The organism is Ruegeria sp. ABM4_193, from assembly GCF_056158705.1.
The window spans coordinates 575,883-691,225 of the sequence record NZ_JBSWTT010000003.1; the positions used below are offsets into that span (position 1 = coordinate 575,883).

At 57.1% G+C, this 115,343-nt stretch carries 106 protein-coding genes (2 of these 106 cut by a window edge); 69 read left to right on the forward strand and 37 right to left on the reverse strand.

Features of this window, described 5'->3' with window-relative positions:
- The 5 genes in view from ACXADZ_RS20950 to ACXADZ_RS20970 are tightly spaced (at most 21 nt apart) and all read left to right on the forward strand, a layout consistent with a single transcriptional unit that may run on beyond the window.
- Positions 1–349 carry the 3' portion of an NAD(P)/FAD-dependent oxidoreductase gene (locus ACXADZ_RS20950; protein WP_475199610.1) on the forward strand. Its footprint begins 902 nt before the window's first position, so 349 of the gene's 1,251 nt are visible here — the last part of the coding sequence; its start codon lies beyond the left edge, outside the window; its stop codon occupies positions 347–349.
- 20 nt (positions 350–369) lie between these two features.
- Positions 370–1,071 (forward strand): SDR family oxidoreductase, encoded by a 702-nt coding sequence (locus ACXADZ_RS20955; protein WP_171095408.1) that lies wholly within the window; start codon positions 370–372, stop codon positions 1,069–1,071.
- Between the two features lie 7 nt (positions 1,072–1,078).
- Positions 1,079–1,903, forward strand: a complete 825-nt coding sequence (locus ACXADZ_RS20960; RefSeq protein ID WP_475199614.1) for a pyrroline-5-carboxylate reductase — start codon at positions 1,079–1,081, stop codon at positions 1,901–1,903.
- On the forward strand, positions 1,900–2,346 hold the full coding sequence (locus ACXADZ_RS20965; protein ID WP_475199617.1) for an SDR family NAD(P)-dependent oxidoreductase: 447 nt from the start codon (positions 1,900–1,902) through the stop codon (positions 2,344–2,346). The genes ACXADZ_RS20960 and ACXADZ_RS20965 overlap by 4 nt, the downstream gene beginning before the upstream one ends.
- A gap of 21 nt (positions 2,347–2,367) precedes the next feature.
- Positions 2,368–3,384 (forward strand): proline racemase family protein, encoded by a 1,017-nt coding sequence (locus ACXADZ_RS20970; protein ID WP_475199619.1) that lies wholly within the window; start codon positions 2,368–2,370, stop codon positions 3,382–3,384.
- A 155-nt stretch (positions 3,385–3,539) separates the two neighbouring features.
- Here the strand turns inward: ACXADZ_RS20970 and ACXADZ_RS20975 are convergent, their stop codons facing one another.
- The 6 genes from ACXADZ_RS20975 to ACXADZ_RS21000 form a co-directional block, all read right to left on the reverse strand.
- Positions 3,540–4,031 carry a DUF2165 family protein gene (locus tag ACXADZ_RS20975; protein ID WP_475199622.1) on the reverse strand — a complete coding sequence of 164 codons (492 nt, stop codon included), beginning with the start codon at positions 4,029–4,031 and terminating at the stop codon, positions 3,540–3,542.
- Between the two features lie 52 nt (positions 4,032–4,083).
- The gene (locus ACXADZ_RS20980; protein WP_475199624.1) at positions 4,084–5,745 is read right to left on the reverse strand and encodes an ABC transporter substrate-binding protein; all 1,662 of its coding nucleotides are present in this window, start codon (positions 5,743–5,745) and stop codon (positions 4,084–4,086) included.
- A gap of 88 nt (positions 5,746–5,833) precedes the next feature.
- Complete coding sequence (locus tag ACXADZ_RS20985; RefSeq protein WP_475199627.1) at positions 5,834–6,718, reverse strand: TauD/TfdA dioxygenase family protein; 885 nt, start codon at positions 6,716–6,718, stop codon at positions 5,834–5,836.
- Positions 6,719–6,727: 9 nt separating this feature from the next.
- A complete protein-coding gene (locus ACXADZ_RS20990) occupies positions 6,728–8,134 on the reverse strand; it encodes an FAD-binding oxidoreductase (RefSeq protein WP_475199629.1) in 1,407 nt (468 codons plus the stop codon).
- Positions 8,131–9,381: an amidohydrolase family protein gene (locus ACXADZ_RS20995; protein ID WP_253746651.1), complete on the reverse strand. Its 1,251-nt coding sequence runs from the start codon at positions 9,379–9,381 to the stop codon at positions 8,131–8,133. The genes ACXADZ_RS20990 and ACXADZ_RS20995 overlap by 4 nt, the downstream gene beginning before the upstream one ends.
- Positions 9,378–10,172, reverse strand: coding sequence for a creatininase family protein (locus tag ACXADZ_RS21000; protein WP_475199630.1), 795 nt, complete (start codon positions 10,170–10,172; stop codon positions 9,378–9,380). Before ACXADZ_RS21000 ends, ACXADZ_RS20995 begins: the two co-directional genes overlap by 4 nt.
- A 201-nt stretch (positions 10,173–10,373) precedes the next feature.
- Between ACXADZ_RS21000 and ACXADZ_RS21005 the strand changes: the two genes are divergently transcribed.
- The 3 genes from ACXADZ_RS21005 to ACXADZ_RS21015 all read left to right on the forward strand — a co-directional run bounded on the left by ACXADZ_RS21005 (position 10,374) and on the right by ACXADZ_RS21015 (position 15,200).
- Positions 10,374–10,880, forward strand: coding sequence for a RidA family protein (locus ACXADZ_RS21005; protein ID WP_475199633.1), 507 nt, complete (start codon positions 10,374–10,376; stop codon positions 10,878–10,880).
- A gap of 167 nt (positions 10,881–11,047) precedes the next feature.
- Entirely contained in the window at positions 11,048–13,030 is a 1,983-nt protein-coding gene (locus ACXADZ_RS21010; RefSeq protein WP_475199636.1) for a CocE/NonD family hydrolase, read from the forward strand.
- A 154-nt stretch (positions 13,031–13,184) separates the two neighbouring features.
- Positions 13,185–15,200: a DEAD/DEAH box helicase gene (locus ACXADZ_RS21015; RefSeq protein ID WP_475199638.1), complete on the forward strand. Its 2,016-nt coding sequence runs from the start codon at positions 13,185–13,187 to the stop codon at positions 15,198–15,200.
- 120 nt (positions 15,201–15,320) lie between these two features.
- On the opposite strand, the gene ACXADZ_RS21020 is transcribed toward ACXADZ_RS21015, so the two are convergent.
- Together ACXADZ_RS21020 and ACXADZ_RS21025 are read right to left on the reverse strand one after the other, a co-directional pair.
- Complete coding sequence (locus ACXADZ_RS21020; RefSeq protein WP_475199641.1) at positions 15,321–16,418, reverse strand: Gfo/Idh/MocA family protein; 1,098 nt, start codon at positions 16,416–16,418, stop codon at positions 15,321–15,323.
- 12 nt (positions 16,419–16,430) lie between these two features.
- A complete protein-coding gene (locus ACXADZ_RS21025) occupies positions 16,431–17,141 on the reverse strand; it encodes a GntR family transcriptional regulator (RefSeq protein ID WP_171095670.1) in 711 nt (236 codons plus the stop codon).
- Positions 17,142–17,248: 107 nt separating this feature from the next.
- Between ACXADZ_RS21025 and ACXADZ_RS21030 the strand changes: the two genes are divergently transcribed.
- From ACXADZ_RS21030 to ACXADZ_RS21060, 7 genes are all read left to right on the forward strand, one after another.
- On the forward strand, positions 17,249–18,403 hold the full coding sequence (locus tag ACXADZ_RS21030; protein WP_171095386.1) for an LLM class flavin-dependent oxidoreductase: 1,155 nt from the start codon (positions 17,249–17,251) through the stop codon (positions 18,401–18,403).
- On the forward strand, positions 18,403–19,293 hold the full coding sequence (locus tag ACXADZ_RS21035; RefSeq protein WP_171670872.1) for an aldo/keto reductase: 891 nt from the start codon (positions 18,403–18,405) through the stop codon (positions 19,291–19,293). The genes ACXADZ_RS21030 and ACXADZ_RS21035 overlap by 1 nt, the downstream gene beginning before the upstream one ends.
- Entirely contained in the window at positions 19,293–19,808 is a 516-nt protein-coding gene (locus ACXADZ_RS21040) for a flavin reductase family protein (protein ID WP_475199644.1), read from the forward strand. The genes ACXADZ_RS21035 and ACXADZ_RS21040 overlap by 1 nt, the downstream gene beginning before the upstream one ends.
- 52 nt (positions 19,809–19,860) lie before the next feature.
- Complete coding sequence (locus ACXADZ_RS21045; RefSeq protein ID WP_475199646.1) at positions 19,861–20,448, forward strand: TRAP transporter small permease; 588 nt, start codon at positions 19,861–19,863, stop codon at positions 20,446–20,448.
- On the forward strand, positions 20,449–21,738 hold the full coding sequence (locus ACXADZ_RS21050) for a TRAP transporter large permease (RefSeq protein WP_171095379.1): 1,290 nt from the start codon (positions 20,449–20,451) through the stop codon (positions 21,736–21,738). It abuts the gene before it with no gap.
- 24 nt (positions 21,739–21,762) lie between these two features.
- Entirely contained in the window at positions 21,763–22,830 is a 1,068-nt protein-coding gene (gene dctP / locus ACXADZ_RS21055) for a TRAP transporter substrate-binding protein DctP (RefSeq protein WP_171670869.1), read from the forward strand.
- Between the two features lie 73 nt (positions 22,831–22,903).
- Positions 22,904–23,608, forward strand: coding sequence for a phytanoyl-CoA dioxygenase family protein (locus tag ACXADZ_RS21060; protein ID WP_171670867.1), 705 nt, complete (start codon positions 22,904–22,906; stop codon positions 23,606–23,608).
- Positions 23,609–23,612: 4 nt separating this feature from the next.
- Here the strand turns inward: ACXADZ_RS21060 and ACXADZ_RS21065 are convergent, their stop codons facing one another.
- Positions 23,613–24,083 carry a tetratricopeptide repeat protein gene (locus tag ACXADZ_RS21065; RefSeq protein WP_171095376.1) on the reverse strand — a complete coding sequence of 157 codons (471 nt, stop codon included), beginning with the start codon at positions 24,081–24,083 and terminating at the stop codon, positions 23,613–23,615.
- 30 nt (positions 24,084–24,113) lie between these two features.
- On the opposite strand from ACXADZ_RS21065, the gene ACXADZ_RS21070 reads away from it, so the two are divergent.
- On the forward strand, positions 24,114–25,367 hold the full coding sequence (locus tag ACXADZ_RS21070; RefSeq protein ID WP_475199650.1) for a cytochrome-c peroxidase: 1,254 nt from the start codon (positions 24,114–24,116) through the stop codon (positions 25,365–25,367).
- On the opposite strand, the gene ACXADZ_RS21075 is transcribed toward ACXADZ_RS21070, so the two are convergent.
- Both ACXADZ_RS21075 and ACXADZ_RS21080 read right to left on the reverse strand, forming a co-directional pair.
- The gene (locus ACXADZ_RS21075) at positions 25,364–26,209 is read right to left on the reverse strand and encodes a TauD/TfdA dioxygenase family protein (protein WP_475199652.1); all 846 of its coding nucleotides are present in this window, start codon (positions 26,207–26,209) and stop codon (positions 25,364–25,366) included. The genes ACXADZ_RS21070 and ACXADZ_RS21075 overlap by 4 nt on opposite strands.
- Before the next feature lie 115 nt (positions 26,210–26,324).
- Complete coding sequence (locus ACXADZ_RS21080; RefSeq protein ID WP_253284794.1) at positions 26,325–26,954, reverse strand: response regulator transcription factor; 630 nt, start codon at positions 26,952–26,954, stop codon at positions 26,325–26,327.
- A gap of 219 nt (positions 26,955–27,173) precedes the next feature.
- Here ACXADZ_RS21080 and ACXADZ_RS21085 point away from each other — a divergent pair, with 219 nt between their 5' ends.
- From ACXADZ_RS21085 to ACXADZ_RS21110, 6 genes are all read left to right on the forward strand, one after another.
- The gene (locus ACXADZ_RS21085) at positions 27,174–28,415 is read left to right on the forward strand and encodes a pyridoxal-phosphate-dependent aminotransferase family protein (protein WP_475199657.1); all 1,242 of its coding nucleotides are present in this window, start codon (positions 27,174–27,176) and stop codon (positions 28,413–28,415) included.
- 28 nt (positions 28,416–28,443) lie between these two features.
- Complete coding sequence (locus ACXADZ_RS21090) at positions 28,444–29,640, forward strand: malate--CoA ligase subunit beta (protein WP_475199659.1); 1,197 nt, start codon at positions 28,444–28,446, stop codon at positions 29,638–29,640.
- Positions 29,640–30,527 carry a succinate--CoA ligase subunit alpha gene (sucD, locus tag ACXADZ_RS21095; RefSeq protein WP_171187157.1) on the forward strand — a complete coding sequence of 296 codons (888 nt, stop codon included), beginning with the start codon at positions 29,640–29,642 and terminating at the stop codon, positions 30,525–30,527. Before ACXADZ_RS21090 ends, sucD begins: the two co-directional genes overlap by 1 nt.
- Complete coding sequence (locus ACXADZ_RS21100; protein ID WP_475199661.1) at positions 30,527–31,498, forward strand: 2-hydroxyacid dehydrogenase; 972 nt, start codon at positions 30,527–30,529, stop codon at positions 31,496–31,498. The genes sucD and ACXADZ_RS21100 overlap by 1 nt, the downstream gene beginning before the upstream one ends.
- 78 nt (positions 31,499–31,576) lie before the next feature.
- A complete protein-coding gene (gene glyA, locus ACXADZ_RS21105) occupies positions 31,577–32,872 on the forward strand; it encodes a serine hydroxymethyltransferase (RefSeq protein WP_475199663.1) in 1,296 nt (431 codons plus the stop codon).
- A 17-nt stretch (positions 32,873–32,889) separates the two neighbouring features.
- Positions 32,890–33,867: an HpcH/HpaI aldolase/citrate lyase family protein gene (locus ACXADZ_RS21110; RefSeq protein WP_475199667.1), complete on the forward strand. Its 978-nt coding sequence runs from the start codon at positions 32,890–32,892 to the stop codon at positions 33,865–33,867.
- Positions 33,868–33,953: 86 nt separating this feature from the next.
- On the opposite strand, the gene ACXADZ_RS21115 is transcribed toward ACXADZ_RS21110, so the two are convergent.
- Complete coding sequence (locus ACXADZ_RS21115; RefSeq protein WP_475199668.1) at positions 33,954–34,430, reverse strand: Lrp/AsnC family transcriptional regulator; 477 nt, start codon at positions 34,428–34,430, stop codon at positions 33,954–33,956.
- A gap of 86 nt (positions 34,431–34,516) precedes the next feature.
- Here ACXADZ_RS21115 and ACXADZ_RS21120 point away from each other — a divergent pair, with 86 nt between their 5' ends.
- Positions 34,517–35,527, forward strand: coding sequence for a pyridoxal-phosphate dependent enzyme (locus tag ACXADZ_RS21120; RefSeq protein ID WP_171095343.1), 1,011 nt, complete (start codon positions 34,517–34,519; stop codon positions 35,525–35,527).
- The gene (locus tag ACXADZ_RS21125) at positions 35,520–36,644 is read left to right on the forward strand and encodes an amidohydrolase (RefSeq protein ID WP_475199670.1); all 1,125 of its coding nucleotides are present in this window, start codon (positions 35,520–35,522) and stop codon (positions 36,642–36,644) included. The genes ACXADZ_RS21120 and ACXADZ_RS21125 overlap by 8 nt, the downstream gene beginning before the upstream one ends.
- 104 nt (positions 36,645–36,748) lie before the next feature.
- Here ACXADZ_RS21125 and ACXADZ_RS21130 read toward each other — a convergent pair whose 3' ends face one another.
- From ACXADZ_RS21130 to ACXADZ_RS21150, 5 genes are all read right to left on the reverse strand, one after another.
- Positions 36,749–37,132, reverse strand: coding sequence for a carboxymuconolactone decarboxylase family protein (locus ACXADZ_RS21130; protein WP_475199673.1), 384 nt, complete (start codon positions 37,130–37,132; stop codon positions 36,749–36,751).
- Between the two features lie 58 nt (positions 37,133–37,190).
- Complete coding sequence (locus ACXADZ_RS21135) at positions 37,191–38,864, reverse strand: BCCT family transporter (RefSeq protein ID WP_475199677.1); 1,674 nt, start codon at positions 38,862–38,864, stop codon at positions 37,191–37,193.
- Between the two features lie 34 nt (positions 38,865–38,898).
- Positions 38,899–40,353 (reverse strand): aldehyde dehydrogenase family protein, encoded by a 1,455-nt coding sequence (locus ACXADZ_RS21140; protein ID WP_171669747.1) that lies wholly within the window; start codon positions 40,351–40,353, stop codon positions 38,899–38,901.
- Between the two features lie 74 nt (positions 40,354–40,427).
- A complete protein-coding gene (locus ACXADZ_RS21145; protein ID WP_171095334.1) occupies positions 40,428–41,516 on the reverse strand; it encodes an aromatic ring-hydroxylating oxygenase subunit alpha in 1,089 nt (362 codons plus the stop codon).
- Complete coding sequence (locus ACXADZ_RS21150; protein ID WP_171648014.1) at positions 41,513–42,400, reverse strand: MurR/RpiR family transcriptional regulator; 888 nt, start codon at positions 42,398–42,400, stop codon at positions 41,513–41,515. The genes ACXADZ_RS21145 and ACXADZ_RS21150 overlap by 4 nt, the downstream gene beginning before the upstream one ends.
- Positions 42,401–42,506: 106 nt before the next feature.
- Between ACXADZ_RS21150 and ACXADZ_RS21155 the strand changes: the two genes are divergently transcribed.
- The 6 genes from ACXADZ_RS21155 to ACXADZ_RS21180 all read left to right on the forward strand — a co-directional run bounded on the left by ACXADZ_RS21155 (position 42,507) and on the right by ACXADZ_RS21180 (position 51,004).
- Positions 42,507–44,984, forward strand: coding sequence for an FAD-dependent oxidoreductase (locus tag ACXADZ_RS21155; RefSeq protein WP_171648015.1), 2,478 nt, complete (start codon positions 42,507–42,509; stop codon positions 44,982–44,984).
- 73 nt (positions 44,985–45,057) lie between these two features.
- Positions 45,058–46,152: an alcohol dehydrogenase family protein gene (locus ACXADZ_RS21160; RefSeq protein WP_171187868.1), complete on the forward strand. Its 1,095-nt coding sequence runs from the start codon at positions 45,058–45,060 to the stop codon at positions 46,150–46,152.
- Positions 46,153–46,228: 76 nt separating this feature from the next.
- A complete protein-coding gene (locus ACXADZ_RS21165; RefSeq protein ID WP_475199682.1) occupies positions 46,229–47,332 on the forward strand; it encodes a mandelate racemase/muconate lactonizing enzyme family protein in 1,104 nt (367 codons plus the stop codon).
- A 30-nt stretch (positions 47,333–47,362) separates the two neighbouring features.
- Complete coding sequence (locus ACXADZ_RS21170; RefSeq protein ID WP_475199686.1) at positions 47,363–48,724, forward strand: aminotransferase class III-fold pyridoxal phosphate-dependent enzyme; 1,362 nt, start codon at positions 47,363–47,365, stop codon at positions 48,722–48,724.
- 24 nt (positions 48,725–48,748) lie between these two features.
- The gene (locus tag ACXADZ_RS21175; protein WP_475199688.1) at positions 48,749–49,963 is read left to right on the forward strand and encodes an NAD(P)/FAD-dependent oxidoreductase; all 1,215 of its coding nucleotides are present in this window, start codon (positions 48,749–48,751) and stop codon (positions 49,961–49,963) included.
- A gap of 18 nt (positions 49,964–49,981) precedes the next feature.
- Entirely contained in the window at positions 49,982–51,004 is a 1,023-nt protein-coding gene (locus tag ACXADZ_RS21180; RefSeq protein ID WP_171669752.1) for a GlxA family transcriptional regulator, read from the forward strand.
- A 48-nt stretch (positions 51,005–51,052) separates the two neighbouring features.
- On the opposite strand, the gene ACXADZ_RS21185 is transcribed toward ACXADZ_RS21180, so the two are convergent.
- Positions 51,053–51,940: a LysR substrate-binding domain-containing protein gene (locus ACXADZ_RS21185; protein ID WP_475199690.1), complete on the reverse strand. Its 888-nt coding sequence runs from the start codon at positions 51,938–51,940 to the stop codon at positions 51,053–51,055.
- Between the two features lie 101 nt (positions 51,941–52,041).
- On the opposite strand from ACXADZ_RS21185, the gene ACXADZ_RS21190 reads away from it, so the two are divergent.
- From ACXADZ_RS21190 to ACXADZ_RS21205, 4 genes are read left to right on the forward strand one after another with little or no spacing between them, the layout of a single operon-like run.
- Positions 52,042–53,169: a CaiB/BaiF CoA transferase family protein gene (locus ACXADZ_RS21190; protein WP_475199694.1), complete on the forward strand. Its 1,128-nt coding sequence runs from the start codon at positions 52,042–52,044 to the stop codon at positions 53,167–53,169.
- A 22-nt stretch (positions 53,170–53,191) separates the two neighbouring features.
- Complete coding sequence (locus tag ACXADZ_RS21195) at positions 53,192–54,025, forward strand: HTD2 family dehydratase (RefSeq protein WP_475199696.1); 834 nt, start codon at positions 53,192–53,194, stop codon at positions 54,023–54,025.
- 11 nt (positions 54,026–54,036) lie between these two features.
- Positions 54,037–55,455, forward strand: coding sequence for an MmgE/PrpD family protein (locus ACXADZ_RS21200; protein ID WP_475199699.1), 1,419 nt, complete (start codon positions 54,037–54,039; stop codon positions 55,453–55,455).
- Positions 55,452–56,315: an HpcH/HpaI aldolase/citrate lyase family protein gene (locus ACXADZ_RS21205; protein WP_475199703.1), complete on the forward strand. Its 864-nt coding sequence runs from the start codon at positions 55,452–55,454 to the stop codon at positions 56,313–56,315. The genes ACXADZ_RS21200 and ACXADZ_RS21205 overlap by 4 nt, the downstream gene beginning before the upstream one ends.
- A 20-nt stretch (positions 56,316–56,335) precedes the next feature.
- Here ACXADZ_RS21205 and ACXADZ_RS21210 read toward each other — a convergent pair whose 3' ends face one another.
- Positions 56,336–57,211, reverse strand: coding sequence for an amidohydrolase family protein (locus tag ACXADZ_RS21210; protein WP_475199704.1), 876 nt, complete (start codon positions 57,209–57,211; stop codon positions 56,336–56,338).
- Positions 57,208–58,212: a nuclear transport factor 2 family protein gene (locus ACXADZ_RS21215; protein WP_475199706.1), complete on the reverse strand. Its 1,005-nt coding sequence runs from the start codon at positions 58,210–58,212 to the stop codon at positions 57,208–57,210. Before ACXADZ_RS21215 ends, ACXADZ_RS21210 begins: the two co-directional genes overlap by 4 nt.
- Positions 58,213–58,325: 113 nt before the next feature.
- On the opposite strand from ACXADZ_RS21215, the gene ACXADZ_RS21220 reads away from it, so the two are divergent.
- The 14 genes from ACXADZ_RS21220 to ACXADZ_RS21285 all read left to right on the forward strand — a co-directional run bounded on the left by ACXADZ_RS21220 (position 58,326) and on the right by ACXADZ_RS21285 (position 72,186).
- A complete protein-coding gene (locus ACXADZ_RS21220; RefSeq protein ID WP_475199707.1) occupies positions 58,326–59,372 on the forward strand; it encodes an ABC transporter ATP-binding protein in 1,047 nt (348 codons plus the stop codon).
- A gap of 94 nt (positions 59,373–59,466) precedes the next feature.
- Positions 59,467–60,711, forward strand: coding sequence for an ABC transporter substrate-binding protein (locus ACXADZ_RS21225; RefSeq protein WP_171095302.1), 1,245 nt, complete (start codon positions 59,467–59,469; stop codon positions 60,709–60,711).
- Between the two features lie 69 nt (positions 60,712–60,780).
- Positions 60,781–61,812 (forward strand): carbohydrate ABC transporter permease, encoded by a 1,032-nt coding sequence (locus ACXADZ_RS21230; RefSeq protein WP_171095300.1) that lies wholly within the window; start codon positions 60,781–60,783, stop codon positions 61,810–61,812.
- A gap of 10 nt (positions 61,813–61,822) precedes the next feature.
- Complete coding sequence (locus ACXADZ_RS21235) at positions 61,823–62,704, forward strand: carbohydrate ABC transporter permease (RefSeq protein ID WP_171095298.1); 882 nt, start codon at positions 61,823–61,825, stop codon at positions 62,702–62,704.
- A gap of 137 nt (positions 62,705–62,841) precedes the next feature.
- Complete coding sequence (locus tag ACXADZ_RS21240; protein ID WP_171187562.1) at positions 62,842–63,372, forward strand: ester cyclase; 531 nt, start codon at positions 62,842–62,844, stop codon at positions 63,370–63,372.
- 11 nt (positions 63,373–63,383) lie between these two features.
- A complete protein-coding gene (gene hisD, locus ACXADZ_RS21245) occupies positions 63,384–64,715 on the forward strand; it encodes a histidinol dehydrogenase (RefSeq protein ID WP_475199711.1) in 1,332 nt (443 codons plus the stop codon).
- Positions 64,712–65,764: an ester cyclase gene (locus ACXADZ_RS21250; protein ID WP_475199716.1), complete on the forward strand. Its 1,053-nt coding sequence runs from the start codon at positions 64,712–64,714 to the stop codon at positions 65,762–65,764. The genes hisD and ACXADZ_RS21250 overlap by 4 nt, the downstream gene beginning before the upstream one ends.
- A 1-nt stretch (position 65,765) precedes the next feature.
- On the forward strand, positions 65,766–66,533 hold the full coding sequence (locus tag ACXADZ_RS21255; protein WP_475199720.1) for an SDR family NAD(P)-dependent oxidoreductase: 768 nt from the start codon (positions 65,766–65,768) through the stop codon (positions 66,531–66,533).
- Positions 66,533–67,552 (forward strand): LacI family DNA-binding transcriptional regulator, encoded by a 1,020-nt coding sequence (locus tag ACXADZ_RS21260; RefSeq protein WP_475199721.1) that lies wholly within the window; start codon positions 66,533–66,535, stop codon positions 67,550–67,552. The genes ACXADZ_RS21255 and ACXADZ_RS21260 overlap by 1 nt, the downstream gene beginning before the upstream one ends.
- Positions 67,549–68,538 (forward strand): nuclear transport factor 2 family protein, encoded by a 990-nt coding sequence (locus ACXADZ_RS21265; protein WP_475199723.1) that lies wholly within the window; start codon positions 67,549–67,551, stop codon positions 68,536–68,538. Before ACXADZ_RS21260 ends, ACXADZ_RS21265 begins: the two co-directional genes overlap by 4 nt.
- Positions 68,539–68,693: 155 nt before the next feature.
- Positions 68,694–69,656 carry a cupin domain-containing protein gene (locus ACXADZ_RS21270; protein ID WP_171669764.1) on the forward strand — a complete coding sequence of 321 codons (963 nt, stop codon included), beginning with the start codon at positions 68,694–68,696 and terminating at the stop codon, positions 69,654–69,656.
- Between the two features lie 18 nt (positions 69,657–69,674).
- A complete protein-coding gene (locus tag ACXADZ_RS21275; protein WP_475199724.1) occupies positions 69,675–70,802 on the forward strand; it encodes a cobalamin-independent methionine synthase II family protein in 1,128 nt (375 codons plus the stop codon).
- On the forward strand, positions 70,799–71,494 hold the full coding sequence (locus ACXADZ_RS21280) for an alpha/beta fold hydrolase (RefSeq protein ID WP_475199726.1): 696 nt from the start codon (positions 70,799–70,801) through the stop codon (positions 71,492–71,494). The genes ACXADZ_RS21275 and ACXADZ_RS21280 overlap by 4 nt, the downstream gene beginning before the upstream one ends.
- Positions 71,491–72,186 carry an RraA family protein gene (locus ACXADZ_RS21285; RefSeq protein WP_475199727.1) on the forward strand — a complete coding sequence of 232 codons (696 nt, stop codon included), beginning with the start codon at positions 71,491–71,493 and terminating at the stop codon, positions 72,184–72,186. The genes ACXADZ_RS21280 and ACXADZ_RS21285 overlap by 4 nt, the downstream gene beginning before the upstream one ends.
- Before the next feature lie 194 nt (positions 72,187–72,380).
- Here the strand turns inward: ACXADZ_RS21285 and ACXADZ_RS21290 are convergent, their stop codons facing one another.
- The 6 genes from ACXADZ_RS21290 to ACXADZ_RS21315 all read right to left on the reverse strand — a co-directional run bounded on the left by ACXADZ_RS21290 (position 72,381) and on the right by ACXADZ_RS21315 (position 78,543).
- A complete protein-coding gene (locus ACXADZ_RS21290) occupies positions 72,381–73,508 on the reverse strand; it encodes an aminotransferase (RefSeq protein ID WP_475199729.1) in 1,128 nt (375 codons plus the stop codon).
- A gap of 201 nt (positions 73,509–73,709) precedes the next feature.
- On the reverse strand, positions 73,710–74,498 hold the full coding sequence (locus tag ACXADZ_RS21295) for an inositol monophosphatase family protein (protein WP_475199730.1): 789 nt from the start codon (positions 74,496–74,498) through the stop codon (positions 73,710–73,712).
- A gap of 1 nt (position 74,499) precedes the next feature.
- Complete coding sequence (locus ACXADZ_RS21300; RefSeq protein WP_171187581.1) at positions 74,500–75,303, reverse strand: ABC transporter permease; 804 nt, start codon at positions 75,301–75,303, stop codon at positions 74,500–74,502.
- Positions 75,300–76,136 carry an ABC transporter permease gene (locus ACXADZ_RS21305; protein ID WP_475199732.1) on the reverse strand — a complete coding sequence of 279 codons (837 nt, stop codon included), beginning with the start codon at positions 76,134–76,136 and terminating at the stop codon, positions 75,300–75,302. The genes ACXADZ_RS21300 and ACXADZ_RS21305 overlap by 4 nt, the downstream gene beginning before the upstream one ends.
- A gap of 74 nt (positions 76,137–76,210) precedes the next feature.
- Complete coding sequence (locus ACXADZ_RS21310) at positions 76,211–77,353, reverse strand: extracellular solute-binding protein (protein ID WP_475199734.1); 1,143 nt, start codon at positions 77,351–77,353, stop codon at positions 76,211–76,213.
- 17 nt (positions 77,354–77,370) lie between these two features.
- A complete protein-coding gene (locus ACXADZ_RS21315; protein ID WP_475199735.1) occupies positions 77,371–78,543 on the reverse strand; it encodes an ABC transporter ATP-binding protein in 1,173 nt (390 codons plus the stop codon).
- A 143-nt stretch (positions 78,544–78,686) separates the two neighbouring features.
- Here ACXADZ_RS21315 and ACXADZ_RS21320 point away from each other — a divergent pair, with 143 nt between their 5' ends.
- The 8 genes from ACXADZ_RS21320 to ACXADZ_RS21355 all read left to right on the forward strand — a co-directional run bounded on the left by ACXADZ_RS21320 (position 78,687) and on the right by ACXADZ_RS21355 (position 87,036).
- Positions 78,687–79,700, forward strand: a complete 1,014-nt coding sequence (locus ACXADZ_RS21320; protein ID WP_475199737.1) for a LacI family DNA-binding transcriptional regulator — start codon at positions 78,687–78,689, stop codon at positions 79,698–79,700.
- 2 nt (positions 79,701–79,702) lie between these two features.
- A complete protein-coding gene (locus ACXADZ_RS21325; RefSeq protein WP_475200145.1) occupies positions 79,703–80,236 on the forward strand; it encodes a 2'-5' RNA ligase family protein in 534 nt (177 codons plus the stop codon).
- A 360-nt stretch (positions 80,237–80,596) separates the two neighbouring features.
- A complete protein-coding gene (locus ACXADZ_RS21330; protein WP_475199739.1) occupies positions 80,597–81,556 on the forward strand; it encodes a dihydrodipicolinate synthase family protein in 960 nt (319 codons plus the stop codon).
- Entirely contained in the window at positions 81,547–82,479 is a 933-nt protein-coding gene (locus tag ACXADZ_RS21335; RefSeq protein WP_475199740.1) for a 4-hydroxyproline epimerase, read from the forward strand. Before ACXADZ_RS21330 ends, ACXADZ_RS21335 begins: the two co-directional genes overlap by 10 nt.
- A gap of 65 nt (positions 82,480–82,544) precedes the next feature.
- A complete protein-coding gene (locus ACXADZ_RS21340; protein WP_475199741.1) occupies positions 82,545–83,882 on the forward strand; it encodes an NAD(P)/FAD-dependent oxidoreductase in 1,338 nt (445 codons plus the stop codon).
- The gene (locus ACXADZ_RS21345; RefSeq protein ID WP_475199742.1) at positions 83,875–84,900 is read left to right on the forward strand and encodes a trans-3-hydroxy-L-proline dehydratase; all 1,026 of its coding nucleotides are present in this window, start codon (positions 83,875–83,877) and stop codon (positions 84,898–84,900) included. Before ACXADZ_RS21340 ends, ACXADZ_RS21345 begins: the two co-directional genes overlap by 8 nt.
- Before the next feature lie 128 nt (positions 84,901–85,028).
- The gene (locus tag ACXADZ_RS21350) at positions 85,029–85,712 is read left to right on the forward strand and encodes a GntR family transcriptional regulator (RefSeq protein ID WP_475199743.1); all 684 of its coding nucleotides are present in this window, start codon (positions 85,029–85,031) and stop codon (positions 85,710–85,712) included.
- 211 nt (positions 85,713–85,923) lie between these two features.
- On the forward strand, positions 85,924–87,036 hold the full coding sequence (locus tag ACXADZ_RS21355; RefSeq protein WP_475199744.1) for a mandelate racemase/muconate lactonizing enzyme family protein: 1,113 nt from the start codon (positions 85,924–85,926) through the stop codon (positions 87,034–87,036).
- A gap of 109 nt (positions 87,037–87,145) precedes the next feature.
- Here the strand turns inward: ACXADZ_RS21355 and bhcD are convergent, their stop codons facing one another.
- The 4 genes from bhcD to bhcA all read right to left on the reverse strand — a co-directional run bounded on the left by bhcD (position 87,146) and on the right by bhcA (position 91,565).
- Positions 87,146–88,126, reverse strand: coding sequence for an iminosuccinate reductase BhcD (bhcD, locus tag ACXADZ_RS21360; protein ID WP_475200147.1), 981 nt, complete (start codon positions 88,124–88,126; stop codon positions 87,146–87,148).
- An 89-nt stretch (positions 88,127–88,215) separates the two neighbouring features.
- Positions 88,216–89,379 (reverse strand): 3-hydroxy-D-aspartate aldolase BhcC, encoded by a 1,164-nt coding sequence (bhcC, locus tag ACXADZ_RS21365; protein ID WP_475199745.1) that lies wholly within the window; start codon positions 89,377–89,379, stop codon positions 88,216–88,218.
- Between the two features lie 10 nt (positions 89,380–89,389).
- Positions 89,390–90,364 carry a beta-hydroxyaspartate dehydratase BhcB gene (gene bhcB, locus ACXADZ_RS21370; RefSeq protein ID WP_475199747.1) on the reverse strand — a complete coding sequence of 325 codons (975 nt, stop codon included), beginning with the start codon at positions 90,362–90,364 and terminating at the stop codon, positions 89,390–89,392.
- Between the two features lie 10 nt (positions 90,365–90,374).
- Positions 90,375–91,565: an L-aspartate--glyoxylate aminotransferase BhcA gene (gene bhcA, locus ACXADZ_RS21375; RefSeq protein WP_475199748.1), complete on the reverse strand. Its 1,191-nt coding sequence runs from the start codon at positions 91,563–91,565 to the stop codon at positions 90,375–90,377.
- A gap of 210 nt (positions 91,566–91,775) precedes the next feature.
- Here bhcA and ACXADZ_RS21380 point away from each other — a divergent pair, with 210 nt between their 5' ends.
- Positions 91,776–92,591 (forward strand): IclR family transcriptional regulator, encoded by an 816-nt coding sequence (locus ACXADZ_RS21380; RefSeq protein ID WP_171669783.1) that lies wholly within the window; start codon positions 91,776–91,778, stop codon positions 92,589–92,591.
- 27 nt (positions 92,592–92,618) lie between these two features.
- Here ACXADZ_RS21380 and ACXADZ_RS21385 read toward each other — a convergent pair whose 3' ends face one another.
- From ACXADZ_RS21385 to ACXADZ_RS21395, 3 genes are all read right to left on the reverse strand, one after another.
- Positions 92,619–93,947, reverse strand: coding sequence for an MATE family efflux transporter (locus ACXADZ_RS21385; RefSeq protein WP_475199749.1), 1,329 nt, complete (start codon positions 93,945–93,947; stop codon positions 92,619–92,621).
- Between the two features lie 550 nt (positions 93,948–94,497).
- Positions 94,498–95,505 (reverse strand): Ldh family oxidoreductase, encoded by a 1,008-nt coding sequence (locus tag ACXADZ_RS21390; RefSeq protein ID WP_475199750.1) that lies wholly within the window; start codon positions 95,503–95,505, stop codon positions 94,498–94,500.
- Positions 95,506–95,528: 23 nt separating this feature from the next.
- Positions 95,529–96,710, reverse strand: coding sequence for a mandelate racemase/muconate lactonizing enzyme family protein (locus ACXADZ_RS21395; protein ID WP_475199751.1), 1,182 nt, complete (start codon positions 96,708–96,710; stop codon positions 95,529–95,531).
- Between the two features lie 285 nt (positions 96,711–96,995).
- On the opposite strand from ACXADZ_RS21395, the gene ACXADZ_RS21400 reads away from it, so the two are divergent.
- Together ACXADZ_RS21400 and ACXADZ_RS21405 are read left to right on the forward strand one after the other, a co-directional pair.
- Entirely contained in the window at positions 96,996–97,244 is a 249-nt protein-coding gene (locus ACXADZ_RS21400; RefSeq protein WP_475199753.1) for a hypothetical protein, read from the forward strand.
- A gap of 56 nt (positions 97,245–97,300) precedes the next feature.
- Complete coding sequence (locus ACXADZ_RS21405) at positions 97,301–98,542, forward strand: M24 family metallopeptidase (RefSeq protein ID WP_475199755.1); 1,242 nt, start codon at positions 97,301–97,303, stop codon at positions 98,540–98,542.
- A gap of 187 nt (positions 98,543–98,729) precedes the next feature.
- Here the strand turns inward: ACXADZ_RS21405 and ACXADZ_RS21410 are convergent, their stop codons facing one another.
- Together ACXADZ_RS21410 and ACXADZ_RS21415 are read right to left on the reverse strand one after the other, a co-directional pair.
- The gene (locus tag ACXADZ_RS21410; protein WP_475199757.1) at positions 98,730–99,503 is read right to left on the reverse strand and encodes a hypothetical protein; all 774 of its coding nucleotides are present in this window, start codon (positions 99,501–99,503) and stop codon (positions 98,730–98,732) included.
- 622 nt (positions 99,504–100,125) lie between these two features.
- On the reverse strand, positions 100,126–101,034 hold the full coding sequence (locus ACXADZ_RS21415; protein ID WP_475199759.1) for a LysR family transcriptional regulator: 909 nt from the start codon (positions 101,032–101,034) through the stop codon (positions 100,126–100,128).
- 79 nt (positions 101,035–101,113) lie between these two features.
- Between ACXADZ_RS21415 and ACXADZ_RS21420 the strand changes: the two genes are divergently transcribed.
- From ACXADZ_RS21420 to ACXADZ_RS21435, 4 genes are all read left to right on the forward strand, one after another.
- Positions 101,114–101,905 (forward strand): 2OG-Fe(II) oxygenase family protein, encoded by a 792-nt coding sequence (locus ACXADZ_RS21420; protein ID WP_475199761.1) that lies wholly within the window; start codon positions 101,114–101,116, stop codon positions 101,903–101,905.
- Entirely contained in the window at positions 101,902–103,161 is a 1,260-nt protein-coding gene (locus ACXADZ_RS21425; RefSeq protein WP_475199763.1) for a M24 family metallopeptidase, read from the forward strand. The genes ACXADZ_RS21420 and ACXADZ_RS21425 overlap by 4 nt, the downstream gene beginning before the upstream one ends.
- 86 nt (positions 103,162–103,247) lie before the next feature.
- Positions 103,248–105,041: a cobalamin B12-binding domain-containing protein gene (locus ACXADZ_RS21430; protein ID WP_475199764.1), complete on the forward strand. Its 1,794-nt coding sequence runs from the start codon at positions 103,248–103,250 to the stop codon at positions 105,039–105,041.
- A gap of 140 nt (positions 105,042–105,181) precedes the next feature.
- Positions 105,182–106,288, forward strand: a complete 1,107-nt coding sequence (locus tag ACXADZ_RS21435; protein ID WP_475199766.1) for a Hint domain-containing protein — start codon at positions 105,182–105,184, stop codon at positions 106,286–106,288.
- A gap of 31 nt (positions 106,289–106,319) precedes the next feature.
- On the opposite strand, the gene ACXADZ_RS21440 is transcribed toward ACXADZ_RS21435, so the two are convergent.
- Positions 106,320–107,246 (reverse strand): LysR family transcriptional regulator, encoded by a 927-nt coding sequence (locus ACXADZ_RS21440; RefSeq protein WP_171187624.1) that lies wholly within the window; start codon positions 107,244–107,246, stop codon positions 106,320–106,322.
- A 106-nt stretch (positions 107,247–107,352) separates the two neighbouring features.
- On the opposite strand from ACXADZ_RS21440, the gene ACXADZ_RS21445 reads away from it, so the two are divergent.
- The 6 genes from ACXADZ_RS21445 to ACXADZ_RS21470 all read left to right on the forward strand — a co-directional run bounded on the left by ACXADZ_RS21445 (position 107,353) and on the right by ACXADZ_RS21470 (position 114,923).
- Positions 107,353–108,729 carry an aminotransferase gene (locus ACXADZ_RS21445; protein WP_475199769.1) on the forward strand — a complete coding sequence of 459 codons (1,377 nt, stop codon included), beginning with the start codon at positions 107,353–107,355 and terminating at the stop codon, positions 108,727–108,729.
- A gap of 114 nt (positions 108,730–108,843) precedes the next feature.
- On the forward strand, positions 108,844–110,328 hold the full coding sequence (locus tag ACXADZ_RS21450; RefSeq protein ID WP_475199772.1) for an aldehyde dehydrogenase family protein: 1,485 nt from the start codon (positions 108,844–108,846) through the stop codon (positions 110,326–110,328).
- The gene (locus ACXADZ_RS21455) at positions 110,325–111,587 is read left to right on the forward strand and encodes a PLP-dependent aminotransferase family protein (protein ID WP_475199774.1); all 1,263 of its coding nucleotides are present in this window, start codon (positions 110,325–110,327) and stop codon (positions 111,585–111,587) included. Before ACXADZ_RS21450 ends, ACXADZ_RS21455 begins: the two co-directional genes overlap by 4 nt.
- Positions 111,588–112,601, forward strand: a complete 1,014-nt coding sequence (locus ACXADZ_RS21460) for a glutamate cyclase domain-containing protein (protein ID WP_475199777.1) — start codon at positions 111,588–111,590, stop codon at positions 112,599–112,601.
- Positions 112,602–112,620: 19 nt separating this feature from the next.
- Entirely contained in the window at positions 112,621–113,877 is a 1,257-nt protein-coding gene (locus ACXADZ_RS21465) for an aminotransferase class V-fold PLP-dependent enzyme (protein ID WP_475199780.1), read from the forward strand.
- A 53-nt stretch (positions 113,878–113,930) separates the two neighbouring features.
- The gene (locus tag ACXADZ_RS21470; RefSeq protein ID WP_475199782.1) at positions 113,931–114,923 is read left to right on the forward strand and encodes a GlxA family transcriptional regulator; all 993 of its coding nucleotides are present in this window, start codon (positions 113,931–113,933) and stop codon (positions 114,921–114,923) included.
- A gap of 68 nt (positions 114,924–114,991) precedes the next feature.
- Here ACXADZ_RS21470 and ACXADZ_RS21475 read toward each other — a convergent pair whose 3' ends face one another.
- Positions 114,992–115,343 carry the end of a GcvT family protein gene (locus ACXADZ_RS21475; RefSeq protein ID WP_475199784.1) on the reverse strand. Its footprint extends 2,063 nt past the window's final position, so the window shows 352 of its 2,415 coding nt (coding positions 2,064–2,415); its start codon lies off the right edge, out of view; its stop codon occupies positions 114,992–114,994.

Genomic DNA, 115,343 nt, shown 5'->3' on the forward strand with positions numbered 1-115,343 from the left:
GGTGTCACCCACTGCTGGCGGTATCCGGGTGGGCGGCACGGTTGAAATGGCCGGTCTGGACGCTGCCCCGGATTGGCGGCGTTCAAAGATCACGGTCAGACGTGCCCGCAAGGCTCTGCCGAACCTCAGGATCGACAATTCCAGCGAATGGATGGGCCATCGCCCTGCCTTCCCGGACACGGTGCCGGTGATGTCTGCGTCGGCCAAGGTTTCCGGGGTTTATTATGCCACAGGTCATGGCCATCTGGGCCTGACCTATGCGGCGACAACCGCTAAGCTGATGGGACAACTTATTTCGGGTGAATTGCCCGATATCGATTTGAACCCCTATCGGATAGATCGATTTTGACACTGAAACAGGAGCGGATCATGGCCGAGAAAACATGTTTAGTTATTGGTGGTGGACGCGGGATGGGTGCCGCAACGGCACGCGAGATGCACGCGCGGGGGTACCAATTGGCGCTGATGTCGCCTTCGGACTCCTGCGAGTTACTGGCGCAGGAACTGGGCGGCGTCGCGCATCGCGGCAAGGCAGAGAATGCCGCCGATACACAGGCCGCCTTCGATCTGGCCATGGCCACTTACGGACGTATTGATGCCTGCCTGATCCATGTGGGGGGTCCGCCAAAGGGTGATTTGCTGGATATTCCCGAAGAAGACTGGGACCGCGCGCATGAGATGGTTCTGAAACCCGTTATACGCATGGCCAAGCTTCTGGCCCCGGTGATGGAGGCGCAGGGTGGTGGCTCAATCGTCAATATCACCACATTTTCAGCCTTCGAACCGTCGCTGACCTTTCCGACCTCAAGTGTTTATCGTGTGGGTGTATCCAGTTTTACCAAACAGTTTTCAGATCGCTATGGCCCGGCGAATATTCGCATGAACTGTTTGTTGCCGGGATTCACCGACAGTCTGGATCTGCCGCATAAATTTGCGGAAATGTCCGCGCTGGGCCGGTTGGCAAGGGCCGAAGAACAAGCGAAGGCGGCTGCCTTCCTGCTGAGCGACGACAGCAGCTATATCACCGGCCAATCCTTGCGCGTCGATGGTGGCGTCACCCGGCATATGTGAGCGGATCATGCAGGTCGAAAAGCCAGCCCGACAGTTGCGTTTGGGATTTGTCGGAACCGGAGTGATCACCGAGGCGGTTGTGACCGGCCTTTTGGCGACCGATCTGGAAATAGCAGAGGTTCACGTAACCAAACGCAACCAAGAAGTGTCCGCGCGTCTGGCCGCCAGCAGCGCGCGGGTGCAGGTTCACGCGTCCGCTCAGGCGGTTGTTGATTGCTCTGATCTGGTGTTTCTGGCTGTCCGTCCGCAAGATGCCCGGTCAGTGCTGTCTCCGCTGACGTTTTCCGAAGGACAACATGTGTGCAGCCTGATCGCCACGCTGACCCATGAAGTTTTGCAAGGTTGGATTGGCACACACGTGCGCCTGTTTCGATCAATCCCTCTGCCATCGGTCGCCCACCATCGCGGTGTCACAGTCCTGTTTCCGCATGACCCTTTGGGTGAGGGTCTGTTTGGTGCGTTGGGCACGGTGGTCAGTGCCAAAACGGTAGAGGAGTTCGATGCCTTTGCCGCAGCCAGCGCGCTGATGGGCACGTATTTCGGCATTCTGGGTACAGCCGCGGACTGGATGCAGTCCAATGGGATCGGGCGGGTGGACGCGCAGCGCTATCTGAGCGGCGTTTTTTCCGGGCTGGCGCACACGATGATGGAAGATCGCGACAAGCCTTATGAAACGCTGCGGGTTGAACACTCCACCCCGGCTGGGTTGAACGCGCAATTGTTCGAAGTCTTTGCAGATGCCCGTGGTCCCGACGCATTAAAGGCGGGGCTCGACAGCGTTCTACTACGGTTGTCTGATGCCCGCAAAACATCCGGGGGAGGCGTCCAATGACGCGTCATCTGCACGGTAAAACCGTTCTATTGACGGGGTCCACCGGGTCGATTGGCCAGGCCATCGCACGCGAATTGGCGGCTGAAGGCGCGCGTGTTCTGCTGCACTATAACAGCAATGCGGCCCGTGCTGACGCTCTGGCGACGGATCTCGGGCAGGGGGCAATTGCGCTTGTGGCCTTTACCCAGAATCTGGCCCGCGACTATGCGCCTGACAACATTCGGGTGAATGGCGTGGCCCCGGGCGAGGTTCGGACACCGATGTTGGAAAGCAATATGGCGCGTTCGGGCCGAAGTCTTGATGACCTGAATGCGCTGGTGCCGTTTGGTCGGATTGGCGAGCCCGATGAGATCGCCGCGCTTGTTGCCTTCCTGGCATCGGACGAGGCGCAATATCTGTGTGGGTCGGTGGTGGAAATCACGGGTGCTCTGGCGGTGGCCTGAAGTAACGAAAAGGGAGAAACCATGCGCTGGTCCAGAACGCTGCAAACAGTCGATGTGCATTGTGCCGGTGAAATTGGCCGTGTGGTTACAGGAGGAGTGCTGGACATCCCCGGCGCAACAATGGCTGACAAGCTGGACCATCTGAACAAGGTCGATGACAGCCTGCGCCAACTGCTTTGTTCGGAACCTCGTTCTGCCCCGGCAGGATCTTTTTGCCTGTTGGTTCCAGCTTGCGATCCGCAGGCAGATATTGGGTTCATTGTGCTGCAGCCGGATCAGGCGCACGCGATGTCGGGTTCGAACGCCATGTGCGCTGTCACGGCTCTGTTGGAAACTGGGATGATCCTGATAACCGGCCCCGAAACCGTTATCACGCTGGACACAGCGGCGGGCCTTGTGCGGGCACGGGCCACATGTGAAGACGGGAAGGTAACGCGGGTTTCGCTGGATATGCCGCCCGCTTTTGTGGCCAAGAAGGACGTTGAAATTCAGACGCCCGATTGGGGAACAATCCGCTATGATCTGTGTTTCGGCGGTGTCTTCTATGCATTGGTTGATGTGGATCAGGTCGGGTTGTCGATTACGCCGGACAACGCCCGCGCGCTTGCAACGCAGGGCGTTGCCCTGCGCAATCTGATTGCCGAAATCGAGGACGCTCCGCACCCGACCACGTCGGCCCTGAACGGTTTGGCCTATGTCATGTTCCGGTCGACAGACCCGGACGGTGCGGTGCGAACCTGCACAACACTGCGTCCGGGCCGCGCGGACAGATCGCCTTGTGGCACCGGATCGAATGCCAACATGGCGGTGCGCCACGCAACGGGGTTGGCCTTGCCCGGCGACAGGGTCGTGTCACGTTCGATTATCGGCGGAGAGTTCACAACCGAGCTGTTGAGCCTCACCAAAGTGGGGCCCTATCAAGCCACCCAAAACCGTGTTTCCGGGCAATGTTGGATCTATGGGATCAGCCAGATCGGATTGGATCCAAGCGACCCGTTTCCAAATGGTTTCAGACTGTCAGACACCTGGGGTGGTTAGCGATTGAGGCCGCTTAAACAGCGCGTCCAGATTTCAGCCCTGCACGATCATGACCGCGCATTTTGCATGGCGTACAACCTTGGCAGCGTTTGGACCCAGCGGATAGTCGCGACATTAGTGGCAATTGGCTTGCGGGTGAAACCAAGTGTGACGATTCAAAAGACAATCAAGAGCACTATCGTTGCCAGACCCCATAGCGTCATCTGGTAGTGCGTATTCTGCGCGCCTTCGTGGCAAAACCAATAACAGAACCAGTTTCCTACGATCAAAAAGCCAGCCCAGGTGGCGGTGAACAACAAAACCCCCAGCACCCCGATTGCTCTGGCGTTGGCTGGCTCAATCACACCTATGGTGGCGAGGATCAGAGAAGCGACTCCGATCCAAAGCGTAAGCGTCGCGAGGCCCTCCCAGCAAACAATCAGTTTGAACAGAAACTTTTGAATAGCGGGGTTTTCGATGCTGCGATGGGCGACGACCTCATACGCCTCGGGGTACTCTTCTTGCATCCGCTCCATGCTGAGCACTTGCGCGGTGAACGTTTCGTTGAGGTCCGGATGCAAGACGTTCTCGACGAACCCAGTGCTCAACCAAGCCGCAAGGAAAAATACTGCTGCGGATTGCGCAACGAGGACCATTATTTCTAACAAAGTAACCTACTCCGCCAATGTGACGGGGTGGTCTGTGCCACCCCGTCGCGTTTTAGCTCCAGTACATTTGGGCCGGGCGTATTTCCAAGGAAATATGTTGCGCTGCCCCGCCAAGCCCTTCGCGCGTGTGGTTATAAAGCGACCGCCAATACGGTTGGATCGTGACACCGTCTTCGCGGACAATCTGTTCGCCCTGCGCCATCAGTTCGCGACGTTTCTCAACGTCTGGCGTCGCAAGCGCTTGTTCGAGGATTGCGTCGAAGTCCGGATTGGACCAGCCGAACTCGTTCCATGGCTCACCTGACCGATAGGCCAGCGCCCAGATTTGGACGCCCAGCGGACGGTGGTTCCAGTTGGTTGAGCTGAACGGGTACTTTGCCCAGTCATTCCAGAACGTCGATCCCGGCAGAACCGTGCGCTTGACCTTGATACCGGCGTCTCTGAGTTGAGCAGCAACGGCGTCCGTGGTGTCTTTGCGCCACGCATCGTCGATTGACAGCAGCTCGTGCTCATAGTCTTCCATCCCGGCTTCTTTGATCAATTCCAGTGCTTGGGCAGGATCATAGGTTGGCATACCGATATCGGCATATTCCGGATGCGCAGGACCGACATGGTGGTTGGCGGCAACAGCTCCTCGTCCACCGTACCCAAGTTCAAGCAGAACGGCGTTATCCACCGCCATTGAAATGGCCTGACGGACACGTTTGTCTGCATAAGGCTGCACGCCGTCAACTTCGGCCTGTTGGTTTGGGCGGATGACGATGGTCGCCATGGTGACGACCTCGTTTTCAACCCAGCCGTCCAGCCCGGTCAGGATGTCAATGAACTCGCCTTCCGAGATATAGACCATGTCGATCTCGCCGGCATCCGCCGCCGCAAGGTGGGCCGATGGGTCGGTTCCGAAGTCGATGAACTCGACGCGGTCGAGCCAGGCGCCGTTGCCGGCATTCCACCAGGTGTGGTCGTCATTGCGGACCAGAACGCCTTTTACGCCAACCTCAAGGCTTTCCGGCAAGTAAGCACCGGTCCCAATCGGGTTACCCAGCATATTTTCCGCGTCATGGGACGAATGCACGATGGCCGCTGGATAATCTGCCATGCCCGCGATCAGCGATATGTCCGGGCGCGGCAGGTTCAGCTGAACCGTGTGACTGTCGACAACTTTGATGGCACCTTCCAGTGCGCGCTCTGTTTCCGGATCGACCAGAACCGAGAAACGCCCGGCCATGGAGTTACCTTCCACAGACTTGTCGCACCATCCGGTGATGTTGCGCGCCACATCGTCGGCAGTAAATTCGTCGCCATTATTCCAGGTCACACCTTTTCGAACGTTCAGAGTATAGGTTTGCGCATCATCCGAAATCTCCCAACTCTCCAGCAGCGCGGGCGAAAAGGTTCCATCGTTTTCGTATGCGACAAGGTTTTCCAGCCAGCCTTTGGCAAAATTCGCGATTTCGTTCCAGTCAAATGTACGCGGGTCCTTCAGGCCGCGTACATCCATCTGAATACGCACCGTACCGCCTTGTTTTGGTTCAGTGGCAGCCTGGGCGGGCGCGGGCAGACCCAGCATCGCATAAGCTGTTGCTGCTGTTGCCCCGAATGAACTGGCGATGGCCAAAAATTCACGGCGGTTCACCGCATCGTTGCCGACCTTCCTGGCCTGATCGGTGATCACTTGCGGCAGTGGTTTCCCTGTACGGGTTCTGAAAGTCATGTGTTTTCCTCTCTGTTGGTCGTGAGGTGGACCCCTCGGTGTGTGCGGCGTGGTTTCGCCATGTGGTGCCCGGCCGGGTTGCCGGGTTCTAATGTGGTCTGCGCATGGTTTCGATTGCGTCGGCTTCCGTGACGGTCGAGCAGATACTCGACAGAACGCGCGGCTGTTCGTAGGGCCAGGGCGTGCCGCGATGGAGCACCGCACGCTGATCCCAGATCAGTACGTCGCCAACCTGCCAGTTGTGGGAATAGACAAACTGCGGTTGCGTGCAGAAGTCGATGAGTTCCTCGATGATCGACTGGCCTTCGGCTTCGTCGTAGCCATCCAGTTTGAAGGCGTGTGACGCGATATAAAGCGCCTCGCGCCCGTTGACCGGATTGCGCCACAACGCATTCCAATGCTGGTCCGGCCATTTGTTGAACATCGGCAATTCAGCCAGTTCGGGCGAGATTTTGCGGCGCGAATGGCTATAGCGATGCCAGATGCCGCGTCCGCGCACCTTTGCCTTCATGTCTTCGGGCATGTTCGCCCAGGCTGCGCGGGTGCTGGCCAGTTCCGTGGCACCGCCCTCGGTCGTGGCGACACGGCTGATCAGGATGTTCGTCAGCGCCGGTGTGGGGAGAAATGTGCTGTCGGAATGCCAAAGAAAATTCGATTTCAGGTTCAGCGTGTGCAGGTCCATTTCTTCGGTGATCGAACCGTCGTCCCGCACGTTGGAAACGGTTGGAACCTCGAACTTTTCGCCCTTTTTGCGCTCGTCAGCTTTGCGATCCTCGATGGGACCGAAGAGTTCGGCCAGTTGCTTGTGCTGGGCGTCAGAGATGTCCTGACCGCGGAACAAAAGGGCTGAATGTTCTTCGAATAGAGCGCGTATTTGCCCGAACAACCGGCTGTCGGTTGCGTCAGTCAGATTGATCCCGGTCACTTCAACTCCGAAATGCGGGTTCAGGGGGCGTGTTTCAAATGCGGACATGGCGACCTCTTACACGGTTGCTTTGGCTTCGATTTCTTCGGGTGGCAGATCCTTGACCAGATCCCAGGCGCGGGATTTGCCGGGGTTCAGCAAACCCTTTGGGTCCAGTCGTTTTTTCCAGGCGAGGTGCAGATAGTCAGCGGTTTTCAAACCACCGCTTTCCACATGGAAACTATGGGCGTCAAACACGCCGTGCCCGTGTTCTTCGTAAATTCGACCGATCTCTCGCAGGCGATCTTCGGTGGAGTACCAGATGATTGGCAGATCAAAGGCGACGACCTCGCCGTTTAGCAACGAGAATTCGTGATGCTGCCAGACATCGTCACCCAAGGCTGCACCAACCTTTGCAACCGCGCCCGCGTCGGATGCATCCGGTACGCCGATTTGTTGGTAGGTCGCTGACCGGTCCGCTTTCAGAACCTGCAGAGTGGTGTGGTTATAGGCAAATTCGAACACATGGGGCAGTGATGCTGCCTTCCGGTCATCTTCGGTCAATTCCAGATCAAGACTTCCGCCCAGATCCGCAATGAGGCCGCGAAACCGGGCCATATCGGTCGCGGGTACCAGCGAAACAAGAAGGTGCTTGTCGGGCCGGACATGGCCTTTCAGTCGGGGGAAATACTCCACAATCCGCGCGTCTACAGTGCTGGCCAGCTTACATCCGATCTGATCGTCGGTCGCAACCGCGTACCCGGCGGTGTAGCAGTCTTGGTAGCTGTCGAACGTCGCCATGCACCCGATCCAATCCGGGTGGGGAACCGTACGCAGCGTCACTTCGGTAATGACCCCGTTCAAGCCCCAAGCATGATGTATTTGCAGAACGTCCTGACCTTCGAACACATATTCCTGGGGGTTTTCTTCGACGGACAGAGCCTTGAGCTGCAGGATGTTGCCGGGCTCTCTGAGAACACCGTTCGCAATCGAGCCAATGCCCGCAGAACCGCCCGCGACAAACCCGCCGATCGTTGCGATATCCTGCGTCGACGGGAACATGGCCATTTCCCACCCCTGCGCCATCAGCGCCGCGTTGACATCGGCCATCAGCGCGCCTGCTTCGGCGCGGACAAAGCCGTCTCCGATTTCCAATACGCGGTTCATCCGGGTGGTTTCGATGATCAGACCACCGTGCAACGGCACGGCCTGTCCGTAATTGCCCGTCCCGCCGCCACGCAGCACGACGGGGGCATCTGCGTCATACGCGGTCTTGAGGCAATGCGCCATCTCTTCAACGGTTTTCGGCAGGGCGACCAGATCGCCAAAACTGCGTTTGAGCTGTTGATTCAGAATAGGGCTGTACCAGAAGAAATCGCGCGACCGTTTCTTGACCAGAACGGGTTCGTCGATCACTTCGACCGGCGCGAGGCGTTCGGCAAACGCGGCCCAGTCCAGATCGCTTTTTCCTGAAATCGACGTCATGCAATCTCTCCTGTCAGAGCATGCTTCAAGGGTTTGGGTGCGGATGTCCCGGTCAGCCAGTCCGAGGTTGATGCGGCATCAAAGATCAGCAGGTCTTCGACTGCGGCCCCATCCACGTTGGTTGGTGACAGACCCAGCGCTGTTTGCGCATTTGTGGTGATCATGGGCAGTAAATCACCAAATGGCGGGTCCAGATGGGCCGTAAGCGCTGCCAGTTCCAGACTTTTGCGTGGGTCATGGCGGCCAAGGGGGCAAAAAGCGTCGCGCACGTTGTCGGTGCCCACTACGACGGGAACACCTGCGGCGCGCAGCTCACTGATCCGCGTGATCCCGCGCCGGTCTGGTGTGCCTGTGCTGCGCCCCTGCAGATACAGGTTGGACGTTGGCAGGCTGGCAATGGTCAGCCCGGCCCGTGCGATCTTGTCCAAAAGCGCTTGCAAAGGTTCGCCCGCGACGTTGATCAGGCTGCAGGCGTGACCGCATAGCACGGGGCCCTGAAACCCGGTCTCGATGAGGGTGTCTGCAATGATCTCCAGCCCGTCCAGCCCTTGGTGCAACCCTTCATCAACGTGAAAATCCAATGCGAGGCCATGCTTTTCAGCCAGCTGAACCGCAACTTGTATCGCGGCGTGGCGATCCGGTTGGTTCAAAACGAACAGCCCGAGCACCCCATTGCCACGGGCGATCTCGCGACCTATTGCATTTGCCTTGGCCGGGTCGGCCAAATCGGTTGTGTTCAACAGCGAAGCGACTTGTAGGTGGACCGTATCCTGATAATCCACCGCGAGCTCTTGTAGCACGGACCATGCCAAAGGCGGCGAGGTGCTTTCCGGATCAGCGGCCCAGTCGAAATGACTTCGAACGATGCCGCACCCCGAGGACATCAACTCCTGTAGTCCCCGTTCCGCCCGCTGGCGCAGGTCGTCTTCCGTCCAAAACATGCGGTCGCGGCGCTGGGCGTCCATGGCGGCATTTAGATCTCCGCCAATCCGGCCCATTCTTGAGATCGTGTGGCATTTATCCAGATGCACATGGCATTCGGTCAGGCGCGGGGTGATCAAACCTGATGGATGACAAGGCGCGGTGCTAGGGCGTAAACAAACTGCCTGTCCGCCCCGGATAATCAGATCGCCCGCCAAACAATCCGAAATCTGCGTGCCCCCAAAACCATGCGGATCCAAGAGCAGCGAGACAGGGACAAGCACGTTCTCGACAACATACGAATCTGTTGCATTCAGCATGTTCATGTCGCGCCACTCCGGTGATCGAACCGGGCGAACTCGGCAAGAAACTGCGCGAAATTGTCGGCGGCTGTATCCAAGAGGCGTTCCCCCTTTTCCAGAGTCGCGGCAGAGGCATCCCCGCAAGCCCCATCCGGATGCAGGTCATCAATGATCCAGCCCGGCCGCGCGGCTTGCCCGGTCAGACCAATATGGTTGAATTGCTTTTCCCAATCCCGGTTGGCGGGAACAAAGTTCTGCGCCCGGCTCATATCCACGAGATGCGGTTTAGCCGCCAACATAGAGGAGGTCTCGGACTCTCCGGCATGCAAGTCTACCGAGGCAGTATCGGGGTCTAGGATGTTTTCCCAATCGGAAAAACCGAACCACGAGCATGTAACAACGATCATCTCATGCGCGATCCGTAAATCACGCGCGGCGGTTTCCAACACTGCTGTGTTTCCCCCATGGCCGTTGAACAGAACAAGCCGCTGTACACCTGCTCGCGCGATCGAGGCCCCGATGTCGCGCAACACCGCCAGCAAAGTATCCGCAGACAGGCTGAGGGTTCCGGGATGCCGATCATGTTCGCCGCTTTTGGTGACGGTCAAACCCGGCAGGATCAGCACGTTCTGCTCGGCATGCAGGCGAGGCAAAGTACGCTCGACCACAGCGGCCACCAAGTCACTGTCAACGGATACCGGCAGATGGGGACCGTGTTGTTCTGTGGCTCCGATTGGCAGAACGGCAACCAGATCATCTGGCAGATCGCGAAAATCCGGCGCTTTGTGATTGGCCCAATAGCCTTGAATGCTCATGCGAGCCTCCCAAACAGGCGGCTCGATGAACGGCAGAAACGACTGGATGGAGGTCGGTCGTGTTCGCTTATCAACCGGGTGACTTCGTTCGCCCGCCCTGATGTATGACAAGGCGGGTGGATCCCCGGTATTGGACCGAAATTGAAGTAGAGTGCGTACACGACACACAGCAAATGACCACGTTTGCCCATATCGCCCTCCTTGACGAAACTGGAATACGTGGCCCTTGGATTATCCGTGCCAGAGAAGTGCGCTAAGACTTGCAAAGAAAGTTTGAACTCGCAAGAAAAATTCAAAATCAGAAAAGAGTACAGGAAAATGAAAGAGTTAAACCCATCCGATATGTCACCTCCGTTCGCGCGCTATGCGCATGGGGTCGAAATTCCCCGCGATTGGAGGCTTGTTCAAACCTCAGGGCAATTGGGGATTCGCGCCGATGAAAGCGTCCCGGAAGGCGCATATGATCAAGCGATTGTCTGTTTTCAAAACATCGAAAAAATTCTGCGGTCAGCGGGTATGGGTGCAGGGGATGTAGCGCATATCAAAGCTTTTGTAACCGACCGATCGCACATGGCAGGCTACATGCGCGCCCGGGATGAATTTATTGCTTCGACCAGCCGCTTACCAAGCTCGACGCTGTTGATCGTCAGCGGTTTTACGAGGCCGGAGTTCAAGGTCGAAGTCGAGGTGCTTTCCGCCGCTCCGTAGGGAAGCTGTTAAATTCAGTGGTATCGTTCACCCTGCCGACAAACGGGCCAGTGGTGATCTGCGCTTTCTGTTTCAAATGTCTTTTTTGGGCTTCGGTGTCGCTGGTGTTGTTAAGTGCGGCAGCCAAAAGGGGTTAGGGTGCCAGAGAATCGCTAGGGGAATACTTCGTGACAAATGATCATAGCGTAATTGAAAATGTCTTCATCCCAACGGCGGATGGTCGCAACCTGGCCGCTCGGATCTGGTTGCCGGTCACTGGGCCAAGCCCGGCCATTCTGGAATACCTGCCTTATCGCAAACGCGATGGCACGGCACCTCGGGATGAATCTACTCACCCCGTGTTTGCCCGCGCGGGCTATGCATGTGTCCGGGTGGATATCACGGGAACCGGTGACAGCGACGGGCAGTTCGATGACGAGTATTCCGAACAGGAACTGAGCGATGGCGAGGCGGTCTTGGCGTGGATTGCCGCGCAGGATTGGTGTGACGGCAATATTGGTATGATCGGGATCTCCTGGGGTGGCTTCAATGGGCTGCAACTGGCGTACCGTCAGCCTGAGGCGCTCAAGGCCGTAGTTTCCGTTGCTTCGACCGTGGATCGTTATGCTGATGACATCCATTTTATGGGCGGCTGTCTGCTGAGCGATAATGCAAACTGGGCCAGTCAGATGTTTGCCTATCTGTCGCGACCGGCGGATCCGGACTTGCGTGAGGATTGGCGTGAGGATTGGCTGAACCGGATGGAAACGCTGCCCTTTTCCGCAGTGGATTGGTTGCGGCATCCCACGCGTGATGCGTTTTGGAAACACGGATCCGTGTGTGAGGACTGGGATGCAATCAAAGTTCCGGTGCTGGCCATGACAGGCTGGGCTGATGCCTATGTCAACGCGCCCTCCGCGATTGCGACCCATTTGAAAGTCCCGGCCAAAGCAATGGTTGGCCCTTGGGAGCATCGTTATCCACACATCTCAAAACTTGCACCATCCGATTTCCACTCGGAAGTGATTACGTGGTTTGATCGCTGGCTCAAAGGGCGGCAGAACGGGGCCGAGGACCTGCCAGATTATCGTACTTTCATGCAGGAACACTTCCAACCGACCAAACAGAATGGCCCACGCAAAGGGCGCTGGATTGCCGAACAGAATTGGCCGTCGGACAATGTGAAAGATCGGTTTCTACACTTGACGCATGACGGGTTTGGTGCCGGACCTACCAGCGGCACAGTCACCGTAAGCAGCCCGGCCAGTGTTGGAGCAACCAGCGGATATTTCTGTCCAGGAATGCGCTTTGACAATGAACTGTGCGGCGATCAGGCACCCGATGATGTGCTGTCGCAATGCTTTGACACTGCTGTGCTGGATGAACCTTTGGAGATTTTGGGACGGGCGCGGCTGCGCTTTGCATTCAGCGTCGATAAACCGGTCGCGCAACTGATGGCGCGGCTGTGTGATGTTTCCCCCGAAGGGGTGTCCCAGCGTATCAGTTACAGGCCGCTAAATCTTTGCCATTATGCCAGTCACGAAACGCCTGAAACCCTTGTGCCGGGACAGGTTTACGAGGCGCAAATCCTGCTAAACGAATGCGCCCATCACCTGCACGCAGGGCACCGGTTGCGGCTCGCGCTGTCGACCAGCTATTGGCCCGTTGTCTGGCCCGCACCAGAACAGGCCAAGGTCACGCTTCATCTGGACCGCAGCGTTCTGCAATTGCCGATACGCGAGGTTGAGGCGGAAATCGAACCGCAGAACCCGGGTCCGGCACGGGATTTTCCTGTACTGGAAACAGAAGTACTGCGCGCGCCGTCCGGGCGATCCGATCAGCATGTGCTTGACGATGGGACCCTCGTTCTGGACACGTTCGACGACTATGGTAAAGCGCGTGATCCCTATCACGGACTGGTCGTTGGCAGCCATGTCGCCATGCATTACAGCATCCACCCCGACGACCCTGCATCCGCCCGTTTTGATAGCCAATGGCGTTTCACCTTCGAGCGGGGCGACTGGAACGTGGAGATTGAGACCGAGAGTTCGATGCATTGTGATGCGCAGAATTTCTACCTGACACGAAAACTGCGGGCTACCGAAGGCGCAGAGGGCACTGAAGTCATAGTCAAAGAGTGGACGGAAAGCGTCCCGCGCGGATTTCACTGACGGCTTCAAGACTGCGAGCATCAACAGTTCAAAAAAGTTAAATCCTGCCGGTTCCGGTTTGTTTCATTGCTGATCGGACCTGCAGGCCCAAACGAGGCTGTACAAAGTCTGCCATCGTCGTTAAGGGCGTGATCTTTCTTCTGCAAGGTGATGTATGCCCAACCTCTTCGACCTGCCAATGACGCTCTCGCAGGCGTTGACCAACAAAGGTTACAGCGAACTTACGCCCGTTCAGGTGGCGGTGACGCAGCCTGAGCTGGCCCAGCTTGACCTTTTGGTGTCAGCGCAAACCGGATCAGGAAAGACGGTTGGCTTTGGGTTGGCAATTGCACCCGACCTGCTGGACAAAGACGGCCGGTTTGATCGACCGGCAGCCCCTTTGGCCTTGGTCATCGCGCCCACACGTGAACTGGCCATGCAGGTTCAGCGAGAGTTTGACTGGCTTTTCTCTGAAGCCGGGATCGTTACCGCATCTGCCGTGGGTGGTATGGATGCGCGCACGGAACGCAGAGCGATTGAGCGCGGCGCACACGTCATCGTCGCCACGCCCGGTCGTCTCAGAGACCACGTGTCGCGAGGCGTGATCGATCTGGGTGATCTCAAAGCGGTTGTCCTGGACGAAGCGGATGAGATGCTGGACATGGGGTTCTCCGAGGATCTCGAATTCATTCTGGATCACACTCCGGAAAACCGTCGGACTTTGCTGTTTTCCGCAACGGTACCGCGCGGTATCGCCAAGCTTGCGCAGACCTATCAGAAAGAAGACGCCCGTCGGATTGAGGTCGGCAACAAAGACGCCCAGCACGCTGACATTTCCTATCTTGCGCTGTCCGTGGCCCCGTCAGACATCGAAAAGGCGATCATCAACCTTTTGCGTTTTCATGATGCGCAAACGGCGATCATCTTCGCCAATACCCGGTCTATGGTGGCCCGCTTGACTGCGAAGTTCTCCAACAGGGGGTTTTCGGTGGTTTCGCTTTCGGGTGAACTGAGCCAGTCCGAGCGCACCCACGCTTTGCAGGCCCTGCGCGACGGGCGGGCGCGTGTATGTATCGCAACAGATGTGGCTGCACGCGGCATTGACCTGCCCCGGCTGGAACTTGTGATCCACGCGGATCTGCCGTCCAATGCGGAATCCCTGTTGCACCGGTCCGGGCGAACAGGCCGCGCCGGACGCAAGGGCACTTCGGTGCTGATTGTACCTGGGCGCCAACGGTCAAAGGCACAACGCCTGTTGAAATCCGCCAAACTAGAGGCGGAATGGGGTACGCCACCTTCCGCCGAAGCGGTCCTTGCGCGCGATGAAGAACGGCTGATGTCCGATCCGGGATGGAGCCAATCGCCAAGCGCCGAAGAACAGGCTTTTGCGCAAAGGCTGTTGCAAGAGCATTCAGCCGAGAAAATTGCGGCGGCGTTTCTGCGGCTCTACCGCGAGCGCAATTCCGCGCCCGAGATTTTGGGTGACGTGCCTGAACCGGGTGCCCGTAAAAAGCGGGAGGCTTCGGATTTCGGGCCCAGCACTTGGTTTTCGTTGTCTTTGGGCCGCAAACAGCGGGCTGAGCCGCGTTGGTTGCTGCCGATGCTGTGTCGAAATGCCGGGATCTCCAAAGATGCGATTGGGGCCATTCGTGTCCAGTACCAGCAAACATTCGTTGAAATCCTCAGCGACGCAGTACCGGCGATGAAGAACGAGCTTGGCCCTGAGCTTGATCTTGAACAGGGCGCGCGCTTGACCGAATTGCCGGGCGTTCCGGATTTCGACGCCTCGCCCAAAGGCCCCCCGGCTGCGCCGAAAGCACCACGTAAAACGCCACGCCCAGATCGGAAAGCGGACACATCGCGTCGAGACAGCAAGCCCGCTGGCGCGTCGAAACCAGCTGAGTTTGAACCAAGCCCAAAAAAACCGAAGAAGCGCCGGGAAAACCCGGACAAACCAAAGTCTGCAAAGCCGAAGGCAGGTCAGGGCAACCCCGGAAAGAAACCAACGGGTAAAAGCGGCGGTGCGGAAAACAAACGGCGCAAAAACGCGGCCGATCCGTCGAAACCGATGGGGTCACGGACCGAACGCCACAAAAGTCGACAGGACGGCGATAAGCCCAAGACCTTTAAAGTGCGTGCGAAAAAAGGCCCAGATGCGCGTCCGATGAGGAAACCATCGCGGACAAAATGAACCTTGACCATGTCTGCTTGCGGATCCCGTGCAAGCAACATCCACAAAGGTTTCGGGCGGTCGTACGAGAAGGGTTGAGTTCCAAACGATTTGAGAACTCAACCCTTTATGACGCTTTTGTCAGCCGCCTAAGCGTACGGTTTCGCCGCTTTCCATCGCCTGTTGTGCGGCGTGTCCCGTCCTGACAGCCCAAAGACCGTCCTTCAGGCTGACATCGGGTTGGGCCTTTTCGCCGCGCAGCACGGCCAGAAACCCTTGGTGCTGATAATAGGTCGATCCATTGTGGTCTCCGGCTGCCAGTATTCTGGCGTCTACGGGGACGTCTATTGACGTAGGCCCCTTGGGGTTGCGGGGGCTTACGATGACCTTGGGCACAGGCGGTTCCCCCAGATGATCAGGCCAAAAGCGTCCTGGTCCGGGAACCAGTGCCTCAACTTTGGCGTCGGGTCCAACGGCCGAAATTTCTTCCTGATACCGAGAGCCTTCCGCAAACATGCACAGCTCTAACATGGCGCGTGCGCCCGAGGCGAAATCGACAATAACGTACCCGTGGTCCAGAATATCCGGTGTTTCGCCTTCGTAGCTTTCGTCCAGATGGTTGACGGCTTGCCCCCCACTTGCGGTAACCCGCACCGGGTCGGATTGCAGGATCAAGCGCATGAGGTCGAAGAAATGACAGCACTTTTCAACAAAGGTGCCTCCGGTATTGCGATTAAACCGGTTCCAGTGGCCGACCTTTTCCAGAAATGGGAAACGATGCTCGCGGACAGACAGCATCTTTACGCCACCTGTTGCTTCCGCCTTGTCGATCAAAGCAGCAATTGGGGGCATGTATCGGTATTCCATCGCAACCCAGATTGGGCAGGGATAGCTACGCTCAACCTCTTCTAACCGGGCCGCATCCTTTGGGTCGGTGAACAACGGCTTTTCCACCAGCAGCGGCAGGGGTCGCGTTTCCGCGACTTCGCAGATCTGGTCCACGTGCAAGTGATTAGGGCTTGCTATGACAAGGCAATCCAAGTCCTCGACGGCCAGGAGCTCTTTGACCGAGCTCACCATCGTGGCATCCGGCGCAATGGCTTTGGCGGCTTTTGCCATCACCGGATCCGGCTCAAAAATCGCTGCCACGCGCGTCCCTTCCAACAGGCCGATATTGTGCAAGTGTTCTTGCCCCATCATGCCGCATCCTATCAGCCCGTAGTTGATGGTCCGGGTCATGCGTGTTTCCTTTTACTTCAAACGTTGGACGTAGTTGGCCCGATCCGGGTCGAACCATGTTTTCGAGAATTCAACGGGTTCAGCGGTCTCTGACCAGCTGAAACGTTCGATATACCCTACTGTTTGGCCCGCTGGTTTGGTGAAACTTTCGGGCGTCCAATCGGGAAGCGATTGGACCGAGACCCTGTCTTCGGCTCGAATGATCCAAAATCCCAATTGGCGTTGGTAGTAGCGGTAAAGAGAGTCGGACAAGAGGGTCCGGTCGATCAAACCTGCTGATTCGTCCAGCCAGATTTCTTCGACGGCTATGATTGTGTCATTCAAATAGCGCATCCGGCGCACGCGTGAACCTCGGCTCGACTTACCAAATTGCGGCAGATCGGATGGTTTATCCAGATGATCAACCGACAGAACATCGGCGCGTGGCAGGCCACCGCCTTCGGGCAGTTCAAGCCGGAACATCGCATAGACGCTGCTCTGCGTGCCCGTTTCGCGAATGTAGTTTCCCGAACCCTGGATGCGTTCCAGCATTCCCTTTTTTTCAAGCTCGGCGAGCGATTTTCGCAGTGTCCCGACCGAGACATTCAGATCAGCCGCCATCTCGCGTTCGGGCGGCAGGCGCTCTCCATCCATCAGCCGCCCTGCCGCGACATCTCGGATCAGCAGTTCCGCAATCTGGATGTAAACCGGAAGTGCGTTCGGATTTCGATTGGCAGAGGGCACAGTCAGTCGCTTCACTTGGTCGCGGGAAAAATTGATACACTATTGATCTACATCAAAGCGATTGCTACGCAAGAGAAAAAGCAAACGCTGCGCGGAGACCGACTCAGATGACTATCGTCCCCATCACATCCCCTGATCTGGACGCTGCTGAAGTATCGTGGTTTGCGGCACTTTGCTCGGACGATTATCAATTTCTGGGTGTGCCGGACGGCGATCTTCGATCCAGTTGGGAGCATTGCTCGGGCATCGTGAAAGAGGCCGAAGCACAGGGATTCCGCAACATCCTGTGCCCGTCTTCGTATCAAGTTGGTCAGGACACCCTGAGTTTTGTCGCTGGCTGCGCACCGATCACCGACAGGATCAACATGCTGGCCGCCGTACGCTGCGGTGAGATGCAACCGATCATGCTGGCGCGCACCATCGCAACGCTGGATCACATGCTGAAGGGGCGGCTGACCGTCAACATCATCTCATCCGACTTCCCCGGTGAGAAAGCCGACAGTGCATTCCGTTATCAGCGATCGCGCGAAGTGGTCGAGATTTTGAAACAGGCCTGGACGCAGGATGAGATCAACCACGCCGGCGAAGTGTACAATTTCTCGGGTCTGACGACCGATCCTGCGAAACCCTATCAGACCGGCGGCCCGCTGTTGTATTTTGGTGGATATTCACCTTCGGCTTTGGACTTGTGCGGTGAACATTGCGACGTCTACCTGATGTGGCCTGAAACCAAGGACCAACTGGCCGAACGGATGAAAGCCGTGCACGCAGTTGCCGAGAATTACAATCGAACGCTGGATTACGGACTGCGCGTCCACATGATCGTCCGCGATACCGAGGCTGAGGCGCAGGAATATGCGGACTACATCGTCTCGAAACTGGATGACGAATACGGTCGTGCCATTCGCGAACGGGCGCTGGACGCGACGTCGCTGGGTGTTGCGCATCAGGCCAAGAACCGCGATTTGGCAGATGAATACGGCTATGTCGAACCCGGTCTCTGGACTGGTGTTGGCCGGGCGCGGTCTGGCTGCGGTGCCGCTCTGGTCGGATCGACTGATCAAGTTATGTCGAAGATCGAGGAATACCAGAAGATGGGCATCCGCGCTTTCATCTTCTCGGGCTACCCGCACATGGATGAGGCCAAGCATTTTGGTGCTCGGGTGCTGCCCAACTTGAAAACCTGCTCGCTGCCCGAAGCTTACGGGCGCGTGCCAGCAATGACCCCAGCGACCCCACTGGGCAACGGAGAACGCCGCTGATGCAACGTGTGAAACTATCTGACTCGCTTGAGATGAGCCGCCTTGTCTATGGCATGTGGCGGCTGGGCGATGACGCGGATACATCCACAGGCCATGTTGAGGCCAAGATTCAAGCCTGCTTGGATCAGGGCATCACCACCTTCGATCAGGCCGACATTTATGGTGGTTACGCAGCCGAAGCTGTTCTGGGCAATGCTTTGCGCGCCAACCCGAGCTTGCGCCAGAAGATGGAGATCGTCACCAAATGTGACATCATCGCCCCGGTCGGCCGTTACGCGGATGCGAAGGTGAAATACTACGACACGTCGCGTGCGCATATCGTGAAGTCGGTCGATACCTCGCTGACAGAAATGGCCATTGACCATATCGACCTGCTGTTGATCCACCGCCCTGACCCTCTGATGGACCACCATGAAACCGGTGCCGCGCTGGACGAAGTTGTTGCCAGCGGAAAGGTGGGCGCTGTGGGTGTATCGAACTTCCGCCCCTGGGACTGGTCGCTGCTGCAATCGGCCATGAAGACCAAACTGGTCACCAACCAGATCGAGATCTCGCTGGGCGAGATCAGCCCCTTCACCAATGGCGATCTGGCGTTTCACCAGCAATACGGCCATCCGTTGATGGCGTGGTCGCCGCTTGGCGGAGGTCTGTTGATGGCCGGAAACCCTCCGGTCGGCGTTGTGGCCGATGAAGTCGCAGCCGAGTTCGGTGTGGACCGCGCCGCCGTCGCCGTGGCCTTCCTGCTGGCCCATCCGGCCAACATCCTGCCGGTTCTGGGCACCAACAATCTGGATCGGATCAAGCGCGCCTCAGACGCGTTGAAGGTCAAACTGGATCGCGAAGCCTGGTATCGCCTTTATGAGGCTGCGCTGGGACAAGAGGTACCTTGATGAACGCAATCTCAAAGGACATGACCCATACTTTCGTTCCGCATAAGGACGACACCCGCACCCTTCGTGACGCTTTTGGCCGCTTTGCGACCGGCGTCACCATCGTCACCTGCGACAGCGCAGATGGCCCGGTTTGCATCACCGCAAACAGCTTTTCGTCGCTGTCGCTGGACCCGCCGCTGATCATGTGGGCAGGCGACCGCAACTCACGCCGCTTCCCCTATTTCCACAAAGCCCGCCATTTCAGCGTCCATGTGCTGTCGGCGGAACAGGCCGAGCTTTGCTTTGGCTGTTCGAAAGACGCTTTTGCCCTGCGCGATATCGCGCATGAGCGCTGCGAAAACGGCACGCCGTTACTGTCGGATTGTCTGGCACGGTTTGAATGCGAGCAACATGCGTATCACGACGCGGGCGATCACGTTATTGTCGTAGGAAAAGTTCTGCGGGCCAGCATGGCGGATGGAGACGCGCTGACCTTTTACGCCGGGAAACTCGGCCAATTCGCGCAGCACTAAGCGCAATCTGACGACCGTGGGCATACCCGCGGCTGAACAAGGGAGGATCCGCATGGGCGGACTGGCATCGGTGCTTGCGCCGATTGCATTCGTGAACGAAACCGTGCTGCGTCTGGGCCGCGCGGTTGGTGTCGTTGCGATTGCACTCATGGTAATCGCAATCCTGATTCAGGTGTTCTTCCGATACGTTCTGGGCAATGCGCTGCCCTGGCCGGATGAGGCCGCGCGGTTCTGCATGTTGTGGATGACCGGTCTGATGGCCCCCACGGCGTTTCGGCGCGGGGGTTTTGTGGCCATCGACATGCTGGAGCGCTTTTTGCCGCGTTTTATTGGCCAAACGCTGAACTTGTTCCTGCTGGTAATCTCGTTCGCCGTGCTGTTGGTCGCCGTCAATATCGGCTGGTCCGAAGTGACTGGCTTTGGCGGTAGGTTCGCCACCGCCGCGCTGTACCTGCCCACATCTTTCGGGTTCGACGAATGGTACCGCATCCCGCGCAGCTGGATGATGGCCTCGCTGTTGGTGGGGATCATCTTGCTGATCTCGGTGAATATCGAGTTGATCCTGCGATCCTTCATCACTCTGCTGGGCGGAGGTCACCTGTTGCCCGAAATTCCTGATGCGGCAGTGGGGGCCGAATAAATGCTAATCTGGTTCCTGCCCACCTTTCTGGTTTTCCTGCTGATCGGCCTGCCGGTCTTTTTCGCCCTTCTGGCCGCGCCCGGTATCCTGCTGTGGCTGAACGGCCAGACCAACGACATCACGCTGCTCTACCGCAATGTCTATAACGGTATGGACAGCTTTCCTTTGATGGCGATCCCCTTCTTCATGCTGGCCGGAGAGCTCATGAACCGAGGCGGCATCACCATCCGTCTTGTTGAATTTTCACAGGCGCTTATGGGCCATCTGCGCGGCGGTCTGGCACATGTGAACGTGCTGAGTTCGATCCTGTTCGCAGGCCTCTCGGGATCTGCAGTGGCCGATACGTCCGCTTTGGGGTCGATGCTGATCCCGGCGATGGAGAAACAGGGCTATACCCGCAAATTCGCCGCTGCGATCACAGCGGCCAGTTCTGTGATCGGACCGATCATTCCGCCTTCGGGTATCATGATCATCTACGCCTATGTGATGGGCGAAAGCGTGGCCGCCCTGTTCCTTGCGGGTATCGTGCCGGGCGTGATGGTGGGCGTCGGCCTGATGCTGATGATCAAACTGATGGCTGACAAATATGACTTCCCCGTTGCCAGCCGAAAATACACGTGGCCCGAGCGGCGTCAGGCCAGCCTTAAAGCCTTCTTCCCGCTGATGACCCCGGTCATCATTCTGGGCGGTATTCTGGGCGGTATTTTCACCCCGACCGAGGCTGCAGCCGTCGCCGTAGGCTATGCCTTTATCATCGGTTTCTTCGTTCTGCGCACGTTGACATGGAAAGAAGTGCCCGAGGTGCTGAGCAACGCAGGTATGACATCGGCCGTTGTCCTTCTGCTGGTCGGCGCGGCGATGGCGTTCAAGACGGTCGTCAGCCTCAGCCATGCGCCGGAGCAACTGGCCTCGCTGATCCTGAGCCTGTCGGAAAACCCGCTGATCCTGCTGTTCCTGATCAATCTGCTGCTGTTCATCGTCGGCATGTTTCTGGATGCAGGCCCTGCGATCATCATCCTTGGTCCCATCCTTGGCCCGATCTTTACCAGTCTCGGTGTTGACCCGATCCACTTCGCCATCATCATGAGCGTCAACCTGACCGTCGGCCTCGCCACCCCGCCCATGGGCCTGGTCTTGTTTGTCGCTGCTGCTGTCTCGCGCGAACGGGTCGAAACCATCGCCAAAGCGATCCTGCCGTTCCTGGCGGTCGAAATCATCGTGATCTTCCTGATCACCTATATCCCCGCACTATCCATGACGATCCCGAGGATAACGGGATTTGCCAACTAACTGAGTTCCACAGGGAGGAAACGCATGCTCAGAAACTTCATCAAAACCGCAGCGGTGGCCACTTCGCTTGTGGCCGCGTCTGCCATCGCGGCAACAGCTGCCGACTACACGCTGCGCGCCACTGCCAATTCGAACGAAAACGACGAGGACTATGACGGCCTGATCGTCTTCAAGAACTATGTCGAGGCCGCCTCGAACGGCGCGATTGAAGTCGAATTGTTCATCGGCACACAACTGTGCTCGAACGGGGCCGAGTGCTTGCAAGGTGTGGCCGAGGGTCAAATCGACATCGTCATCCAAACCTCGGGCGGCACGTCAGGCATCTTCCCCTTTGTTCAGGTTCTGGACTTGCCATATCTGATGTCGGATGACCGTGTTGCTGAAGCTGCGCTGGCCAACGGCTCGCCCTTTGTGACCAAAATGCAGGAAATGGTCGCCGAGAACTCGGGCGGCGCGCTGCGTCTGATGACAATTGGCAACACTGGCGGCTGGCGCAACTTTGCCAACACGCAGCGCCGCATCCAAAGTCCCGGCGACATGGAAGGGCTGAAGATCCGCACCGTGGTAGCAGACCTGCCGCAGGAACTGGTCAAAGCGCTGGGCGCGGCCCCAACACCGATCCCGTGGCCGGAGTTGTTCACCTCGTTCCAAACCGGTGTTGTTGAAGGATCCAAGAACGGCATTACCGACATCATGAGCATGAAGTTCCCTGATGCCGGTCTGAAATATGTCACTCTGGACGGGCATGCATATATGGGTGCGCTGTGGTTCATGAACAACGAAAAGTTCATGTCGATGCCGCCAGAGCTGCGCAATGTCATCGTCGATGGATTCTATCAGCTGCAGCAGGCCACATTTGCTTCGCCCAAGCGCAAGTCGATCCAGGCGTATGAGGAATTCGTCGCCGAAGGTGGCGATCTCTATGTACCGACCCCGGAAGAGAAGGCCGCGTTCAAGGAAGCTGCGGCACCTGTCTATGATTGGTTCAAGGCCAATGTCGACGGCGGAGAAGCCGCCTTTGACGCCTTGACCGCAGCGGTTGCCGAAGCCGAAGCCGAGATTGCGGCGACGCGCGCTGCCGAGACGCAGTAAGGCTGTCTTACAAGAAAACCCTGCGCGCGGCCCAGTCGCGCGCAAGCCTGCCCCCGCTGCCGGAGAAACTCAGATGCTCGACCAAACCGATGCATTTCGCCGCCAAGGTTACCTCGTTTTCGAAGATGCACTCAGCCCGGAAGACCTGCAGATGCTACGCGGCACTTGCGACACGCTTCTGGAAGAGCCAGCCCACGATGGCGGCGGCAACGTGCACAAAATTGGGCTAGGCGACGCGCGACGCTTTCTGCGCCATCGTCACGCCGAGTTTCCTTCGCTGGAAGAGTTCTTGCTCGGCCCCAAAATCGCCGAGATCACCAGCGCCTGCGGGATCGAAGATCCGATGCTGTTTAACGAACAATTCGTGGTCAAAGGTGCGGGCAAAGGCGCGAGTTTTGCCTGGCATCAGGATGGCGCCTATGTCGGCTTTGATCACACACCCTATCTGACCGTCTGGATCGCAGTAGATGACGCGACAGAAGAAAATGGCTGTGTCTATGTCCTGCCGCGCGATTTGGACGCCGAGCCGGGTCTGGAACGGCATGAATGGCAGGATGAAAGCAACGAACTCAACGGGTATTTTGGCAAGGAAACCGGTAAGCCGATGACCTGCAAGGCGGGCACGATCGTAGCGTTTTCCAGCCTCACGCTCCATAGCTCGGGTGCGAATACGACTGCGAATCCGCGACGGGCTTTTGTGTGCCAATACTCCTCAGGCCCGATTATCGACCCTGTAACCAATGCCCCGAAACGGTTTGCAAAACCGCTTAAGGCTTGATCCCTCATCTGAAAGGGTACATCCACCCTTTGTAATCATTGACCAAAACATGCGCTCTTTCGATCTGCTCCGGCGACATTTTCTTGATTACTTCCTCAAGGCTGATCGCCGCGTCGGGATCGCCCCCAATGGCGCTGAGCGTGTACCACATGTAAGCCCTGACCAGATCAGGCGCGGGCATCCCAAGACCCAGCTCATAATACCAGCCAACCCCCGACTGAGCCCCCGGATGCCCCTTCATCGAGGCGCGCAGATACCATTCGAACGCGCGCTCATAGTCCCGTTCGACGCCCAGGCCCAGCCCGTACATCACGCCAATCAATTCCTCGGCCTCGGCATTGCCCGAGCGGGCGGCGGGCAGCAGTTCTTTGCGCGCGGCCTCAAACTCGCCGGCCTCCATCAAATCGCGCGCCTGTTCCAGTTCGGCGAGCGCCGGGCTGGCAAGCAGACAAAGGGCAAGTACAAACTGGCGCATGGGGTTGCTTTCCTCTTGGCCGGGAGCGCGGTGGCACAGGATGTGCCGCGCCCTCTGACAGATGATGACTTCCTGCCTTTTGATATGGAACAGGCCGCCATCGGTCATCAACTGTTTTACGATCCGATCCTGTCGGGCAATCGGAATATATCCTGTGCCCATTGCCACCACCCGGACTTCGGTACCTCGGATGGGGTGTCGCTGGGCATCGGAGAAGGCGGACAGGGGTTGGGGCCAGAGCGCACACCCGGCACCGGTGCAGACAGGATTCGAAAACGCATTCCCCGAAATTCGCCAGGGCTTTGGAACCTAGGGGCTAAAGACATCCACACGGTGTTTCACGATGGCCGATTGAGCATCTCGGATGTCTACGGCAACGGGTTCAACTCACCCGCGCAGGAATGGTTACCGGAAGGCTTAAACTCACTACTCGCTGCGCAAGCGCTTTTTCCGCTGACCTCGCAATTCGAAATGGCAGGCAATGTGGCCGAAAACCAAGTCACCGGGGCCGTCCATGATCGGATCGACAAAGGGTGGCCGATCCTTGCCAAACGCGTAAGAACGGATCCCCATTACGGCCCGGCAATGGTCGCAGCGTTTGATGAGATTGAAACCACGGAAGACATCACAATCACCCAAGTTGCCAACGCTTTGGCCGCTTTCATGGCCATCGAGTGGAGGAGCACCGATAGCCCATTCGACCAGTATCTGGCAGGGGACATGAATGCGTTATCAACAGTTCAAAAAGACGGGATGGATCTGTTCTATGGTAAGGCAAACTGTTCCGCGTGCCACGCGGGACCGTTGATGTCCGATCAGGAATTCCACGCTTTGGCCATTCCGCCTTTTGGTCCGGGCCGAACCCGTCAATGGGATCCGTATGCGCGTGACGTTGGTCGTATGGGTGAAAGCAATCGGTTGGAAGATGCCTACAGGTTTCGCACCCCCATGTTGCGCAACGTTGCTTTGACAGCCCCTTACGGTCACAACGGGGCTTTCCCCGACCTTGAAAGCGTCATTCGCCATCATCTTAACCCTCAGGCAAGTTTTAATGCCTGGACGCCCGATATGGCCGGGTTGCCTCAGGTTCCGTGGTTGCACGACGCTGACTTTTTGGTTTGGGATGATCGACTGGAAATGGAACGCCAACGCAGCAAAACTGACATTGATCCGATTGAACTCTCGGACATGGAAATTCAGAATCTGATCGCTTTTATGGACGCTTTGACAGGTTCCAGTGTGGATGCACCGATTTTTGGCGTGCCCAGTGGATTTGTTCCTTAGCTGTCCTTGTTTTCAGCAGGGTTGGACAAAGCCACGCCTTCAACCGTGATCCGGTGCATCAGGCGCCGAAAACCGTGATAGTCGTTGATTGCCTTGTGCCATGTGGCTCTGTTGTCCCACATCGTTATGTCGCCCGCGCGCCAGCGCACGCGGCATTGGAACTCGGGTTGTTTGCAGTGCTCGTACAGCATCGCAAGAATTGCATTAGACTCGTCTTTGCTGAGCCCTTCGATATGCGTTGTGAAGACAGGGTTCACAAAAAGACCACGACGCCCGCTGAGTGGATGTGTGATGACAATGGGATGGTGCGCATCTTGTGTTGCGGCGTCTGCGTTGCCCAATCGACCGCTCTTGGCGGCTTCGCTGTCTTGTATGGTGGCACCAAATACATGACGCGAGGAATGCACAGCAGTCAGCCCGTCTAGAAACTGACGCATTGGGGCCGAGAGTGCCTCATACGCGGCAGCCATGGACACAAACAGCGTGTCTCCTCCATAGGGCGGCATCTCAATCGCATGCAGGATTGATCCCATGGCTGGCGCTTCGTCATAGGAATGATCGGTGTGCCACCCTTCACCCACCGCTTCTTTCTGGTCTTTTTCTTTGAGGACCGTCGCAATCTCGGGATGGCCATCAACCGGTTTGAAGAAACGGTTGACGTTGATCGCGCCAAAGCTGCGAGCAAAGTTCAGATGGTCTTCAGGGGTGGCAGTTTGACCCCTTAAGACGATAACGGAATACTTGGCAAAGGCTTGGTGGATATCAGGGAATTGCCCGCTGTCTCGAATATCGGCGCCGTCGATTTCAGCGCCCAAGCCGCCGGTGAGGGGTGTGATGTCCATCGGGGTGCTCCTGCTTTTTCAAGATCAGGATAAAGGACGATTGGGCTTTGGAGAAACGGAATTAGTGAGCACTGCGCCGCTGGGCATTCTGGACAGCAGACCTCGGACCATGGTCCTAATCCAGTGCGGATCTGGACGAATAGTAAAACGCTATGGCCTGAGTTCTGTTTTTCACGGCCAGCTTGTCATAGATATTGGACAGGTGAAATTTGACCGTATTCGTCGAAATCTGAAGCTCTTTTGAAAGGTCCCGATTTGACATGCCTTGGGCCAAGGCTTCAAGAATGGTGCGTTCTTTGCGGGACAGGCTTTGGATTGGGTCCTGTTGCATTTTCCGAACGTCGATGAATGGAAAGACCATTTTGCCAGCCGCCACATCGGCGCAGGTTTCAAGCAAGCCTTCGACCTCGCCGGATCGCGCTGCGAAACCGGCAGCCCCGGCTTGCATGGCCAGCCGCGGCGTTTCGCTGGTGACATCCCCATACACCACAAACCGTGGAGCATTGGCCTGTTCTCGGAGAACCTCGATCAGCTTTGCTGCTCCGAGCACCGGGAGGTTCCAGTCGACCACCCCGACCTGAACCGGAACCCGCATGACGGTACCCAAGAACCCTTCGGCGGTGGCTGACGTCGCCACCAACGAGAATCGCGGATCGCGTTCAAAGATTTCAGACATGGCAGACAGAACCAGCGGATTGCCGTCTGCCAGCATGACATCAATAGGGGTACTTGGAGCGCCAATCATCTGTTTTTACCCAACTTTCGCAATTCCCTACCCAAACGGGTAGGAAATAACTCAGTATACCTTGGTATTTTTACCAAAATGGGTGGGAATTTCCCCATCCTTTTGGTCATCCTAAAGCAGTAGTAAGTTACGTTGCGCCATTGCGCAAGGCGGCGTTTTCTGTCCGGCAACGAAACATGACGGGTCCAAGAGCCCGACCAACGCCGAGGATGACAGACGATGACGTTTCAGATTTTCCCTCCTCTTGAGATCCCCGAGACTCTGGCCGCTGGCCCGGGGCCGGGCAACACCGACGCCCGTGTCCTGCGCGCCTTCAGCAGCGCAGGCGTGGCGGATCACATGCAGGGTGACGTTCTGCGGGGCATGATCGAGTGCAAACACATGCTGCGGAAAATCTGGGGCACGTCCAACACGTATACTTTTGCGGTCGCAGGCACCGGTTGGAGCGCTCTGGACGCTATGTTCTCTGCCGTCATGCCGGGCGACAAGGTCGTGGCGTTTGCCAACGGGACATTCTCGGGTATCGACGCTCTGACCCTGCGGATCAAGGCAGCTACACCTCAAGAACACGCGTCCAACCCGCTTGACCCACAAGCCGCCAGTGTCACCGTGATCGAGGTTCCACATGGTCAGCCGGTGACATGTGAACTGGTTGACGCTGCTTTGTCTGAGCACCAGCCCAAATGGGCGTTCATGGCGCATTGGGAAACCGGATCCGGGCGTGTCAACGATCTGCGCGGCTTTTCGGACGCCTGTGAACGCAATGGTGTCATGGGTCTGATCGACGCGGTTTCGTCGTTGGGTGCGGATGATTTTTCAATTGACGAGTACCCCGGGATCGCCGGGTGGGCGTCTTGCCCGCAAAAAGGTCTGTGCTGTCTGCCGCTGACCTACGCGCCGGTCAGCTTTACGGATGCTTATATCGAAAGTTTGAAGGCGTCAGGTGCATACTCCTATGTTCACAATCCGATCTTTGAAGCGCGCCATTGGGGCATTGTCGATGGGCAAGACGTAGAGAAGGGAACTTATCACCGGACGCATTCGGGATACGCCGTTGCGGCGTTCCACGAAGCCCTGCGACTGACCCTGCAAGAAAGCCTGGCAAAGCGGGCCATGGCCTACCGCACTCATGAGAAGGTTCTGCGCGATGCGGTGATCGAAATGGGCTGCGAAGTGACATCGGACATGCCCAGCCTTGTTGTTCTGAACCTGCCGCCGGAACTGGCGGGGCGTGAGATGGAGCTGGTCCAGAACTGCCGCGCACGGGGATTTGGCATCTGGCCGACTCTCAGCGCTCCGGTACAGGTGCGGATCGGAATCCTCAATCAGCTGAACCGGGACGCGGTCAGCCGGATCATACGCCTGTTTGCCGAAGCCCTTCGCGAGCTGGGCGGAGAGGTTGATCGAGATGCGATCGAGGCATTGCTTGAAAGCCGCTACGGCACTTCAATCGCTGCTTAACCACACTGCATGAACGGGAGGATTGCAGATGGATATTCATGAATACCAAGCGAAAGAACTTCTTTCCAATTTCGGGGTGGACGTCCCTGCGGGCGCGCTTGCCTACAGCCCGGAACAGGCAGCCTATCGGGCGCGCGAGCTGGGCGGTGACAAATGGATCGTCAAAGCGCAGGTCCATGCGGGTGGGCGCGGCAAGGCCGGAGGGGTCAAGCTGTGCAACACTGAAAACGAGATTTATCAGGCCTGCGATGACCTGTTTGGTCGCAAGCTGGTCACGCATCAAACGGGGCCGGAAGGCAAAGGGATCTACCGCGTTTACGTCGAAGCCGCCGTGCCGATTGATCGCGAGATTTATCTGGGCTTTGTTCTGGACCGATCCAGCCAGCGGGTGATGATTGTTGCCTCGTCAGAGGGTGGTATGGAGATCGAGGATATCTCGGCCGACCGTCCGGACAGCATCGTGCGATCCATTGTGGAACCGGCAGTTGGGCTTCAGGAATTCCAAGCGCGTGAAATTGCGTTCAAGCTTGGTCTTGAACCCAAGCTGATCCAGCAGATGGTGCGCACAATGCAGGGGTGTTACGCCGCGTTCAGCGACTTGGATGCCACCATGGTCGAGATCAACCCGCTGGTCATCACCGGCGACGACCGTGTTCTGGCGTTGGATGCAAAGATGAGCTTTGACGACAACGCTCTGTTCCGCCACCCGCAGATCGCCGAACTGCGCGACAAAAGCCAGGAAGACCCGCGCGAAAGCCGTGCGGCGGACCGGGGGCTGTCTTACGTGGGTTTGGACGGAAACATCGGTTGCATCGTCAATGGCGCCGGTCTGGCGATGGCCACAATGGACACGATCAAGTTGGCCGGCGGTGAGCCCGCAAACTTCCTTGATATCGGTGGCGGGGCTTCGCCAGAACGGGTTGCCAAGGCGTTTCGGCTGGTGCTGTCGGACACCAATGTTCAGGCCATCCTCGTCAACATTTTCGCTGGCATCAACCGTTGCGATTGGGTGGCCGAGGGCGTCGTCCAGGCGCTGAAAGAATTGGATATCGACCTTCCGGTCGTTGTCCGGCTCGCTGGTACGAATGTCGAAGAGGGCCAGAAGATCCTTGCCAAGTCCGGCCTTCCGATAATTCGCGCCACAACACTGATGGAAGCGGCAGAACGCGCCGTGGGCGCATGGAAAAACGACCTTACCCAAGGCACCAAGATGAGGGCTGTGTAATGAGCATTCTTCTCGATCGTGACTCGCGTGTCATCGTACAAGGTATTACCGGCCGTATGGCGCGGTTTCACACCAAGGACATGCTGAAATATGGTACGAATGTCGTAGGCGGCGTTGTTCCCGGCAAGGGAGGCGAAACCGTCGAAGGCGTTCCGGTTTTTGACACTGTCAAGCAGGCCGTTGAGGCGACCGGCGCAGATGCTAGCCTTGTGTTTGTTCCCCCACCGTTTGCAGCGGATTCGATCATGGAAGCAGCGGATGCCGGTATCCGGTACTGCGTTTGCATCACCGACGGTATCCCGGCGCAAGACATGATCCGGGTGAAACGCTACATGTACCGCTATCCCAAGGACAAACGTATGGTTCTGACTGGTCCAAATTGCGCGGGCACCATTTCGCCGGGCAAGGCGTTGCTGGGGATCATGCCGGGTCACATCTACCTGCCGGGGCATGTCGGGATCATCGGTCGCTCGGGCACGCTGGGCTATGAGGCCGCAGCGCAGCTGAAAGAGCGCGGGATTGGTGTTTCGACCAGCGTCGGGATCGGGGGCGACCCCATCAACGGGTCATCGTTCAAGGACATCCTTCAACGGTTCGAAGACGACGAAGACACCCATGTCATCGCCATGATTGGTGAGATTGGCGGCCCGCAGGAAGCCGAGGCGGCAGAGTATATTCGTGACCACATCACCAAACCGGTGATCGCCTATGTTGCGGGCCTGACTGCTCCGAAAGGGCGGACCATGGGCCATGCAGGTGCGATCATCTCGGCCTTTGGCGAAAGCGCCAGCGAGAAGGTCGAAATCCTGTCTGCCGCTGGAGTGACCGTGGCGGAAAACCCTGCCGTGATTGGTGAAACAATTGCGCGTGTGATGGAGGCTGCGTGATGGTCAAACCTTCGGTTCTTGTGACCCGTCGCTGGCCTGCTGCCGTCGAGGCGCAGTTGGCCGAGAACTATAACACCGTGCTGAACACCGGGGACAAACCTTTGTCCCCGTCCGAAATCCGGCAGGCGTTGAAATCCTATGACGCGGTCTTGCCTACGGTAACCGATACGCTCAGCGCCGAGGCGCTGGACGTATCTGGCGCGCAGACAAAAATCCTTGCGAATTATGGAGTGGGCTACAGCCATATCTGTGAGCCGTCTGCCCGCGAACTGGGTATGACCGTGACGAACACGCCCGATGTTCTGTCCGAGTGCACGGCGGACATTGCCATGACACTTCTGCTGATGGTGGCCCGCCGCGCCAGCGAAGGCGAACGCGAGTTGCGCGCCGGAAACTGGACCGGTTGGCGACCCACGCATCTGGTGGGGACCAAAGTCAGCGGTAAGACGCTTGGCATCATCGGCTATGGGCGCATCGGTCAAGAAATGGCCCGCCGTGCGCATCACGGCTTTGGCATGGACGTGCTGGTCTATAACCGCAGCCCGGTGGACCCGGCTGTATTGGCGCGGTGCAATGCCACTCAGGTCACGTCAATTGATGAGTTTTTGCCGCAATGCGATTTCGTCTCACTTCATTGCCCCGGCGGGGCTGCGAACCGCCACATGATCAATGCGCGCAGGCTGGACCTCATGAAACCTGACGCGTTCCTGATCAACACAGCGCGTGGTGAAGTCATCGACGAACGGGCGCTGGTCCAATCGCTTATGTTCGACATGATCGGCGGTGCAGCACTGGATGTGTTCGATGGCGAACCCCGCATCTGTGCAGATCTGCTGCAATGCGACAACCTCGTGATGCTGCCGCATCTTGGCAGCGCCACCCGCGAGGCGCGTGAGGCAATGGGGTTCAGGGTTTTGGATAACCTGAGTGACTTCTTTGAAGGCCGAGAGCCACGCGATCGGGTGATCTGACCCACCCAACATACCAATCGAATTTGTCGATGCGGCCCTGAGGACTGCATTGACCCCTTCCCACAGGAGAATTGCCCCGTGAATGCGCCGCACCGTACAGACGGATTTTTCACCCAGTCCCTGTCGGACCGTGACCCTGAGCTTTTCGGCTCGATCACGTCCGAGCTGGGCCGTCAGCGCGACGAGATCGAGCTGATTGCATCCGAGAACATCGTCTCTGCCGCCGTGATGGAAGCGCAGGGCTCGGTGATGACCAACAAATACGCCGAAGGTTATCCGGGTCGGCGCTATTATGGAGGTTGCCAGTTTGTCGATATTGCCGAGAACCTGGCCATCGACCGGGCCAAGGAACTGTTTGGCTGCGGCTTTGCCAATGTGCAGCCGAACTCGGGCTCTCAGGCCAACCAGGGTGTGTTCCAGGCGCTGATCCAGCCCGGTGACAATATTCTGGGCATGAGCCTGGATGCCGGTGGTCACCTGACCCACGGCGCGCGCCCGAACCAGTCGGGCAAGTGGTTCAACGCGGTGCAATACGGCGTCCGCAAAGAAGACAACATGCTGGACTATGATCAGGTCGAGGCGCTGGCGAAAGAGCACCAGCCCAAGCTGATCATCGCCGGCGGCTCGGCCATCCCGCGCCAGATCGACTTTGCCCGCATGCGCCAGATCGCCGACATGGTGGGTGCCTATCTGCACGTGGACATGGCACACTTCGCCGGTCTGGTGGCGGCGGGTGAGCATCCCAGCCCCTTCCCACATGCACATGTGGCGACCACGACCACGCACAAGACCCTGCGTGGACCGCGTGGGGGTATGATCCTGACCAATGATGAAGATATCGCTAAGAAAGTGAATTCGGCGATCTTCCCCGGCATTCAGGGCGGCCCGCTGATGCATGTGATCGCCGGTAAGGCCGTGGCCTTTGGCGAAGCCCTGCGGCCCGAGTTCAAAACCTATATCAGCCAAGTCATTACCAACGCGCAAGCGCTGTCGGACCAGCTGATCAAGGGCGGTCTGGACACGGTGACCCACGGCACCGACACCCATGTGGTGCTGGTCGACCTGCGCCCCAAGGGCGTGAAGGGCAATGCAACCGAGAAGGCTCTGGGCCGGGCGCATATCACCTGCAACAAGAACGGCGTACCGTTTGACCCCGAAAAGCCGACCATTACCTCGGGTATCCGTCTGGGCTCACCCGCAGGCACCACCCGCGGCTTTGGCGAGGTCGAGTTCCGCCAGATCGCCGATTGGATCATCGAAGTGGTCGACGGCCTGGCGGCCAACGGCGAAGACGGCAACGGCGCTGTCGAAGCCAAGGTCAAAGCCGAGGTCGCAGACCTCTGCGCCCGCTTCCCAATCTATCCGAACTTGTAAGGCCAAGGACCCAACACATGAGTTTTCATTCTATTGAACAAGCCCCAGCCCGTCTGAACCGCAGCGAGCTTGCCGTTCCCGGCAGCCAACCCGGAATGTTTGAAAAGGCGGCAAAATCGGATGTGGACGTTATCTTCCTGGATCTGGAAGATGCCGTCGCACCGGACGAAAAGGAACAGGCCCGCAAGAACATCATTCTGGCGTTGAACGACATCGATTGGGGCAACAAAACCATGTCGGTGCGCATCAACGGGCTGGACACCCACTACATGTACCGCGATGTGGTGGACGTTGTTGAACAGGCTGGCGCTCGGCTGGATCTGATCATGATCCCCAAGGTCGGCACAGCTGCTGACGTTTATGCTGTTGATATGCTGGTCACGCAAATCGAGGATGCCAAGGGTTACAACAAGCGGATCGGGTTCGAACACATCATCGAAACCGCGCTGGGTATGCAGAATGTCAGCGAGATTGCTGCCGCTTCGAAGCGCAACGAAAGCCTTCACTTTGGTGTTGCTGATTATGCGGCGTCGACACGTGCACGCACGACCATTATCGGCGGTGTGAACCCCGATTATTCAGTGCTGACCGATGCGGATGCCGATGGGGGCCGCCTTACACATTGGGGCGACATGTGGCACTATGCGCTGGCGCGTATGGTGGTCGCTGCCCGCGCCAACGGCCTGCGCCCAATCGACGGGCCGTTCGGAGATTTCCAGGACCCTGACGGCTATAAAGCTGCCGCCAAACGTGCCGCTGTTTTGGGGTGCGAAGGGAAATGGGCAATCCACCCCAGCCAGATTGCCTTGGCAAACGAAGTTATGTCGCCGTCCGACGCCGAAGTGACCAAGGCTCAGCGCATTCTTGTCGCCATGGCCGAGGCCGAAGCGGATGGGAAAGGAGCCGTATCTTTGGACGGCCGGTTGATCGACTACGCCTCGATCCGCCAAGCGGAAGTGCTGGTTGAGAAAGCAAGCCAGATTGCGGCGGCGTAAATGAAGTGACAGGGCAAAGGCCAAATCAAATGCGCACGCGCGATCTTGGTCTTTGCCTCCCACCGATACCGGAAACGCATGTGGCCCTAACCTGTGTCCTGATCTCTTACAGGAATACCCAAACCGACTTTCTTTCGCCCCATCACAACAGAGGTGCGAAACCGGCGGACGTTTGAATTGTCGAAGAACAACCTTTTGGTAAGCTCTTCAAAATCATCCATATCACGCGCCGTACAGATCAGGCAGAAGTCCGCGTCACCTGTGATGTAATAGCACTGCTGCACCCTTGGCTCGGCCTGTGCCTGTCGCGAAAAAGCGTCGATCTGATCCTGGCGTTCGCGTTCCAACTCGACCATGACAACGAAGCTCATTGCAACGCCCAACTTTTTCGGGTCGACGATTGCCACTTCCGAGTGAATGGCACCAGAAGCTCTGAGCGCCTTCAGGCGCCTTTGAACGGATGCGACCGATAAGCCTGTTTCGGATCCAAGCGCTTCCAGCCCCATTTTGGCATCACGTTGCATCAGGTGCAGCAGGCTGCGGTCAAATTGGTCGAGTTTCACAAAGATTTCCTTGATGTGAAAAAGTTTCCCGAAAAATCGGTAAATGTGACCATAATAGATCACAGCTTGTGCGTAAAACTCTGGTCATGGAAAACAGTAACAAACTCGATGTGGCAAAGCCGCTGGCGCTGCTGGCGGAATGTCCTGCATATAAACCGAGCCCATTGGAAACCCGCAGTTTCAAAGGGCGAACAATCCTGATCAAGGATGAAACCAACAGGATGGGCCTGGGCGCGTTCAAAGCTTTGGGCGGTGTTTACGCTGTTGCCAAGCTGATCGAAGCGCGTGTTGGTCGTTCTTTGACCCCCAGCGCCTTTCTGAGTGATCCCGTAAAGGACGCGGCGCGATCAATGACTTTTGTGTGCGCCAGCGCAGGAAATCACGGCATGGCCGTGGCCGCTGGGGCGCAGCTCTTTGGTGCAACGGCGCGCATTCATCTTGCCGAAACAGTCCCCGAAGAGTTTGCCGTTCGTCTTCGGGCGAAAGGCGCAGATGTTGTTCGATCCGGCAGTGACTATGAAGCAAGCGTCGCCGCCGCCATCGCCGACGCCGAAGCAACCGGTGCCATTCACCTCGCCGATGGGTCGTGGCCGGGATATACCGAGCCTCCGCGATTGGTGATGGAGGGTTATACTGTCATTGCTGAAGAAATGCGCAACGATTTAGAAATGTCCGCAAATTGGCCGAGCCACGTGTACCTGCAGGCGGGTGTTGGCGGGCTGGCCGCGGGCATTGCCTATATGATCCGGTCCAACTGGCCAGTGCAGCCAAAGATCACAGTTGTTGAACCAGATGCTGCACCCTGTCTGAAGGAAAGCGCCCGAGCCGGAGAAATCCTTACGGTTGAAGGGCCCGTTTCAAATATGGGGCGTTTGGATTGCAAAACGCCATCCATGCTGGCTTTGGATATCTTGAAACGCTGTGCAGACGACTGGGTTACAATCAGTGACCAACAGGCGCAAGACGCAGTAAACAGCGCCTTCGATTTGGGTTTCTCGACCACGCCATCCGGAGCAGCCGGGCTTGCCGCCTGCCTTGAGGGCGACGATGATTTGCCATTGGTCATCTTGTCCGAAGGGGGCGTTTCTGATGCTTGATCTTGTTGCGTTTCGTCGCGATCTTCATGCCCATCCGGAAACCGGGTTCGACCTTGACCGGACCCCCGATTTGATCGCGGCCGAGTTGGAGCGCGCCGGGCTCGAAGTCACCCGAGGCGTGGGTCGAACCGGGATTGTGGTCACCTTGCGCCGTGGGCCTGATGAGACCGCAATCGGGTTTCGTGCCGACATGGACGCGCTGCCAATTCACGAAATGACCAATTTGCCCTACCGGTCGCAAACAGAGGGCAAGTTCCACGGCTGCGGTCATGACGGGCATAGCACAATGCTGCTTGGTGCTGCTTTGTCGCTTGCTGCGGACACATCGTTGGACCGGACCGTTCACTTCATTTTCCAGCCGGATGAAGAGAACGGAAATGGGGCCGCCGCGATGATCGCTGACGGTCTGTTCGAACGATTTCCAATGTCTGCCATTTATGGGCTTCACAACATGCCGGGGATGGAGCTTGGGCATTACGCGACCCAGGCGGGGCCTTTCTGCGCGTTCGAGGACAATTTTGAAATCCGCATTCAGGGGCAGGGGGGTCATGCTTCGATGCCAGAGAAGGGCATTGATCCGATCGTGACCGGGGCGGCGATTGTCATGCAATTGCAATCTATCGTTTCGCGTTCCCTACCGCCCCGGGAACATGGCGTGGTTTCAATTACAGAATTCCTGACAGACGGTGCACGCAACATCCTGCCGAGCAATGTCACCATACGCGGGGATTGCAGGGGGTTTTCCAAAAATGTGTCGGATTGCATCGAGCGCAGAATGCGCGCCATTGTTGACGGCGTTAGTGCGGCACAAGGGGCGGAGGCCGAGGTCGATTACTCCACATCGTTTCGTCCTTTGGTAAACGATGCCAGAGCCACTGATGCGATCTCGGACGCAGCTGGCAAAGTTGGGACGCTTGATGCTGAATTTGGCCGGGTTGGTTTCTCGGAGGATTTTGCCGAGTTTCTCATGCATCGCCCTGGCGCGTTTATCCTCATGGGAAACGGGTTGGATGGGAACAATGCTATGCCGCTTCACAACCCGTCCTATGATTTCAACGATGAAGCGATCAGATACGGAATTGCGTTCTGGACCAGCCTTGCGCAGCGCGGTTTTTGAGTCTGGCGCGGTTGCCGCTCTGGTGATCCTTTTTCAAAAAGGAAAAGGGTCCCGTCTGATTGCGAGGACCCCTTAACTGAAGCGAAGGAAATTGTGACGCGAGCTTAGTCCAGCAACCCGCGTTCGGTCAGCACCTTGCGTGCGACACGGAAACACTCCAGCGATTGCGGGACACCGCAATAGATGCCGATCACGTGAATGATCGAGCGGATTTCTTCTTTGGTCACGCCGTTGTTCAGAGCGCCGTTGCAGTGAATTTCCCATTCATGCATCTTGCCCAGCGCGCCGATCATGGTGAGGTTCAGCATCGACCGTGTCTTGTGGTCAATCGTGTCGTCGCCCCAGCCAAAACCCCAGCACCACGCGGTCATGGCCTCTTGGAAGGGGCGGGTGAGGTCATCCGCGGCTGCAAGGTTCTTTTCAACATATTCGGCACCCAGCGTGGATTTGCGCTGTTTCAGGCCGTGTTCGAACAGGTTGTCGTCCATTTCGTTCTCCTTTGGTGAACGGGCCGGCCTATACTATGACCGGCCCGGATGGGTTTGATTATTCTGCCGGGGTCGCTTCGGCCTCTTCTTCGTCAAAGACCGACAGGCCCAGCTTTTCGCGCTGGCTGTCCCGCCAGATTGCTTTGAGGACCGAAATTCCCATCAGAACCATGACCACGCTGAATGGCAATGCGCCGATGATCATGGCTGTCTGGATCGCCCCGAGGCCACCAATCATCAGCAATGCGCCCACGACCAGCGCCAGGGCAGCACCCCAGAACAGAATGTGCGGCCGCGCCTTGGGGCCTTCGTCGCCAGCGGCATTGATGGTGTTGATGATCAGCACCGCCGAGTCTGCCGAGGTCACCAGGTAGGTGAGCAACAGCACGACGACCACAATCGCAAACACCCAGGCCATGGTTTCGCTCAGCATGACCGAAAGGGTCGCGAAAAGCTGATCCGAAAGCCCGGTGCCAATGATTGCATTGTCCGCGACGCCCGAAAGCTCAAGCTCGATCGCTGTACCGCCAACCAGGGCAAACCAGACAAAGCACATGACGGACGGTACGATTGCCGCGCCAAGCACATATTCGCGAATGGTTCGGCCCTTGGAAATGCGCGCCAGGAAGACGCCGACAAAGGGTGCAAATGCAATCCACCAAGCCCAATAGAACACGGTCCAGCCGCCCTGCCATCCGGCCAGTTGACTTGCGACCGATCCATCCACCCCGTCGCTGTTCCAGACGGTAAACAAGAGGGCTGGTGTTGCGATCAGGTAGTCGTAGATGCCGACAAACAGCGCCTGCAGGCCAAAAAAGGTCGAGCCGAAGAACAAGAAGAAGGCAAGCAATGCAAAGCTGAGCGCCATATTGATGTTCGAGAGCCATTTGATGCCCTTACCGACACCGGACAGTGCCGACAGTGTGGACGCACCGACAATGATCAACAGCGCGACGGCGATCGCCACTTTGGTCGGATCACCCGCGTCGGTCAGAAGCCAGTCCCCGAAACCGATCCGATGTAGCCCTGCAATGAACTGGTTGACGCCAAAGCCAAGCGTCTGCGCAACACCCAGCACGGTCGCGACAACGGCAACCACGTCGATCACGTGACCCAATGGGCCAGACAGGGATTTTCCGAAAATCGGTGTCAGCGCCGACCGGATGGTCAACGGCAGGCCACGCCGGAACGAAAAATAGGCCAGCGCAAGGCCAACGATGGCATAGCTGGCCCACGCGTGCAGGCCCCAATGTGAGAAAGACCATTTATAGGCCGAACGCACGGCCTCTTCGGTGGATCCTTCTGCCAAGCCTTGGATGATGTCAGGATTGGTTTGGAAGTGATAGATCGGCTCACCGGTTGCATAGGTCAGCATCCCGATACCGATCCCCGCCCCGAACATCATCGAAAACCAAGAAAAGCGCGAGAATTCAGGTTGGTCTTCCGGGCGGCCAAGTTTCATGCGCCCCGACACCGGCAGGATCGCAAGAACGATGCAGGTCAGGAAGAAGAAGGCCATCACATAGACGTACCAGAAGTTAAACGACGCCAGGATTAACGAGTTCAACCCGGACAGCACCGAAGCGGCATTGTCAGGAAAGGCCACGGCCCAAATGACGAGCGCACCAATCAGCAGCTTGGCAGTGATGGTCACGTCTTTTGTGAAACCACGGTAGAACCCGCTGTCGGCGGTTTTGATGGGTAGGTCGGTAACGGGTGGTTTTATTGGCATTGGGTGTCCTCCCTATTGTTCTTGAGTTGGTGGATTAGCTGCGCAGCCGAATAGCCACGTTTTTGGTCTGGACGTAATTCCACAGTGCTTCGCGTCCCTTTTCCCGCCCGTAACCGGATTTCCCATATCCACCGAATGGCGTCTCTACGCCGCCGGCGTACCATTCGTTGACAAAGACCTGACCGGCGCGGATCTGCCGGGCCGCCTGTGTCGCGCGATCGATGTCGCGCGTGAAGACTCCGCCGACCAGCCCGTAGGGTGTTCCGTTTGCAATCTTGATTGCTTGAGCGTCGTCACGGAACTTCAGAACCGAAAGAACCGGTGCAAAAGCTTCTTCATTCGCGATGTTCATGTCAGGGGTGACGTTGGTCAGAATGGTTGGTTCCAGAAATGCACCGGGAATGTTCATCTTACGTCCGCCGGTGGCTGCAGTCGCGCCAGCTGCGATTGCGCCAGACACCATGCCAGCCGCGCGGTCACGCTGCGCTTCACTGACCATCGGCCCCATATTCGGGCCAAACTCTCCCCGTTCGATACCCGGACCGACGGACAGGTTGCTTGCCACGTTCGAGATGCGTTCGATCAGTTCGTCGTGGCGGCTTTCATGCACGATCACGCGGCTCATCGCTGAACACACCTGACCGGCGTTGAAAAAGATCCCCCAGCGTACGTCGTTTTCGAAGGCTTCCAGATCCGCGTCATCATGCACGATGGCTGCAGATTTCCCGCCAAGCTCCAGGACGCAGGGCACAACGTTGCGTGCGGCTGCGCTGGCAATTGCGATGCCGGTTGGCACCGAGCCGGTAAAGACGATCTGATTGACATGTGGATGCGCCGAAAGCGCGGCTCCTGCCTCGTGACCCAAACCGCAAAGGATGTTTACAGCGCCTTTCGGTAGGCCAACCGCCTCGGCAGCATGCGCAAACCAGGCATTGGTCAAAGGTGTCAATTCCGGGGTTTTGATGACAACAGTATTGCCTGTGGCCAAAGCCGCCGACAGCGACCGCGCGGTCATCTCGACAGGATAGTTCCATGGGATGATTTGTGCGGAAACACCAAACGGCTCGTACGTGGTGAAATCGAAGTAGTTCGCTCCAAGTGGAATGGACCGGCCTTCGACGGTTTCAGCCTGATTGCCATAGTATTCGAAATAGCGTGCCGCTCCTTCGATTTCGACGCGTGCTTCCCAAAGCGGTTTGCCCTGCTCAAGGGTCAGTACCCGAGCAATCTCGTCAATGTTGTCCAGCAGGTAGCAACCCATAGCCTGTACCATGCGGCCACGTTCCACAGGGCGCAGATCGCTGAGCGCACCTGAAAGATGCACGCGGCGGGCCGCCATGACCGCACGATCCACGTCAGCGGCATCGGCCAGCGCCTGTTCAGTTAGTTTTTCGCCGGTTCCCGGGTTAAAAACATCGATCCGACCTGCACCACCATCGACCCAGGTGCCGTCCACATAATTCTGCCAATACGGCTTAACATCTTGCATGTCGCGCATCTCCAAAACTTCGGAGGGCAATGAATTACCCTCCGAAGCGCAAGTTTCTTTGACTTTGTTTGGTTTTATTCCACCGCCTCACGCATCCATTGCTGGAGCTTGGCGATGGAATGTTCACTCATGACACCGCAGGCGGGGTCCAGAACCAGCGGGCCGGGAACGTACCCTTTGGATTTCAGCCCGCGGTGAACGGATTCGACGAGGCGGATGTCTTCTTCGACTGTGGTCTGGCGGTCTTGTACGGCAAGCCCCCGGATTACGTCGCTTTCATGACCGCCTTCGGTATACCAGCCGCGCCATACAGTGCAGGTGTCCACAGTGTTGGCACGCCAGTGATAGGTGTTCAGCACGTTGCCCGGATAGCACTGGAACGAGAACATGGGCCACAGGAACCACGACTGATAGTCGCCTGCATGCGGAACTGACATGTCGATTGGATAGGTCATCTTATCCAACGCCTGACATTCCGTGGTGTGACGCAACACGTAACCGCCGCCCGCATCGGGTTGAATGTCGTAAGTTTCAGGCTTTACAACACCTTCCGCAAAAGTGGGGTGGTTCGAGGGGCAGTGATAGCATTCGGAGTAGTTTTCGATCGAAACTTTCCAATTGCAGTTTTCCGGAATCTCGACCCATTCCAGCGGTGCCAGGTCGTTTATGCCAGGCACGTATTCCGCAATCTCTTCGCGCACACCCGGATACCATTCGTCCATGGGCGCGGCATCTTTGTCGAGGTTGACGAAGATAAAGCCCAGGAAGTCCTCGGTTCGAACCTCGGTCAGGCAAATCTTTTCGCGCTGGAATCCGGGAACGTTCTTGACGTTGGGCCCCGCGCGCAATCCGCCGGTCAGCTCGTAGGACCATTGGTGGTAGGGGCAAACCACAACCCGCGTGTTGCCGGTTCCAGTGACCATCTCATGCGCGCGGTGCTGGCACACGTTGTAGAAAGTGCGGATGACGTTGTCACGCCCGCGGATGGCAAACAGATTCTGACCAGCAATTTCAAACGCGAAATAGTCGCCGACATTAGGGATGTCGTTAGCGTGGCCAGCATACTGCCAGGTGCGCATCAGAAGACCATTCATCTCTTTTTCAAAGACTGCCGGGTCGGTGTAATAGCTGGCGTCCAGCGAATGGGTCAGCGGGGCATTCATGTGTGTTCCTCCTGGTAAAGGCCAAGCTGATGACGGCGTATATGAAACTTTTCGACCCGCTCGACGATCTCATCGCTGGACACTGCTATCACAAAACTGAGCAGTGTTTCTAACAGAGCAATTGTAGACACGGAGGAAGGGAAGAATTGAGGGGTATCTACTGACACAACAAAACCGTGTTCAGCAGACAAGATTACGGGGCTGGCTGGCGAGTCGGATATTCCGATTACGGTTACACCTTGCTTTCGCGCGGTCTGTACCGCCTCGACGACTTCTGTGCGATATGGGTGGCACGTGATGGCGATCAGGACATCCTGCTCGTCCGCCCATGCCAGATCATCAATCGCTGTTGATCCGGGCCGGGGGATCGCATGGAAATCTGTCATACCGGTGCGGGCGAGATACGTGAAGTTGGACGCGTTCGAATTGTTTATTCCAACGCCCAGAGTATAGATGGATCGCGCCGACCAAATCGTTTCCGCAGCAGATTGTAGCCGACTGGCATCAATGTCCGCAAAGGTCTCTTCGATGTTTCGAATGGCTGAGCCCAGCAAGTCTGCATAAAGCTCACCCAGGTCGCCAGAACGGCTGATTCCCTGCAACCAACGTGCGCGGTCGGGGAATGAGACGTCGCTTCGGCGAATCTCATCACGAAATGGTTCCCGAAAATCTCCATAGCCCTCAAAGCCGATTTGTCTGGCCATTCGCACCACGGTGTTTGGTTTGACACTGGCGGCTTCGGCAATCTCACGGACGGTGGAGACGCCAACTTCTCTGGGGTTTTCCAGAACATACCGCGCGGCTTTCTGTGCTTCGGGGGTCAAGAGCGACAATTCTTGTGACAGGCGTCCCAGAACCTCGCTTGAAACATCTGTACCATTCATTGCGTATCTCGGTATGTACATTTGTGCCGTTTTACATTGACACTGGTACATATGTGGCAATAGGAAGTCCACAGAAATATGCGACTCTCGAACAGGAATTTTTGCGATGTCCAAAAAAGAACTGCCCGAACGCGCCAAGGTTGTCATCGTCGGTGGCGGTGTCATGGGGTGCGGCCTTGCTTACCACCTTGGCCATGAAGGCTGGGGCGAAGAAACCGTCTTGCTGGAAAAGGCCGAATTGACCAGCGGATCGACCTGGCACGCGGCGGGTCAGATCACCCATTCAACCAGCTCATACGGGTTGGGTCGCATGGTGGACTACAACATTGGCCTGTATTCGAAGACTCTGGAAGAAGAGACCGGGCAGGCCGTCACCTGGCATGGTTGTGGCTCGTTCCGTCTGGCGTATACCGAAGACGAAATGGACTGGCTGCGCCACACCCTGTCTGTGGGTCGTTCGCTGGGCTTTAATATCGAACTGGTAGGCCCTGATTTCATCGCCGAGAAGCACCCGTTCTACAATCTGGATGGCGTTCTGGGCGCGCTTTACACCCCGGATGACGGTCATGTGGATCCGTCGAACGTAACCATGGCGATGGCCACTGGTGCCCGCCAAAAAGGCGTGAAAATCTTCCGCCACTGCCGAGCCACCAACATCACGCAGAACGATGCGGGCGAATGGGTGGTCGAGACCGAAAAAGGCACGATTGTCTGCGAACACGTGGTGAACGCGGGCGGCACGTATGCCCGCCAGATGGGTGAATGGTCGGGTCTGCAATTGCCCATGACCTCGATGACGCACCACTATTTCGTCACCGAGAATGTGCCCGAGTTTCAGGATCTGGACGTTGAGCTGCCTGTGATCCGCGACGACAAACAGGTCTCGGGCTATATCCGGATGGAGCAGAAAAAGGGCCTGATCGGGATTTACGAAAAAGAAAACTCGAACTCGGTCTGGCATGACGAATGCCCATGGGAATACGAGAACTGGCTGTTCGAGGCCGATTATGACCGCGTGATGCCCTGGCTGGAAAACTCGCTAGAGCGGATGCCGATATTCGCCGAATTGGGCATCACCCGCGAAGTGCATGGCGCGATCAGCCATCCGCCGGATGGCAACCCGATGGTTGGCCCCGCTCCGGGCGTAAAGAACTACTGGTGCTGCTGCGGTACCCAGATCGGTATCGGTTGGGGCCCCGGCCTGACCCGCGAACTGGCCAAGTGGATGGTCCGCGGCGCTGCGGACATCTCGATGCGCGACTACGACCCGCGCCGCTTTGGCGCCTATGCCAAGAAAGACTGGCAGGTCATCAAAGCGCACGAAGACTACAAATTGCGCCACGAAATCCCCTTCCCGCACTTCAACCGTCTAGAAGGTCGCCCGATCAAGCCGTCGCCGCTGTATGAAATCCTCAAGGACAAGGGCGCGGTTTACGAAGAAGTCTATGGTTTTGAACGTCCCCGTTGGTTTGCAACCGAAGGTGTCGAGCAGCGCGATCACTACAGCTTCCGCCGCAACGTGGTGCATGATGTGGTCGGGGCCGAGGTCAAAGCCGTCCGCGAAAGCGTCGGCATCATGGATGTGACCGCCTTTACCAAGGTCGAAGTTTCGGGCCCGGACGCTTATGCGCTGCTGGACCGTCTGACCGCAAACAAGATGCCGCAGAAGACCGGCTCGATCACACTGACCCATATGTTGAACCGCCGCGGTCGGATCGAGTTGGAGACCACGTTGGTGCGGATGGCGGATGACCGCTTCTATCTGGTCTGCGCGGCCTTCTTCGAACAGCGGCTGCTGGACCACCTGAACCACAACCGCGCGGATGAGAACGTGACCATCACGCCTCTGTCCGCTGGCTGGTCGGCCCTGTCGCTGAACGGTCCGAAATCGCGCGAAGTTCTGGCACAGTGCACCGATGCGGACCTGTCCAATGCCGGTTTCCGCTGGCTGTCGGCGCAGGAAATCACCGTGGCCGGTCACAAGGTCTGGGCGTTCCGCATGTCCTATGCCGGTGAGCTGGGCTGGGAATTCCACATGCCGGATGAAGCCTGCGTGGATGTCTACACCGCGCTGTGGGCCGCGGGCGAGCCGCATGGCATCGTCAACTACGGTTCATTCGCCATGAACGCGATGCGGATGGAGAAAGCCTTCCCCGGTGCGGGCGAGTTGACCAATGAGGTCACGCTGCCCGAGGCCAATGTGGGTCGCTTCTTCAAGCTGGACAAAGAGTATCTGGGTGTCGAAGCCACACGCGTCAGCGCCGAGCAGGCCGAGAAAGGCGAAATGCCCTGGGTCTGCGCCTATCTGGAAATCGAGCCCGACGGGATCGAGGACGGACACGGTGGCGAGGCGATCAAGGTAAACGGCGAGATTGTTGGTGCGACAGCATCTGTTGCTTACGGCCACACGGTCGGCAAGATCTTGGCCTTTGCCTATATCAAGCCGGACGCCAACGTACCGGGTCAGGAGATCGAGGTGATCGTTGCAGGTGAGCCGCGCAAGGGCCGCATTCTGGGCGAAGCTGCTTATGATCCGCAAAGCAAGCTGCCGCGCACCGACGCGCCCGCTGCGGTTCCCGCATAAGACAAGACCGGTGGGCACCAACACAGGTGCCCGCCGCGTTAGGCCAAAGAACTTAATTCAGGACATGGACCAGATGATCCCGGAAACGATGAAAGCCGTTGTGCTGAATGGTCACGGCGGATTGGACATGCTGGAATACCGCGACATGCCCACGCCGACGCCCGAAAAGGGTGAGGTGCTGATCAAGGTCGGGGCCTGTGGTCTTAACAATACTGATATCAACACGCGCACAGCCTGGTATTCCAAGAAAGTGGATGCCGTTCTGGGCAGCGGCGCGGCGGATGGTTTTGACGAAGCCAGCGGCGATGACGGCACCTGGGGCAGCGGGTCGTTGAACTTCCCCGTCATTCAGGGCGCCGACGTGGCTGGGGAAATCGTTGCCGTTGGCGAAGGCGTTGATCCCGCACGCGTCGGCGAACGAGTGATGATCGACCCCTGGTTGCTGAGCCATGGGGATTGGCTGAACCCTGAAAACTCGGGCTATTTCGGGTCCGAGGCGGATGGGGGCTATGCCGAATACACCAAGGTGCGCGCGGCCAATGCGGTGCCCGTTAACAGCAGCCTGAGCGATGCGGAACTGGCCACTTTCCCTTGCGCCTATACGACCGCGGAAAATCTGGTTCAGCGCACCGCTCCGCGTCCGGGTGAGGTCGTGGTGATCACAGGCGCGTCCGGTGGCGTGGGCTCGGCCGCTATTCAGCTATGCCGCCTGCGCGGTTGCAAGGTGATCGCGATTGCCAGCCCCTCGAAGGCCGAAATGCTGCATGAACTGGGCGCAGCCCATGTCATCGACCGCAACACCGTTGATCTGGAAGCCGCTATTCGCGACGCCGCAGGCGGGCCGGTGGACATCGCGCTGGATGTGGTCGGATCACCGATGTTCATGGCGCTGATCAACGCTTTGCGTCAGGGTGGGCGTTACTCCACATCAGGGTGCATCGCTGGTCAAATGGCCGAATTCGACCTGCGTCAGCTGGTCTACAAGGACCTGCAGCTGACCGGCGCAACCATCTGCCCGGCAGGCACAATGCAGCGCGTGGTGGGCATGATCGAAACCGGCGCTTTGAAGCCTCTGTTGGCGGCGATCTATCCGCTGGAAGATCTCGCGAAGGCGCAAGAGGCGTTCGTTCAGAAAACGCATGTTGGAAATATCGTGGTGACACCCTAACGCGCGCCACGCCCCTTTTTAAGAAAAACGGCAAAACCAGTCTTTGGTTTGGCGGGCCAATCTAAGGAAAACTGACGTGAAGATCATCCGCATTGCAGCTTGGGAAGTTCCGCTGACCAGCCATGACACCTACTACATGGCAGATGGGAAAACCTGCGACACCACAACCTCGGTTGTGCTGCGTCTCGACACCGATACGGGCCTGTCTGGCTGGGGTGAGGTCTGCCCGATCCCGCATTACCTGCCTGCCTATGCCAAGGGCGTGATCCCGGCCATCACCAAACTGGCCCCGGTTCTGATCGGCGCCGACCCGGTGGGGCCGGAAACCGTAATGGAGCAGGTGAACCGATTTCTGCAGGGTCATGCATACGCGAAGTCCGCGCTGGATACTGCGCTCTGGGATCTGACGGGGCAAGCCGCGGGTCTACCTGTTCACCGCCTTTTGGGGGGTCGGCAGGTCAAGGACATGGCGCTCTATCACTCAATCACCTGCGTGGCCCCGGACGAAATGGCCCGCATGGCACAAGATGCGTATGACAAGGGCATGCGCCAGTTTCAGGTCAAGTTGGGGGCTGATGGCGACTGGCAGACGGATGTTGAGCGGTTGGCCAAAGTGCGCGAGACCGTTGGTCCGGGCCCATTGGTCTATGGCGACTGGAACTGTGGCAGCGATGCGCTGAACGCGATCCGTGTCGGTCGCGCCGTCGCTCATCTGGATGTCATGCTCGAGCAACCTTGCGCGACGCTCGAGGAATGTGCCCATGTGCAGCGGGTCACTGGCCTGCCGATGAAAATCGACGAAAACGCGTATGACGTCGCCTCGGTCATCGCAGCGCATCAGGCCGGTTGTATGCAGGCTGTTGCATTGAAGCTGTCCAAGATGAGTGGCTTGTCCGCAATGCGGCAGATTCGCGATGTCTGTCTGACGCTGGGTACTCAGATGTGTATCGAGGATACCTGGGGCAGCGACATCACCACCGCCGCGCTTCTGCATCTGGCCGCTTCGACCCCTGCGCGCGGAATCATGAACACCTGCGACCTGAGCCACTATGTCGGCCCACGTCTGGCCCCCGATGGTCCGGTGCGTGAAAACGGCCGAATTACCCCGCCCGAAGGGCCCGGTCTGGGCGTCACGCCCGACGCCGACGCTTTGGGCCAGCCTGTCACCATTATCGATTGATCCCAATCCCAGCCTGCCGAGAGACCTGTTATGGAAGATTTCAGCAACGCCTACCCCTCACATGATCCTGAATGGGTCAAAGACATGCACGCAGATCACTATCTGCAAAGCTGGTCGAAACAAGGCAGCCGCCCGCGCGTTATTACCGGCGCGCAGGGCAGCTGGTTCTGGGACAGCGATGGCAAACGCTATCTCGATTTCCAAAGCCAGTTGGTGAACGCCAATATGGGCCACCAGCACCCTAAGATCGTTCAGGCGATCAAGGATCAGGCCGATAAGTTGTGCTATATCGGCCCGGCGATGGGTTCGGATGTACGTTCGGAAATGGCGGCGATCATGAATGAGATCACGCCCGCGAACATCACTTCGACCTTCTTCACAACCGGCGGCTCGGCAGCGAACGAAACCGCGATCCGTCTGGCGCGGCACTATACCGGACGAACCAAGATCATTGCGCGCTATCGCTCGTATCACGGGGCGACCGGTGGCACGCTGTCCCTGACAGGCGACCCGCGCCATCACCTGACCCGGGCCGATATGCCGGGCGTGGTGCGGATGCTGGACCCCTATGTCTATCGCCTGCCGACTGGTCACACCGACCCGGCGAAATGCCCGGTGGCGCAGGGTGGTCCGCATCTGGAAGAGCTTTTGATGTACGAAAACCCCAACACGGTGGCTGCCGTCATTCTGGAGCCGATCGTGGGCACCAACGGCATCATCGTGCCCCCCGACGGCTATCTGCAATCGATCAAGCAGACCTGCGAGAAATACGGCATCCTGCTGATTGCGGATGAGGTCATGGCCGGGTTTGGTCGTACCGGTAAATGGTTCGCTGTCGATCACTGGGGCGTGCAGCCCGACATCATCACCAGCGCCAAGGGCATCAACTCGGGCTATGTGCCGCTGGGCACCATGTCGGTCTCGACCGAGTTGCACAACTGGCTGCGCGACACTCCGATGCCGGGCGGTCTGACCTATGCCGGTCACCCGCTGGCCTGTGCCTCGGGCATTGCCGCAATTCGCGCCATGCAGGACGAAGGTGCGCTGGAAAACGCCACTGCGATGGGCGAGAAGATGCGCGCCGAACTGGCCAAGATGACCGAAAAGCACCCCAGCATCGGCGACATTCGTGGCAAGGGCATGTTCAACGGTATCGAGCTGGTCAAGAACCGCGACACGCGCGAGCCGCTGGTTCCGTTTGCCGCGAAAGGCCCGGACGCCAAACCGATGACGGACATGATGAGCTTTGGGATGAACGAGGGCCTGTACCTGTCGTTCTACTCGAACGTCGTTCGCCTGACCCCGCCGCTGAACATCAGCGAAGAGGATCTGATGACCGGTCTGGAGATACTGGATCGTACCCTCGACATCGCTGACCGCGAGTGTGTTTGAGCGTGACTTTGAGAGGCCGATAAAATGACCAAATACGGTGTCATCATTGTGGGGGCGGGGCAAGCTGGTTGCTCCGCCGCAGTCAAACTGCGCAATCTTGGTCATGACAAGCCAATTGCCCTGATCGGTGAAGAGGCGCACCCGCCGTATCAAAGGCCGCCTCTTTCCAAGGCTTATCTTCTGGGCGAGCTGCCGCGTGACCGTCTTTTCCTGAGGCCCGAAAGCTTCTTTGACGAGCATCAGATCGACCTGCACCTGAACCAGCAAGTCACCGAGATATCGGCAGATAACCAGACACTTGTTTGTGGCGACCAAACGCTGGCGTTTGAGCATCTGGTCCTGGCAACCGGCTCGACCCCCAACCGCCTGCCTGAGAGCATCGGTGGTACTCTGCCCGGGACCTATACAATCCGTGGCATCGCCGACATCGATGCAATTGCGCCCGAGTTCAAGCAAGGGCGAAAGATTGTCATCATTGGCGGAGGCTATATTGGCCTGGAAGTTGCTGCCGTTGCTGCAAAGCTTGATCTTGAAGTTACACTGATCGAAGCCGCTCCGCGCATTTTGCAGCGGGTTGCGGCCCCGGAAACCGCTCAGTATTTCCGCGAACTGCACGATGCCAACAACGTATGCATTCTTGAAGATACCAAGATTGCACGCGTTACCGGAGTAGAGCGCGCAGACGGGGTGGAACTTGCCAATGGTGAGGTGATCCCGGCCGATTTTGTTGTTTTCGGGATCGGCATCACGCCAAACACGGCCCTTGCCGAAGCCGCCGGTGTAGACGTTGAAAACGGCATCAAGACAGACACATGGGGCCGCACCTCGCATCCTTGTATCTGGGCGGCAGGAGACTGTGCGACGTTTCCGCATGGTGACGCACAGATCCGCCTGGAAAGCGTCGGCAACGCCATTGATCAGGCCGAAGCGGTTGCTGAGAACATCATGGGTGCAACCAAGCCTTACGAAGCAAAACCCTGGTTTTGGTCTGATCAGTACCATGTCAAGCTTCAGATTGCTGGTCTGAATGCCGGCTACGATCAGGTCGTTTCTCGTGAAGGTGAGGATGGATCGACCTCGGTTTGGTACTACCGCGAAGCCCGGCTTATCGCCGCGGACGCGATGAACGACCCGCGCGCCTACATGGTTGCGAAACGGCTGATCGAATCCGGAAAGTCCCCGCATCCCCAGATGGTTGCGGATACGGCTACTGATCTCAAATCACTTCTTAAAGTCTGAGGAAAGGCAGGGCAGCGCATGTATCTTGAGTCAAAACCCATCACCCGGTGCCGGGAGGGCGAGCACCCAAGCGCTGCCGGACATTCTGCGGGCGTTGCGCAGAAGCGCCATTTTTATTTTCTGCTGCTTCCCGGTTCCAACATGCTGGATTTTGCGGCTGGGATCGAACCGCTGCGGGCCGCCAATTCCGTTACGGGGGAAACAGACTACACCTGGTCGATCATGACCGAGACCGGCGCGCATGTAACGTGTTCGAACGGAATCGAAATCCCTGCGCAGACAGGCCTGTGTACAACGCGGCATTCGGATTACGTGATTGTATGCTCGGGGAATGCCGGGTACTTGGAAGCCCGTCCCGAAACCCTGCAATGGTTGCGTAGACATGCCAGGTTCGGCGGTCGGGTTGCCGCGATTGGAACCGGCGCGTTTACATTGGCGCGGGCCGGGCTGGCAAACGAAGCGCAATTGACGTTGCACTGGTCACTGGCCCCGGTCTTTGAAGAAATGTTCCCGAAACTGGACTGTTTGCCGTCGCGGGTTGTGGCGGATGACGGTGTGGCCTCAAGCGCTGGGGGCACTGCAGGCCTGGATTTGACTCTGTCCATCATCGAGTCGGATTTCGACAACGGCACTGCTCAGAAAGTGGCGGATTATTGTGTCCACGACTTTGACTGCCACAGCAACCGGTCGCAACGCCAGGCCATGTCGAAAATGGCCGGATCCCGGAACCCCGCGTTTCTGAGTATCCTCAAGAAAATGGAGGACTCGCTGCAGGACCCAATTCCGGTTGATGAACTTATCGAAGACGAAAAAATCTCGAGGCGGCAGATCGAACGTTTGTTCAATAAACACCTCAAGACAAGCCCGTCCCGTTACTATCGCAATTTGCGTCTTGATCGGGCGCGGGTGTTGCTGCGCGGTACCGACCTGTCCATCATTGATGTTGCCGTCGCAACAGGGTTCGCCAGTATCGTTAATTTCTCGAAAGCCTACAAAACGAGATTTGGTGAGCGTCCAACAGCCGACCGATCAGCCGCGTAATCACGCGGCTATCTGAAGGCGGTCGCGCGCGTCAATTGTACAGGCAGACTACATCGCGGCCTCTGCGACCAGCCAGTCCCAGAAGGCGCGAACCCTTGGCTGGCGCTGGCGATGGGAAACCGCGCTCAGGAAATAGCGCGGGGCAGGGGGTAAGGTTTCGGAAGGCAGTTCAAAGGGAATGCACAGTCGCCCTTCGGCCAGCATCCTTTCGGCATTGGCCCGATTGCCCAAAGCCACGCCGATCCCTCGGGCAGCTGCTTCGAATGCGTGCAAAGAGTAGCTGACCGAAAAGAAATGCTGACGACGCAGCCAGGATCGCCCTGCCAGTACTTTTTTCCACGATGTCAGTCGCCTTTCAGTTTCTATCAGTGTCGCGCCTTTCAGGTCATCCAAACTGTGTAAGGCGTTCGCCTCAGCATAATCTGTACTGGTCAACGCAACGAGTTCGTCCGGTAAAAACTGTAGTGACACCAAATCCGGGTCGGCCTCGAACCTGTATTCAATGGCAATATCAATGCCTCGTTCTTCGGGGTTGAATGTCATCCGATCGAGAAGACGGATGTCATAATCGGGATACAGTTCCGAGAACCCGTGCAGTTTGGGCATCAGCCACATTGCTGTCAGCGTAGGCGGGGCTGCAATTGTCAGAACTTCACGTTGAGATTGCTGGGTTGCAACCGATGTCGCACGTCCTATTGCTTCTAGGCCGGGGCGGACTTCTGTTAGGTAATCATGCGCGCCTTCGGTGAGAACCAGATTGCGCCCTCGGCGAATGAACAAGGGCGCGCCCAGAAACCCTTCCAATTTGTCCAGTTGATGGCTGACGGCTGGGGGGGTCACGTTCAATTCGGCTGCGGCTACCCGGACACCGCCCAGACGGGCGACGGTTTCAAACACATGCAACGCTTGAAGGGGAGGGAGTCTGTGAGTCGTCATTTTGTTAAAATTAACTAAACAGAAAATACAAAAGCAATGAATTTTCTTTCAAGTAAGCCGCTTTTATCCTGCTTAAAATTGATCGCAGCAAGGATGCCGAAATGAAGCCGTTGAAAGACATTCTCGTGGTCTCGGTCGAACAGGCATTGGCCGCACCGCTGTGCACTGCGCGACTGGCCGAAGCCGGGGCACGTGTCATCAAGGTCGAACGCGCGGAAGGGGATTTTGCGCGTGGCTATGATCGTGCGGCTAAAGGCACAAGTTCGTATTTTGCCTGGACCAACCAAGGCAAGGAATCGCTGGCGCTTGACTTCCGCACTGAAGAAGACGCGGCCTTGCTGCATCGGATTGTCGCTCAGGCTGATGTTTTTGTTCAAAATCTTGCTCCGGGTGCCATGGCGCGCGCCGGGTTTGGGTCAGCACAGTTGCGCGAAATGCATCCGCATCTCATTACCGTTGACATTACCGGCTATGGAGAAGGCGACGCGGTCAAGCATCTGAAGGCCTATGATTTTCTGATTCAGGCTGAATCTGGTCTCACGGGAATCAGCGGTGGTGTTAACGAAATGGGACGCATCGGCGTATCGATTTGTGATATTGGTGCAGGTATGACCTGCCATGCGGCCGTTTTGGAAGCCCTGATGCGCCGTGAAATGATGGGCGAAGGGGCAGCTTTGGCCGTTTCGTTGTTTGACGTGGCAGCAGACTGGATGAGTGTCCCGCTGATGCACGGCGAATACGGAAAAGGTGCACCGCAACGCGTGGGTTTGCGCCATCCCAGCATGGCCCCCTATGGTGCGTTCGAAACGAGCGAAGGCGCATTGACATTAATCGCAATTCAAAATGAACGTGAGTGGCAGCGGTTTTGCCAAGAGGTCTTGCGCTCGAACACCGCAGGCTCAGACTCCAGATTTGCGTCCAACAATGACCGGGTTGCCAATTGTGATGCGCTGGAGGACCTGATTTCCAAGGTGTCGCGAGAGCTGACCTTGCAAGAGTTCCGGGCTCGGTTGGCTGCAGCGAACATCGCGTACGGCGCGGTCAACAGTGTTCAAGCGCTGGGCAACCACCCAGCCCTGCGCCGTCGCGAAGTGACAACTGAAGGAAATGAAACGATCGCGATACCCGCAGCGCCCATTCGTTGGGTGGATCTTGAAGAGGTCAGCCCGTTGTCGTCTTCTCCTGCAATCAATCAGCATGGCCCGGCGCTGCGCGCTGAATTCGCCTGACCAAAGCAGAAAGGTCAACATGATGTCGCAAGCCGTAGACTCTTGGATCGGACGTTCGCAGACGCACGAGGACAGTTTGCGCGCCGAGCCCGCCCGTTTCATGCAGGCCACGATTGGTCGCGAATCAACATTGCAAAACGGCGATGTTTTGCCGCCCCTGTGGCATTGGCTGTACTTTCTTGAAGCGAAACCAGCTGATGAGTTGGGCAGGGACGGCCATCCAAAAAAAGGGGGGTTTCTCCCTCCTGTCGCGCTGCCCCGTCGGATGTGGGCCGGTGGCAGGTTTGAATTTCTGGCACCCGTTCCGATTGGCGATCAGGTCAAAAAGCGGTCTACGATCAAGCATATTGCGGAAAAGAACGGGCGCAGCGGCTCGTTATGTTTCGTGACCGTTCTGCATGAGGTTTTCCTGGGCGACGGTACGCTTGCTCTGACCGAAGAGCATGACATCGTGTACCGCGAAGATCCGCACCCTGACGCCCCAAAACCTGAGCCAGCCCAAGCGCCTGACACCGCCGAAGTGTCCGAGGTGATCTCGCCCACACAGGTTATGCTGTTCCGCTATTCGGCACTGACCTTTAACGGGCACCGGGTTCACTATGACGTGGATTATGCCCGTTCGGTTGAAGGGTATGACGGTCTGGTCTTTCATGGGCCGCTCACGGCAACCTTGTTGGTCGACCTTGCCCAGCGCACCATGGGAAAAGCCCCGAAGACCTTTGAGTTTCGCGGGACTGCACCTCTGGCAGGGATGAATCCCTTCCATATCGAAGGTGTTCGCGAAAACAACACGATGCAGCTGTGGGCGCGCCGCCATGACGGGGTCAAAGCCATGCAAGCAACAGCCACTTTCTAAGGTTCAGGCCAATGCAATCGAAACTCGACGCAGATCAAACCGTGGCAAAACCAAATGTGCTGAACTTCTCGGAGCGCCTTGCGGACTGGGCAACGCAGTCGGACCTTGGCGTTGACGCCGAGGTGAGAGAACAGGCGCGTTTCACGCTGATCGACACATTGTCCTGTATGGTTTTGGGCGCGACAGAGCGTCAGGCCATTGCGGCATCGGATGCAATGCTTTTTGGTCTGAGACAGGGGTCAGTGCCACCGGTCGGTGGCGGTGAGATGCTGTCGATAACCGGTGCGGCGCTGGCCAATGGCGCACGTGCAGCGGCGCTGGACTTCGATGACTACGAACTATCCGGGTCCAGTCACGCAAGCGCGCCGGTTCTGAGTGCTTTGCTGAGCCTTGCGCACAAGGTGCCGATGACAATTGACGAAATGAATGACGCCTGGATCGTGGGGTATGAGACCATCATCTGGATGGGCAAAGCGCTGGGATACGGTCACTACGACATCGGATGGCACTCGACCTCTACATTGGGTCCGATTGGGACAGCTGCCGCAGTGTCCAAGGCACTTGGGCTGTCGGCGCGGCAAATGTCCAATGCTATGGCGCTTGCTGTGTCGTCTTCTTCCGGGTTGCTGACACAGATCGGCTATGACGCCAAAGCGCTTCATACCGGATTGGCGGCGGAAGCTGGGCTGCGGGCGGCGCTTTTGGGTCGCGCAGACGCAACTGGAAACTGCAATCTGTGGGATTCCGAGTTTGGGTTTACAAAGGTTTACGGCACGCCGGAATCCATTGGTTTTCGTGAAATGATGAAGACGATGGAACTGGGCCAGGCGGTTCAACAGTACCCGGTTATCCGAAAGCTATGGCCGAGCTGCGCCTACACACAACGCCCAATTTACGGTGCGATTGAGTTGAGCCAACTGATCAAACACCCAAGCGATATCGCTTCTGTCAAAATCCGCATGCCCGCGCCATTCCATCGCGTTGCAGGCTTTGGTGTGCCGGACAACGACGCCGAGGCCCGCTTTTCGGTGCGGTACTGTATCGCCGTTGGTTTGCTGGAAGGCCGTGTTGTCCCCGGCGACTTTGAGCCAGACGGATTCAACGATCCTCAGCGCCGGGAACTGACAGCTTCGATCAAGCTGGATCTGTACGATCTGCCGAAAGGCGACACTGGTGACATCGGTCCGACAACCCCGGAAACGATCACAGTCGAACTTAAAGACGGTCAAGTGGTCAGCCATGAAATGACTTTTGTTCCTGGCGGTGCGTCCATGCCCATGACCAAAGCCGACTTAATGCAGAAGGTGCGCGCCTGCGGCTGCTCGGTCGAATTGGCACAGGCATATCTGGCGGCACATGGCGATACGCCTTTGTTGGACACCGGATTGCTTGGTCAGGTGTCGCCCCCAATGATGGCGCGCGCGGGATGAAAAACAGATCTCTCAGGTCGCTTCTCTATATCCCCGGGCACGTTGAAGCCCTCGTCCCCAAAGCTGCAAGGACGGAAGCTGATGTTATAATCCTTGATCTGGAAGATGCAGTGCCGCAGTCCGAAAAGGAGAATGGGCGGCAAAGGCTTCGCGGTGCGACGACCGTATTGCGGAATAAAGGCAAATCGGTAGCGGTCAGGATAAACAACGACGACGCTCTTCTAGAGGATGACCTGTCTGCAGCGACTGCGGCAGGGATCGATTACTTGATCCTGCCAAAAGTCGAAAACCGTGAATTTATTCAGAAAGTTGCCGATTTCGTTCATGCCGAGGGATGCGATGACGTGTCCCTGATTGGTTTGATCGAAAGTCCGGTGGGGTTGCTTAATGCGCCGATGATTGCTGCAGCACAAGAGCGATTGATCGCGTTGAATCTCGGGACGGAAGACTTTTGCCTGGAGATGGGCATGGAGCCCGAATGGGACGGTCTGCTTTATCCGAGCCAACAGATCGTGACAGCAGCACGGGCGGCCGGCAAAATCCCTTTGGGCTATGCTGGCAGCATCGCGCAGTATCACGACATTCCCGCCTTCAGCACGACAGTGGAAAGATCTGCCAAATTGGGGTTTGAGGGCGGTTTTGCAATCCACCCTTCACAAGTGTCACCGTTGAATGCTGCGTTTACCCCGTCTGAAAACGCAGTCGCTCAGGCGCAGAGGATTGTGGCTGCATACGAAAAATCCCTGGCTGAAGGTCGTGGTGCCGTTTCGCTCGACAACAAGATGATCGACTTGCCGATCGTTGAAAAAGCGTGGCGCGTCCTTGAGGCGGGATCTCGGTTTTCTGACCGTTTCGCATGAACTTATGCAGTTCTTCGGTGTCAGAGCTGATAAAACCGCTTTGCTGTTTCACGAAACACTGCCGACTTGGCCTCTTCCGGGATTAATTCTGCATATGCCTTCATGAGGGTTGCGTAGTCGCTGTACAGACTGTCGACCGGAAAATTCGAACCATACATGGTTCGGTGCGCGCCGAATTGGTCAAGGCATGTCTCGACAATCGGGCGGATGCTTTGGGTTGACCAGTGATGGTCAAACATGCCCAAACCCGAGAGTTTACAGGTCACGTGCGGCAAATCTGACAGTGTTCGCAGATTTTTGGCCCACTCACTCAACCCCTCAGAGCTGCGGTCATGGGGTGATCCAGCGTGGCAAAGCGCAACGTGCGTGTCTGGCGCTTTGGCCAACACACGAGCGGTTTTCTCGTAGAGTTCGGGGATCAGTTGCAAATCAAAGCTTAACCCTCGTCGCCCGGCCTCTTGCAAACCGGTCAGAAAGCGGGGGTCGTCCAACAGGGCGTTGGTGCCGGTTTGCGCATCCTCCCCAGGCGCGCGGCCAACGATCTGGCGCACGCCACGTACGGTGCTGAGGTGCTGGAACGTATCCAATTGGTCCGTCAGATCCGGTGCGGTCAGGTCGCAAAAGACCACTTGTGCCATAGGCCAGTTGGGGTTGGCATCCGTCACCGATTGAACCCACCGGGCTTCGGCCATCCCATCTTCGGCCCCCACCTGAATATGGACCGAGGCGCGGATGCCCTGAGCTTGGGCATCCGCGCTGAATTCGCCCAAAAGGTAGTTCCGCTGAATGGGAGACGGGTCTCCAAAAAACCGCTCAACGCCTTTGGCCATCAGCCACGGGTAGTGAACGGCGTTTAGATCCCATAGGTGATGATGCGCGTCTATCCAGCCAGTCATGTGCGCGGCACCTGTTGCATACGTCCCAGAATGTCTACGCCTTGCTGTTTCCAGAAATGCAGCAAGTCAATGAAAATCCAGTTTTCCGCCAGCTTGTCACCCGCGCGACGGTAAATGTCGATTACGCGGAATTCTCCGGGTTTGTCTGTGGCGGGCATGCCCATGAAGCCTCCGGTGGGGCGTGCGGTGAAATTGGGCCAGCCGAAGAAGCCTCCATAATGCCCCTCGGCCATGCGGCAGATATGCCCGGTTTTTGTACGATCAGTGAAACTGGCGCGGAACGGTCCTGCATGTTGCTTGGCGTAGCGCTCAATCGTGTAGGTCGCGCCGATCCCTGTGGGTCCCCACCACAACATATCTTCGCACCATGTGCGACGCAGTTCATCCTCAAGGCTCAGCCCGCTGTTCCACTGACCCAGATCCGAGATCATCGCGTTGATCGCCGCCAGAGTCTGTTCGCCTTCCTCTGGGGGTTGGGGATCAAACATCAGCCCGTCATGAGTCATCGGTCCGGGCTGTACCAGTTGGGCAGCGGTTTGCGGCGGGAAGGGTTGCAGCCCGGCTTGCAGCATCAGATGTGGAATATCGAAATACATCGCTGTTTCGGTGATTTTGCCGTCTTCCACACGGTTGAATTCGCAATAGCGCAAGAAAGACAACTTGCCGGTTGGCGCGATACCCAACCAGGGTGTATCGAACAAGCCCATCAGATGTCCCATCGACACCACCCAGACAGACGAGAAATCGTCCATTTCGTTGGCGCCTGCCATGAAGACATCCTGCCGCCTTTGTAATTGCGTCAGCGATCCGCGCAGGGGCGTCCAAAAGGTATCTGCAACGGCCTGAGGCCCGCGTATCTCGTCAAACGGATGAAACCCGCGCCAGATGTGATTCGAGCTATAGTACTCTGACAGAACCTTGTGTTCCGCTCCTGTTTCGGAGCGGTCCAGTTGCTCATAAAACTCTTTGATTACTTGCTTTTCTGCCGAGAACCCGGACATCGAGTAACGCCTTTCTGCATACGATTGCAAAAAAACCTTGCCAAAATGACGCAGTTAAGTCTACCGTATTTGCAAGCGTATGCAAAAAATTTCCAATCCAACGGGAGAAGCGGATGGCCGAGATTCAATTGCGCAATGTTGGCAAGCGATGGGGTTCGTTTGTCGGCGTCGACAATTTCGATCTGACCATAGCTGACAAGGAGTTCCTGGTTCTGCTGGGTCCCTCAGGCTGCGGCAAAACCACAACGATGCGGATGATCGCGGGCCTGGAAGATGCCAGTGAAGGCGACATCATGATCGACGGCGTGCGCGTCAACGAAATGGAGCCGAAAGACCGCGATGTGGCGATGGTGTTCCAGTCTTACGCGCTCTATCCGAACATGAACGTGTACGAGAACATCCGCTTCCCGCTCCGGGTACGCGGTATCGATCCTGCAACGCATGATGACAAGGTGCGCCGTGCCTCGGCCATGGTTGAACTGGACGACTTCCTGCATCGCAAACCGGCGGAACTGTCGGGCGGGCAGCGCCAGCGTGTTGCTTTGGCACGCGCCATTGTGCGTGAGCCGAACGTCTTTTTGATGGACGAACCACTGTCCAACCTGGACGCGAAACTGCGGGTTTCAACTCGGGCGCAGATCAAGAACCTCAGCCATGAACTGGCAGTGACAACCATCTACGTGACACACGACCAGATCGAGGCAATGACGCTGGCAGATCGCGTTGTGGTGATGAAAAGCGGTGTCGTTCAGCAGGTCGGCAGCCCGACCGAAATCTACGACACCCCGGCCAATACCTTTGTGGCCAGCTTTATCGGCAACCCGGCCATGAACCTGATGGAAGGTCAGGTCCGCAACGGCACGTTTGTCGCCGACCACGTGGAGATTCCGAATATCTCCGCGCCTGATGGTCCCCTGACACTTGGGTTCCGCGCTGAAGATGCGACGCTGGCGGCGGAAGGGCAGGGGCAGATCAACGCTCCGATCTACACGCAGGAACTGCTGGGCGATGCGACGATGATTTCGGTTCGTGTCGGAGGCGCATTGGTATCCGTGAAGGCAGACAAGAACTTCCGGGCAGAGATCGACGATATGGTTTCCATTTCGGTTCCCACCGAAATTTGCCACCTGTTTGATGGCACGTCTGGACAACGGATCTGAAGAAAGCCCCGCCAAACCACCGGGAGCAACCCCGGGGATCTAACCCATGCGCGTAAGGGGCGCGCATCACTTTTCAAAGAAACAGGGAGATGAGATGTTTCTGAAAAATCTAGCTACCGCAACCGCCTTTGTGGGTCTGATGGGTACGGCTGCCTATGCGGCCAACTGTGGTCCCGAAGGTCAATCCATTCGCATTCTGGCCAGTGACTTCCCGGCCATCCACGCTGTCGCAGGTACTGCTGAGAGCAACTGTGCCGCCGGTGCGTCTGAGTTTTCCACCAACCACACGACCGAAGCCCGTCAGATCATGAACGCGGCCCTGACGCCGAATCCGGCTGAGTATTCCTCGGTGATTTTGGCAAACGCGACGCTGACTCAGCTGATGAATGACGGTCTGGTCCGCCCGCTGAACGATCTGGTTGAGAAGTACGGCGAAAACATCTCGCCCAACCTGCTGATCACCATCGACGGCAACGTCATGGCCGTAGCGTTCATGGCGAACTCGCAGCACCTGTTTTCGCGCAAGGACATTCTTGAGCAGGCAGGTTTCGAAGGCATCCCTGCCACGTACGAAGAGGTTCTGGAAGCCGCAGCCATGATCCGCGAAGCGGGTATCATGGAGCACCCGATTGTGATGAACCTGCAAACCGGCTGGAACGTCGGTGAGGTGTTCAACATGATCTATCTGGGTCATGGCGGTGAGTTCTTCGAGCCCGGTTCGGCGGAACCGGCGGTCAACAACGAAAAGGGCCTTGCTGCTCTGGAAGTCATGAAATCGCTGGCCGAATATGCCCATCCTGACCACCTGACCCATGCCTCGAACGAGACGCAGGGCCTGTGGGAATCCGGTCAGGCGGCACTGGGTGTCATGTGGGGTTCGCGCGGTTCGCCAATCCTGGACGATGAAGGTTCGACCGAAGAAGTGACATCGAACACGGTTCTGTCTGCGGCGCCGACCGTTGGTGGTGGCTCGATCCCTTCGGCCACGCTGTGGTGGGATGGCATCGCGATCTCGTCCAACGTATCGGATGAAGAAGCCGAAGCCACCTTTGCGGCTCTGGTCAGTGCCCTGACACCGGACATGGTTGCAGCCAACAATGACGACGCCGTTTGGCTGCTGGACGGCTTCCAGCCCGGACCGGCTGCGGCGGGTGTAGCGCAAACCGCTCAGGGTGGTGCCAAGCCATATCCGATGATCCCGCAGATGGGCCTGCTGCACGCGGCGCTGGGCGCGGAACTGGCGGACTTCCTGAAGGGTGACGAAAGCGCTGAACAAGCGCTGGCCGATGTCGAGGCCGCCTACAGAACTTCCGCAAAAGAAGCTGGTTTCCTCCAGTAATTCTGCCGGAGCCGAGGGGGCTGTTCAGGCCCCCTCACACAACTCGGACTTCAGATCGGGACGAACGCCATGAAGCACCGCACCTTTTTCTGGTTCATTCTGCCGACGCTTTCCGCGATGATTTTGTTCATCGCCCTGCCTATCGTCTCGGTCTTTATTCAGTCGCTGTTTGTTGCGCACGAACAAGTTCTGGTCGTGTCTGAAAGCTGCGGCCCGTTTGGCTGTACACCAACAACGTCGGTCGATCTTGAAGCGACGGCCAAGCTGCAAGAGGAACGGCCGCTGGGTCAGTTCAATGGTTTAGGAACTTACACCAACCGCTCGCATCTGGCTTTTGCAGAAGTAGGCGAGGCTTGGGCAAGCTCGGCCTCGATGGGTGAGTTCTTTTCGAAAGTCTATAACCTTCCGTTCTATAGCGCGCTGACCTTTACGCTGGTCTACACGGCGATTGTGACCCCATTGGTTCTGATTCTGGGGATGGCGATTGCCGTTGGGGTGAACAACCTGCCCAATATGCTGAAGGGGTTGGCGATCTTCATCTCGCTGTTGCCCTTCCTCGTTACACCGCTTGTCGGCTCGTTGATCCTGTTCTGGATGGTCGACAGCGACGGTGTGATCGGGGCTACGATTCAACGAATATTCAACGATCCATCCCTCAGTCTGAAAGCATCAACTGGTCTGACCTGGATCATGCTTATGTTCTACGGGGTTTGGCACACACTGCCGTTTAGCTTCATCACCTTTTATGCCGGATTACAGACCGTGCCCGAGGATACGATGGAGGCTGCGCAGATCGATGGCGCCACGAAATGGCAACGGATGATCCACGTTATCGTTCCCCATCTGGCCCCGCTGGTGTCCTTTGTGACCCTGATGATGATCATGGACAACTTCCGCGTCTTCGAACCGATCGTCAGCTTCAAGGCCGAGGCGCATGCCCAGTCACTTAGCTGGATTATCTTCAACGACCTGCGCGAAAGCGGCAATCCGCTTTATGGTTCTGCCGGTGCGACCTCGCTGATTACCATTATCCTGGTGGTCATCCTCATGACGCCGGTGCTGATCCGTACCTGGCGCGACTTCACCCGTAAATCTCACTAGAGGACACGACATGGCGACCAAAGCACAATCTCGCATGACACCGCTCAAGCTGTTCTCATACGCCTTTGTGGCGCTGTGGCTGATCATTGCGGCGTTCCCGTTCTTCTGGACCTTCTGGGGCAGTTTCAAGGTGCAGGCCGACTTCTTGTCAAAGGCCGACTGGATGAACGCCCTGACCGGGACCAATACGATAGAACAAACCGGCAGCGCCTTTACCGGTGCGGGCTATTACGGTGCCTGGGTGCTCGAGGATTTCTGGTTCAACTTCAGGAACACCGGCATCGTTGTGTTCTTTACCGTGGTCATCTCGCTGACCTTCGGCACACTTGGTGGCTACGCTTTGGCCCGATCTGGTTTCCGTTATGCCTTTTGGATCCTGATGGCGGCGCTGGTGTTCCGTGCCATGCCGCATATCACGCTGGTCTCGGGCTATTTGTTGCCGTTTTTCGAGTGGAATGTCTGGGGTATTCTGCCAACAACGATCATCGTGCTTGTGGCGATCAACCAGCCGTTCACGCTGTGGATGCTGCATTCTTTCTTCAAGAACATCCCCAAGGACATGGACGAAAGCGCCATGGTCGATGGTTGTACGCGGTTCCAGGCCTTCTGGCATGTGATCGTACCAGTCATGTGGCCCGGCGTGATCACCACCGGACTGTTCAGCTTCCTGCTGGCGTATAACGACTTTACTGTGGCTGCGATGTTGCTGAGCGAAGACAATGAGACCATCATTCCCGCCATCAACAGCTTCATGGGCACCACACAGGTCGAAGGTAAGATCATGTACGCGGTTGCTGCCGTGGTTTCGACCACTGGGCCGCTGTTCGTCCTGATCCTGTTCTTCCAGCGCCAGATTGTCAGTGGTCTGACAGCCGGTGCGGTCAAAGGCTGATGAGTGCATCTGCAAGACATAACGCGGTTGCGCGCCATCCGGCGCTCAACCGGATGCCAAGAGATTTTCTGACGCGCGGCTGACGTCCCTCTGCCAGACAGATCATCTCATTTGAATACGATTAAAGGACTGAAAACATGAAGGGTTCACGCCCCGAACAAGCCGTGCTGACCAAAGACACGGATATGAGCAAAACCGAAGAAACGCGCGCCGTCATCGAAGGGATGGTTGACGGTCTGAATGACCACCGCATCGATGACATCGGTGAATTTTTCGCGCAGGGTTTCCGCTGGATGGGCAACCAGGGCTGCGGCACCAAGACCGGGTTGAATGAATTCCAGGACAATTGGCAACGCCCGTTTCAGGCGGCGTTTTCCGACAAGACCTGCATTGATGAGGCGCGCCTTTACATGGGTGAATGGGCTGCGGCCTTTGGTCGTCAGGAAGCCACCCATTCGGGTGAGTTTCTGGGCATTCCCGCCACGGGTAAGCGTGTCGAAATTCGGTACATGGATTTCTGGAAAGTGGTTGACGGCAAGATTGTCGACAACTGGGTGAATGTCGATTTTGCCCATGTGGCAGCCCAATTGGGCGTTGATCTGTTCCAGGGGAACGGATGGGAAGCATATGACCGGGGCGAGAAAACTCCGCCTCGGCCCGCAAACTGAGGATTAGGACAATGGCTATCGAATACCTGAAACGTGGCAAGCCCGAGGCTGACAGGGCCGAGGATGACGCCAAGACCCGCGCTGTCGTTGAGGCGACCTTGAAGGACATCGAAGCGCGCGGCGATGCGGCCGTGCGTGAACTTTCTGAGAAGTTCGACAATTACTCACCCGAAAGCTATCGGCTGAGCCAGCAGCAAATCGATGATCTGATTGCTTCGCTTTCGGATCGCGAGCTGGCCGATATCAAGTTCGCACAGGAACAAGTGACAAATTTCGCCCAAGCGCAGCGCGACTCGATGTTGGACATCGAGGTCGAGACGATGCCCGGCGTGATCCTGGGCCACAAAAACATCCCTGTTCAGTCGGTGGGTTGCTATGTGCCCGGCGGCAAGTTCCCGATGGTGGCCTCGGCGCATATGTCGGTGGCAACAGCGAAAGTGGCGGGTGTACCGCGCATCATCGCCTGCACACCTCCGTTCAATGGCGCGCCCAACGCTGCTGTGATCGCGGCGATGCATCTGGGTGGCGCGCATGAGATTTATGTGATGGGCGGTATTCAGGCCGTGGGCGCTATGGCCATCGGCACCGAAACCATCGACCCGGTTCATATGCTTGTCGGTCCCGGCAACGCTTTTGTCGCCGAAGCCAAACGCCAGTTGTTTGGCCGTGTTGGTATCGATCTGTTCGCAGGTCCGACCGAGACCATGGTCATTGCAGATGAAACCGCGGCTGACGCTGAACTGTGCGCCACTGACCTGCTGGGTCAGGCCGAGCACGGTTATAACAGCCCCTGCGTTTTGCTGACCAACTCGCGCAAACTGGCCGAGGATACTCTGGCCGAGATCGAGCGCATTCTGGGCATTCTGCCGACTTCGGGCACCGCGCGGGTCAGCTGGGATGAATACGGCGAAGTGATTGTCTGCGACACCTATGACGAGATGCTGCAGGTTGCTGACGATATCGCCTCGGAACACGTTCAGGTCATGACCGACCGCGACGACTGGTTCCTTGAGAATATGACTTGTTATGGCGCGCTGTTCCTGGGTCCGCGTACAAATGTGGCCAATGGCGACAAGGTGATCGGGACCAACCACACGTTGCCCACCAAAAAGGCCGGTCGCTATACCGGCGGTCTGTGGGTTGGCAAGTTCCTGAAAACACACAGCTATCAGAAAGTACTGACGGATGAGGCCGCAACGATGATCGGCGAATATGGCTCGCGCCTGTGCATGCTTGAAGGCTTTGTCGGCCATGCCGAGCAATGCAATATCCGTGTGCGTCGCTATGGCGGCATCAATGTTCCTTACGGTGAGGGTGCGCCGTACCGGGAGGCCGCGGAATGAGCGACGTACATTCAGCAAACAAAGCGCTGATCGCGCCGCTTCGGGCGGCGATGTATGACTTTGAAGAGGCCGGGGTACGCGCAGCGCTGGAAGCGCTGATTGCCCCGGATGCGGTGGTGCATATGTGCCACCCCTTTGGTGATCTGACCGGCCCGGTCGAGTTGTATGATCAATGCTACGCACCGTTGCTGGCCTCGATGCCGGATTTGGAGCGGCGTGACTGGATCGTCATGGGCGGGCGTACCGAGCATGGCGGTGACTGGATCGGTTGCGGCGGCCATTACTATGGCACCTTCGTAGCACCTTGGCTGGATATTCCGCCAACAGGCCATCTGACACATATGCGGTACCACGAATTCTACCGATTTGAAGATGGCAAGGTGGTCGAGATCCAAACGATCTGGGATATTCCGGAAGTCATGATTCAGGCCAATGCCTGGCCGATGGCACCGTCGCTTGGGCTTGAATTCTGCATTCCGGGCCCTGCGACACATGACGGCCTTGTGCCGGGGCCCTGGGATGAGGCGAAGTCGCAGGCGTCCTGTGAGCACATCGTGACAATGCTGGCACATCTCAAGAAGCACCCCACTCAGGGTGGTCCGGAAGTGATGGAGATGCCAAAGTTCTGGCACGAGCGCATGAATTGGTACGGACCTGCCGCAATCGGTACGGGACGGGGAATTTCAGGGTTCCGCAACTGGCACCAAATTCCGTTTCTGAACGGAATGCCGGATCGTGGTCAGTATCTCGACGAGATTCAGTATCACTTCTTCGGTGACGGTGAATATGCCGCTGTGACCGGTTGGCCCGATATGATCCAGACTGTGACGCATGATGGTTGGATGGGCATTGCGCCGTCAGGCAAACGGATCTCCATGCGTAGCTTGGACTTCTGGCGTCTTGAGAACGGCAAGATCCGCGAAAACTGGGTCACCGTCGATATTCTGGATGCCTACAGACAACTGGGTGTCGACGTGTTTGCCCGTCTGCGTGAGTTCAACAAAGCGCGGGTCCCTGGGTCGATCTCGTTCCCGGTCGGGGATGTCTGATATGGCGCAACTCCCCAGTACGCCCAGCTTCAACCTCAGTGGCAAGCGCGCTTTGGTTGCGGGGGCATCCTCCGGTATCGGCATGGCCTGTGCCGTGGCGCTGGCGGAACATGGGGCTGAGGTTACTCTTGCAGCGCGTCGGACGGGCGCGCTGCAAGAGGTCGCGTCCGAGATGTCTGCGCGCGGCTGGTCGGCCAAGGTGCTGGAACTGGATGTATCCGATGTTGATGCCACCGCTGCAGCCGTGGCGGAAAACGGTCCGTTCGAGATCCTATTAAACTCGGCCGGGCTGGCCCGTCATGGAAAGGCGATTGACACGTCAGCGCCGGATTTCGATGCGGTGATGAATGTCAATGTACGCGGTGCGTATTTCCTGACTCAGGCCGTGGCAAAGGGGTTGCTCGACGCAGGGCACCCTGGCTCGTTGATCAATATCTCAAGTCAGATGGGGCATGTGGGCGGGCGCGAGCGTGCTGTCTATTGTGCCTCAAAATTTGCAGTTGAAGGCTTCACCAAAGCCATGGCGCTTGAATTCGGTTCTGCAAAAATCCGGGTCAACACTATATGCCCGACATTTATTCTGACCGATCTGACACGTTCGACCTTCGACGACCCGGATAAGCGCGCTTGGATTCTAGACAAGATCAAGTTAGGCCGCCCTGGTGAGATTGAAGATATAATGGGCGCGGTGGTCTATCTGGCCTCGGATGCTTCAGCACTGGTAACAGGCACTTCGATGTTGGTGGATGGAGGCTGGACAGCGGACTGATGGGAACTCAGAAGGTCACATCATTGGACGTGGCACGGCGGGCAGGGGTAAGCCAATCCGCTGTCAGCCGTGTGTTTACGCCCGGTGCGTCGGCCTCGGAAAAGACCATCGCCAAGGTGCGCAAGGCTGCGGATGAGCTTGGGTACCGCCCCAATGTTCTGGCGCGTGCGGTGGTCTCTGGCAAAAGCCGGATCATCGGCCTTGTGGTCTCGTATCTGGACAACCAGTTTTATCCCGAAGCTTTGGAAAAGCTGACCAATCTACTGCAGGAACGTGGCTATCACGTGATGATCTTCATGGCACCGCAAGCGACAGTCAACGTCGACAAGGTGGTGTCTGAAATACTGGACTTTCAGGTTGATGGTATCATTGCGGCCTCGGTCACTCTGTCCTCTGAATTATCAGATCGGTGCCGCGCGGCGGGGGTGCCAATGGTGCTGTTCAACCGGGCGCAGGACGACCCGGCCATGTCTGCAGTCACGTCAGATAACATTGCAGGTGGGCGCAAGGTGGCTGAGTTCCTGCTGGCTGCGGGCCATAAGAAAATCGGCTACATCACAGGTTGGGAAGGTACTTCGACCCAACGTGACCGCGAGGCAGGTTTTGTCCGGGCGTTGCGTGACGCAGGTGTCGAACTGCATGCGCGCGAGATTGGTAACTTTGTAACCGAACAGGCGCAGGAAGCGACGCGGCGCATGTTCGCCTCGGATCCGCCCGATGCGCTGTTTGTGGCCAATGATCACATGGCGATTGCGGTGATGGATACGCTGCGCTTTGAATTGGGCGTCAAGGTGCCAGACGACGTATCTGTCGTTGGATATGACGATGTCTCGGTGGCCGCTTGGCCAACTTACGACCTGACAACCGTACGCCAGCCAGCCAATCGTATGGTGAGCGAAACGGTGGAAATTCTGCTCAGCAAAATCGATGACCCGGATGTTGGTCCGCGCCGGTTAGAGATTGATGGGCCTTTGATTGTTCGCGGCTCGGCCCGCATACCTGAAGGATGGAAGACATGAAGGGATTTGATCCCAAATTCAAAGATTTCCCCGACTATATCATCGGGATCACAAAGGAAATCTGGGAAGATCGCGGCATTGCAACGCTGCATCACTACTACTCGCCGGACATCGTTGTACGCTCGCCCGCTTCGGTGGTACTGGGCAATCAGAACGTCATAGGGGCAACGATGGCAACTCTGGCCGAATTCCCCGACCGGCAGTTGCTGGGCGAGGATGTGATCTGGTCCGGTACTCCGGAAGAAGGGATGCTGAGCTCGCACCGCATCATCTCGACCGCGACGCATCTGGCCGATGGTGTCTATGGCAAGGCGACAGGCAAGCAACTGCGCTATCGGATTCTGGCCGACTGCCATGCCATCGACAATCAGATCAACGATGAATGGCTGATCCGCGACCAGGGTGCCATCGTGCGCCAAATGGGCTGGGATCCCAAGGAATATGCTGCTGATCTGATCGCGCGTGAGGGCGGGCCGGAAAATTGCGTCAAACCGCTGACGCCTGCGACGGACCAGCCCGGCCCCTACAAGGGCAACGGCAACGACAATGAATGGGGTCAGCGTTATGCTGACATCCTGACCCGGATCATGAGCGCCGATATGGGCGTGATCGAGGCCGAATATGACCGCGCTGTACAATCCGAATATGTGGGCGGCGTCACCGGCCACGGCTGGGACTCGGTGGATCGGTTCTGGATGGGCCTGCGCGCCAGCTTCCCCAATGCCGAGTTCAAGATCGAACACCAGATCGGGCGCGACGATCCCAACATGGCCCCGCGCGCGGCTGTGCGGTGGAGCCTGCATGGCAAGCATGACGGCTGGGGCGTGTTCGGCGTTCCAACCGGGGCCGAGGTGTATGTGCTGGGCATCAGCCACGGTGAGTTTGGCGAGTTGATCAGCGGCCAGCCGCAGTTGCGCCGCGAATACACACTGTTTGACGAAACATCGGTCTGGAAACAGATCCTGTTGCAGACCGGCGGCAAGTAACATGTCCCGCCGTATCTCAAATCTGGATGCGGGGCAGGTGATGCGGCGGTACCACGCCCATCGCGCCAGCCTGCGCGCCCGGCGGCTAAATAATCGCCCGCCGGGATTTGGGGTTTGATCCGTTCAAACCTCAAAGCAAGCAAAGGAATACAGATATGAGTACCATTCAAAGCCGCATCGTCCGTTACGGAGAGCTGCAACCCTGCAAAACCGCTTTCATCGATGCCCACACACCGGGATCGGACCAGAAAGAGAACTTTACCATCGTCGGCGGTGGCGTCTCGGAAAGCCCGGACCAGCACGTTCACATCACCGACAAGATCGGGTTCAACATTGGCGCGGCGGGGCAACCGCCGAAATGCCGCAACTCTTTGCACAGCCACACCACGGCCGAGGTGTTCTTTGTTGCCAAAGGCCGCTGGCGTTTCTTCTGGGGCCGGTATGGCACAGCAGGTGAGTTCATCGCTGAAGAGGGTGACATCTTCAACATCCCCACCGGCATCTTCCGCGGCTTCGAAAACGTTGGTCAGGACTACGGCATGATCATGTCGATCCTTGGTGGTGACGACGCGGGTGGTGGCGTGACATGGGCACCTCAGGTTATTGAAGACGCTCAAGCCCATGGCCTGATGCTGGGCAACAATGGCGTGCTTTATGACAGCAAGAAGGGTGAAGAGTTGCCGCACAATGTGCAGCCCATGCCCTTGCTGACCGAAGAGGAACTGAAAGCTTATCCCGAAGTTCCGGTCGAGGATGTGGTCGGTAAATATGTTGCCCGTTATTGGGACCTGATGGCGCTGTCGGCAAACAAGCCTGCTGTCGTGATCGGTGAAAACGGCCTGATCAAGGACAAACCGGGCTTCGAGGTTGATTTCCTGACCCGTGGCTCAGCTGTGAACGATCGTGTCAAAGCAGAAAAACCGGTGGTCCTGATGCCCGCAAGTGGCCATTGGCGGATCGAGATCAACGATGTTGTGACCACATTGTCCAACGGCGATACCGCAGTGGTAATGCCGGGCGAAAGCTACAGCGCTCAACCTTCGATGACCGGTCAGGCCGGGCTTTATCGTATCACCGCAACGGATGATCCGGCGGGTGCAACCTGGACTGGTAACTAACACAGACGGAGACCCCGCATGACCAAAATTCTTACTTCACATGTGGGGTCTCTGCCCCGAACTCAGGACGTTGTGGACTTTATCTTCGCGCGCGAGAACAACGAGACTTACGACGCCGCTGCTTTTGACGCTTGCATGACAGAAGCGGTTTCCGAAACCGTGCGCAAGCAGGTTGAGGCTGGCGTCGATATTGTCAGTGATGGCGAAACCTCAAAGATTTCCTATGCCACCTACGTCAAGGACCGCTACACGGGGTTTTCCGGTGACAGCCCGCGTAACGCGCCCGCTGATCTGAAAATGTTCCCCAGCTTTTTGGAACGCCTCGCCAATGACGGCGGTACTCCGCAATATGCGAGGCCCATGTGTACAGGTGAAGTCCGCTCGAAAGGTCAGGGCGAGCTTGAGAAGGATATCGCCAACCTCAAAGCTGCCATGGCTCAACATGGTGCTGAGCGTGGGTTCATGAACGCAGCCTCACCCGGTGTGATTTCCCTGTTCCTTCAAAACGACTTCTATCCCAAGCGTGAAGCTTATCTTGCGGCGCTGGCGGATGCGATGAAAGAAGAATACGAAACCATCGTGGCCTCTGGTCTTGACCTGCAATTGGACTGTCCCGATCTGGCCTTGTCGCGCCACATGCTGTTCACCGATCTGTCCGATGACGAGTTCCTCAAGATCGCCGATATGCATGTCGAGGCACTGAACCATGCCTTGCAAAACGTACCGCAGGATCGCGTGCGCGTGCATATTTGCTGGGGCAACTACGAAGGGCCGCATTGTTGCGATATCGGAATGGACAAGGTGTTCACCACACTGATGGCAACCAAAGCCCGCTTTATCTTGTTCGAGACCTCAAACCCGCGTCACGCCCACGAATGGACCGTGTTCCGCGACCGCAAGGCTGAGATCCCGGACGACAAGGTTCTGGTGCCCGGTGTCGTCGACACCACCACCAATTTCGTCGAGCATCCCGAATTGGTGGCCCAGCGGATTGAGCGTTTCACGGACATCGTGGGGGCAGATCGTGTGATTGCCGGCAGTGACTGCGGCTTTGGCACCTTTGCCGGTTTTGGGGCCGTGGACCCTCAGATCGCCTACGCCAAACTGGCTTCGCTGTCCGAAGGGGCTAAGCTGGCTTCGGCATGACACCATTGATCCTTTTACCGGGCATGATGTGCGATGCCCGGCTCTTTGGTCCCCAGATCGAGGCGTTGTCGGGTAAGATGCCGGTCATGACCTTTCCGCTGCATCAGCATGACAGCGTCGAGGCCCTGGCTGCTGAAATTCTGGCCCACGCACCGCCCGCCTTTGCGCTTGCCGGGCTGTCGATGGGCGGGATCGTGGCGATGGAAGTGTTGCGACAAGCGCCCGCGCGCACTCAAAAGCTGGCGCTTTTGGACACCAACCCCTTGGCGGAAACGTCCGAGGTCAAAGCCCGCCGTGCCCCTCAGATCGAGGCCGTAAAGAATGGTAAGCTGCGAAACGTGATGCGGGACGAGATGAAGCCGAATTATTTGGCAGATGGCCCTCATCAGGGGGCGATACTTGACCTGTGCATGGCAATGGCCACTGATCTGGGGCCCGAGGCATTTCTGCGCCAGTCCCACGCTTTGATGAACCGCCCGGACCAACGCCAGACCCTATCTGCCTATTCCGGAAAAACTCTGGTTCTCTGCGGCAGGGAAGATGGTCTTTGCCCGGTCGAGCGGCATCAGTTGATGCATGATCTGCTGCCAAACAGCGTGTTTGAGATCATCGAAGAAGCCGGGCATTTGCCCACATTGGAACAACCAAACAAAACCACGGCGGCGTTGATCCGCTGGTTGGAGGACACATGACACCGTCACTTTTGTCACTGCTCCGCAAAGTGGATACGCCCACTGTCTGCAACGCCATTGAGGTGGCGCAAGGCAAGCGCGGGTTCAACGGCTTTACCCGCGGCACCATGCTGTGCTCGGCTCCGGACGAACCAGCCATTGTCGGCTATGCCCGCACAGCCAAGATTGCAGCGGTCAATCCGCCAACCGAACCCGCCGATGTCATCAAGGCGCGCCGAATGGCCTATTACAAGTACATGGCCGAAGGGCCCGCGCCTTCGGTCGCAGTGGTTGAGGATTTGGATTTCCCCGACTGCATCGGTGCCTATTGGGGAGAGATCAACACTACGGTCCACAAGGGATTTGGCATGTCGGGGGCATTGACCAACGGCCTGATGCGGGATCTGGGGGACGTGCCCGAAGGATTCCCCGTTGTTGCTGGGTCTGTTGGCCCAAGCCACGGCTTTGTCCATGTCCGCGAGATTGACACGCCTGTCACGATTTTTAGCCTAACGGTCAATCCCGGTGACTTGATCCATGCGGATCGGCACGGTGCGTTGGTGGTTCCCGAAGACGTCGTTGACCAACTTGAGGTCGCAATCCAGAAACTGCTGACCACGGAACGTATCGTCCTGGACGCTGCCGCGCAGCCGGGATTTGATTTTGATGCCTTCTCGGTCGCTTGGTCTGAGTTCGAGAAAGCTCGCACCTGAAGACGTGTGACTCAACTGGATCGAGCCTGCGGATTCTGGTTCCAGCATAAAATTGTGGTTGCCGGTCGATAGATTACAATCCGGCCGTCACAACTTCGTTGAACAGTCCAAAACCGCAATGCGGTTCGTCTCTTACCGCCAGAGGGACAACATGTCTGAGTGCGCAGGGTATCGAGCGATTTCTAACCCGTGTTTTACGCTACAGTGTGGCGCGCCAAAAAGCCCGACAGCTTTTTTAGCCCGGCCTTAAGATCCGCCGTCGGATTGGTATAGCCAAGGCGCAGCCAGCCCTCCATGTCCATCGCGCTGCCTGGTGTCAGCATCACGCCTTCTTCTTTCAAAAGCATTACGCAAAGATCACGTGACGACATAGGCAAATCATACTTTAGCAATGCCGTGGTGCCTGATTTTGGCGGCACCCAGCTTAGGAGTGGTTCATTAGCGATCCAATCTTCGACGATCTTCAGGTTCTCTCGCGTGATCCGTTGTGCGCGCGCCAAAATTTTATCGCGGTTTTCAAGCGCAATGGCCGCGAGCATTTCGTCAACCTGACCGACCGAAATGGTGTTGTAGTCACGGTGGATCATCACATCATGAAGCATGTCGTTGGGCCCCGCGATCCAGCCAACTCGCAACCCGGCCAACGAATATGCTTTGGACATACCCGCCGTGCTGATCCCTTTTTCGTAAAGATCGGCCACGGCCGCCGTAAAGCCATCACCGGTCTGGTCGGTGCCGCGATAGACTTCATCGCACAAAAGCCATGCATCAACGCTGCGCGCGATTTCGACGATTTGTTCCAGCAAGGCACGGTCCATCAAAGCGCCGGTCGGGTTGTTCGGATTGTTGATCGCAATCAACCGCGTGTTGGGTCGAACCATCGCGCGCAACTTGTCGAGATCGGGCAGAAACGCGTTTTCTGGGTTCAGATGCAACAGCTCTACTTCCGCTCCGATGCTTTCGGGGATCGAGTAATGCTGCTGATAGGTCGGGATCACCGAAATCACGTGATCCCCGCCCGCAACCAGCGTTTGATGCACCAAAGAGTTGGCACCGATGGTTCCATGGGTCGTCAGGATATTTTCACGAGTCTGGTTTTCGTACAGCCCACTGATGGCATCGCGCAAACGGTCCGAACCTTCGATTGCGCCATAGGTCATCTTCATGGCGGACAGATCGTTCAGAATGCTGTTGTGTTGGCCCGCCATCTCAAAGAGCTCACCCAGTGTAATAAACTCGACGCAGGTTTCAGCCAGATTGAGTTCGCACTTGGTTTCGAACTCGTTCATCCACATTTCGACACCGAAAGGCCTGATATCCATGGGTCTCTCCTATCGTCTCAGTAAAGCCGAAGCCGCGACATTGATGGCGCGTGCCACCATGGTATCTTCCAGACTCGGGTCAATGGAAAGTAGGAACACAAGATTTTTGCTCGGCTTTGCCTCTGAGACACCAAGCCGACAGAATTGACCTTTCAGATGAACAAGCCGTCGGCTCAAGAATTCAGAACAGAGCTTTCGGGATTAAGTTAGACAATGCCCGCTGACTTTTTCGCGAAACAATAGGTGCATGCCCTTACCGCTCGCCAAAATTTGGCTGCCTTGCGTTAAAAACTCGTCCAGGGGTTCACAGTCGATCTGCCCTCCGGCCTCCTGGATCATCGGAATGGCGGCAAAAGCATCCCAGGGGTTCAAATGGGCCTCATAGTAACCTTCAGCCTGACCGGTGGCCACGGCCAGCAAGCTGATCGCGGCAGAGCCGTTGCGGCGGTATTCTATACCTGCACCCAGCAGAGCCTCGATCAACTGAGTATGTTCTGTAAATGGTCGGCGGGTCGACCAGCCTAACATCAATTGAGAACGGGTTGGTTCAGCGCAAGTGGAAACACTCAGGCGTTTTTCGTTCAGCCACGCACCACCCCCGACAGACGCCCAGGCCAAGATGTTCAGGTCTGGCGCGCAAATGACACCAAGCGGTATGTTTTGGCCGTCATAAAACGCTATGCAAACGCCCCAGTCGCGATGCCCGCGCATGAAGTTGGCGGTCCCGTCAATCGGGTCCACAACCCAAAACGCATTGCCCGACCCGGATACGCCGTCCTCTTCACCCAACATGGCGTCGTCTGGCCAGCTTTCCGCGATGCGTTGACGTATCAGGTCTTCGACCGCGCGATCCGCGAAGGTGACAAAATCCTGTGGGCCTTTCTCGGCGATGAATTCAGCACCGCGCTCGTCGCGAAGACGCACAGCCAGCGCAGCGGCGTCTTGGGCCAAAGACTTGGCGAAGGCCAGCCGGTTCTCGACATCGGTCATGTCAGCTTCCCACCTTGGCCAAAACTTCCGATTTCAGAAACCGTTCGATGAACAACATGAATCCAACCGATGGGACCAACAGAATGAGCGCAGTGATTGAGGCGATTTGATAGTTCCCCTCCATTGATGCGGTGAACAACAGCAAGGGCATCGTCGTAATGTCCGGCACGCCAACAAAGTACGTTCCGGTGAACTCGTCCAGCGAGATCAGGAATACGAAGATTGCACTGGCCATCAGTCCGGGAAGGGCAAGCGGTAAGGTGACAGTGCGGAACACCGTGAAGGGTGACGCCCCCATATTTGCGGCGGCTTCCTCAAGCTCTCGATCCACGGCGGCAAACGCGGCGGTGGCGATCCAAACTGAAAACACCAGCCCTTGGATCGTATGTACCAGAACCACGCCGACATAAGTGCCATTCAGGCCCAGCCCATAGAATATGCGCGCGATGTTCATGTGTACGGCGATGGATGGAAAGGCTTGTGGCAACAGGAACAACAGCAGGAAGAATGTCCGCCATGGCAGGCTGCCGCGCCCCAACGCCAGCCCCGCCGGGATAGCAACCACCAGAGACGCCAGCACAGTAAACAGAGCGATCAGAACCGAGCTATAGAGCGATTCCATTGCGTTGCCCTGAGGACGGAACACACGCTCCCAGAAGGAAAAGCCATAACTTTGCGGGAGTTTCGCCGGAAAATACCACGTCTCGGCGACGGACCAGATCAGCATGTTGGTGATCGGTCCAAAGATAGCAAAGGCCAGCAGGGCCAACAGCACTGCCGTGAGGGTTGTGCGAAGAATGGTCATGCGGGCTTCCCTCCTTCACGGACGCCTTGACGCAGGTAGACCCAGGCAATCACGGCCGTCATTGCATATGAAATAAAGCCCAGCGCGTTTGCCACGCCATAGTCGGAATAGGCGTTGATGCGCCATGCCATGTCCACCGTGATCATCGTGGGCGTCTGTGCGTTGATCATTAGCGGCACGGACAAAACGGACATCATCACGACGTAAGACAGGATCAGTCCAACCATGAGTGTTGTGCCCACTTGCGGTACCACAATTTCAAACAGAATTCTAAGTCGGGATGCGCCCAGATTGCGCGCGGCTTCGATCGTCGAACGATCCAAAGACGCCATCGCGCCTGCAACCAGCAAGGCCACGAAGGGTGTTTGTTTCCACACAAAAGTAATCACGATGCCGCGCCAGTCCAGATAGCTGGCGGCTTGCAAGGGTTCCATCAAACCGGTTGAGACAATGATATTATTCATCATGCCGTTCTTGGCGAGGAAGGTTCGCATCAGCTGTGCGGCAACAACAAACGGAATGAACAATGGCCAGCGATAGAGCCAGCGCAACACAGCAAGGGCCACGCGGTTTTCGCCCAAGGTCAGATAGCCACCGATGGCAACAGAAAGCAGGCCGATAATCACGGTTGAGATACTGACGATGATCAGGGTGAACAGGATATCGTTGGAATACAAGGCAAAGGCCTTTGTGAAGTTTTGCAGACCCCAACCGCCAAGCTCCTCATCCCGGAACGCCCACAACAGGGAGTAGCCCAGAGGGTATAGAAACAGGCAGGCAAGCAATACGATTGCCGGAGCAATCAGGATTAATGAGGCTTTTCGGGTGATCATCGGGGGTCAGTCCAAGAATTTTGAGTGCGGGCCCCATGGGGGAAGGCCCGCACATTGGTTTCCATGAGAGGGATTTAGTTGGAAACCTTTTGCTCGTAGGCTTCGCGGATATCGTCAAAGAACGGACCCAGCGGGAAGGGTTTGCCTTTGGCAGCCAGATCTTCCGGCGTGACATCGGTGAACAGCTTGTTCCAGGTTTCCTGATCCAACGCGCTTTCGACATGCTGAGCGTCGATGCCAGGATACCAGTTGAAGCGCTTGACGATGCCTTCGGCCTGAACTTCGGGGCTGGTGGCCAGGGCGATGAACTTGCGCGCCGCTTCAGCGTTCTCTGCCTTGGCCGGGATCGCGTAGTAATAGGGCTGACCCGGCATGCCCGGCTCGGGCAGCAACAGTTTGAGGTTCGGATTCAGGCGGCCGTCGGCTTGCCATGTGTAGAACATGTCAACCCAAACCGGTCCCATCACGATCTCACCCCGGTTCATCATATCCAGAGTGCCCGCGTTGCCGGGGGTAAAGGTGACGTTTTCGTTGAAAGCTTTCAGGTCGTTCAGGGCCTGGTCCCAGCTGTTTTTCAACTCCGGATCGTAGGGGCCGTTCATCAACTGATCGGTGTTGCCAGCATAAGCATACATCCACGCTGCGGTGAATGCGACGCCCGACATTCCGTTCTTGATGCCGTTATAGCCGAACGCGCCTTTGTTTTCTGCTGTCCAGGTTTTCAGTTCGTCAAAGCTTGCAGGTGGGTTTTGGACCAGATCGGGGTTGTAGGCAATCGCGGTCTGGCTGTGGAACATGGGCATAACGTAGCCCTCGACATCGGTGCCCAGAGCGGTCTTGGACGTGTCGCGCGTGGCAAGCTGACCGGTATCGATGTCACCTACGTATTTCTGCAAGAGACCTTCTGTCACCATCTCACCAGATTTCAGCTGGGTCATGACAACGACATCTGTATCCCAAGCTTCGTTTCCGGCCTGTGCCTTGATTTTTTCAAGAATTGCCTGGCTGCCTGCGTTGCCTGGGCCTGTGCCGACAACGTTCACTTCCCAGCCCGGGTTCTGTTCCTCGAACAGCGGGCCGAGATAATCGGTTACGTAATCAACCATGTTCTGACTGCCGCCAGAGGCCACGTTGAGCACGTTTTCGGCCTGCGCCGTGCCTGTGACAGCGACGACTATGGCCGCTGAGGCAAAAAGGTTTGCAATTTTGGAAGTCATGGTGTTTCTCCAGGGTCTCAGAGGTGTTGTGCGGCCGGGGTCGCCGCCTCATGTCCGGTCACGGCTGTCTGGGACTTTGCAGGAAACAGACTTAAGGCCGTGGCCGGTACGCTTACATCGACAACTGCGCCGATGGGCATTTTGTGGGGATTGTCCGCCATGATCCGGGCTTCGCCGACCTGGATTTCGTGGCGATAAACCGATCCCAGATAGGAATGCTGAAGGACCGTTCCGGGCAGTGACAAACAATCATCAGACGCGCCACCCAATCGGGCAGCATCGCTGTGAAACAGAATTTCTACTGGGCCGCTTTGGCTTTCGGGGAAATGGACGCCAGAACGATCCTGACCGGGCACCGGAAGGCGATGGGTTTCGCCATCCGATGTCAGATCAATGGATGAAGGGCCAACCTCGGCGACACCATGCAATGTATTTCCCGCACCCATGAACCGGGCGACATATGGATTGGCGGGCGTGTGAAAGACGTCTTCCGGGGTGCCGACCTGCGCGATCCGTCCTTGGTTCAGGATCACAACGCGGTCTGCCATCGACATAGCTTCTTCGCGGTCGTGGGTGACCAGAACTGTTGTAAGACCAAGTCGCTGTTGCAGGCTCCGGATTTCGTGCCGCATATTCGCGCGGATGCCTGCATCAAGGTTGGACAACGGTTCATCCAGCAGCAAAACCGGTGGGTCTATGGCCAAAGCACGGGCAAGCGCCACACGTTGCCGCTGACCACCCGACAAAGCGCCGATCTTGCGATGGATCAGATCACCCAACCCGACAAGCGCGGCCATTTCCTGTACGCGCGATGCAACTTGAGCTTTGCTTTTCTTGCGAAGCCTCAGCCCGTATCCGATGTTCTGCGCCACATTCATGTGCGGCCACAGTGCATAGGATTGGAACATCATCGCCATGCCGCGGTTCTCGGGGGTGGTGTGGCTCATATCCTGCCCATCGACAGAAATCGACCCGCCGCGCACTGGAACAAAACCAGCAAGGGCCCGCAGCAACGTTGTCTTGCCACAGCCCGACGCCCCGAGCAGGGCAATGAACTCACCGGCCTTTACGTCAAGGTCGATATTGGAAAGCACATCCTGCTCGGCGTATCCCACCCGAAGGTTGCGCAGCTTGATCTCGGCCCCAAGCGTGGAAGAAGAAGATTCGTAGTCGACCGGAGCAAGGTTCATTTTGCATCTTTCATAATTCTGCTACAAACGTAGTGAACACGTGTTCATGTAACGGTAAGAAATGACACCTTTATGACGCAACCCTAAATTTCAGATATTCGGAAAAGAAGTTCCGGTCCTTCGAGATGAGCCCCGACTGACACATGAATACTGGTAAAGAAATCAAACCTCGCCGTGTAACGGCAAAACAGGTCGCCGAGGCCGCAGGCGTTTCGCGGTCAGCAGTATCGCGTGCATTCACGCCGGGATCGCCTTTGGATGAGGACAAAAAGAAGAAAATTCTTCAGGTTTCTGAACAGCTTGGCTACCGTCCCAATGCGCTTGCGGCGGGGTTGCAAAGCAGGGGTCGATCTAACCTTGTCGCCATTGTTACAGGTGATCTTGTCAATCACTACGACAGCGAAATTCTGGCAAAGCTGATGCGGGGGTTACATGCAATGGGCAAGTGGCCCGTTGTACTGGGAGGCTCCGCCGAAACATCCGAAGCCGAAGTTCTCGAAGTGCTGGCGTATCCGCTGGATGCCCTGATTCTGCGAGGGGGTAGTGTGGACGAATCAGTTGCGATCCATTGCGCCAAGTTGAACATTCCCCTGATCGTGTCTGGTCGTGTGATGGACGCCGACAGAGTGGATTGTGTCTGTTGCGACAACGCACGCGGGGCGGAACTGGCGGTGGCGCGGCTGATCGCCCAGGGTAAAACCCGGTTGGGCTATCTAGGCGGCTTGGCGCATTTGTCGTCCGATCAGGAACGGAAGGCAGGCTTTGAGAATGCTCTTGCCAAGGCAGGTCTGAAACCAGCGGCCGTAAAACACTCTGACTTCAGCTACGAGGGCGGATACGCGTCACTCATTGAAATCTTAAGCAGTGAGGTCGAACTGGACGGGCTGTTCTGTGCGAATGACGCTATGGCGTTGGGTGCGATTGCTGCGGCCCGGCAACAGTTTGGCATGTCTATCCCTTCTGACGTGTCCGTTGTCGGATTTGATGATATCGCGATTGCCCAATGGCCCAGTTTTCAGTTGTCGACCATCAGAAACGATATGGATCAGACTGTTTCGCAGATATTGCGGCTGCTCACCGAACGTTTGGATCAACCTGAAAAGCCCAGCGAAACCATTCTCATCGAACCGGAATTTATCTCTCGAGGAACGCATTGATTATGAAGGCTAATGTTGCAAGTTTTTCAATCTGGATGCTGCCAGAAGAGCCTCTGCTGACTGACTTGAGTAAAAGGATCAAGCAATTTGCTGATGCAAACGGCACACCATCGTTTATCCCACATGTAACTCTGGTGGGTGACATCGCGGGGGAAGAGGCAGAACTGAAGGCGACTCTGGGCAAATTCTCAGCGGGTCTTTCCGGTTGCAACCTGACCGTGACCGGGATTGGTGCTGAAAACGTGTTTTATAAGTCGCTTTATCTGGATCTTGCACCTACGCCGGAATTGGTACGCGAGCAGGAAAAGTTGGCCAGTGCCTTGCCGGCATCCCAGTGTCCAAGGGACTTTCTGCCTCATGTAAGTGTGGCTTACGGTCCGATTGCCCCGGAAATCAAATCTGCAGAAGCCCATGTTTATGAAGACATGATTGGAAAGCAGATCAGTTTCCGGCGCTTACATTTGGTAAGGTCGAGTCAAAACGTGCCTGTCGAAGACTGGAACATTCTCCAGTCTTTTGATCTTGCATCCATTTAGGGCTCTCAGATCCGGTCTCTTGGGACTCAACCGTTACCGAGAAAACACCTTGCTGCACATAGTGCACTGGTCATTGCCAACCAGGTCTATGAGGACGTATCAATCAATTATGGATTTTGGATCCAAAATCCCATATTGAAACGATAGTAGGTGATTCATAGTAGCCAACGTTCGTGAGAAATCGTGAATATGGCGGCTTTGACCACCTGTTTCGCTGCTGGCGGTCAGGTTCGCAAGTGTCACGTATCGCGGTTCGTTTGAGCCACTGAAACGTCCGGAGAACGACTGGGCGACCTGTAAAGTTTCGGCCGACGCGCCCAAAGCACTTTGGCCCCTGACGCATTGAGGAAGGATACCTTCATGTCCAAGAATGTCTTTACCGGCATCATGCCCGCCCTAATGACCCCCTGCAAAGACGATCGGACACCCGATTTCGATGCCCTGGTCAAAAAGGGCAAGGAAATGATCGCGGCCGGTATGTCTGCCGTTGTGTATTGTGGTTCGATGGGTGACTGGCCGCTGCTGTCGGATACTGAGCGGATGGAAGGTGTCGAGCGTTTGGTTTCAGCAGGTTTGCCTGTTGTCGTCGGTACAGGTGCAATCAACTCGAAATCAGCGGTCGCGCTGGCGGCACATGCGCAAAAAGTGGGCGCAGCAGGGCTTATGGTCATCCCTCGCGTTTTGTCTCGCGGGTCCTCGGTCGCGGCACAGCGCAACCATTTCAAAGCAATCCTGTCCGCAGCACCCGACGTTCCGGCCATCATTTACAACAGTCCTGTCTATGGCTTTGCGACCCGGGCCGAGTTGTTCTTTGCCTTGCGGGCCGAGCACCCAAATCTGGTGGGGTTCAAGGAATTCGGCGGCAAGGACGATCTGCGCTACGCGGCAGAGCATATCACCTCACAAGACGATCAGGTTACGCTGATGGTGGGCGTAGACACCGAAGTTTATCATGGTTTTGTCAATTGCGGAGCAACTGGCGCGATCACCGGGATTGGAACGGCGCTGCCGAAAGAGGCTTTGCTGCTTGCGGGCCTGTGCCAAAAAGCGGCGGCTGGTCATGCCGAAGCCCGTCTGCGCGCGCGTGAGCTGGAAGAAGCCTTTGGTGTGTTGGCAAGCTTTGACGAAGGCACCGATCTGGTGCTGTATTACAAGCATCTGTTGGTTCTGAACGGTGAAACGGAATACCGACTGCATTTTGTTGAGACCGACGAATTGACGGATGCGCAACGCAAGTATTGCGAACAGCAATATGCCCTGTTCTGCGCGTGGTTTGCCGACTGGTCGAAGCAGGGCGGAGTGATAGCTGAATGCATGTGATCGACAGCCATACGGGCGGGATGCCCACGCGGGTGATCCTGGATGGGGCACCCGATCTGGGATCTGGCTCATTGGCCGAAAGGGCCCGTCGTCTGGCCACAGAGCATGAGGCATTTTACAAGTCTGTTTTGCTGGAACCACGCGGGCAGCCTGGCATGGTGGCCGCGCTACTTGTACCGACAGAAGACCCGAATTGCGAAACTGGCGTGATCTATTTCGATGCCGATGCGGTTCTGGGAATGTGCGGGCATGGCACGATTGGTCTGGCGGTGACGTTGGCGCATCTGGGCCGGATCGCGCCGGGTACGCATAAGATTGAAACGCCAGCCGGTCAGATCACGGTCGATCTGCTGGACGCGAATACCGTACGTGTCACCAATATCGAAAGCCGCCGGGTCAAGAGGTCGGTTGCGATTGAGGTCGCAGGCTATGGTCAGGTGATAGGTGACTTGGCGTATGGCGGAAACTGGTTTTTTATTGTCGACCCCAGCCCAATTGCTGTGGAACCAGTGAACATTCGCGCTTTGACTGACTTATCCATTGCCATCCGCGAAGCTTGTATCTCTCAGAAGGTATGTGGTGAAAACGGACAACCGGTGGACCATGTGATCCTGCAGGGCCCGTCGCCCACCAAGGACATTCACAGCCGCAATTTCGTGCTGTGCCCAGATGATCAATATGACAGGTCCCCTTGCGGCACGGGCAGTTCGGCGCGACTGGCGTGTTTGGCTGCGGATGGAGTGCTGGCCCCTGGTGAAGAGATCACTCAGGAAAGTGTGATCGGCAGCTCGTATCGCCTGAGTTTTCACGCCGGGCCGAACGGGGGCGTGATCCCAACGCTGACCGGCCGGGCGTATATCATGGGGGAAGGCAAATTGGTTTTCGCGCAAAACGACCCTTTTCGCGACGGGATCTTCCTTTGACTTAGATTTCAGGGTGCGGCGTGATCGGCCTCTGAGCTTGAACTACAGATTGAGATTTTCCAGCGATGCAGCAAAGCAACCCAACAGAAATCGTTGTGATAGGCGCTGGTGTCGTTGGTATCAGCGCGGCGTTAGAGTTGCAAAAGCGCGGCAAGCAGGTTCTGGTTCTTGACCGTGAAGGTATTGGGGCAGGGGCTTCGAAAGGCAATGCCGGTGCGTTTGCCTTTACCGACATTGTGCCGCTTGCTACGCCCGGGATCATGCGCAAAGCGCCGGGGTGGCTGCTTGATCCGTTGGGCCCGTTGTCGATTCCTCTCGCATATGCGTTGAACATTGCGCCTTGGATGCTGCGGTTCTGGCGAGCCAGTTGGCGTGATCGCTATGTGGCATCGCTGTCAGCGCAGGCCGTTTTGATGAACCACTGCCGCGCCGCGCTGGAACGTCAAATCAAAGAGGTGGATGGCGAGACGCTGATACGGCGCGAGGGCCAGTTACAGCTGTTCGAAAGCGAAGCTGAGTTTCGTGCCAGCCTGCCCACTTGGGACTTGCGCAGGGAGCATGGCATTCCATTTGATCTGTTGGATAGCCCAGAACAGATTGCCGAGGTTCAGCCCGGTTTGAACCGCCGATTTACCCATGCGGGCTTTACACCAACTTGGATGAACACGGTTGATCCGGCCCTCTGGACCAGCCATCTGGCCGCGCAATTCACGGCGCGCGGAGGTCGTGTTGAACGCGCGGGTGTTGAGGCGTTGACCCGGTCCGATGCGGGCGTGACTCTTTCAACGACAGATGGTGACGTTCCGGCCGGTCAGGTGATTGTGGCTGCCGGGGCATGGTCGCACCAATTGGCTGCAACCTTGGATGACCACATTCCGCTTGAGACCGAGCGCGGGTACAACACCACCCTGCCAGCAGGCGCTTTTGATCTGCGCACGCACCTGACCTTTGGCGGGCACGGGTTCGTGGTGACGCGGATCAACGATGGTGTCCGCGTTGGAGGCGCGGTTGAACTGGGTGGGTTGAAGCTGGCCCCAAATTACAAGCGTGCCGATACACTGTTGGCCAAGGCTGGGCAGTTCCTGCCTGCCTTGAACCTTGAAGGTGGGACGCAATGGATGGGTTTCCGCCCATCGTTGCCAGACAGCCTGCCGGTCATTGACCGCTCTGCCCGAGCGCCTCAGGTTCTATATGCCTTTGGCCACGGCCATCTGGGCCTTACCCAATCCGCAGGCACCGCTGAGCTTATCGCTGATCTGGCCACGGGCGCGAAACCCATGCTTGACTTGACGCCTTACGCATCCACACGGTTTTTAAGCTCAAGGATGCGCGATGAAAACCACTTCGGCATTCGCGGTAACCAGCGCTTGTCGCGCAACATAATTGAGGAGCCAAATGCGTAGCAGCAAGACGATACACGTGATTTCGGCGCATGCTGAAGGCGAGGTGGGCGATGTCATAGTTGGAGGTGTTACCCCACCACCCGGCGAAACGGTTTGGGCGCAGCGCAATTTCATCGCGCAAGACCAGACCTTGCGAAACTTTGTCCTGAACGAACCCCGCGGCGGTGTGTTCCGCCATGTCAATCTGCTGGTGCCCCCGAAACACCCCGAGGCCGACGCAGCCTGGATTATAATGGAGCCGGAAGACACACCACCAATGTCAGGGTCAAATTCGATCTGTGTCTCGACCGTGCTGCTGGATGGCGGGATCATTCCGATGCAGGAACCCGAAACCCATATGGTGCTAGAGGCCCCGGGCGGGCTGGTTCGGGTTAGGGCTGAGTGCAGCAATGGCAAGGCGCGGCGTATTTTTGTACAGAACCTGCCCAGTTTCGCCGATAAGCTGTCGGTCCCGCTTGAGGTGCTGGGGTTGGGCACGATCAACGTGGATACGGCCTATGGCGGCGACAGTTTTGTTGTGGTCGATGCCAACGCACTGGGCTTCGAAATTGCCGAACATGAAGCCCGCGACATCGCCGGTTTGGGCGTAAAGATCACAAACGCAGCCAATGAGCAGCTTGGGTTCTCGCATCCTGAAAATCCCGAGTGGGATCATATCTCGTTCTGTGCCTTCTGTGGTCCGTTGACTGAGACCGAAACAGGGCTGACCGGTAAGTCCGCTGTCGCAATCCAACCGGGTAAGGTCGACCGCTCGCCCACCGGAACAGCAGTATCCGCACGCATGGCGTTGATGGTCGCAAAAGGATTGATGACGACTGGTCAGACGTTTGAAGCCACCTCAATCATCGGGTCGAGCTTTACGGGCCGGATCGTTGACGTGGCGCAGGTGGGCAGTCGCGCGGCGATCATACCCGAGATCAGTGGCCGAGGATGGATCACAGGTATTCACCAGCATATGCTTGACCCTGACGATCCTTGGCCCGGCGGCTATCGTCTGTCGGATACCTGGGGTGTTTGACCGCGTGTATCCATACCCCGCGCACGGCCTGGTGGAAGCATTCTGCCGGTGCGAAATCATTGGTTCGGCATTGAGAAATTGCGAAAACTCGGTACCCCTAACTAAAATGCTGCAGGGCTAGATTTGAAATGGCAGGAAAACGAGCAATCACCAAGCAGAGCTTGCCGGAGGTCATCGCAAATGATCTGCGGGAACGTATTCTGAGCGGTGAACTGGCCGAGGGTGAAACCATTCGGCAAGAGTCTCTGGCTGAAGAATATGATGTTTCTCGAATGCCGGTCCGTGAAGCGCTCAAACGCCTGAACGCCGAGGGTCTTGTGCAATGGGCCAACAATCGAGGCGGCTCTGTCACCAAACATTCCCTCAGAGAAATTGGCGAAATTTTCGATTTGCGCATCCTGATCGAAGTGGATCTGTTTCACCACGCTATCCCAAATATGACATCCGCTGACTTTGCACGGTGCGAAGGGATTCTGACCGAGATGGAGAGATCCTATGACGAAAACGATGTGGGGAAGTGGGGTGTTTTGAACTACGAATATCATTCAGCGCTTTACGCCGCCTCGAAGCGGAAACTCACCAACGAATTGCTGGATCGCATCAGTCTGCAATCGGATCGGTATGTGCGTATGCATCTGAGTGTGATGAAGCAGCGCGAACCGGCAAAGAAAGACCATCGCGACCTGTTGCGGCTGGCGCAAGAGCGTAAAGTTGAAGAGGCTTGCGACGTCTTGGCCAACCATATCCGGCGCACCAAAGAACAGCTACTGGGCATGATCGCCGCGAAGCGCGACGCTGAAGGGGCGACTTGACAAATTGTCGGGTCGGGATCCTTCTTTTCGTATTTGGGCGGTGGCATATGTTCAGAACAACTTGGTTTGGCCTGATAACCGTTTGACGCGGCACATACCGTCCGAAGAATTGAAAAAGAAAGTTGAAGGTTTTGACAGAGGCAAATGAGAACGCAATGCTAAACCTGCAAGCTGTTCCGACTGACGTGCTTCGGCGGTCTAAGGCGGTCACATGATCCAACCTGCTCCCATTGTTTCGGCCCGAGCCTGGCAGCAATACCAACCCTTTGCCGCAGGAAAGTATGTGTGCCGTGGGCAGACCGAACATGGCTTCCACGCTGTGATCGCCGCGCTTGAAGCGGCTGACGGCACCATCGGCTGGGGAGAGGCGGCGCCCCTTGGGGCGTTTTATGCCGAGGCTTTTCCCGAAGAGATGGCGGAAGGCACAGCGCGGTTGTTACCAGAGGTGATTGGTCGACCGTCTGACGCACCAGCTCAATTGGCCGAGGCGTTGAACGCGGCCATGCTGGGCCAGTCCGGGGTGAAATCCGCAATTGACATGGCCGCGTGGGATTTGGCGGCGCGCCGGGCAGGGATGCCGCTTTGTTCCTTTTTAGGCGGGGGTGCCACTCGATCCGTTACGCTCTATCGCTCGATCAGTCAGGCTGCCCCAGATGAGATGGCGCAGAGCGCGCTGTCCTATCTAAAGCAAGGCTACCGGCGTCTACAAGTCAAAGTTGGACAGGACCCGTTGGAAGATATCGAGCGTTTGCGCGCAGTCCGAAGCGCTGTTCCTTCTGATGTTGCGCTCTATGCGGATGCCAATGGTGGATGGCTGGTTGAAGATGCGCTTCGCTTTTTACGGGGGGTGGGCGATCTGGATTTTTGGCTTGAACAACCTTGTATGTCTTTGGCTGAAAACCGGCGTGTTGCGCAATCTTGTCCTCATCCGTTCATTTTGGATGAAAGCATCACGGGTCTCGAGCCTATGCTAGTCGCTCATGCCGATGGGATGGTTTCGGGGGTAACGCTTAAAATGGCCCGGATCGGTGGGGTTGGCCCAACCCGGCTGCTCAGTGATGTGGCCGTGCAGCTGGGGTTGAAGGTGACCATTGAAGATACTGGCGGAAGCACCATCAACACGGCCGCCACAGCTCAGATGATGGCAAGACTCCCAGTGCGGCTTGCAGCTCACACGGTGGATTTCATGAATTGGGTGACGGTACAGAATGCGACCGGCATGCCGCCCTGCACTGACGGATTGCTGCACGTGCCGAAAGGAGCAGGTCTGGGGGTTGAGGTCGACCCTGATACCTTGGGCGAGCCGTTTTCTTTCAGTGCCTGACGTTGTTTGTGTGCGAAAGCGTCCGGGATGGACGCTGTCGCCTTATCCGAAGATTGGCCTAGAGCAAACTGCTCTGGGTGAGCATCCGTTCACTCTTTTTCGTGGATGATCACAGTGCGACGTATTCAGCCAGCCTTGCTTGATCTGCGAGATTTGCGGCGACTGATGCGACGGCGAGGTCTTGTAGTCCGACGCCTGTTCCGTCGAAGAGGGTGATTTCTTCGGCGCTGGTGCGGCCCTTGTGGTCGCTGTTGATGACGGCGCCGATGGGGGTGATTTGGTCCTCGGTGAGGGTGCCGCCCGCGATGGCGTGTTGGGCCTCGCCTATGGAGATGGACTGGGCGACCTCGTCGGTGAAGACGGTGGCGGCTGCGACCAGCGCGGCGTCGACCTCTTGCTTGCCTTTGGTGTCGGTGCCCATGCAGGCCAGGTGGGTGCCGGGTTTGATCCAGTCTTTCATCAGCAATGGCTCGAAGGCTGAGGTGATGGTGATGATGACATCCGCCTGTGCGCCCAGATCTTCTTGGCTGACGGCCTCGAACTCCAGACCCAGCTCGGTTGCGACCGCGCCCAGGCGGGGCAGCATCTCGGGGTGTGGGTTCCAGGCGACGACTTTTTCAAAATCGCGCTGTTCGGCAGCGGCGCGTAGCTGGAAGGCGGATTGGTGGCCTGCGCCGACCATGCCCAGCACCTTGGCATCCTTGCGCGCCAGATGGGCAATCGACACGGCCGAGGATGCAGCGGTGCGCACGGCGGTCAGGTAATTGCCGCCCACCAGTGCCGAGAGCCGCCCGGTATCGGGGTCGAACAGGAACACGGTGGACTGGTGATTGGTCAGGCACTTATCGATGTTGCCAGGCCAGTAGCCGCCGGATTTGACGCCCAGCACCTGACCGGCGCGGTCAAAGCCGGATTTGAAGCCATATAGCGCATCAGCATAGCCAATGGCCTCACGAATGACGGGGAAGTTATAGGCGTCGCCACGCGCCATGGCGGCAAAGACGTCCTGAACCGCATCGAAGGCCTCGCGGCGTCCGACCAGTTGCTGGCAGAGGTCTTCTCCAACGATCAGCAGGGGTTTGTCTGTCATATCTTTCATGACCTTTTCCTTGAGCTTTGGGGTGCAGGTCCGGGCGGCAGGGGAAGGGATAACTGCCGCCCGGGACGCATGTGCGGCGGCTAGTAAGCCTTGCCGCGCGCGGAGACCGGCCAAAGCGCTTCAACTTTGCCGTTCCGAACACCCACATACCAATCATGCACATTGGCGGTTGGGTCACAGTGACCGGGCACCAGATGCAGCTTGTCATTGACCTTGAGAACACCGTCGGGGTCGGCGACCACGCCGTGCTCGTCCGAGCATTTGACATATTCCACATCCGTGCGCCCGAAGATCACCGGCAGGCCGCTGTCCACGGATTGGGCCTTGAGACCGGCATCCACGATGGCCTTGTCTGCCTTGGCATGGCTCATGACGCTGGTGAGGATGAAGAAGGCGTTCTCCCACTCTCCCCGGTCGATGCGGTTGCCGTTTTCATCAAGGATGCGGCCATAATCGGCGTCCATGAAGGCGTAAGAGCCGCATTGCAGTTCATTGTACACGCCCGAGGTGCTCTCGAAGTAATACGACCCGGTGCCGCCGCCGCCGACGATGTCACAGTCCAGCCCTTCGGCCTTGAGCCCGTCCACGGCGTCTTTGACTTGCGCCACGGCGATGTCGATCTTGGCTTTGCGATCCTCATACAGATCCATGTGCTGCATCGCACCCTGATAGGCTTGGATACCGGCAAACTTCAGCCCCGGGGCCGCGTCGATGGCCTTGGCGATGGCGATGACCTCGGGCGTGGTGGTCACGCCGCAGCGACCCGCGCCGCAGTCGATCTCGACCAGACATTCGATCTGGGTGCCGTGGCGCTCAGCCGCTTCGGACAGATCGCTGACATTGTCGATGTCATCCACACAGCAGATCGTGCGCGCACCCAGCTTGGGCATCCGCGCCAGCCGATCAATCTTGGCCGGGTCACGCACCTGGTTGGAGACCAGAACATCCTTGATACCGCCACGGGCAAACACCTCGGCCTCCGAGACCTTTTGGCAGCAGATGCCACAGGCGCCGCCCAGTTCGACCTGCAGCTGCGCCACGTCGACGGATTTGTGCATCTTGCCATGCACCCGGTGGCGCATGCCGTGGGCCTTGGCGTAATCGCCCATCTTCTGGATGTTGCGTTCCAGCGCGTCCAGATCCAGCACCAGCGCCGGGGTCTGAATCTCGGATGCGTCCATGCCGATGGCGGCGGGAATGTCGTAGCCGACTTCGAGTTGCTCGATGTTTGCGGGCTTGTTCATGATGTCCTCCTCAGCCCCGGGTCCAGGGCAGTTTGTCCAGATCCACATTGCCGCCGGTGATGATCACGCCGACGCGTTTGCCTTTGAAGGCTTCGGGGTGCTTCAGGATGGTGGCCAGCGGCACGGCGCAGCTGGGCTCCATCACGATGCGCAGGTATTTCCAGGTGGTCTTCATCGCCGCGATGATCTCGTCTTCGCTGGCGGTGTGGATGTCGCGCACGAAGTTCGACACAAAGTGCCAGGTGTTTTCCTTCAGCGGCACTTTCAGCCCGTCGGCAATGGTGACCGGGGCGTCATCAGCGATGATGTGACCGGCCTTGAAGCTGCGATAGGCATCGTCGGCCTGTTCCGGTTCCGAGGCATAGATCTGCACCTCAGGCGCCAGGTTCGACAGGGTCAGGCAGGTGCCCGAGATCATGCCACCGCCGCCGATGGGCGCAACCACCGCGTCCAGCCCGTCGGTCTGTTCCAGCAGCTCTGCCGAACAGGTCGCCTGCCCCGCGATCACGCGCGGGTCGTTATAGGGGTGCACGAACTCACCGCCGGTGCGCGCCTGCACCTCGGCAAATACCGCCTCGCGCGAAGTGGTCGAGGGCTCGCATTCGGTGATGATCCCGCCATAGCGGCGCACCGCGTCCTTCTTGGCCTGCGGTGCCGTGCGCGGCATCACCACGTTGCAGGGAATGCCCCGGCGGCCCGCCGCATAAGACAGGCTGAGCGCATGGTTGCCGGAAGAATGCGTGCAGACGCCGCGCTCGGCGGCCTCGTCATTCAGGCCAAAGACCGCATTGCAGGCCCCGCGCACTTTGAAAGCGCCCGCCTCCTGGAAGTTCTCGCATTTGAAGAACAGCTGCGCGCCGGTCAGATCGTCCAGATACTCCGACCGCAACACCGGGGTGCGGTTGATATGGGGTTTGATCCGCTCATGCGCCTCGCGCATATCGGCGATGGTCAGGCAATCGGCTGTGGTCATTGCATCCAACATCGGGGCCTCCTTACGCTGCAGATTGCATGGGTGTGGCACGGCCCGCGCGGAAGTATTCCTGCGCTGCGGCCACACCGCTGCCCAGCTCGATCGGATAGTCCAGATCGGCCATGGCCATTTCGATCGTGGCCAGACCGGACAGAACCATCACGTCCGTCAGGCTGCCCAGATGGCCGATGCGGAAGGCCTTGCCGTTCATCTCGCCCAACCCGATGCCAAAGCTGACGCCATAGGCGTTGAAGGCGTGATCCGTCAGGGCATTGCTGTCGAAGCCGTCGGGTACATAGATCGCGCTGACGGTGTCCGAGTAGAGATCCGGCGACTGCGCCACCAGCTCCAACCCCCAGGCCGAGGTGGCCTTGCGCACGCCTTCGGCAAGACGGAAGTGGCGGGCATAGACATTGTCCAAGCCTTCCTCGAACAGCATCTTCAGGCTCTCACCCATGCCATAGATCAGCTGCAGCGGCGGGGTATAGGGAAAGCCGCCCGATGCGTTGGCGTTCATCATGTCGCGGAAGTCAAAGAAGGTGCGCGGCAGTTGTGCCGTCTCCATTGCCGCCAGCGCCTTGGGGCTGACACACAGGATCGCCATGCCGGTCGCCAGCATGAAGCCCTTCTGCGAGCCCGAGACCGCGATATCAACGCCCCAGTCATCGAACTCGAACGGCATCGAGGCCAGCGAGCTGACGCAATCCACAAACAGCATCGCCGGGTGAGCACTAGCATCCATCGCCTTACGCACCGCCGCAATATCCGAACGTACGCCGGTGGCCGTCTCATTATGGGTGACCAGAACCGCCTTGATCTCATGGGCCTTGTCGGCTGCCAGGGCCTCGGCAAACTTGTCTGCCGGCGCACCGCTGCCCCACGCGCATTCGATGATCCGAACATCCAGCCCGTGACGCTGACACAGGTCGATCCAGCGATGGCTGAACATGCCATAGCGCGCCACCAGAACCGTATCACCGGGGCTGAGTGTGTTGGTGATCGACGCTTCCCATCCGCCCGTCCCGCTGGCCGGGAAGGTGATGATCTGACCCGCGCTGGAGCCAAACACCCGCTTGGTGTCTTCAAGCACGGGCGCAAATGTCTCTACAAAATCCGGCGCGCGGTGGTCCTGCGTCTGAACCTGCATCGTCAAACGCAAGCGATCCGGGATGTTGGTCGGGCCGGGAATGAAAACTGGGTTCTGTGTGGACATATGAAAATCCTCCGGTTTGGTAAAATTATCTTACCAAGACGCGCGCTTTGCAATTTTCTCGAAAAAGTTTTTCACTATACGGAAAAATACCATAACGTACTGAAAGAAATGAAAGAGACAGTTTTTCAATATTGGCGAAGGAAAATGCCGATTTTGAAGAACACGCTCCGACGCCTAAAATCAAGGTCCTAACCACACAGGAAAAAACCGGTGCAGAATCACAAAAAACCGCGAGGACGGCCCAAATCAATCTTCAAGGAAAGCTCGGCCGGGACATTGCAATCCCTCGACCGCGCGTTGGAAACACTGACAACGCTCGCAGCCCTGGAACGCTCTACGCTCAGCGACCTCAGTCGGGAAACCGGCGTTCCAACGGCGACAACGCATCGCATACTGACGACGCTGTCCAACCGCGGCTATGTCAGTTTCGACGAGCAACGCCAGGAATGGATGGTCGGTATCGAGGCCTATCGAACAGGCGCCTCCTACCTCAATCGCAACAGTGTGGTTGAAATCGGCCGGCCCATCCTGCGCAGGCTCATGCGCGATACTGGTGAGACCGCGAACATGGCCATGCCTGACGGCAGCCACGTCGTATTCGTCAGTCAGGTCGAAACCGGAAATCCAATTCGCGCTTTCTTTCCTCCGGGCGCGCGGACGCCCATGTACGCGTCCGGGACCGGAAAGGCATTGCTGGCCGAAATGAGCACGAATGCGGTTCAAGCTCTGCTGTCAGATGTCGCTTACGAAGCCTTTACTGACCGCACACATCGATCAACTATATCGTTGTTAGAGGATCTGACGCTGGTCAGGCAACGCGGCTGGTCCTTTGATGATGAAGAGCGCTATGCAGGCATGTCATGCACAGGTGCCGCTATTTTAAACCAGTTCGGCATTCCTTGTGCTGGTATTTCCGTCTCGGGCCCAACAGCAAGGATCAACAAAGCCAACGTCGCCTATTTCGGCGAAATGGTCCTGGATGCAGCACGGGAAATAACTATCGCAATCGGAGGGTCGCCCCGCTGAAGGCTGCTCAAGTTGGATTTACGGCTGTTATTGTTTGGTCAGCGACCAAAATCGAATGGGTAATGCAACCGCCGCGACGACCAAACCGATCGTATACCCTATCCAAACACCCATGGCACCATAATCAAAAACGAAGCCGAGGGCATAGCTTGCTGGCAGGGCAAGTGGCCAATACGCGGTCAGTGTGATGACAGTAGGCAAGTTCATGTCAGACATGCCCCTTAACGCACCAAGCGCAGTACCCTGAACGCCATCCGCAACCTGCAACAGTGCGACGATAATGAACAGAGTGACTGCAAGATCGACCACCGCAGGATCGTCGGACATGGATTCCGCCATCATTCGACCAGCGGTTATGAACACGATTGCTGCAATCGCCTGCCAGAGGGTCACCATGACAAACGAAGCTTTCAGGATTGGTCGCAGCCGTGAGGTGTCGCAAGCCCCCACTGCAAGGCCCACGCGGATGGAGGCCGCGCCAGCCATTCCAAGCGGGATCATGTAAGCCAATCCTGCCAGTGCGTTGACAATCTGATGTGCCGCAAGGGCTTCGGCACCAAGCCACCCCATCATCAGACCAACCACGGCGTATGCGCCGCCTTCGCCTGCATAACCAAGACAAAGCGGCAGGGCGTCTTTGGCCTGCGCCCAAACATCGGCCCAGACAACCTGAACCCGTTGACGAAACGCAGCCAATCCCGGGGCCCGTTTCAGAACAATAAGAGCAGCAATCAGAGACACGCATTGTGAAAGAATACTGGCCAGACCTGCGCCCAGAATCCCGAGGTTCAGAATATGGATCAGGGTGTAGTTGGCGGGCACGTTGATAAGCACGCCGAGATAGGACAGGCCCACTGCGGTCCAGGGCCGTCCCACCGCATCGAAAAGTGCCTTGAGGCCAAAGAACAAGGTGAATGGGATGATCCAGACCGCCATTGACATCCAATAGGGCAAAAGGATCGCAAGAACTTCCGTTGGTTGACCCAAAAGACCTAAAAGAGGGTAAAAAGCCACCATGAGAAGGGCCGCAAGCCCGCCGCCCAGCAAGCAAAGCAAAAGCCCGCTACGCAAAGCGAGGGCGACCTTTTTAGGGTCCCGGGCACCCTCTGCCTGACTGATCTGAACTGAAAGCGCTGTAACAACGCCCCAAAGGGCAGAGATCAGAATGATCAAAACCGCAGTGGTCACTCCAGCTGCCGCCAAAGGCACAGTTCCGAGGGGTGAGATCATCGCAGTATCGACCACACCGATCAAAAGCGCGGCAGCAAGTCCCACCATCAAAGGAACCGCTAGCTTGATCAGCGGCAACAACTCAGCGCGCGTTTGCGCCTGGGACACAAGGATATGGTCTGTCATGATTCAAACACCGGATTCGGTCCGGCCTCAAAGTCGCAAGATCGAGCGTTTTTTGCTCTGGATGATTTGGGGCGTTCAGCCCAGCGACGGATGAATCATGAACTTGGTCCTTTTCTGGACGATGCGTTGCACGTGGTTCTATGGGATAAGTTGAACCGCGTCCAGAGGGTTGAAGTCTGGTATCCAGACGCGCTGATTACAACTGTGTCACTGACCGGAAAAGGCTTTGAAAATGCAGCACTGTGTTCATCAGACGGGAGGAAAACTTCTACCTTTAAGCCGTCGAGCATGACGTCTTTAAACGTGCGGAATTGTGCAATTGCACCAAGCATTAAAACTAGGTGCTCTCGCACGCGTTGCGTTAGAACTCGGAAGCGTCCTTTGTTTCTGAATCGCATGTGCAGAAGGACGAATTGCCAATGATTAGAACCTGTAGAAGAAGGGTATTTTCCTTTCTACAGACCACGCGTTGCGGTCCTGATGCGTCTGTCCCGATTGCCCTGTTGAAACTAGTGCCGTGTTCAAACGCGTAAGTTCTAAGCTTCGCGCCTCACAGTTCCAACTTTGACAATTCCATCAATGCCGTTACCTCGGTTTCAGACAACTGAACACCGTCGGTCACAGCGTGTTTGCGGTTCTTGTGTCGCCGATCGCCTGGGATCCGGACGCCTTCATCCTGAACCATGGCGGCAAGCATCCCCTCCAACGATCTTGTAAAACCCACTGCGCCAAGCCCGTCAGGCCGGATCGCAATAATGGTTTGGCCCAAACGAGGCGGCCCGCCAATATCGTCGCCCAGAGAAGAAGCCTCGAACGACCAATGCGCACCACTCAGACCAGCAGACAGGACTTCGACCATAAGCGCCAAAGCTCCACCTTTGTGCCCGCCCGCCGGCGCAATGGAACCAGCCATAGCCGCAGTCGGGTCGGTTGTCGGTTGGCCTTCCGTGTCCAATGCCCAGTGCGCAGGAATAGGTTCCCCAGTGGCCGCCGCATTGGCCAGATTGACAAAGGCTGTCGCCGAAGATGAGCTGTCGATAACCAAAGGGTCGCCTTCTCGTGGGGCTCCGAAGGCCCAGGGATTGGTGCCAAAGAATGGTGTCTTGCCACCCCACGGCGCCATGGTCGAAGACGCATTTGCTGCCATCAGGCTGATCAGCCCTCGCCGCGCCAGCCTATCTGTGAAGTACCCAAGTACGCCGCACGCGTAAGCGTTGGATATTCCAAGCACCGCTATACCTTGAGTCTGGGTCGTCTCCACCAGAAGGTTTTCGGCAGCCTCAAAGGCAGGATGCGCGAAGCCATCCGCAGCGTCTACCGCGACGGTGCCGGGCAGCAATTGTGTGACGACGGGGACGGCCTCGCCCCGGATCTTTCCGACACGCAAATGGTTGCAGTAGTAGGGCAAAAAGCCCAGCCCAATGCTGCGTGTCCCTTCCGCTTCGGCCGCGCGGATCGACCGGGCAACGGGGGCCGACTGTTCTGCACTGGCGCCAGAGTTGCACAAGGCGGCGAAAGCAATGTTTTCAACCTGTTCCAGAGAAATCGTCTTTGTCATCTTTGGTCTCTGCGTTTGTTCATTCAGATCAGCGGCAGCCGCCGCATCGTGCCTGGGGAATCCGGGTCGAAAAATTTGTTTGGCAATCCATTTTCGCACAGCAAGTTTGCGCAATAAGCCAATCGGTCCCGATCCAATGTGACACCCAGACCTGGTCCTTCAGGAAGCATCAGGTGGTTGTTCCGCGGGCTGAATGGCCCCTCGACGATCACGTCATTGGGCTGCTGGCGCAGGAGGGATTGGTTGGGCTCGCGGATATGCGGGTGGGCAGCGCATGCGTGCAAGTAGGCCGCAGTGCCCAACCCGCTGTCACCTGAGTAGCACCAAAAGTCTATCCCTGCGCCTTCGCAGGCAGAAACGAAACGCATCATTGCGGAAAAGCCGCCCATACCGGCAACGTCCGAGACCAAAGCATCGGGAACGCCGTATGCGACAGCTTTTCCTAGGTCCAGATTGTGACCGGAAAACGGGATCGAGCAATGCTGCCGCAATTTGCGCATTTGACGCCATTCGGGTGTCGGGTCCTCCCAGTTCCGCAACCCGATCTCGGAGAACGCAGGCGCAAGGTAAAGTGCCGACGGCAGGCTAAAGGCCTGGTTGCTATCGATCCGTAGCATAGTGTCGGGACCAAGGGCATCCCTCAGAGCTTGCATCAGATCAATGTTGGCCCGCAGGTCATGGTTCGACACTTTGCCTTCGAACCATGTTGTGCCGAATTGCTCGCGCAAAGAAAGACAATAGTCCACAACTTCTGCGATGTTCGTCTCTCCTTTAACGTCGCCATTCGGCAAGCGATAGGAAAAGTAGTCAGTAAAAGGAATCTCCCGGCGTTGAATGCCGCCCAAAAGGTTGGCTACGGGTTGGCCCCACAGCTTGCCCCGCAGGTCCCATAGGGCGATTTCCACACCGCCCCAAGCGCCGCGTTTGGCAAAGTCGGTTACCGAATGATTGAAGGGTTGGGATGGCAGGACCAGACGTTCCAGCGCAACAATATCCAGTGGATCACGCCCCACCAAAAGCTCGGCCCAGTCCTTGATGATAGGGGCCGCGATATGTGATGGTGCTTCGCCAATGCCGATCAAACCATCGGTCGTTTCAACTTCGACAACACACTTGGTGAAGGCGTCAAGAGTTCCATAAGACCAGATGTATGGCGCCTCAAGCGGCACCAGAATCGGTGTGGCACGCAACGATTTTATCTTCATGGTTCAAGACATGACTTTATTTCGGATTCCTGTCGCACCGATATGAGCGCGGCGGGAAAGTGAAGGTCAACTGTTTAACCAAACCTTAACAAGTTGCATTTCACGCAATGGGCGAAGCTTGCGGTCCCAAACCGCGTCTGTGGAATGTCTCGTGAGTTCTTTCCACGCTTCGGTGTCCGATGCCATAGTGCCGGCTAGCTTGATGCTTGGACGGAATCTTCCAAGCATTCGACGCCGTCCTCAACTTCACGCATATGCGGGTTTGTCTGCGCGGCGGCCCAATCGTTGTTGGTTGAAAGACAACAAAACCTGTCGAACGCGTTGGCCGAATTTCTGCTTGTTTACATCAGTCAAAAGCAGGGCGGCCGCGGGATTTATTTGCTACAACTAAGGAACGGCTGTCTCCTCGAACAAGAAGTGCTGGGTTTTGTCCTCAAGTGGAATGACCGAGAAGGACAAACCTCTTTAGAAAATCGAGCGTTGGTTGAAGGCGAACGCGACATAAATTTTGGCGCAGAATTGATAGTTTTTTGAAAAACCTAGCTCAATTCTGCCTGCGCGACGTGCTTTTAGTGATGAGACCCTCACCAATGCAAAATATTGTGCCACAATGCCCGGACACGATGGTTCTGGATGACAGCTGGAGCGATCTGCGTCAGGTCCGCGAGCTGCCAGACATCGATTTGGAGCGGCTTCTTGAGTACCGAACAGGTCGGATCCGGGAACAGATGAAGCTGCAGGACGTCGCGGCGCTGGTCATCGTGAACCCGCTTAGTATGCAATACGCCGCGAATTACGATTCCTATCAGCTGTATCAGTCGCGAGTACCCACAACCTATCTTTTCATGGCGCAGGACGGACCGACCATTGTGTTCGGAGGTTATGGTAACAGTCCACTGATAGACCGAGAGGAACCGGCGGACTTTATCGCGTTTTTTGATGCGGGCCCCAACCTGGCGGATAATGCACGCAGGCTGGCAGATCGTTTGCATGGATATCTCGAAGAAATCGGCTCTGACAGTCGGCGCGTTGCGATCGAATACGTGAACCCGTCTGTCACTCAAGCCTGTTTGCAACGCGGTCTCGAGGTGGTTGACGGTGTGTCTCTGACTGAAAGCGCCCGATTGATAAAATCTCCTGACGAGATTGAATGTATCAAGTGGTCAGTGGCGGTGGCAGAGCTGGGAATGGCGAAGATGAAGGAGGCTTTGCGTCCTGGCGTGACCGAAACCCAGCTTTGGGGCATTTTGAATTACACAAATCTGGCAAACCAGGGCGGATGGCATGACGGGCGGATGCTGTGTTCTGGCCCGCGCACCAACCCTTGGCTGCAAGAGGCGACCCAGCGGGTGATTGAATCCGGGGATCTGGTTGGATTTGACACCGATATGGTTGGTCCGATGGGCTACTTCTGTGACGTCTCGCGCACGTTCCATTGCGGACCTGCCAAGCCCACCGCCCGGCAGAAGGAAATCTATCAGATTGCCTATGACGAGGTTCAGCACAATATGGCGCTCTTGCGTCCCGGGATAACCTTTCACGAATTGCAAAAGCAGTCGTTTGAAATCCCGGAACCCTTTCAGAAACAAGCCTACCCCTGTATCTACCACGGGGTGGGTATGTGTGACGAATACCCGAAGATCATTCCCTATCACTCGGGACTGAACCCGTATGACGGCGTGGTCGAGGCTGGCATGGTGCTGACTGTTGAAAGCTACGTAGGGGCCGTGGGCGAGCGTGATGGGGTCAAGCTGGAAGAACAGGTACTCATAACCGACAATGGTTTTGAGCTGCTTTCCAGTTATCCTTTCGAGGAAGAGTTGCTCGATTAAACCATATCTGTATTGGTGTAGAAGGCGTCGCGAAGGGAGACGTGAGAGGTGGAAAAACGTCTTCGACCAACTGCATTGAAATTGGCGCGTAGATGTGTTGGCTTCCGGTAAAATCAAGCGGCGTGCACCGCCTAAGCACAAAACGCAGAACCGATCAGAGGACCCAATCCGTCAGCTGTGATGAACTTCAGTCCTTTGAAGAAAGTTTAGTTTGGATGACGAACTGCGTGACCGGATCAATGTCTTCCATGTGAAGCAATTTGCCGAGCTGGGCGTCCAAGCGTGTCTCATCCCAATTGCGCATGGCAATTGCAATCTCCATGGCCGTTAGGTTGTCCCGGGCAAGTTCGCGAGAGAAGATTGGAATGATCTGATCCCTTAGGCCAGGCGACACAGTACCAGAATCTGTCAAAGCGCGAATGAGGGATTCTTTGTGGTCTTGTTTGACGTTTGCGGCCTGCAAAGCCGAGCCAATGGCGTCTACTGCTGTTGGCCCATCTATGGCTATGCCAGCCAGCGCCCAATCATACGCATAGCCAGAGCTTCGAAGAATAGACCCGGGGTATCGAGACCGAACAATGCGTTTGGCCTTTTCATCGTTGGGCTGCAAACCCAATAGTCGGATCGCAACCGGAACGAAGCTCAACCGACCGAGGCTGTCAAACTCACGCAACAGATTGTCTGCGGCGACCGTATTTCGCAATATCTGGATGCTGCTGTACGGCACCCGGTCGATTTCTATCAGGGCGGTGTCTCTTAACACCTGATCCTTGTGTGAAAGGTATCGTGCAAAAAACGCAACGCGCGCGCCGGATGCGGACTTTCCACCCGGCCAAAGATTTTTCTCCGCCCAAAGGGCATTCAAAAATTCTTCACGCTCTGGGGTCAGATTGAAAATCCGCGTCCATTTGCGTGAAACGCCGCGCCCTGCGCCATCCTTGGTAACGGTTCCGAACGTCATCAGGACCGTCATTGAGGGATTTGCGCGGAAGGCGGCGCGTGTCCTGCTATCTACAAGGAAAGGGATGTCAGGAGTTCTTTCAAGGTTGGTCTGTGACCCTTTTATCTGTCGCTTTGACACGAATTTGAACGGATTACCCGGCGCGGGTGCGGCCAGAACGACGACGTCGGCGGTAATCAAATGATCCGCCAGAGAAGCCTCGGGCAAGGTGACGCAAACTTGGCAGGCCAACGCTGAACGAGACCCGAAGAAACCAAAACAAAAGAGTGAAAGAATGATGATGGCCCGCAAAAAGGGCGCGGGCTTCCGTTCCAAAGTTTGACTGTGGCTATTGGGATGACCTACACGCATCAACTTACTCCTCGACCACTTTCCGCAAACCGTCCAGATAAATCAATAAAGTTCGCCTCTAATCTGAAAGTGTCAGTACTTCATTCGCCATTTCCCCAAAATAGACAGAGATCTGCGACAGGGCGATTTTGGACAGATTAGCAGGGTCCTGTTGTCTCGCATCAAAAGAATTTACGAGTGCGGCACCCTGCAAAGCGCCTCGCCGTCCATCCAATTGCAAGAACGCTGCGGCGCTGTGTTTTCGGGTGTTTCGTTGCGGTCGGTTGTTCTCTCAATCCCACTCAAGCGAGAGGTGCGCACTGAATTGGCGGATGGCAGAGGTTTCGGATCGAGCATGCGGCATCACGCAAACGTAGTCCTTTTTCATTTTCAGGGCATGCCGCGAAGGCGCCACGAGCAATCCGGATGCGAGATAAGCTTTTGCCAAAACGGATGGAACCAGGGCGATGCCAACTCCTCTTTTTGCGGCAGAGATGGCAAGCGTCAGATCGTTGATCGTTAAACCTGCGTGAGAAAATTGCGTCGCATCAGATCCGGCCTGCTGTCTCCAATCCGACCAGAGTGGTTCGCTGGCATAACTGGGCCCCCATTTGTTGTGAATGAGCTTGCTGTCGGGGATATGAGACAAGGATTCATCCATGTTCGGATATGCCTCTTGGAACGAAGGGGCGCAGACCGGTATCGCTACATCCCAAAACAGGCTTGCTTCCCGGTAGCCTGGATAGAGTGTCGAGCCATAGGTCAGGCGAATGTCGATGGCTTCACGCTCAAAATCGATTGGGTCTTCCTGCACGCGGATATCAAGCGGTATTCCGGTTTCTTCGGCAAATGTGACTGCCTTGGGTAGAAACCAAAGCTCTGCCAATGCCGGTAGCACGCTGATCACCAATTGACGGGGACGTGTCGCGTTTTGCACAATACGGGCTGCGTCAGACATTTCCTCAAACGCGCGCGCGAGTTTGGGGTACATCATTTCACCTGCATCCGTCAGTGAAATCCGATTGCCCTTTCTGACAAACAGTCTTTTACCCAGGTGATCCTCGAGCGTTTTGATCTGCAGGCTGACGGCGGCGGAACTGACGCCCAGTTCTTTCCCGGCCAACACGAAGCTGCCGCATCGTGCGGCGGCTTCGAAGGCCCGTAACGCTGTCAGAGGCGGAAGGGAGTCACTGTAGCCCATAGTAAATCTTATGATACCCAATAATTTTTCTGGTTGTCTTTGTCATAGATTGAATTTCAATGCTGTAAAGGAGGACGCCATGAATCATCTGCTTGATCTTGAAACTTACCCGTTGGATCGGCCTGACAGTCCAGATTACGCGAAGTTGGTAGAAAAGTGCCGGGCAGATCTGGCTTCTGATGGCATGTTTAATCTGCCGGGGTTTTTCAGACCCGGGGTTGCGCAGCAGGCGGCAGACAAGGCGAAACCCGCTATGGAAACGGCCTCGTTCCGGCATGCGCGCAAACACAATGTCTACTTCAAAGACGAAATGCCCGGTATCGATGACAATCACCCCGCGATGATCAAATCGCAGACGGTCAATCACACGCTCTGTGCCGATCAGCTAGAGGGTAACCCCGTGATCGAAGTGTATGAATGGCAGCCCTTCGCAGACTTTTTGGCCGAAACTATGGGCAAGGAACGGCTTTACCAAATGGACGACCCGATGGCCCGAGTAAACGTGCAGGCGACGCGGGATGGTGAGGGGTTGAACTGGCATTTCGACCGCTCGGAGTTCACCACGACGATCCTGCTTCAAGCGCCGGAGGTGGGTGGTGAGCTTGAGTATCGCAAGGATCTGCGCACACCGGATGACCAGAACTATGAAGGCGTGGCCGCTGTTCTGGCTGGCAAGGATCCGGAAATCAAACGGATCATGCCTGCGCCGGGTGCGCTGAACGTTTTTTGCGGGGTGAACACACCGCACCGCGTGGTGCCGGTAAAAGGCGACACGGAACGCGTGATCGCGATTTTTTCCTTCTACGAGACACCAGGCGTCGCTTTCTCGGCTGAGGAACAAATCGGTTTTTATGGTCGATCCGTGTCATGACGCGGGCGCGCAACGCCTTCAAAGATGACCGCAAGCTGACATATTTGAACAGCGACGGGGCGGACAAGCCGCTGATCAGCCCGGTATCACAAACCACGTTGGACAAGGCCCGCGCCTATCGGTTGACACGGTTGCGCGAACAAATGGCAGAGCATGATGTGGCAGGCTTGTTGCTTTATGACCCGATCAACGTTCGGTATGCGTTCGACAGCTCGAATATGCAGGTATGGACCAGCCACAATCCGGTCCGGTATGCGATGATCCTGGCAGGTGGTCCTGCGATCCTGTGGGAGTTCAAAGGCTGCGAACATTTGAACGAAGGCCTGCCGGGAATAGACGAAATCCGAACTGCTGTGTCGTGGATGTTTATGACCAAGGGCGACAAAGCCTCCGCCGGGGTCGAAACCTGGGCCGATGAAATAGCCGATGTGCTCGGTCAGCATGGGGGTGGCAACAAGCGCTTTGCGGCAGACAAGCTGGATGGCCCGGGATTACACGCGCTGCAGGAGCGAGGGTTAACCTATGTCGAAGGGGCCGAATTGACGGAACGCGCCCGGTCGATCAAATCCCCTGAGGAAATCGAGTTGATGCGCTGGACCATTCGGGTCTGCGAAGCCGGGATGGCGCGCATATATGATCATTCGGTGCCGGGCGTGACCGAGCGCGAGCTTTGGGGTCATCTGCATTTTGAAAACGCGCGTTCGGGCGGTGATTGGCTTGAAACCAAGCTTTTGACCTGTGGGCCGAATACCAACCCTTGGTACAAGGAGTGTTCGGATCGGGCTTGCCAATCGGGGGAAATGATCTCGTTCGATACGGATATGGTCGGTCCTTATGGCTATTGCGCGGACCTCAGCCGCAGCTGGACTTGCGGGTACACGCCCATGACAGATACGCAGCGGCGGATCTATGCGACGGCTTTAGAGCAGATCAACCATAACCTTGACGTGCTGAAGCCAGGTATGAGCTATGCTGAGTTCAACGAAAAAAGCTGGCGTATCCCGGATCGGCATGTCGATTATCGGTATTCGCTTGGTGTGCATGGCGTGGGTATGGCGGATGAATGGCCCGTCATCCCTTTGCACATAGATTTCGATGAGACGGCCATGTCTGGATTTATTGAACCGGGGATGGTCGTTTGTGTCGAAAGCCTTGTCGGCGAAAACGGGTCGGAAAGCGTGAAACTGGAAACGCAAGTTCTGGTGACCGAAACAGGGATTGAGCGGCTCGACAGTTTCCCTTGGGAAAGTGTCTAGGCGTGTTCCCAATCCAAACCAGGACACGCTTGGATTAACGTTTGAAATGGCCTTGCCTGCAGCCTTGGATTGGCCATTGTGGCGAAATGAGCGAACCAAACCTGAGAATCGACAGAGCGACGCTGCTTCCAGAGCAGGGTTTGATCAGTGGTGCAGATCTGTTGAACGCTGGCAAAAAAATGGTGTCGAACTGGAAAGTTGGCACAAGCGCGTTTCATGCGTCGACCGGCTATAGGAACGAAATTGACTATAAAAAGGCGATGATCCAATCCGGGCAGGTGATGCAGCACGCACATCTGGGGTTTCGCGATTTGTCACATAGCGTCGATGCCATCCAAAGGGTTTACGACAGTTGCCTCGGACGTGGTGCGCGGGTTGATCGGTTCGGCATGTGTCTGGATTGGTCGATGGGATTTCCAAGACATCAACGAACGGAAAAAACCCGCGGGACCGGGGTCATTTTGAATGACGCAGATGCCTTTGCAAGTCTGACACAGGCCAGCCCAGCGGCAATGCACTTTGGTGATTTCATGCTGGGTTTTCCGGCAGCCCTTGAAAACACATGCGCAGCGCTGGCGGCCGGGGCCACGACGATCGGCAATCTGGGGCAGTATTTCACGTTTCGTCTTCCGGAATACGATAATGACGTAGAGACCACACAAGCGACGGTTCAGGCGCTTGGTCTGATTGCCGCTCAGCCGGTGCCGGTATTGGTGCACTCCAATCTGGACGACGGGTATGCTGCGGTTTTCGAGGATCTGACGTCGGTTCTGGGTCAGGCGCTGCTTGAAAAACACATTGTGACGGGGCTGATCGGTGCGCCTTACGCAGTGTGTTATGGCCACCATTTCACTGAACCTTTGACGCGAATGGCCTTTCAACATGCTTTGGCACAGATCAGTGATGGAGTGCCGGGATCGCAGATTTACGGTGCAACGGTGCTGTACAAGGGATCACATGCTGAAAACTATGCGGGGCTGTCCTCATATCTTTTGCCCGACATTGTGGCGCAGCGGCTGCGCCCAAGCGGGCACGCTTTGAATCCGGTTCCGGTGAGTGAGAATGAACGCATCCCCGACGTGACCGAGATCTGCGACGCGCAATGTCATCTGCGCAGATTGACCGAGTTGGCAGAGGGGTATCTGCCGCTGTTTGACACGGCCGAGATTGACCGGATCAGCAACACGCTCTTGCGAGAGGGTCATCGTTTTGCAGATCGGGTTCTTGCGGGATTGTGGCAAGGTGGCATCGACACTAACGATCCGTTCCAGATGCTGTTGGCTTTGCGCCGCATCGGTGGGCGCGCCTTGGAACAGACCTTTGGCGGAGGCGCGCAAAGGCCCGATGCACCGCGGCGCAGAATTCCTATCGTAAGTGCCACAACATATCGCGAACTAGAGGAAGAAGCGGCGCGCTTTCTGGCATCTGACGCCGGTCAGGCGATGACCTGTCTGGCTGAATCGCCCGCGCGTATTCTGACGGCTACTACCGATGTGCACGAACATGGAAAATTGCTTCTGGATCTGGTGTTCACCAAAGCAGGTTTTGAAGTTGAAGATGGAGGCGTCTCCACCGACCCGGATGATGTAGTGGCATTGGTCAGGCAAAGCTCTGCCGACGCCATCGCACTAAGTACCTATAATGGCGTGGCGCTGCGCTATTCCAAATCCCTGCTGCACAAGCTGAAAGAAGCCGGGCTTGACGTGCCGGTTTTAATTGGTGGCCGGTTGAATGAAGTACCCGACGGCAGCAATACAAGCCTGCCAGTGGATGTCTCTGACCGATTGACCAAAATCGGTGTCATAGTCTGCGCTGATCTGGAGGCCGCCGCCGAAGCGCTGCGCTCTGTGCTGGCCAGCAGCAGGTCAGATAAGGCGTAATGATCACCGCGTTCCTCTCGGCGTCAGGCGCAACAACGACCAATAGGTAACACTCGTTAAGGATCGCCCTGTGGATATGTTTGCAAGGGTCCGCATATCCATTAGCCTGTATACGAGGGCTGAACAGGAATAGCAGGCACATGGCCGACTATATCGTACATGCATTGGGTGCCAGCCAGATCTCGATCACCGGGGGTGAAAGCCTGAGTGGCTTCAGTCAGGGTGACGGGTCAAATCTTGTCGGCGAGTTCATAACAATCGGCACTGGCCCATTGACCGATCTGAACGTGTCAGACGGTGGATCAGACGTCAATTTTGACGACAATGACGGGAACCAGCGTTTAAACGGTGATCAGGTTTTTGATGGCACCACCTATTCCGATGGAACGCGTATTGAGGCCGAATACGTCATTACGCTGCGCGACAACAGCACCGGTCAAACCTATCAGGTACTTGGTGTCAACATTGTCAGCTCGTCTCCTTCGTTCGGAACCACCGAAGGTCTGGCCTTTGTAGGCTCTTTCCCACCGCGCGGGGTACCGCTTGAGGTTATCTCGGCAGCAGAAGGCCCGGGATCTGGGGGCCGCCCGCCGATCAACGAAAACACACTTGTGCCGTGCTTTACCCGGTCCACGTGGATCGCAACGACAACCGGACCAAAGCAAATCGAACAGATCACGCTGTCGGACCTTGTTCTAACGCGGGACCATGGCCCACAGCCGTTACGGTGGATCGGCAGGCGGCGTGTTGAAGAGGCAGAGCTGGGGACCAATTCCAAACTTTACCCGGTTCGAATTCTGGCCGGTTCGCTTGGAAATGGGTTTCCGCAGCGGGATTTGTTGGTGTCCCGGCAACACCGAATGCTGGTTTGCTCGACCATTGCCAGCCGCATGTTCGGTGTCTCAGAGGTTCTTGTCCCGGCAATCAAGTTGACAAGCCTTCCGGGGATTTACGTGGACACGTCGGTTCGGGAGGTCGAGTATTTCCATTTACTGTTTGATCGACACGAGATTGTCTTCGCGGAAGGCACACCGTCTGAGAGTTTGTTTACCGGACCCGAAGCGCTGAAAGCGATCAGCGACGCGGCACGGGAAGAGATCATCGCGCTTTTCCCGGAACTGACGCAGACAGACGTGTTGCCAGAGCCTGCCGGGTTCATACCTACGGGCAAGCAACAGCGGAAACTGATAGACCGCCACCTGAAAAACGAAAAACCTCTCATGTCTGCGCCTGGAACAATCCTGTAGCTGCGGTTTAGCCAGACTTTGACCTTAGGGTTCAGGTTATGTGAAACCCACAGCCCGGTAAGCCGCACCATTCAGACAACAATTCTGCGATCTGATGAATCGGATCACCTTCCTCCAAATCCTCAGAACGCAAAACGGCATGCCAGGGAACAGTAATGCCATCTTGAGTGACCTGCGCGCCAACGATGCGACCTTCTTTCAGCGCGGATTGCAACGCCCAGTTGGACAGCACGCTTGTGCCCAGATCCGAGGCGACCAACTCGACAATTGCCTCGGGCAGTTCAACGGTTGCAGCCCATTTCGGGTAACTGTCCGTCGGGCGGAACAGCAATGCAAACTCCCGGTCGGGTTCTGGGATCTTTGTATAAGTGATAAAGGGTTCCCCCACGATGTCAGAGCCTTCGACATACGCACGCTCGGCCAGTCGGTGCGACGGTGGCATAATGTAAAGCAGGGGGTCATCGAACAGTTTGATGCTGCTGAGCCCCGCTTGCGAAACCGTGCCCGAAGTAATCGCAATGTCCAGATGCCGGTTCAAAAGACCGGTCAGCGGATCGCTACGTGCGCCCGCCATGATCTGGATATCGATCCCGTCGGTGCGCGATTTCATATATTTGATGAAAGAAGGCAACCAGCGATAGTTGCTGTAAGCTTCGACCGACAGACGCACCACATGCTGGACGTTGGCGTTCATGCGCCGCACGTCTTCTTCTGCACGGCTAAGGTCGGTCAGGATGCGTTCGGCCACGATTGCCATATAGTCCGCCGCCGGTGTGCGACGCAGTTTCTTGTGCATTCGGGTGAAAAGGGGCACGTCAAGGCGGCGCTCGGCCTCGCGCAGACGGTGCGAAAGGGCCGATGGCGTCACCCCCAGTTTCTTGGCGGCATCGGTGATCCGACCCGTTTCGTTGATGGCTTGGATCAGTTGCAGGTGGCGCAGGTCAAGCAGCGGTTTCATGTGTTTCTAGCCTGAAAAAAATTCACAAAAACCAAAAAACTTCGAAATTGAAATTCAGTCAATAACAAGGTGAAGTCCCGCCAGGTTTTCTTTTGGAGCATCCCCCATGAACGTTGACGCCCGACGCGCGATCGAACAGGACAAGGCCCATCACGTCCATCCTCAGTCGAATCTGCGCCAACATGCCGAGAACGGCCCGACGATGATCACTCATGGTAAGGGGGTTTTCATCTATGACAGCGAAGGGCGCGAGATCATCGATGGTTTTTCCGGGCTGGGGTGCGTGTCGCTGGGTTACCACAACGAACGTCTGTCAAACGCGGCAAAGCGGCAAATGGATGTGCTGCCTTTTGCGCCCACATTCTACAATCGTTCACATCCACGGGTTGCGGAGTTGGGTGAGCGTCTGATTGGAATGGCGCCGGTTGATATGGACCGGGTGATGTTCCAGTGTTCGGGGTCCGAGGCGAATGACACCGCAATCAAACTGTTGTGGTACACCAACACCGCCAAAGGCGAGCCGAACCGCCGCAAGATCATAGGGCGGGTGCGGGGTTACCACGGCAATACAATCGCCACGGTTTCGCTGTCGGGTCAGCCACATATGCACGCCAAGTTCGGTCTGCCGCTGCCCGAATTCAAACATACCGAGCTGCCGAACTATTACCGCTTCCACATAGACGGTGAGAGCGAAGAGGAGTTCTCGGCCCGGATGGCTGCAAAATTCGAGGAGCTTATATTGGCGGAAGGTCCTGAAACTGTTGCAGCTTTCTTCGCCGAGCCCGCCATTTCCGGTGGCGGCGCGCTGATGCCACCTGAAGGCTATTGGAAGGAAATGCAGGCAGTTCTGCGCAAGTATGACATTAAGTTCTTGGCTGACGAGGTGGTCTGCGGCTTTGGTCGAACCGGCAATATGTGGGGATCCCAGACCTGGGGGCTGGAGCCTGACATGATCTCTTGCGCCAAAGCGCTTTCGGCAGCGTTTTTCCCAATCTCTGCCCTGATGTTCAAGGACGAGATGTATGCCGACATGATGAAAAACTCGGATGAGGTCGGCACCTTCGGGCATGGCTACACCTACGCAGGCCACCCTGTTGGGGCGGCTGTTGGGCTTGAGGCACTGGACATCTATGATGAGATTGATCTGGTGGGCCACGTTCGCAAGGTCTCGACCCGGTTCATTGAAAAATGCCACGCCATGGCCGACCACCCTCTAGTGGCCGAAGTGCGCGGTGTTGGTCTGTTCTGCGGCTTTGAGTTGATGAAGGAGGCAAAAACCCGCGAGCCGTTCGATCCCTCTTGGAAAGTCGGTGAACTTGTGCAGAACTTTGCCCATGATCGGGGTCTCTATCTGCGAGCAATCGGTGATCGAATGAGCTTTATGCCGCCGCTGATCATCAATGAAGACGAGATCGACATCGCAACAGAGCGGTTCAAAGGCGCATTGGACGATGCCTGGGCTGTGGTGCGCGCCAAAATCTAATTACGTTATTGAGGTTGGGCATTTGCTCTCGCCTGATCTCTGCGCCGCCGGCTCTCCCAACTTTCGGCGGCGCGCCTTATTTTGAATTGCCCCAGCCTGCCAAGGAGAACAGGGATGACAACACCGCTGGAACCGAAACTGCCCGATGCGGGTTTGGCTGGAAACTATATCAACGGGGCTTGGCATTGGCCTGAAGGGCGGCTCGAGATCGAAAACCCCTCGCGCCGTGCGCCGATCTGCGAAGTCGGTCGCGGCACGTCGGCCGAGGTCGACTTGGCCGTCGCCGCCGCCCGTGCCGCGTTGCCAGCGTGGCGCGCCTTGGCAGCGAGTGAGCGTGGAAAACTGCTCACCGAACTCGGACGTCGCCTAGAAGAAAACGCTGAAGAGGTGGCCCGTGTCTTGGCGGCAGAGTCCGGTAACGCCATCAAGACGCAATCGCGGGGCGAGGCGATGGGTGCCGCTGGTGTTCTCAAATATTACGGCGGCGTGGCGGTTGAGCAGAAAGGCGAGACTCTGCCGCTTGGGCCTGGATTACTGAGCTATTCCACACGCGAACCGCATGGGGTTGTCGGGTCGATCATCCCCTGGAACTCTCCTTTGCAGTTGGGGGCGGTGAAGATTTCGATGGCATTGGCAACCGGGAATTGTCTGGTGCTGAAACCGGCCGAAGACGCACCGCTGGCGATCCTGAAGCTGGCTGAACTAGCGGATGGTCTGTTTCCGCCGGGGGTCTTCAATGTTGTGACGGGGCTGGGTGAAGAAGCAGGTGCAGCGCTTGCTTCACATCCGGGTATCGACAAGGTGTCCTTTACCGGTTCAAGCGAGGTTGGCAAACTGATTGGCAAGGCCACGGCTGATCGCATCGCCAAGCTGACGCTGGAACTGGGCGGTAAATCCCCGACAATCGTTTTCCCAGATGCCATTGCCGATGGTCGTCTGGACAGCACGGCGCAGCAGGTGGCGAATGCCATGCGCTTTGCCCGTCAGGGTCAAAGCTGCACTGCGGGTTCGCGGCTGTTTGTGCATAAGGATATCTGGGACGAGCTGATGCCCAAGGTTGCCGAGAAATCCGCCGCACTGAATGTGGGCGACGCGCTGGATCCGGATGTAGATATGGGGGCGGTCGTGAACGCTGAACGCTATGGCGAGATCCGTGCCTATGTGGCCGAAGCCGAAGCCGAAGGGGCCACTTTCCTGATCGGGGAAACTCCGGCTGAGGACCCGGCTGGCTTCTGTCCCAAACCGACCATCATCACCGGTGTCGACAACAATTGGCGCATCGCGCGGGAAGAGGTGTTCGGCCCGGTCATGGTCGCCATCCCCTTCGAGACGGAAGAAGAAGTCATCGCCATGGCCAATGACACCCATTACGGGCTGGCCGCGTTTCTATTCACTCATGATGTCAGCCGCATCACGCGCCTGACGCGTGCCATCGATGCGGGTTGGATACAGGTCAATCAGGGCGGCGGGCAAATTCCCGGTATGTCTTATGGCGGCACCAAGCAATCGGGCATGGGCAGCGAATACTCGATCGAAGGCGCGCTTGAGGCCTATACTTACCGCAAATGTGTCACCATCAACATCGAGGGTGGCGCGTGAGCACGGATCGCTTTGGCAATGCCATTGACCCGGGTGTGGGATATGCCCGGGGGTCGCTGTTGCAAGGTTCAGCGGATGAGGTGCGCAGGCTGACGCAGGCGGGTCGCGTTGCTGCAGATTTCGTGGCACGCGAAGGTATCGACAAGATCGCCATTTGTACCGGGAACCTGCGGTTCTACCCAGCGACGCCGGACGATCTGAGCCTGCTGTGCGAAGAATGGATTGGTCCCGGCCTTTTTGGCGAAGAACTGCGCCAAGCCGCAATCGCGCATATGGGTGGGCAGGGGCACGAAGTTGCAGCGGTGGTGAACCGTACAAGCGCCGGGATCGTTGCTACTGTATTGGCCCATTCCGCAGGCAAGCCGGTGTTGTCGTTGGTTGCAAAAGGTGACCGGAGCCATGCCTCGGTTCTGCGCGGAGCGCGGCTGGCCAATGTGCAGGTCCGTGAAGTTCACGATCTGGAGTCTGTCCAACAGGCGTTAGCCGAGGACAGCCCTGCGTTGTTTGTGATCACGCCTGTCACTTCAGAGCTGTCCATGCTGAGCGATGACCTGATCCGCGACGCGGTGGCGGCAGGCAAAAATGCGGGCTGCGTCACGTTCCTTGACGACGCTTACGGGGCGCGGTTCCGCCCTGTTCTGCATGGCGGTGGGGCGTCGCTTTCCTTTGGGGCCGATCTGGTCATCACTAATGCGGACAAGGCAGGTTTGTCCGGTCCGCGTGCTGGAGTTCTTTGTGGCGACCCGGTTGTGTTGGTCCCCGTGCAGGCCAAAGCCAGCGAATTAGGGATGGAGGCCCGCGCGCCCGTTGCCGTCGGTGCGATGCGCAGCTTACAGGGGTTCACTCCGGACCTGTTGCTGCAAGAGGCACAGGATGGGCAAGACCTGGCCGATGCGTTGGAAGCCGCATTGGGGAAAGGTCAGGTAACGCGATCAGCGCTGGGCCCGAAAATTGACGAACAAGACGCGATGGAAATCGTTCTTGGCATGGCTGGATTCGAAAAGGTCAATGTCGTCCCTGCCGAAGTTACGGCCGTGATTGGTATGTTGATGTTGCGTGACAAAGGCATTGTGACGGTCAATACACATGGTCAACCCGGCGGGCGTGTTTCGATCCGGTTGAAACCAACATCCGGTGCCGTGGCCCGCGCCGGAGGCGCAGTGGCGGTGGCTGACTGTTTGATGTCGGCAATGCGCCAGACGGCGCAGCATTTGAACGACAAGACATGGTTCGCGGCAACACTGTTTGGAGACACGTGAATGGCCGATACGACTCTGATCACCCGGCTGGACAACCGGCTGGACCAGTTGGTGAACATCGACATGGGCGAGCGTGGCGTCGAGCACCTGTTCGAGGCCGCACGTGCACTGGAAGGTCGCTCGCTGATCGGTGCGGCAGCGGATGCACTGATGGCGGTGCCCGAGGGTGGGACGGTTGTGTTGACCACCGGTTCGGTCTCGCGCGCTTGGATCACGCCGGATTTGGGCGAAAACGATGGCCCCTCGGGTGCGGCGGCGATTGCAAGGGCTTTGGTGCTGGCGCGGAACGTGACCTGCGTGATGTTGTGCGAAGAAACTCTGCTGCCCGCAATTCGCAACACCTGTCAGGCAGCGGGGTTGTTTCCGGTGACGTTGGAGCAGGCGGCGATTGCCAAGGCTGACAAAAGCCTCGCCACGATTGTCATGTTGCCATACGCGACCGATGACGCGGGCGGGCAGGCGCAGGCAGAAACGCTGCTGGCAGACCTGAAACCCGATCTTCTGTTCTCGACAGAACGGGTGGGGCGCAATGAATTCGGTGTTTATCATTCCATGCGCGGTATCGACTATGGAATGGGCCGCGCTCGTGTTGATTTCCTGTTCGATCTGGCTTTGGAGCGCGGTATCCCTGTTGTCGCAGTCGGAGATGGCGGCAACGAGATCGGCATGGGCAAAGTCGCCGACCACGTCAAGGCACACGTACCGTACGGAGATAAGTGCCAATGCGGTTGCGGCGGTGGCATTGGGGCAGTGACCAGCTGTGATGTGCTGGTGACAGCCGCTTGTTCCAACTGGGGCTGCACTGCAATTGCCGCAGCTATGGCCGCTCGTGCGAGTGACGCGAAATTGCTGCATACACCAGACCGAGAGGCCCTATTGCTAGATACGATGGTCGCCAGCGGCCTGATCAACTCAACTCACGGTATCGTCGATGACAGTGTCGACGGTTTCCCACGCCAAAGCCATATCGCGGTGGCCGAGCTTTGCCGCACGATCGTGAGCCGCGCGCTTTGAAAACTTACAGGACTGAACAATGATCCAAGACAATCCCGCCCTCATCGAAGCAATCCGTAACCGGTTCGCGCATGTCGATTCCTGCCCGTTTCAAGGTGAACGGATCTTTTTCGAGAACGCAGGTGGTGCGTTGACGCTGAAATCAGTCGCGGAAACCTCGGCCTTTTATGCAGCGATCCCGGACAATCCGGGCCGTATCAACCCAGCGGGGCAGGGCACCCAGGGCGTCATCAACAAGGCCAAGCAAGATCTGGCCGTGTTCATGAACGCCTCGTCTGGTCAGTTCTTTGCCGGGGAAAGCGGGACGGAACTGTTGTTCCGCATGATCCGCACGGCCTGCCTGGCCGCGCCAAAAGGGTCCAAGGTAATCGGGTCGTCCATCGAACACCCCGCCACCCGCAGTGCCGCGCGACGTTGGGCTGAGATCGCAGGTCTGGACTATGTGAATGTGCCTCATGACAATGGAACAGGTCTGGTAACACCTCAGGACTATGCCGCACTTATGACCCCGGATGTGGCCGTGGCGACGATCCTGCATGCGTCACCCGTTACGGGCATGGGTATGGATGTCGCTGCAATTTCTGCGGCCATTCGGGCGGTTGCGCCGGACTGTTTGATTGTTGTTGATGGCATCCAGCACGCGGCACACGGACAACTGGACCTGGACGCTTATAATGTCGATGGCTACGCGATCTCGCCCTACAAAGTTTTCTCGCGCCATGGCTATGGCATTGCCTGGATCTCTGACAAGCTAAGCGCGCTGCCGCATGATATGCTGATCGACGCACCCGCCACAGGGTGGGAGTTCGGTACCCGCGACACCGGGTCTTACGCGACAGTATCGGACGTGGTTTCGTATTTCGATTGGCTGGGTGGCGAAGTTTCGGATGAAAGCGATCCTCGCAAGCGGATCGAGGCCGCAGGTCACGCTATTCACGCCTATGAAACGCATCTGACCAACACCGCGATCAACGGCACAGGCAACCTGCCGGGACTGCGCGATATGGATCACGTGACCATTTTGGCGGGGGCAGAAAACCCGGCGCGCGAGGGGTTGGTTTCTATCGTGGTGAAAGACAAAGCCTCGGAAGACGTGGTTGAAGTGCTGAATCAGCAAGGCATCCGCACCCATACGCGCAAGGCAGACCACTATTCGGGCAATGTTCTGACACCGCTGGGTCTGCCGGACTGTATCCGCATTTCGTTTTGCCACTACAACACAGAACAGGAAATTGCCCGGCTTCTGGCGGCAGTAAAAGAGCTGGGTGGCGACTGACGGTCCCGCACATCAACGGAACTGAAACGTTTCCGCAAGGCAGGATGATCAGGATGGGGCACTTCGATTCAGAGTTCAAAGTAAGCCAGGGTTGCCCGGTTGAACTGAAGCGCTTCATCTTCCTGGCCATGCCGGGGTTTTCGGCACTTGATCTGGGCTCTGGCGTTGACGCATTGGCGGCCGCCAACAAAGCGGCAGAGCAAATTTTATTCCGTTGGCAGATTGTCAGCGAAGACGGCGCCCCAGTGGTGTCATCAGCGGGTATGAACATCGCGGTTGAGGGCGCATTGCCAGCGGTCCAAAACGGCGATTGCATAGTCGTATGCGCCTCCATCGACACCCAGAAAACGCCAACATCAGAAAAGATCAATGCCTGGCTTCGAAAGGCCGCACGGCAGGGGGCTCGGCTTTGCGGCTTAGGTGGGGGAGCACTTTACCTGGCCCTCATAGGATTGGCGCAAAAAGGCAAGATCTGCGCGCATTGGCGCTTGCAGCCGGTTTTTGAGGAAACCTTCCTGAAACTGGACCCTGTCTGCACAATCTATGAAGAGGAAGCCAATTTCCTGTCCAGCGCCGGTGGGGCTGCGACGCTTGATCTGTTTCTAGCCTTAATTCGGCAAACAGCGGGTACGGCGATTTCGAACCGTGTTGCGGACGACCTGCTGTGCGCGTCGGTGCGACCGGGCGACAGCCGTCAAACAATGACTGACCGATGTCGATTGCAACACAGGAACGAAAAGCTCTCAAAGGCGGTGGCGGTTATCCAGGACAGTCTTGAAGATCCTCTCCCTACATCCATGCTTGCGCAACAAGTTGGAATATCTACGCGCCAGCTGGAGCGTTTGTTTGCGCGTTATCTGGGATGTACACCAAAAACCTACATGACGAACCTGCGGTTGGACAGAGCACGCGTGCTGTTGCAACAGACCCATATGAGCGTGATCGACGTCGCCGTCGCATGCGGCTTTTCCTCTGCCGGTCATTTTTCAAAGCTGTATCGCAGGCAATTCGGAATCTCACCTCATATCGAGCAGAGCGCGCCTTAGGGCCAACATCTATTGGTTGGCAGAGGCTTTCGGACCAAGATTTGATCCGAACACCTCTCCCGATTTGCTTAACCGCGCATCCGGGCATTATCCGGATCGTAGAGCGGGCGCAGGCTGGCTTGTGCCGTCACAGTCCGTCCCGCCACCTTCACCTGATAGCTGCGTGCCGCAAGAGCTTTCATCGTCATGCCTTCGGGCCGCGAAACATAGCCCATGCCAATGGCCCCACCGACGCTCCAGCCATAGCTGGCCGAGGTCAAACGCCCAACGATTTCCCCATCGCACAGGATGGGTTCTTTTCCAAAGATCAGGGCGTCTGGATCGTCGAGCCGCAGTGACAGCAAACGGTTTTCGGGGCCTGCCGATTTGCGGGCAACGATGGCCTCTTTACCCGTAAAGTCAGTTTTGAAGTCACATGCA

Coding starts and splice junctions, on each gene's coding strand:
- ACXADZ_RS20955 (WP_171095408.1), top strand. CDS start 370: ATGGCCGAGAAAACATGTTTAGTTATTGGTGGTGGACGCGGGATGGGT.
- ACXADZ_RS21235 (WP_171095298.1), top strand. CDS start 61,823: ATGGCGACCAAAGCACAATCTCGCATGACACCGCTCAAGCTGTTCTCA.
- ACXADZ_RS21145 (WP_171095334.1), bottom strand. CDS start 41,516: ATGAATGCCCCGCTGACCCATTCGCTGGACGCCAGCTATTACACCGAC.
- ACXADZ_RS21170 (WP_475199686.1), top strand. CDS start 47,363: ATGGAAGATTTCAGCAACGCCTACCCCTCACATGATCCTGAATGGGTC.
- ACXADZ_RS21225 (WP_171095302.1), top strand. CDS start 59,467: ATGTTTCTGAAAAATCTAGCTACCGCAACCGCCTTTGTGGGTCTGATG.
- ACXADZ_RS21335 (WP_475199740.1), top strand. CDS start 81,547: ATGCATGTGATCGACAGCCATACGGGCGGGATGCCCACGCGGGTGATC.
- ACXADZ_RS20960 (WP_475199614.1), top strand. CDS start 1,079: ATGCAGGTCGAAAAGCCAGCCCGACAGTTGCGTTTGGGATTTGTCGGA.
- ACXADZ_RS21395 (WP_475199751.1), bottom strand. CDS start 96,710: ATGAAGATAAAATCGTTGCGTGCCACACCGATTCTGGTGCCGCTTGAG.
- ACXADZ_RS21240 (WP_171187562.1), top strand. CDS start 62,842: ATGAAGGGTTCACGCCCCGAACAAGCCGTGCTGACCAAAGACACGGAT.
- ACXADZ_RS21300 (WP_171187581.1), bottom strand. CDS start 75,303: ATGACCATTCTTCGCACAACCCTCACGGCAGTGCTGTTGGCCCTGCTG.
- ACXADZ_RS21100 (WP_475199661.1), top strand. CDS start 30,527: ATGGTCAAACCTTCGGTTCTTGTGACCCGTCGCTGGCCTGCTGCCGTC.
- bhcB (WP_475199747.1), bottom strand. CDS start 90,364: ATGTTGGATGCAATGACCACAGCCGATTGCCTGACCATCGCCGATATG.
- ACXADZ_RS21220 (WP_475199707.1), top strand. CDS start 58,326: ATGGCCGAGATTCAATTGCGCAATGTTGGCAAGCGATGGGGTTCGTTT.
- ACXADZ_RS21090 (WP_475199659.1), top strand. CDS start 28,444: ATGGATATTCATGAATACCAAGCGAAAGAACTTCTTTCCAATTTCGGG.
- ACXADZ_RS21035 (WP_171670872.1), top strand. CDS start 18,403: ATGCAACGTGTGAAACTATCTGACTCGCTTGAGATGAGCCGCCTTGTC.
- bhcA (WP_475199748.1), bottom strand. CDS start 91,565: ATGTCCACACAGAACCCAGTTTTCATTCCCGGCCCGACCAACATCCCG.
- ACXADZ_RS21350 (WP_475199743.1), top strand. CDS start 85,029: ATGGCAGGAAAACGAGCAATCACCAAGCAGAGCTTGCCGGAGGTCATC.
- ACXADZ_RS21160 (WP_171187868.1), top strand. CDS start 45,058: ATGATCCCGGAAACGATGAAAGCCGTTGTGCTGAATGGTCACGGCGGA.
- ACXADZ_RS21185 (WP_475199690.1), bottom strand. CDS start 51,940: ATGACGACTCACAGACTCCCTCCCCTTCAAGCGTTGCATGTGTTTGAA.
- ACXADZ_RS20990 (WP_475199629.1), bottom strand. CDS start 8,134: ATGACGTCGATTTCAGGAAAAAGCGATCTGGACTGGGCCGCGTTTGCC.
- ACXADZ_RS21330 (WP_475199739.1), top strand. CDS start 80,597: ATGTCCAAGAATGTCTTTACCGGCATCATGCCCGCCCTAATGACCCCC.
- ACXADZ_RS21430 (WP_475199764.1), top strand. CDS start 103,248: ATGAGCGAACCAAACCTGAGAATCGACAGAGCGACGCTGCTTCCAGAG.
- ACXADZ_RS21075 (WP_475199652.1), bottom strand. CDS start 26,209: ATGGACATCACACCCCTCACCGGCGGCTTGGGCGCTGAAATCGACGGC.
- dctP (WP_171670869.1), top strand. CDS start 21,763: ATGCTCAGAAACTTCATCAAAACCGCAGCGGTGGCCACTTCGCTTGTG.
- bhcC (WP_475199745.1), bottom strand. CDS start 89,379: ATGAACAAGCCCGCAAACATCGAGCAACTCGAAGTCGGCTACGACATT.
- ACXADZ_RS21140 (WP_171669747.1), bottom strand. CDS start 40,353: ATGCAAGATGTTAAGCCGTATTGGCAGAATTATGTGGACGGCACCTGG.
- ACXADZ_RS21030 (WP_171095386.1), top strand. CDS start 17,249: ATGACTATCGTCCCCATCACATCCCCTGATCTGGACGCTGCTGAAGTA.
- ACXADZ_RS21325 (WP_475200145.1), top strand. CDS start 79,703: ATGAAGGCTAATGTTGCAAGTTTTTCAATCTGGATGCTGCCAGAAGAG.
- ACXADZ_RS21205 (WP_475199703.1), top strand. CDS start 55,452: ATGAAAAACAGATCTCTCAGGTCGCTTCTCTATATCCCCGGGCACGTT.
- ACXADZ_RS21405 (WP_475199755.1), top strand. CDS start 97,301: ATGCAAAATATTGTGCCACAATGCCCGGACACGATGGTTCTGGATGAC.
- ACXADZ_RS21215 (WP_475199706.1), bottom strand. CDS start 58,212: ATGTCCGGGTTCTCGGCAGAAAAGCAAGTAATCAAAGAGTTTTATGAG.
- ACXADZ_RS21085 (WP_475199657.1), top strand. CDS start 27,174: ATGACGTTTCAGATTTTCCCTCCTCTTGAGATCCCCGAGACTCTGGCC.
- ACXADZ_RS21320 (WP_475199737.1), top strand. CDS start 78,687: ATGAATACTGGTAAAGAAATCAAACCTCGCCGTGTAACGGCAAAACAG.
- ACXADZ_RS21460 (WP_475199777.1), top strand. CDS start 111,588: ATGGCCGATACGACTCTGATCACCCGGCTGGACAACCGGCTGGACCAG.
- bhcD (WP_475200147.1), bottom strand. CDS start 88,126: ATGACAGACAAACCCCTGCTGATCGTTGGAGAAGACCTCTGCCAGCAA.
- ACXADZ_RS21110 (WP_475199667.1), top strand. CDS start 32,890: ATGAGTTTTCATTCTATTGAACAAGCCCCAGCCCGTCTGAACCGCAGC.
- ACXADZ_RS21470 (WP_475199782.1), top strand. CDS start 113,931: ATGGGGCACTTCGATTCAGAGTTCAAAGTAAGCCAGGGTTGCCCGGTT.
- ACXADZ_RS20970 (WP_475199619.1), top strand. CDS start 2,368: ATGCGCTGGTCCAGAACGCTGCAAACAGTCGATGTGCATTGTGCCGGT.
- ACXADZ_RS21190 (WP_475199694.1), top strand. CDS start 52,042: ATGAAGCCGTTGAAAGACATTCTCGTGGTCTCGGTCGAACAGGCATTG.
- ACXADZ_RS21410 (WP_475199757.1), bottom strand. CDS start 99,503: ATGACGTTCGGAACCGTTACCAAGGATGGCGCAGGGCGCGGCGTTTCA.
- ACXADZ_RS20995 (WP_253746651.1), bottom strand. CDS start 9,381: ATGAACATGCTGAATGCAACAGATTCGTATGTTGTCGAGAACGTGCTT.
- ACXADZ_RS21260 (WP_475199721.1), top strand. CDS start 66,533: ATGGGAACTCAGAAGGTCACATCATTGGACGTGGCACGGCGGGCAGGG.
- ACXADZ_RS21065 (WP_171095376.1), bottom strand. CDS start 24,083: ATGCGCCAGTTTGTACTTGCCCTTTGTCTGCTTGCCAGCCCGGCGCTC.
- ACXADZ_RS21125 (WP_475199670.1), top strand. CDS start 35,520: ATGCTTGATCTTGTTGCGTTTCGTCGCGATCTTCATGCCCATCCGGAA.
- ACXADZ_RS21195 (WP_475199696.1), top strand. CDS start 53,192: ATGTCGCAAGCCGTAGACTCTTGGATCGGACGTTCGCAGACGCACGAG.
- ACXADZ_RS21280 (WP_475199726.1), top strand. CDS start 70,799: ATGACACCATTGATCCTTTTACCGGGCATGATGTGCGATGCCCGGCTC.
- ACXADZ_RS21390 (WP_475199750.1), bottom strand. CDS start 95,505: ATGACAAAGACGATTTCTCTGGAACAGGTTGAAAACATTGCTTTCGCC.
- ACXADZ_RS21135 (WP_475199677.1), bottom strand. CDS start 38,864: ATGCCAATAAAACCACCCGTTACCGACCTACCCATCAAAACCGCCGAC.
- ACXADZ_RS21295 (WP_475199730.1), bottom strand. CDS start 74,498: ATGACCGATGTCGAGAACCGGCTGGCCTTCGCCAAGTCTTTGGCCCAA.
- ACXADZ_RS21440 (WP_171187624.1), bottom strand. CDS start 107,246: ATGAAACCGCTGCTTGACCTGCGCCACCTGCAACTGATCCAAGCCATC.
- ACXADZ_RS21045 (WP_475199646.1), top strand. CDS start 19,861: ATGGGCGGACTGGCATCGGTGCTTGCGCCGATTGCATTCGTGAACGAA.
- ACXADZ_RS21080 (WP_253284794.1), bottom strand. CDS start 26,954: ATGATTGGCGCTCCAAGTACCCCTATTGATGTCATGCTGGCAGACGGC.
- ACXADZ_RS21305 (WP_475199732.1), bottom strand. CDS start 76,136: ATGATCACCCGAAAAGCCTCATTAATCCTGATTGCTCCGGCAATCGTA.
- ACXADZ_RS21150 (WP_171648014.1), bottom strand. CDS start 42,400: ATGAATGGTACAGATGTTTCAAGCGAGGTTCTGGGACGCCTGTCACAA.
- ACXADZ_RS21175 (WP_475199688.1), top strand. CDS start 48,749: ATGACCAAATACGGTGTCATCATTGTGGGGGCGGGGCAAGCTGGTTGC.
- ACXADZ_RS21130 (WP_475199673.1), bottom strand. CDS start 37,132: ATGGACGACAACCTGTTCGAACACGGCCTGAAACAGCGCAAATCCACG.
- ACXADZ_RS21265 (WP_475199723.1), top strand. CDS start 67,549: ATGAAGGGATTTGATCCCAAATTCAAAGATTTCCCCGACTATATCATC.
- ACXADZ_RS21385 (WP_475199749.1), bottom strand. CDS start 93,947: ATGACAGACCATATCCTTGTGTCCCAGGCGCAAACGCGCGCTGAGTTG.
- ACXADZ_RS21445 (WP_475199769.1), top strand. CDS start 107,353: ATGAACGTTGACGCCCGACGCGCGATCGAACAGGACAAGGCCCATCAC.
- ACXADZ_RS21450 (WP_475199772.1), top strand. CDS start 108,844: ATGACAACACCGCTGGAACCGAAACTGCCCGATGCGGGTTTGGCTGGA.
- ACXADZ_RS21315 (WP_475199735.1), bottom strand. CDS start 78,543: ATGAACCTTGCTCCGGTCGACTACGAATCTTCTTCTTCCACGCTTGGG.
- ACXADZ_RS21465 (WP_475199780.1), top strand. CDS start 112,621: ATGATCCAAGACAATCCCGCCCTCATCGAAGCAATCCGTAACCGGTTC.
- ACXADZ_RS21200 (WP_475199699.1), top strand. CDS start 54,037: ATGCAATCGAAACTCGACGCAGATCAAACCGTGGCAAAACCAAATGTG.
- ACXADZ_RS21285 (WP_475199727.1), top strand. CDS start 71,491: ATGACACCGTCACTTTTGTCACTGCTCCGCAAAGTGGATACGCCCACT.
- ACXADZ_RS21425 (WP_475199763.1), top strand. CDS start 101,902: ATGACGCGGGCGCGCAACGCCTTCAAAGATGACCGCAAGCTGACATAT.
- ACXADZ_RS21290 (WP_475199729.1), bottom strand. CDS start 73,508: ATGGATATCAGGCCTTTCGGTGTCGAAATGTGGATGAACGAGTTCGAA.
- ACXADZ_RS20965 (WP_475199617.1), top strand. CDS start 1,900: ATGACGCGTCATCTGCACGGTAAAACCGTTCTATTGACGGGGTCCACC.
- ACXADZ_RS21230 (WP_171095300.1), top strand. CDS start 60,781: ATGAAGCACCGCACCTTTTTCTGGTTCATTCTGCCGACGCTTTCCGCG.
- ACXADZ_RS21015 (WP_475199638.1), top strand. CDS start 13,185: ATGCCCAACCTCTTCGACCTGCCAATGACGCTCTCGCAGGCGTTGACC.
- ACXADZ_RS21250 (WP_475199716.1), top strand. CDS start 64,712: ATGAGCGACGTACATTCAGCAAACAAAGCGCTGATCGCGCCGCTTCGG.
- ACXADZ_RS20980 (WP_475199624.1), bottom strand. CDS start 5,745: ATGACTTTCAGAACCCGTACAGGGAAACCACTGCCGCAAGTGATCACC.
- ACXADZ_RS20985 (WP_475199627.1), bottom strand. CDS start 6,718: ATGTCCGCATTTGAAACACGCCCCCTGAACCCGCATTTCGGAGTTGAA.
- ACXADZ_RS21345 (WP_475199742.1), top strand. CDS start 83,875: ATGCGTAGCAGCAAGACGATACACGTGATTTCGGCGCATGCTGAAGGC.
- ACXADZ_RS21310 (WP_475199734.1), bottom strand. CDS start 77,353: ATGACTTCCAAAATTGCAAACCTTTTTGCCTCAGCGGCCATAGTCGTC.
- sucD (WP_171187157.1), top strand. CDS start 29,640: ATGAGCATTCTTCTCGATCGTGACTCGCGTGTCATCGTACAAGGTATT.
- ACXADZ_RS21415 (WP_475199759.1), bottom strand. CDS start 101,034: ATGGGCTACAGTGACTCCCTTCCGCCTCTGACAGCGTTACGGGCCTTC.
- ACXADZ_RS21210 (WP_475199704.1), bottom strand. CDS start 57,211: ATGACTGGCTGGATAGACGCGCATCATCACCTATGGGATCTAAACGCC.
- ACXADZ_RS21060 (WP_171670867.1), top strand. CDS start 22,904: ATGCTCGACCAAACCGATGCATTTCGCCGCCAAGGTTACCTCGTTTTC.
- ACXADZ_RS21155 (WP_171648015.1), top strand. CDS start 42,507: ATGTCCAAAAAAGAACTGCCCGAACGCGCCAAGGTTGTCATCGTCGGT.
- ACXADZ_RS21275 (WP_475199724.1), top strand. CDS start 69,675: ATGACCAAAATTCTTACTTCACATGTGGGGTCTCTGCCCCGAACTCAG.
- ACXADZ_RS21355 (WP_475199744.1), top strand. CDS start 85,924: ATGATCCAACCTGCTCCCATTGTTTCGGCCCGAGCCTGGCAGCAATAC.
- ACXADZ_RS21000 (WP_475199630.1), bottom strand. CDS start 10,172: ATGAGCATTCAAGGCTATTGGGCCAATCACAAAGCGCCGGATTTTCGC.
- ACXADZ_RS21040 (WP_475199644.1), top strand. CDS start 19,293: ATGAACGCAATCTCAAAGGACATGACCCATACTTTCGTTCCGCATAAG.
- ACXADZ_RS21255 (WP_475199720.1), top strand. CDS start 65,766: ATGGCGCAACTCCCCAGTACGCCCAGCTTCAACCTCAGTGGCAAGCGC.
- ACXADZ_RS21420 (WP_475199761.1), top strand. CDS start 101,114: ATGAATCATCTGCTTGATCTTGAAACTTACCCGTTGGATCGGCCTGAC.
- ACXADZ_RS21340 (WP_475199741.1), top strand. CDS start 82,545: ATGCAGCAAAGCAACCCAACAGAAATCGTTGTGATAGGCGCTGGTGTC.
- ACXADZ_RS21120 (WP_171095343.1), top strand. CDS start 34,517: ATGGAAAACAGTAACAAACTCGATGTGGCAAAGCCGCTGGCGCTGCTG.
- ACXADZ_RS21435 (WP_475199766.1), top strand. CDS start 105,182: ATGGCCGACTATATCGTACATGCATTGGGTGCCAGCCAGATCTCGATC.
- ACXADZ_RS21270 (WP_171669764.1), top strand. CDS start 68,694: ATGAGTACCATTCAAAGCCGCATCGTCCGTTACGGAGAGCTGCAACCC.
- ACXADZ_RS21020 (WP_475199641.1), bottom strand. CDS start 16,418: ATGACCCGGACCATCAACTACGGGCTGATAGGATGCGGCATGATGGGG.
- ACXADZ_RS21050 (WP_171095379.1), top strand. CDS start 20,449: ATGCTAATCTGGTTCCTGCCCACCTTTCTGGTTTTCCTGCTGATCGGC.
- hisD (WP_475199711.1), top strand. CDS start 63,384: ATGGCTATCGAATACCTGAAACGTGGCAAGCCCGAGGCTGACAGGGCC.
- ACXADZ_RS21180 (WP_171669752.1), top strand. CDS start 49,982: ATGTATCTTGAGTCAAAACCCATCACCCGGTGCCGGGAGGGCGAGCAC.